This is a genomic window from Vibrio sp. 99-70-13A1, from assembly GCF_013114625.1.
GTDB lineage: Bacteria > Pseudomonadota > Gammaproteobacteria > Enterobacterales > Vibrionaceae > Vibrio.
In genome coordinates this window covers 1-115,343 of sequence record NZ_VTXD01000005.1, presented here as the reverse complement: position 1 = coordinate 115,343, position 115,343 = coordinate 1, and the positions used below count along the sequence as shown (strand labels likewise).

112 protein-coding genes and 2 pseudogenes are annotated in these 115,343 nt (G+C 40.5%); 48 read left to right on the top strand and 66 right to left on the bottom strand.

The window, feature by feature from the left end:
- Nucleotides 1-118: 118 nt before the first annotated feature.
- Nucleotides 119-2,023 carry a methyl-accepting chemotaxis protein gene (locus F0226_RS06050; protein WP_171734803.1) on the bottom strand — a complete coding sequence of 635 codons (1,905 nt, stop codon included), beginning with the start codon at nt 2,021-2,023 and terminating at the stop codon, nt 119-121.
- A gap of 243 nt (nt 2,024-2,266) precedes the next feature.
- Nucleotides 2,267-3,097 (bottom strand): formate dehydrogenase accessory sulfurtransferase FdhD, encoded by an 831-nt coding sequence (fdhD, locus tag F0226_RS06045; protein ID WP_171734802.1) that lies wholly within the window; start codon nt 3,095-3,097, stop codon nt 2,267-2,269.
- Nucleotides 3,098-3,457: 360 nt separating this feature from the next.
- On the opposite strand from fdhD, the gene F0226_RS06040 reads away from it, so the two are divergent.
- The 10 genes from F0226_RS06040 to cobB all read left to right on the top strand — a co-directional run bounded on the left by F0226_RS06040 (nt 3,458) and on the right by cobB (nt 14,656).
- Entirely contained in the window at nt 3,458-3,931 is a 474-nt protein-coding gene (locus F0226_RS06040) for a DUF3305 domain-containing protein (RefSeq protein WP_171734801.1), read from the top strand.
- A complete protein-coding gene (locus F0226_RS06035; protein ID WP_171734800.1) occupies nt 3,921-4,553 on the top strand; it encodes a DUF3306 domain-containing protein in 633 nt (210 codons plus the stop codon). The genes F0226_RS06040 and F0226_RS06035 overlap by 11 nt, the downstream gene beginning before the upstream one ends.
- Before the next feature lie 265 nt (nt 4,554-4,818).
- Nucleotides 4,819-6,516, top strand: coding sequence for a 4Fe-4S binding protein (locus tag F0226_RS06030; RefSeq protein WP_171734799.1), 1,698 nt, complete (start codon nt 4,819-4,821; stop codon nt 6,514-6,516).
- A gap of 11 nt (nt 6,517-6,527) precedes the next feature.
- On the top strand, nt 6,528-7,205 hold the full coding sequence (locus F0226_RS06025; RefSeq protein WP_171734798.1) for a molecular chaperone TorD family protein: 678 nt from the start codon (nt 6,528-6,530) through the stop codon (nt 7,203-7,205).
- A gap of 102 nt (nt 7,206-7,307) precedes the next feature.
- Nucleotides 7,308-7,511 carry a twin-arginine translocation signal domain-containing protein gene (locus F0226_RS06020; RefSeq protein WP_171734849.1) on the top strand — a complete coding sequence of 68 codons (204 nt, stop codon included), beginning with the start codon at nt 7,308-7,310 and terminating at the stop codon, nt 7,509-7,511.
- A 10-nt stretch (nt 7,512-7,521) separates the two neighbouring features.
- The gene (locus F0226_RS06015; RefSeq protein ID WP_171734797.1) at nt 7,522-10,377 is read left to right on the top strand and encodes a formate dehydrogenase subunit alpha; all 2,856 of its coding nucleotides are present in this window, start codon (nt 7,522-7,524) and stop codon (nt 10,375-10,377) included.
- Between the two features lie 11 nt (nt 10,378-10,388).
- The gene (fdh3B, locus tag F0226_RS06010) at nt 10,389-10,997 is read left to right on the top strand and encodes a formate dehydrogenase FDH3 subunit beta (RefSeq protein WP_171734796.1); all 609 of its coding nucleotides are present in this window, start codon (nt 10,389-10,391) and stop codon (nt 10,995-10,997) included.
- Between the two features lie 12 nt (nt 10,998-11,009).
- The gene (locus tag F0226_RS06005; RefSeq protein WP_345776508.1) at nt 11,010-11,981 is read left to right on the top strand and encodes a formate dehydrogenase subunit gamma; all 972 of its coding nucleotides are present in this window, start codon (nt 11,010-11,012) and stop codon (nt 11,979-11,981) included.
- A 445-nt stretch (nt 11,982-12,426) separates the two neighbouring features.
- Nucleotides 12,427-13,647 carry an ammonium transporter gene (locus F0226_RS06000; protein ID WP_171734795.1) on the top strand — a complete coding sequence of 407 codons (1,221 nt, stop codon included), beginning with the start codon at nt 12,427-12,429 and terminating at the stop codon, nt 13,645-13,647.
- Nucleotides 13,648-13,924: 277 nt separating this feature from the next.
- Nucleotides 13,925-14,656, top strand: coding sequence for a Sir2 family NAD+-dependent deacetylase (gene cobB, locus F0226_RS05995; protein ID WP_171734794.1), 732 nt, complete (start codon nt 13,925-13,927; stop codon nt 14,654-14,656).
- A 187-nt stretch (nt 14,657-14,843) separates the two neighbouring features.
- Here cobB and F0226_RS05990 read toward each other — a convergent pair whose 3' ends face one another.
- The 6 genes from F0226_RS05990 to potA all read right to left on the bottom strand — a co-directional run bounded on the left by F0226_RS05990 (nt 14,844) and on the right by potA (nt 20,776).
- The gene (locus tag F0226_RS05990) at nt 14,844-15,644 is read right to left on the bottom strand and encodes a GGDEF domain-containing protein (RefSeq protein ID WP_171734793.1); all 801 of its coding nucleotides are present in this window, start codon (nt 15,642-15,644) and stop codon (nt 14,844-14,846) included.
- 96 nt (nt 15,645-15,740) lie between these two features.
- Nucleotides 15,741-16,778 (bottom strand): extracellular solute-binding protein, encoded by a 1,038-nt coding sequence (locus tag F0226_RS05985; RefSeq protein WP_171734792.1) that lies wholly within the window; start codon nt 16,776-16,778, stop codon nt 15,741-15,743.
- A gap of 143 nt (nt 16,779-16,921) precedes the next feature.
- Complete coding sequence (locus tag F0226_RS05980; RefSeq protein WP_171734791.1) at nt 16,922-17,956, bottom strand: extracellular solute-binding protein; 1,035 nt, start codon at nt 17,954-17,956, stop codon at nt 16,922-16,924.
- 93 nt (nt 17,957-18,049) lie between these two features.
- The gene (gene potC, locus F0226_RS05975; RefSeq protein WP_171734790.1) at nt 18,050-18,820 is read right to left on the bottom strand and encodes a spermidine/putrescine ABC transporter permease PotC; all 771 of its coding nucleotides are present in this window, start codon (nt 18,818-18,820) and stop codon (nt 18,050-18,052) included.
- Nucleotides 18,820-19,677, bottom strand: a complete 858-nt coding sequence (potB, locus tag F0226_RS05970) for a spermidine/putrescine ABC transporter permease PotB (RefSeq protein ID WP_171734789.1) — start codon at nt 19,675-19,677, stop codon at nt 18,820-18,822. The genes potC and potB overlap by 1 nt, the downstream gene beginning before the upstream one ends.
- The gene (gene potA / locus F0226_RS05965) at nt 19,661-20,776 is read right to left on the bottom strand and encodes a spermidine/putrescine ABC transporter ATP-binding protein PotA (RefSeq protein ID WP_171734847.1); all 1,116 of its coding nucleotides are present in this window, start codon (nt 20,774-20,776) and stop codon (nt 19,661-19,663) included. Before potA ends, potB begins: the two co-directional genes overlap by 17 nt.
- Nucleotides 20,777-21,108: 332 nt before the next feature.
- On the opposite strand from potA, the gene F0226_RS05960 reads away from it, so the two are divergent.
- From F0226_RS05960 to ttcA, 4 genes are all read left to right on the top strand, one after another.
- Nucleotides 21,109-21,933, top strand: a complete 825-nt coding sequence (locus F0226_RS05960) for a hypothetical protein (RefSeq protein ID WP_171734788.1) — start codon at nt 21,109-21,111, stop codon at nt 21,931-21,933.
- Between the two features lie 57 nt (nt 21,934-21,990).
- On the top strand, nt 21,991-22,833 hold the full coding sequence (locus tag F0226_RS05955; RefSeq protein WP_171734787.1) for a glucosaminidase domain-containing protein: 843 nt from the start codon (nt 21,991-21,993) through the stop codon (nt 22,831-22,833).
- A gap of 53 nt (nt 22,834-22,886) precedes the next feature.
- A complete protein-coding gene (locus F0226_RS05950; RefSeq protein ID WP_171734786.1) occupies nt 22,887-23,537 on the top strand; it encodes a DUF2987 domain-containing protein in 651 nt (216 codons plus the stop codon).
- 288 nt (nt 23,538-23,825) lie between these two features.
- Complete coding sequence (gene ttcA, locus F0226_RS05945) at nt 23,826-24,734, top strand: tRNA 2-thiocytidine(32) synthetase TtcA (protein WP_171734785.1); 909 nt, start codon at nt 23,826-23,828, stop codon at nt 24,732-24,734.
- 154 nt (nt 24,735-24,888) lie between these two features.
- On the opposite strand, the gene uspE is transcribed toward ttcA, so the two are convergent.
- The 10 genes and pseudogenes from uspE to ccoN form a co-directional block, all read right to left on the bottom strand.
- A complete protein-coding gene (gene uspE, locus F0226_RS05940) occupies nt 24,889-25,836 on the bottom strand; it encodes a universal stress protein UspE (RefSeq protein ID WP_171734784.1) in 948 nt (315 codons plus the stop codon).
- 133 nt (nt 25,837-25,969) lie between these two features.
- The gene (locus tag F0226_RS05935) at nt 25,970-26,716 is read right to left on the bottom strand and encodes an FNR family transcription factor (protein WP_137373222.1); all 747 of its coding nucleotides are present in this window, start codon (nt 26,714-26,716) and stop codon (nt 25,970-25,972) included.
- A gap of 86 nt (nt 26,717-26,802) precedes the next feature.
- On the bottom strand, nt 26,803-27,477 hold the full coding sequence (locus tag F0226_RS05930) for a sulfite exporter TauE/SafE family protein (RefSeq protein WP_171734783.1): 675 nt from the start codon (nt 27,475-27,477) through the stop codon (nt 26,803-26,805).
- 31 nt (nt 27,478-27,508) lie between these two features.
- A pseudogene (ccoS, locus tag F0226_RS05925) lies at nt 27,509-27,649 on the bottom strand (cbb3-type cytochrome oxidase assembly protein CcoS); the annotation flags it as partial.
- Nucleotides 27,649-30,021, bottom strand: coding sequence for a heavy metal translocating P-type ATPase (locus tag F0226_RS05920; RefSeq protein ID WP_171734781.1), 2,373 nt, complete (start codon nt 30,019-30,021; stop codon nt 27,649-27,651). The gene F0226_RS05920 and the pseudogene ccoS, both read right to left, overlap by 1 nt.
- Nucleotides 30,022-30,025: 4 nt before the next feature.
- Complete coding sequence (locus F0226_RS05915) at nt 30,026-30,505, bottom strand: FixH family protein (protein ID WP_171734780.1); 480 nt, start codon at nt 30,503-30,505, stop codon at nt 30,026-30,028.
- An 88-nt stretch (nt 30,506-30,593) separates the two neighbouring features.
- The gene (gene ccoP / locus F0226_RS05910; protein WP_171734779.1) at nt 30,594-31,568 is read right to left on the bottom strand and encodes a cytochrome-c oxidase, cbb3-type subunit III; all 975 of its coding nucleotides are present in this window, start codon (nt 31,566-31,568) and stop codon (nt 30,594-30,596) included.
- A complete protein-coding gene (locus F0226_RS05905) occupies nt 31,568-31,744 on the bottom strand; it encodes a CcoQ/FixQ family Cbb3-type cytochrome c oxidase assembly chaperone (RefSeq protein ID WP_171734778.1) in 177 nt (58 codons plus the stop codon). The genes ccoP and F0226_RS05905 overlap by 1 nt, the downstream gene beginning before the upstream one ends.
- Nucleotides 31,745-31,753: 9 nt before the next feature.
- Nucleotides 31,754-32,374 (bottom strand): cytochrome-c oxidase, cbb3-type subunit II, encoded by a 621-nt coding sequence (gene ccoO, locus F0226_RS05900; protein ID WP_137373229.1) that lies wholly within the window; start codon nt 32,372-32,374, stop codon nt 31,754-31,756.
- A gap of 12 nt (nt 32,375-32,386) precedes the next feature.
- Nucleotides 32,387-33,814 (bottom strand): cytochrome-c oxidase, cbb3-type subunit I, encoded by a 1,428-nt coding sequence (gene ccoN, locus F0226_RS05895; RefSeq protein ID WP_167494026.1) that lies wholly within the window; start codon nt 33,812-33,814, stop codon nt 32,387-32,389.
- 256 nt (nt 33,815-34,070) lie between these two features.
- On the opposite strand from ccoN, the gene F0226_RS05890 reads away from it, so the two are divergent.
- From F0226_RS05890 to F0226_RS05880, 3 genes are all read left to right on the top strand, one after another.
- Nucleotides 34,071-34,451 carry a hypothetical protein gene (locus tag F0226_RS05890; protein WP_171734777.1) on the top strand — a complete coding sequence of 127 codons (381 nt, stop codon included), beginning with the start codon at nt 34,071-34,073 and terminating at the stop codon, nt 34,449-34,451.
- A 72-nt stretch (nt 34,452-34,523) separates the two neighbouring features.
- Nucleotides 34,524-35,708, top strand: coding sequence for an FIST N-terminal domain-containing protein (locus F0226_RS05885; RefSeq protein WP_171734776.1), 1,185 nt, complete (start codon nt 34,524-34,526; stop codon nt 35,706-35,708).
- Complete coding sequence (locus F0226_RS05880; protein ID WP_171734775.1) at nt 35,708-37,429, top strand: response regulator; 1,722 nt, start codon at nt 35,708-35,710, stop codon at nt 37,427-37,429. Before F0226_RS05885 ends, F0226_RS05880 begins: the two co-directional genes overlap by 1 nt.
- 149 nt (nt 37,430-37,578) lie before the next feature.
- Here F0226_RS05880 and F0226_RS05875 read toward each other — a convergent pair whose 3' ends face one another.
- Nucleotides 37,579-37,947 (bottom strand): DUF3693 domain-containing protein, encoded by a 369-nt coding sequence (locus tag F0226_RS05875; RefSeq protein ID WP_171734774.1) that lies wholly within the window; start codon nt 37,945-37,947, stop codon nt 37,579-37,581.
- A gap of 212 nt (nt 37,948-38,159) precedes the next feature.
- On the opposite strand from F0226_RS05875, the gene F0226_RS05870 reads away from it, so the two are divergent.
- The 12 genes from F0226_RS05870 (at nt 38,160) to dcm (ending at nt 46,515) form a co-directional block, all read left to right on the top strand.
- Nucleotides 38,160-38,747, top strand: coding sequence for a 3'-5' exonuclease (locus F0226_RS05870; protein ID WP_171734773.1), 588 nt, complete (start codon nt 38,160-38,162; stop codon nt 38,745-38,747).
- A 3-nt stretch (nt 38,748-38,750) separates the two neighbouring features.
- Nucleotides 38,751-38,951 (top strand): hypothetical protein, encoded by a 201-nt coding sequence (locus tag F0226_RS05865; RefSeq protein ID WP_137373236.1) that lies wholly within the window; start codon nt 38,751-38,753, stop codon nt 38,949-38,951.
- Nucleotides 38,941-40,053 carry a replication initiation factor domain-containing protein gene (locus tag F0226_RS05860; RefSeq protein ID WP_137373237.1) on the top strand — a complete coding sequence of 371 codons (1,113 nt, stop codon included), beginning with the start codon at nt 38,941-38,943 and terminating at the stop codon, nt 40,051-40,053. The genes F0226_RS05865 and F0226_RS05860 overlap by 11 nt, the downstream gene beginning before the upstream one ends.
- Complete coding sequence (locus tag F0226_RS05855) at nt 40,041-40,379, top strand: DUF1293 family protein (protein ID WP_171734772.1); 339 nt, start codon at nt 40,041-40,043, stop codon at nt 40,377-40,379. The genes F0226_RS05860 and F0226_RS05855 overlap by 13 nt, the downstream gene beginning before the upstream one ends.
- Before the next feature lie 9 nt (nt 40,380-40,388).
- Complete coding sequence (locus F0226_RS05850) at nt 40,389-40,634, top strand: single-stranded DNA-binding protein (RefSeq protein WP_171734771.1); 246 nt, start codon at nt 40,389-40,391, stop codon at nt 40,632-40,634.
- Nucleotides 40,635-40,645: 11 nt separating this feature from the next.
- The gene (locus tag F0226_RS05845; protein WP_171734710.1) at nt 40,646-40,885 is read left to right on the top strand and encodes a phage coat protein; all 240 of its coding nucleotides are present in this window, start codon (nt 40,646-40,648) and stop codon (nt 40,883-40,885) included.
- A 135-nt stretch (nt 40,886-41,020) separates the two neighbouring features.
- Nucleotides 41,021-42,649, top strand: a complete 1,629-nt coding sequence (locus F0226_RS05840; protein WP_171734770.1) for a hypothetical protein — start codon at nt 41,021-41,023, stop codon at nt 42,647-42,649.
- 1 nt (nt 42,650) lies between these two features.
- Nucleotides 42,651-42,965, top strand: a complete 315-nt coding sequence (locus F0226_RS05835; protein ID WP_171734769.1) for a DUF2523 family protein — start codon at nt 42,651-42,653, stop codon at nt 42,963-42,965.
- Entirely contained in the window at nt 42,962-44,107 is a 1,146-nt protein-coding gene (locus tag F0226_RS05830) for a zonular occludens toxin domain-containing protein (RefSeq protein WP_171734768.1), read from the top strand. The genes F0226_RS05835 and F0226_RS05830 overlap by 4 nt, the downstream gene beginning before the upstream one ends.
- Nucleotides 44,108-44,556: 449 nt before the next feature.
- Nucleotides 44,557-44,790 carry a helix-turn-helix transcriptional regulator gene (locus F0226_RS05825; protein WP_145568455.1) on the top strand — a complete coding sequence of 78 codons (234 nt, stop codon included), beginning with the start codon at nt 44,557-44,559 and terminating at the stop codon, nt 44,788-44,790.
- The gene (locus tag F0226_RS05820; protein ID WP_171734767.1) at nt 44,783-45,337 is read left to right on the top strand and encodes a hypothetical protein; all 555 of its coding nucleotides are present in this window, start codon (nt 44,783-44,785) and stop codon (nt 45,335-45,337) included. Before F0226_RS05825 ends, F0226_RS05820 begins: the two co-directional genes overlap by 8 nt.
- A 2-nt stretch (nt 45,338-45,339) precedes the next feature.
- Nucleotides 45,340-46,515: a DNA (cytosine-5-)-methyltransferase gene (gene dcm / locus F0226_RS05815; RefSeq protein WP_171734766.1), complete on the top strand. Its 1,176-nt coding sequence runs from the start codon at nt 45,340-45,342 to the stop codon at nt 46,513-46,515.
- Between the two features lie 46 nt (nt 46,516-46,561).
- Here dcm and F0226_RS05810 read toward each other — a convergent pair whose 3' ends face one another.
- Entirely contained in the window at nt 46,562-46,930 is a 369-nt protein-coding gene (locus F0226_RS05810) for a phage protein (protein ID WP_171734765.1), read from the bottom strand.
- A 361-nt stretch (nt 46,931-47,291) separates the two neighbouring features.
- Between F0226_RS05810 and F0226_RS05805 the strand changes: the two genes are divergently transcribed.
- Nucleotides 47,292-47,720 carry a phage protein gene (locus F0226_RS05805; RefSeq protein ID WP_171734764.1) on the top strand — a complete coding sequence of 143 codons (429 nt, stop codon included), beginning with the start codon at nt 47,292-47,294 and terminating at the stop codon, nt 47,718-47,720.
- A gap of 35 nt (nt 47,721-47,755) precedes the next feature.
- Here F0226_RS05805 and F0226_RS22415 read toward each other — a convergent pair whose 3' ends face one another.
- The 22 genes from F0226_RS22415 to F0226_RS05695 all read right to left on the bottom strand — a co-directional run bounded on the left by F0226_RS22415 (nt 47,756) and on the right by F0226_RS05695 (nt 59,260).
- The gene (locus F0226_RS22415) at nt 47,756-49,267 is read right to left on the bottom strand and encodes a hypothetical protein (protein ID WP_216606558.1); all 1,512 of its coding nucleotides are present in this window, start codon (nt 49,265-49,267) and stop codon (nt 47,756-47,758) included.
- Nucleotides 49,268-49,565: 298 nt separating this feature from the next.
- Nucleotides 49,566-49,751 (bottom strand): hypothetical protein, encoded by a 186-nt coding sequence (locus F0226_RS05795; protein ID WP_171734763.1) that lies wholly within the window; start codon nt 49,749-49,751, stop codon nt 49,566-49,568.
- Nucleotides 49,732-49,959: a hypothetical protein gene (locus F0226_RS05790; RefSeq protein WP_171734846.1), complete on the bottom strand. Its 228-nt coding sequence runs from the start codon at nt 49,957-49,959 to the stop codon at nt 49,732-49,734. Before F0226_RS05790 ends, F0226_RS05795 begins: the two co-directional genes overlap by 20 nt.
- A 13-nt stretch (nt 49,960-49,972) precedes the next feature.
- Nucleotides 49,973-50,428, bottom strand: coding sequence for a structural protein (locus F0226_RS05785; protein WP_171734762.1), 456 nt, complete (start codon nt 50,426-50,428; stop codon nt 49,973-49,975).
- Nucleotides 50,429-50,430: 2 nt separating this feature from the next.
- Nucleotides 50,431-51,234: a hypothetical protein gene (locus tag F0226_RS05780; protein WP_171734761.1), complete on the bottom strand. Its 804-nt coding sequence runs from the start codon at nt 51,232-51,234 to the stop codon at nt 50,431-50,433.
- Nucleotides 51,235-51,242: 8 nt separating this feature from the next.
- Nucleotides 51,243-51,926, bottom strand: a complete 684-nt coding sequence (locus tag F0226_RS05775; protein ID WP_171734760.1) for a hypothetical protein — start codon at nt 51,924-51,926, stop codon at nt 51,243-51,245.
- A complete protein-coding gene (locus F0226_RS05770) occupies nt 51,926-52,375 on the bottom strand; it encodes a chemotaxis protein (protein ID WP_171734759.1) in 450 nt (149 codons plus the stop codon). The genes F0226_RS05775 and F0226_RS05770 overlap by 1 nt, the downstream gene beginning before the upstream one ends.
- A gap of 2 nt (nt 52,376-52,377) precedes the next feature.
- Entirely contained in the window at nt 52,378-52,749 is a 372-nt protein-coding gene (locus tag F0226_RS05765) for a DNAase (protein WP_171734758.1), read from the bottom strand.
- The gene (locus F0226_RS05760) at nt 52,746-52,961 is read right to left on the bottom strand and encodes a hypothetical protein (RefSeq protein ID WP_171734757.1); all 216 of its coding nucleotides are present in this window, start codon (nt 52,959-52,961) and stop codon (nt 52,746-52,748) included. Before F0226_RS05760 ends, F0226_RS05765 begins: the two co-directional genes overlap by 4 nt.
- Entirely contained in the window at nt 52,962-53,108 is a 147-nt protein-coding gene (locus F0226_RS05755; RefSeq protein WP_171734756.1) for a hypothetical protein, read from the bottom strand. It abuts the gene before it with no gap.
- A 1-nt stretch (nt 53,109) separates the two neighbouring features.
- Nucleotides 53,110-53,439 carry a hypothetical protein gene (locus F0226_RS05750; RefSeq protein WP_171734755.1) on the bottom strand — a complete coding sequence of 110 codons (330 nt, stop codon included), beginning with the start codon at nt 53,437-53,439 and terminating at the stop codon, nt 53,110-53,112.
- Nucleotides 53,440-53,447: 8 nt separating this feature from the next.
- On the bottom strand, nt 53,448-54,284 hold the full coding sequence (locus F0226_RS05745) for a major capsid protein P2 (protein WP_171734754.1): 837 nt from the start codon (nt 54,282-54,284) through the stop codon (nt 53,448-53,450).
- Between the two features lie 2 nt (nt 54,285-54,286).
- The gene (locus F0226_RS05740) at nt 54,287-54,424 is read right to left on the bottom strand and encodes a hypothetical protein (protein ID WP_171734753.1); all 138 of its coding nucleotides are present in this window, start codon (nt 54,422-54,424) and stop codon (nt 54,287-54,289) included.
- A gap of 116 nt (nt 54,425-54,540) precedes the next feature.
- Entirely contained in the window at nt 54,541-55,263 is a 723-nt protein-coding gene (locus F0226_RS05735) for a hypothetical protein (protein WP_171734752.1), read from the bottom strand.
- Nucleotides 55,235-55,711: a hypothetical protein gene (locus tag F0226_RS05730; protein WP_171734751.1), complete on the bottom strand. Its 477-nt coding sequence runs from the start codon at nt 55,709-55,711 to the stop codon at nt 55,235-55,237. The genes F0226_RS05735 and F0226_RS05730 overlap by 29 nt, the downstream gene beginning before the upstream one ends.
- Nucleotides 55,704-56,183 (bottom strand): hypothetical protein, encoded by a 480-nt coding sequence (locus F0226_RS05725; RefSeq protein WP_253820776.1) that lies wholly within the window; start codon nt 56,181-56,183, stop codon nt 55,704-55,706. Before F0226_RS05725 ends, F0226_RS05730 begins: the two co-directional genes overlap by 8 nt.
- Complete coding sequence (locus tag F0226_RS05720) at nt 56,158-56,340, bottom strand: hypothetical protein (RefSeq protein WP_171734750.1); 183 nt, start codon at nt 56,338-56,340, stop codon at nt 56,158-56,160. Before F0226_RS05720 ends, F0226_RS05725 begins: the two co-directional genes overlap by 26 nt.
- A 68-nt stretch (nt 56,341-56,408) precedes the next feature.
- Nucleotides 56,409-58,196 (bottom strand): hypothetical protein, encoded by a 1,788-nt coding sequence (locus F0226_RS05715; protein ID WP_171734749.1) that lies wholly within the window; start codon nt 58,194-58,196, stop codon nt 56,409-56,411.
- On the bottom strand, nt 58,193-58,381 hold the full coding sequence (locus tag F0226_RS05710) for a hypothetical protein (protein ID WP_171734748.1): 189 nt from the start codon (nt 58,379-58,381) through the stop codon (nt 58,193-58,195). Before F0226_RS05710 ends, F0226_RS05715 begins: the two co-directional genes overlap by 4 nt.
- Nucleotides 58,378-58,668, bottom strand: a complete 291-nt coding sequence (locus F0226_RS05705; RefSeq protein WP_171734747.1) for a DUF3850 domain-containing protein — start codon at nt 58,666-58,668, stop codon at nt 58,378-58,380. The genes F0226_RS05710 and F0226_RS05705 overlap by 4 nt, the downstream gene beginning before the upstream one ends.
- A complete protein-coding gene (locus F0226_RS05700) occupies nt 58,665-59,078 on the bottom strand; it encodes a hypothetical protein (RefSeq protein WP_171734746.1) in 414 nt (137 codons plus the stop codon). The genes F0226_RS05705 and F0226_RS05700 overlap by 4 nt, the downstream gene beginning before the upstream one ends.
- On the bottom strand, nt 59,075-59,260 hold the full coding sequence (locus F0226_RS05695; RefSeq protein WP_171734745.1) for a hypothetical protein: 186 nt from the start codon (nt 59,258-59,260) through the stop codon (nt 59,075-59,077). The genes F0226_RS05700 and F0226_RS05695 overlap by 4 nt, the downstream gene beginning before the upstream one ends.
- Nucleotides 59,261-59,403: 143 nt before the next feature.
- On the opposite strand from F0226_RS05695, the gene F0226_RS05690 reads away from it, so the two are divergent.
- Nucleotides 59,404-59,667, top strand: coding sequence for a transcriptional regulator (locus F0226_RS05690; protein ID WP_171734744.1), 264 nt, complete (start codon nt 59,404-59,406; stop codon nt 59,665-59,667).
- Nucleotides 59,668-59,928: 261 nt separating this feature from the next.
- Here the strand turns inward: F0226_RS05690 and F0226_RS05685 are convergent, their stop codons facing one another.
- From F0226_RS05685 to matP, 4 genes are all read right to left on the bottom strand, one after another.
- Entirely contained in the window at nt 59,929-61,149 is a 1,221-nt protein-coding gene (locus F0226_RS05685) for an HDOD domain-containing protein (protein ID WP_171734844.1), read from the bottom strand.
- Between the two features lie 132 nt (nt 61,150-61,281).
- Nucleotides 61,282-61,593 carry a hypothetical protein gene (locus F0226_RS22515; protein ID WP_253820775.1) on the bottom strand — a complete coding sequence of 104 codons (312 nt, stop codon included), beginning with the start codon at nt 61,591-61,593 and terminating at the stop codon, nt 61,282-61,284.
- A 122-nt stretch (nt 61,594-61,715) separates the two neighbouring features.
- On the bottom strand, nt 61,716-62,024 hold the full coding sequence (locus F0226_RS05680) for a DUF3634 family protein (RefSeq protein WP_171734743.1): 309 nt from the start codon (nt 62,022-62,024) through the stop codon (nt 61,716-61,718).
- A 15-nt stretch (nt 62,025-62,039) separates the two neighbouring features.
- A complete protein-coding gene (gene matP, locus F0226_RS05675; protein ID WP_171734742.1) occupies nt 62,040-62,489 on the bottom strand; it encodes a macrodomain Ter protein MatP in 450 nt (149 codons plus the stop codon).
- Between the two features lie 188 nt (nt 62,490-62,677).
- Between matP and F0226_RS05670 the strand changes: the two genes are divergently transcribed.
- Together F0226_RS05670 and fabA are read left to right on the top strand one after the other, a co-directional pair.
- On the top strand, nt 62,678-64,327 hold the full coding sequence (locus F0226_RS05670) for a Lon protease family protein (RefSeq protein WP_171734741.1): 1,650 nt from the start codon (nt 62,678-62,680) through the stop codon (nt 64,325-64,327).
- 85 nt (nt 64,328-64,412) lie between these two features.
- Entirely contained in the window at nt 64,413-64,928 is a 516-nt protein-coding gene (gene fabA / locus F0226_RS05665) for a bifunctional 3-hydroxydecanoyl-ACP dehydratase/trans-2-decenoyl-ACP isomerase (RefSeq protein WP_137373250.1), read from the top strand.
- A gap of 123 nt (nt 64,929-65,051) precedes the next feature.
- Here fabA and rmf read toward each other — a convergent pair whose 3' ends face one another.
- The 14 genes from rmf to F0226_RS05595 all read right to left on the bottom strand — a co-directional run bounded on the left by rmf (nt 65,052) and on the right by F0226_RS05595 (nt 86,431).
- On the bottom strand, nt 65,052-65,225 hold the full coding sequence (gene rmf / locus F0226_RS05660; RefSeq protein ID WP_137373251.1) for a ribosome modulation factor: 174 nt from the start codon (nt 65,223-65,225) through the stop codon (nt 65,052-65,054).
- A 145-nt stretch (nt 65,226-65,370) separates the two neighbouring features.
- Nucleotides 65,371-67,062 carry a DUF3466 family protein gene (locus F0226_RS05655; RefSeq protein WP_171734740.1) on the bottom strand — a complete coding sequence of 564 codons (1,692 nt, stop codon included), beginning with the start codon at nt 67,060-67,062 and terminating at the stop codon, nt 65,371-65,373.
- A 6-nt stretch (nt 67,063-67,068) separates the two neighbouring features.
- Nucleotides 67,069-68,985 carry an ABC transporter ATP-binding protein gene (locus F0226_RS05650; RefSeq protein WP_171734739.1) on the bottom strand — a complete coding sequence of 639 codons (1,917 nt, stop codon included), beginning with the start codon at nt 68,983-68,985 and terminating at the stop codon, nt 67,069-67,071.
- Nucleotides 68,963-69,205, bottom strand: a complete 243-nt coding sequence (locus tag F0226_RS05645) for a glutaredoxin family protein (RefSeq protein ID WP_171734738.1) — start codon at nt 69,203-69,205, stop codon at nt 68,963-68,965. The genes F0226_RS05650 and F0226_RS05645 overlap by 23 nt, the downstream gene beginning before the upstream one ends.
- A gap of 35 nt (nt 69,206-69,240) precedes the next feature.
- Nucleotides 69,241-71,361 (bottom strand): bifunctional 23S rRNA (guanine(2069)-N(7))-methyltransferase RlmK/23S rRNA (guanine(2445)-N(2))-methyltransferase RlmL, encoded by a 2,121-nt coding sequence (gene rlmKL, locus F0226_RS05640; protein ID WP_171734737.1) that lies wholly within the window; start codon nt 71,359-71,361, stop codon nt 69,241-69,243.
- 507 nt (nt 71,362-71,868) lie between these two features.
- Nucleotides 71,869-72,414: a cell division protein ZapC gene (locus F0226_RS05635; RefSeq protein ID WP_171734736.1), complete on the bottom strand. Its 546-nt coding sequence runs from the start codon at nt 72,412-72,414 to the stop codon at nt 71,869-71,871.
- A gap of 205 nt (nt 72,415-72,619) precedes the next feature.
- The gene (pyrD, locus tag F0226_RS05630) at nt 72,620-73,630 is read right to left on the bottom strand and encodes a quinone-dependent dihydroorotate dehydrogenase (RefSeq protein WP_171734735.1); all 1,011 of its coding nucleotides are present in this window, start codon (nt 73,628-73,630) and stop codon (nt 72,620-72,622) included.
- Between the two features lie 403 nt (nt 73,631-74,033).
- Nucleotides 74,034-78,887: an NAD-glutamate dehydrogenase gene (locus F0226_RS05625; protein WP_171734734.1), complete on the bottom strand. Its 4,854-nt coding sequence runs from the start codon at nt 78,885-78,887 to the stop codon at nt 74,034-74,036.
- A 216-nt stretch (nt 78,888-79,103) separates the two neighbouring features.
- Nucleotides 79,104-79,322: a DUF2835 domain-containing protein gene (locus tag F0226_RS05620; RefSeq protein WP_171734733.1), complete on the bottom strand. Its 219-nt coding sequence runs from the start codon at nt 79,320-79,322 to the stop codon at nt 79,104-79,106.
- Between the two features lie 177 nt (nt 79,323-79,499).
- A complete protein-coding gene (gene pepN / locus F0226_RS05615) occupies nt 79,500-82,106 on the bottom strand; it encodes an aminopeptidase N (RefSeq protein ID WP_171734732.1) in 2,607 nt (868 codons plus the stop codon).
- Between the two features lie 196 nt (nt 82,107-82,302).
- Nucleotides 82,303-82,965, bottom strand: coding sequence for a hypothetical protein (locus F0226_RS05610; RefSeq protein ID WP_171734731.1), 663 nt, complete (start codon nt 82,963-82,965; stop codon nt 82,303-82,305).
- Nucleotides 82,966-83,221: 256 nt separating this feature from the next.
- On the bottom strand, nt 83,222-85,219 hold the full coding sequence (prc, locus tag F0226_RS05605) for a carboxy terminal-processing peptidase (protein ID WP_171734730.1): 1,998 nt from the start codon (nt 85,217-85,219) through the stop codon (nt 83,222-83,224).
- A gap of 17 nt (nt 85,220-85,236) precedes the next feature.
- Nucleotides 85,237-85,860, bottom strand: a complete 624-nt coding sequence (gene proQ, locus F0226_RS05600; protein ID WP_171734729.1) for an RNA chaperone ProQ — start codon at nt 85,858-85,860, stop codon at nt 85,237-85,239.
- Between the two features lie 97 nt (nt 85,861-85,957).
- On the bottom strand, nt 85,958-86,431 hold the full coding sequence (locus F0226_RS05595; RefSeq protein ID WP_171734728.1) for a GAF domain-containing protein: 474 nt from the start codon (nt 86,429-86,431) through the stop codon (nt 85,958-85,960).
- A gap of 91 nt (nt 86,432-86,522) precedes the next feature.
- On the opposite strand from F0226_RS05595, the gene F0226_RS05590 reads away from it, so the two are divergent.
- From F0226_RS05590 to rsmF, 4 genes are all read left to right on the top strand, one after another.
- A complete protein-coding gene (locus F0226_RS05590) occupies nt 86,523-88,319 on the top strand; it encodes an ABC transporter ATP-binding protein (RefSeq protein WP_171734843.1) in 1,797 nt (598 codons plus the stop codon).
- A 111-nt stretch (nt 88,320-88,430) separates the two neighbouring features.
- On the top strand, nt 88,431-89,675 hold the full coding sequence (locus F0226_RS05585; RefSeq protein WP_171734727.1) for a paraquat-inducible protein A: 1,245 nt from the start codon (nt 88,431-88,433) through the stop codon (nt 89,673-89,675).
- Nucleotides 89,665-92,322 (top strand): MlaD family protein, encoded by a 2,658-nt coding sequence (locus F0226_RS05580; protein ID WP_171734726.1) that lies wholly within the window; start codon nt 89,665-89,667, stop codon nt 92,320-92,322. Before F0226_RS05585 ends, F0226_RS05580 begins: the two co-directional genes overlap by 11 nt.
- A 207-nt stretch (nt 92,323-92,529) precedes the next feature.
- On the top strand, nt 92,530-93,951 hold the full coding sequence (gene rsmF / locus F0226_RS05575; RefSeq protein ID WP_171734725.1) for a 16S rRNA (cytosine(1407)-C(5))-methyltransferase RsmF: 1,422 nt from the start codon (nt 92,530-92,532) through the stop codon (nt 93,949-93,951).
- A gap of 187 nt (nt 93,952-94,138) precedes the next feature.
- Here the strand turns inward: rsmF and F0226_RS05570 are convergent, their stop codons facing one another.
- Nucleotides 94,139-94,981 (bottom strand): S1-like domain-containing RNA-binding protein, encoded by an 843-nt coding sequence (locus F0226_RS05570; protein ID WP_171734724.1) that lies wholly within the window; start codon nt 94,979-94,981, stop codon nt 94,139-94,141.
- A 97-nt stretch (nt 94,982-95,078) separates the two neighbouring features.
- On the opposite strand from F0226_RS05570, the gene F0226_RS05565 reads away from it, so the two are divergent.
- Complete coding sequence (locus tag F0226_RS05565) at nt 95,079-96,434, top strand: hypothetical protein (protein ID WP_171734723.1); 1,356 nt, start codon at nt 95,079-95,081, stop codon at nt 96,432-96,434.
- A gap of 152 nt (nt 96,435-96,586) precedes the next feature.
- On the opposite strand, the gene F0226_RS05560 is transcribed toward F0226_RS05565, so the two are convergent.
- Together F0226_RS05560 and F0226_RS05555 are read right to left on the bottom strand one after the other, a co-directional pair.
- On the bottom strand, nt 96,587-97,072 hold the full coding sequence (locus F0226_RS05560; protein WP_171734722.1) for a DUF4442 domain-containing protein: 486 nt from the start codon (nt 97,070-97,072) through the stop codon (nt 96,587-96,589).
- Between the two features lie 260 nt (nt 97,073-97,332).
- Nucleotides 97,333-98,220 (bottom strand): putative PEP-binding protein, encoded by an 888-nt coding sequence (locus F0226_RS05555; protein ID WP_171734721.1) that lies wholly within the window; start codon nt 98,218-98,220, stop codon nt 97,333-97,335.
- Nucleotides 98,221-98,428: 208 nt separating this feature from the next.
- Here F0226_RS05555 and F0226_RS05550 point away from each other — a divergent pair, with 208 nt between their 5' ends.
- On the top strand, nt 98,429-99,481 hold the full coding sequence (locus F0226_RS05550; protein ID WP_171734720.1) for a 3-deoxy-7-phosphoheptulonate synthase: 1,053 nt from the start codon (nt 98,429-98,431) through the stop codon (nt 99,479-99,481).
- A 14-nt stretch (nt 99,482-99,495) separates the two neighbouring features.
- Nucleotides 99,496-99,978, top strand: coding sequence for a YajQ family cyclic di-GMP-binding protein (locus F0226_RS05545; RefSeq protein WP_171734719.1), 483 nt, complete (start codon nt 99,496-99,498; stop codon nt 99,976-99,978).
- Between the two features lie 108 nt (nt 99,979-100,086).
- On the opposite strand, the gene F0226_RS05540 is transcribed toward F0226_RS05545, so the two are convergent.
- Entirely contained in the window at nt 100,087-101,025 is a 939-nt protein-coding gene (locus F0226_RS05540; protein ID WP_171734718.1) for a bifunctional precorrin-2 dehydrogenase/sirohydrochlorin ferrochelatase, read from the bottom strand.
- A gap of 495 nt (nt 101,026-101,520) precedes the next feature.
- On the opposite strand from F0226_RS05540, the gene F0226_RS05535 reads away from it, so the two are divergent.
- The 6 genes from F0226_RS05535 to F0226_RS05510 all read left to right on the top strand — a co-directional run bounded on the left by F0226_RS05535 (nt 101,521) and on the right by F0226_RS05510 (nt 107,117).
- Entirely contained in the window at nt 101,521-102,549 is a 1,029-nt protein-coding gene (locus F0226_RS05535) for an amino acid ABC transporter substrate-binding protein (RefSeq protein WP_171734717.1), read from the top strand.
- Nucleotides 102,550-102,620: 71 nt separating this feature from the next.
- Nucleotides 102,621-103,826 carry an amino acid ABC transporter permease gene (locus tag F0226_RS05530; RefSeq protein WP_171734716.1) on the top strand — a complete coding sequence of 402 codons (1,206 nt, stop codon included), beginning with the start codon at nt 102,621-102,623 and terminating at the stop codon, nt 103,824-103,826.
- 1 nt (nt 103,827) lies between these two features.
- Nucleotides 103,828-104,925 (top strand): amino acid ABC transporter permease, encoded by a 1,098-nt coding sequence (locus F0226_RS05525; RefSeq protein WP_171734715.1) that lies wholly within the window; start codon nt 103,828-103,830, stop codon nt 104,923-104,925.
- A 22-nt stretch (nt 104,926-104,947) separates the two neighbouring features.
- Entirely contained in the window at nt 104,948-105,712 is a 765-nt protein-coding gene (locus F0226_RS05520; protein WP_137373277.1) for an amino acid ABC transporter ATP-binding protein, read from the top strand.
- 248 nt (nt 105,713-105,960) lie between these two features.
- Nucleotides 105,961-106,626, top strand: coding sequence for a Bax inhibitor-1/YccA family protein (locus F0226_RS05515; RefSeq protein ID WP_137373278.1), 666 nt, complete (start codon nt 105,961-105,963; stop codon nt 106,624-106,626).
- A 161-nt stretch (nt 106,627-106,787) separates the two neighbouring features.
- Nucleotides 106,788-107,117: a TusE/DsrC/DsvC family sulfur relay protein gene (locus tag F0226_RS05510; RefSeq protein ID WP_171734714.1), complete on the top strand. Its 330-nt coding sequence runs from the start codon at nt 106,788-106,790 to the stop codon at nt 107,115-107,117.
- 42 nt (nt 107,118-107,159) lie between these two features.
- Here F0226_RS05510 and F0226_RS05505 read toward each other — a convergent pair whose 3' ends face one another.
- Nucleotides 107,160-107,453 (bottom strand): acylphosphatase, encoded by a 294-nt coding sequence (locus tag F0226_RS05505; protein WP_171734713.1) that lies wholly within the window; start codon nt 107,451-107,453, stop codon nt 107,160-107,162.
- A gap of 91 nt (nt 107,454-107,544) precedes the next feature.
- On the opposite strand from F0226_RS05505, the gene F0226_RS05500 reads away from it, so the two are divergent.
- Both F0226_RS05500 and F0226_RS05495 read left to right on the top strand, forming a co-directional pair.
- Entirely contained in the window at nt 107,545-108,948 is a 1,404-nt protein-coding gene (locus F0226_RS05500; protein ID WP_171734712.1) for a methyl-accepting chemotaxis protein, read from the top strand.
- Between the two features lie 120 nt (nt 108,949-109,068).
- On the top strand, nt 109,069-110,262 hold the full coding sequence (locus F0226_RS05495; RefSeq protein WP_171734711.1) for a class I SAM-dependent methyltransferase: 1,194 nt from the start codon (nt 109,069-109,071) through the stop codon (nt 110,260-110,262).
- Between the two features lie 98 nt (nt 110,263-110,360).
- Here the strand turns inward: F0226_RS05495 and F0226_RS05490 are convergent.
- Nucleotides 110,361-115,343, bottom strand: a pseudogene (locus tag F0226_RS05490) (Ig-like domain-containing protein); the annotation flags it as partial.

Below are 115,343 nucleotides of genomic sequence, written 5' to 3'. Positions count from 1 at the left end.
TGGAGCCTTTTTTGTTTTTTGTCCTGTATTTTCTTATCTCTTATTTCTAGATACCAGGAATGAACAGAAGCTGTACTTGAACTGAACTAGTACTTACTCGAAAGTGATTTGCTCTGAATCAGTACTTGAACTGGGCGACGACTTTTTCTAGTTTGCTGCTCACATTCAGTATTTCACGGCTACTATTCCCAGCTAGTTGAACAGTATCTGCGGTGTTACCGGCTAAATCAGCTATTTGGGTGATATTACGGTCAATATCTGCAGACACCATGGATTGCTCTTCTGATGCCGTCGCAATTTGTGCATTCATATCGAACACTTCAGAAATTTGGTCGACAATTTGTTGAATGGAATGAACCGCCAGTTCCGTTTTCTGATTTGTCGTATTCACTTGATCCAAGCTGTTCTGCATTGTTATTACGGTTTTTTCTACACCGTTAGCAAGCCCATTAATTGTGTCTTCGATTTGATGGGTGGATTGATTGGTTTTTTGCGATAGCTGTCTTACTTCATCTGCCACCACTGCAAACCCGCGACCGTTTTCTCCTGCTCTTGCAGCTTCAATGGCTGCGTTTAAGGCGAGTAGGTTAGTTTGCTCTGCAATACCGGTAATGGTCGACATCACTGTGCGAATCTCTTGGCTATGCGTTGCAAGCTCATTAACCAAGTGTCGTGATTCGGAAATATTGTCGGTTAAGGAGTGAATGCTAGTACTGGCTTCATTGGTGATGAGCATACTTTTTTCGGCTTCTTGTTTAACGCGTAATGCAGTGTCCGCTGCACTTTCAATATTAGCGGTGATTTCATTACTGGTCATGACCAGTTCATTTACTGCGGTTGCTACAGACTCGGACTCTATTTTTTGTTGTTCTGAGTTCTTTATACTTTTATTAACGGCTTGCTCAGCGGTATTTGCACAAGTGGAAAGTGTTGTCATTACCTCTGCGACTTCAGTAATATTTTGATGAAGCTTACTAATGAATAAGTCGAAAGAGTTAGCTAGTTGAGCCAGTTCATCGCTGCCTTTTGCATTCATTCGAACGGTCAAGTCACCATTACCTTCAGAGATATCCTTCATCAAATCCGTAATTTGGCTTATACGACGCGTGATACTTTTCCCAATGATTAATAACATCCCTGAAACGATGGCAGCGATAACAAAACCAAATAGTTGAAGTTGCAGTGTCACTTTGTTGCTGGCTTCTATATATACGTTGTGAATGTATTTCTGAAGGTCGTGAATTGAATCTTCCATTTTATGCACAGTATTACGTAGATCACCCTGTAAACCTTTATCTGGATTAAAGCCATACACTGAATAAGACTGGATTAAATCATTAAGAGACCTTTTGTATGCTTCAAACTCTCCTTGAAAGGCTGAATTATTTCGAAGAGTAGAGCTATTACGAGTCAGGTTATCCATTGCCGATATTTTGCTGATTAATTGAGTATTGGTTAACTCATTTGGCGTTTGAGTAAAAGAATACACGGTGTCAGCTAGTTGCGAAGATGCAATGGAAAGAGGCAAATTATTAAGTTCATCAATTCTATTCTGGAAGGCAGTACGCCTTTGGGTGACTTTCTGCTTAATACCTTGGTTTAAAGGATCACCTAGTTGGATGACATGTTGGGAAAGAGCATGAAATTGATCTTGGTACTTGCTCAATTTTTCAAGCACCAGATCTAACTGAGGTTTGATCTGGTTGCTGTCGTCTGTCACGAGAGTGCCAAGAGTGTGGATACGCTGCTTTAAACTTAAATATGTATCATCAAATCTTTGAACATATTTGAGATCTTTACGGGCTAGGAAATCTTTCTCATGGCGTCTTAACGTCAATAAATCAATTTCACTGCTTAGGTTTTGATGTTCAGCTTGCTGTAAGCGGTCTAGCTGTAAAAAACTATAGTGCTCAAAGGTGGCGTAGCTAATAATTCCTAAAAGAAGAAACGCAGTAATCAGTGTTAACTGCATTCGGATAGAAAGAGTATGTAAGAAACTAATAAAGCCTGGTGACCTATCCATAGGCACCTCCATGGTAAACGTGACGTTGGTTTACCGCTGAATTATTATGTTTTTGTTTCAGAATTATGACAGCGGATATTAAACTAATAGCACTTAATATCCGCAATTCAAGTTAGGGTAGAGAGCATTTAGAGGTGATAACTGACAGTCATACCTGGGTCAAACCTATAGGCGTGGCGTATGCTTAACCTCGATAATTATGTGTTTTATTGATTGTCAGAGTTCTCTATTGATAGGAACTTATTAATTATTTTCAGAGCCTTTAACATCAAATGTCATTTTGTCAGCACCGGTAAAGACTTGAAAACGTAGACCTTTAGCTCGAGCTATCGTAGTAATACCAAACTTTTGAGCTAAGTCTAATCCCATTTGCGTTACACCTGATCGAGACAGTAAAACCGGGATCCCCATCTGAGCGACTTTAATCACCATCTCAGAGGTTAAGCGACCCGTTGTATAAAATATTTTATCTGCACCAGTTTCTCCATTAAGCCACATTTCTCCCGCTAAAGTATCAACGGCATTGTGGCGGCCTACATCTTCCACAAATGATAGAACTTGGTCACCTTTACACACTGCACAGCCATGTACCGCGCCAGCTTTTTTATAGGTATCGTTGTAGTGAGTGAGAGCTTCAAGGGCAGTATAGATCTCAGATTGTTTAATCGGAGATTGTGGTACTTGGTAATTGTCTAATTGTTGCATCACGTTGCCATACATGGTGCCTTGCCCACAACCAGAGGTAACGGTTTTCTTCTTGAGTGCTTTCTCTAATTGGCTTGTGTCTTCCTTGGTTATCACTGCTGCAGAGTTGGTTTCCCAATCTATGATGATGGATTCCACAGCTTCTGGGTCAGATAAGAAGCTTTGATTTTTCAGGTAACCAAGAACAAGAGCTTCAGGGCGAGAGCCTAATGTCATTAAAGTCACAATTTCTTTCCAGTTCAGCATTACAGTGAGGGGTCTCTCACAAGCAATTTGTTTTGTTAGCCTTTCACCGTACTCATCAAACACTTCCACTTCGATTGTTTGAAAAGGGTTTTCACTGGTTTTTATTATATTAGGTTTTGACACGTCGAGTGTTCCTTGTATTTCACGCCAACTGAATGAAAGTATCAGTTCCCATTAAGGTATTCATCATTTTGAATCAAACTAAAGCAAAACTTATTCCACTTATTAGCTAGCGATATCGGTAGAGGTGCTTACACCTTGATTGAATCCTTCATACGTATAAGCGTTAATAGATAAACATGTGAATAGGTCTACAAGTTGAGCCTTAAGAACTAATGGCTCAGAAATTGCTTTATAGCATTAATTATAGATTTTATAGCCTCTATGAATATCGCTCAAATCAACTTTGTTTTAACCAACTCAGTTTGAATGAACATTAGCTTTATGAACTAGATTAGCTTTACGGACTGGAAAGGAAAGCAGATGAATGGTGCGGAAACAGAATTGATCACAGAACAGCATTTAGAAAAGAATGAATCAAGCTGGCCTTTAGCCTGTGAACTAACAGAGCATGAAGTAAAAACGGGTGTTTGGGCAACGACTCAATTGAAGTTGGATGGTTTCAATTTAACGCCTAATGCCGAATCTCCAAATCAGATGATTCTAGATCTTCATCGAGACGAGCGAACAGATTATCGATTTAACCTTAGCTCTCAAAATCCTAAGCTGTTTTTAGTGATTGATAGCTTGGATGATGACATTGACCTTAACTTAGTCACCATCACGGCTTCACAGAGCGTTGCAGGGCAGTATATGGATGGAGACTACCTAGTATTGTCTGCCGAAATGCCATTACCGATTCAAGCGTGGATGGAAGCTTATATTGGTAGGCATGGTGAACTGTTAGAAGTAAGACGTAAGAAGCGTAAAGGTGCGGGGCGTTCAAGTGGTCAATAATTTCTTTTCGCGTTGGTCTCAACGTAAGCTAGACGGTGATAACCCAGATTCAGCGGTAAGCCAAGATACATCTAACTTTCAAGGTGAATCTTCTAAGGTTAATGCTGAGTCTGAAAATCTAGCTGCCGATGGTGTTGGTACAGATAAATTAGATATAGAAAGCGTAGAAACGACAACGTCTGATGAGAGCTTATCAGAAACGGAACTCTTGAATGACGCGCCTTTAGAAGAAGTGGCACAAGAAACGTCACTAGCACAATTACTTGTTTCCGGTGCTGAAGCAGGGGCTAAAAAGGCTGCTATGCGTAAATTATTTCTCAGTGGCGAATTCAGTGAAGTCGATAGGTTGAATGATTACGACCACGATTATTCGTCAGTAAAAAGCTTATCGACTGAAGCCGCAAGCAAGCTTCGTAACTGGGTGAATGAAAAACTGGAAGAAGATGAAGCAGAAGAAGAAATAGTAGAAGCTGATTCGAATGAAAGCTGTGCTTCTAGCTCTGAAGTGAACAATTCTGATGGTGAAGAGCAAAAAGAAAATACTCAAGAAACCATATCTTCTGAAAGTGATGAGCTAACGAACCTACAAAGAAATCAAAAGAAAACTTTCACTGAAAAGTAAGCACTAAGTGATTCAGAGACATGAAAGAATAGTGGGACAAAATATACCACACAAAAAATAGGTACATTTTGACTTAACCGTCAATGGAAGGGGTGGGACAAATAGTCTCACCTTGTAACCTCCGGTCTATACAATCGAATTGGCTAACTTTAAAAATATCGAATAACTTCATAAAGCATTGTTTTAAAGCACAAAATCAAGTTGGAACACTAATTGCTATGTTCAACTTAATTCATGTGAATTCGTTCTACGATGGAACTGAGCAATGTTAAAACAATTCTTAAAACAATATGACTCTACCAATGGCAAGGCTCGTGCTTATGCTATTGATAATACAGTAGAGCTTGCAAACCTTATCCCACCAACGGTTAGTTACGAAAGTGGCGGTAATACGCTAATTATTGGACCTACCGCAATAATTCTAAGCGCAGCGGAACAACTTAAAGAGATGCATTCTCTTACTTTGCTATCGACTGATGGAATATCAGCAGATTCAGCAAATGGTTCTGATTCACTACCTAATCTATATTTCACGAGTTCGATTCAGCTGGATGGCTTTCTTGGCACTTTTACAGCATTAATTGAAAATAATGGTTTGACGACCAACCTAGCAAAAGTCGCTATTAATAGTGATTGCTTTGATGTCGTACTCGATTTATCTCTAACAGGGTGCATGACGGAAGAAGTCCCTGTTCCTGGTTATTATCCTGTAGGGCGAGGTTATCCAAAACTGGCTGATGCATTGGAAGAGATCCCAACATTAATGGGTACTTTTGATAAGCCGAAATACTTTAGGCTTGATACCGATTTGTGCGCACATAGCTCTCGCGGTATTAAAGGGTGTGAACGTTGTGTTGATGCCTGCCCAGCTGGAGCATTATCCAGTGAAGGGAATGATCAAATCGGTCATAAGATTGAGATTAACCCTTACCTTTGCCAAGGTGTGGGAACATGTGCGACGGCATGTCCAACAGAGGCAATCCACTATGCGCTTCCTAAGCCTCAAGATACTCAAAAATTCATCGAGCGTACTTTAACAAATTACGAGCAAGCGGGTGGAATAGACCCAATCGTTCTTATTTGTAGTTCTCGTCATGAAACCTATAACTTGATGGCGCTTCAAGCACTACCTGATAACGTGATTCCAATTGTTGTAGAAGAACTTCCATCTGTAGGAATAGACACTTGGTTTGCCGCTCTTACTAATGGCGCGACTCAAGTTTTATTTGCAGCAAGTAAGCATATGCCAGCAACAATTCTAAGGGTGCTTAATAACGAAGTCGGTATTGCTCAAGATCTATTGGATCAATTAGGTCTAAACAAAGAGTGCATTGATATTCTTTATTTAGAGACGTTAAGAGAACTGGCTCAAAACGGTCAAGCACTAGAATTACAAACGCTTCCTTTTGAACTTTGGTTGGGCGACCTAGAGGGAACAAAGCGAGAAAGACTATTTACGGCTTTAGATGCGTTAGTGAGTAATCGAATTCCTGTTGAAACCCTTCAATCTTTGTCGTCTTCTGCTCCTTATGGCACTGTCGATTGCGAATCAAAAGATTGTACTTTGTGCATGGCTTGCGTGTCTGTTTGTCCAACTCGAGCCCTTCATAATGATGGTCAATCTCCTCATCTTCAATTTGTAGAACAAGATTGTGTTCAATGTGGCATGTGTGAAAAAGCTTGCCCTGAGAATGCACTGTCTCTTACTCCAAGAATGAATTGGGACAAAGCAAGCCGAACTCAAGCCATTACCCTTCATGAAGAAAAAGCAGCGGAATGCCTACGTTGTAAAAAGCCTTTCGCTCCTCAGTCAATGATCACCATGCTTCAAGATAAGTTACGCGGTCATTCTCAATTTTCAGATGAGCTATCAATTAGTCGTATTGCTATGTGTGAAGACTGCCGTGTGGTCGATATTTTTGAATCGATGGCAGAGAAGCCTGAACAACAATTGAAATTCTAAGTAGGTAAGAAATGAAACCAGACAATCAATTATCAGCAAATGAATCATCAGAGAATGCATCAAATAATGATGAGTCGCTGCGTGCCGATATTTACTTACTTATTGCCCAGCTTTTTAGAAGTGCACCGAGTGAAGAATTTTTACTTTGGTTGACTCAACTTGAAGTCACTGAAGATCAGCATCCTATGGCGATTGCTTGGAATGCACTTCGTGAAGCCGCGCGTTCACATTCATTAAACCAAGTGGCTGAAGAATACCAAGATTTGTTTATTGGTGTAGGGCGTGGAGAAGTCGTTCAATTTGGGTCTTGGCATATCACTGGTTCTCTTATGGAAAAGCCTTTGTCTGATCTTCGACAAGATCTAGATGCTCTAGGGTTTGAGAGACACAACGATGTTAAAGAGCCTGAAGATCATATCTCAGCTTTGCTTGAAGTGATGTCGATGCTTGTTGAACTTCCTAAACCTGTTCAGCAAGCGTTTTTCAATAAACATATTGGTAACTGGGTAGGTTCATTTGTTGAACAACTCCAAAAAGCGAAAAGTGTGAGTTTTTATTCGGCAGTTGCCAACTTATTGAATGCGTATTTGACCATAGAACAAGTGAGCTTTGCTGTGAATCCAAAACACAACAAAGCCGTTCATAAAGTCGATGTGAAAAATCAGATTTTTGTAGAAGAAAAACGCTAAATCTAGCTAAAAGCTTTAGTGACAAATTAAGCGAAAAGAGCTGAATTTGTATTAGAGATGCTCAAGCATCCAACACTACCTAACCGGTAAAGGGAAGCAATGATGAAAGATCAAGACAAGGTAAACACAAGCCGTAGAGACCTTCTTAAAGGACTAAGTACCGCGGCAGTGGCGGGGGCTGTAGTTGCTGGTACTGCCAAAGTGGCGAATGCCTCGGTAGCGAGCAATCAAGAAAGCACAATTGAAAAACATGAAGAAGGCTATCACGAAACTCAACATATTCGTGATTACTACGACAGTCTATAGGAGTTAACTAATGAAATTAACAAAACGCTCCGATAGCGTCAGCAAACAAGAAAATCAATTAGGCATCAGCCGCCGTGCTTTCATGAAAAACAGCTCACTTGCCGCTGGTGGCGTTGCTGCAGGTGCTTCAATGTTTGCACCGTCAATGATTAAGAAAGCTGAAGCAAAGTCAGTTGACCCGACCGCTAAAACTGAAATCAAACGTACGATTTGTTCACACTGTTCTGTTGGTTGTGGCATTTATGCCGAAGTTCAAAATGGTGTTTGGACAGGTCAAGAGCCAGCTTATGATCACCCATTCAATGCTGGTGGACACTGTGCAAAAGGCGCAGCACTGCGTGAGCATGGTCATGGAGAACGTCGTTTAAAATATCCAATGAAGCTTGAAGGCGGTAAATGGAAAAAGCTTTCTTGGGAACAAGCAATTGAAGAGATTGGCAACAAAGCGCTCGATATTCGTAAAGAATCCGGTCCTGATTCAGTTTACTGGTTAGGCAGTGCTAAACACAGTAATGAGCAGGCTTATACTTTCCGTAAAATGGCGTCTATTTGGGGAACGAATAATGTCGATCACCAAGCGCGAATTTGTCACTCCACAACGGTTTCAGGTGTAGCAAACACTTGGGGTTACGGAGCAATGACCAATTCATTTAATGACATGCATAATTGTAAATCTATGCTGTTCATTGGTTCAAACCCAGCAGAAGCTCACCCAGTAGCCATGCAGCACATCTTAATCGCTAAAGAAAAGAATGATTGCAAGATTGTTGTGGCTGACCCTCGTCGTACTCGCACTGCAGCAAAAGCTGATCATTATGTGTCACTTCGCCCAGGTACGGATGTTGCGTTTATTTGGGGTGTGTTATGGCACGTATTTGAAAATAAGTGGGAAGACAAAGAGTTTATTCGCCAACGTGTCTACGGTATGGATGAAATTCGTGCTGAAGTTGCAAAGTGGACGCCAGAAGAAGTTGAGCGCGTAACCAGCGTAAGCAAAGAAGAAGTTTACCAAACGGCTAAGCTACTTTCAGAGAATCGTCCAGGCTGTATTGTTTGGTGTATGGGCGGTACTCAACATACAACAGGTAACAACAATACACGTGCTTATTGTGTACTTGAACTTGCGCTTGGAAACATGGGTAAATCTGGCGGTGGTGCGAATATTTTCCGAGGTCACGATAACGTTCAAGGCGCAACTGACCTGGGCGTGCTTTCGCATACTCTACCGGGCTACTATGGTTTATCTGATGGCGCGTGGAAGCATTGGTCAAAAGTGTGGGGGGTTGATTACGCTTGGCTGACGGATCGCTTCGATCAGAAAAAGTATCACGGTAAGAAACCAATGAATAACATGGGTATTCCCGTGTCTCGTTGGATTGATGGTGTACTTGAAAATAAAGACAACATTGAGCAGAACGACAATATTCGCGCAATGTTCTATTGGGGTCACGCGGTTAACTCACAAACCCGTGGCGTCGAAATGAAAAAAGCGATGCAGAAGCTGGATATGATGGTGATTGTCGATCCATACCCAACAGTTGCTGCAGTAATGAATGATCGTACTGATGGTGTATATCTACTGCCAGCAACCACTCAATTCGAGACTACAGGTTCTGTGACCGCTTCAAACCGTTCACTTCAGTGGCGAGATCAAGTCATCGACCCATTATTTGAATCTAAACCTGACCATGAAATTATGTACCTGCTATCTAAAAAGTTAGGTATTGCAGAGCAGTTATTTAAAAACGTCCGTGTGGAAAATAACCAGCCTGTAATTGAAGATATCACTCGTGAATTCAATAAAGGTATGTGGACAATTGGTTACACTGGCCAAAGCCCTGAACGTATTAAAGAACACCAACAAAACTGGCATACCTTCCACAAGACAACTCTTGAAGCAGAAGGTGGGGCAGCTCATGGTGAAACCTATGGTCTTCCTTGGCCATGTTGGGGCACACCTGAAATGAAACACCCAGGCACCCATATTTTATACGATACATCTAAAGCGGTTGCAGACGGAGGCGGTAACTTCCGCGCTCGCTTTGGTGTGGAATTTGAAGGGGATAATCTACTTGCAGAAGATAGTTATTCGAAAGATTGTGAGCTTGAAGATGGTTACCCAGAATTCAGTGACAAATTATTAAAGCACCTAGGTTGGTGGGATGATTTAACTGAAGCCGAAAAAGCAGCTGCGGAAGGTAAAAACTGGAAGACAGATACTTCTGGTGGTATCCAACGCGTAGCCATTAAACACGGTTGTATGCCTTTTGGTAACGCAAAAGCGCGTGCCATTGTGTGGACCTTCCCAGACAGAGTACCACTTCACCGTGAGCCACTTTACACACCTCGCCGTGATTTAGTCGCTGATTATCCAACATGGGATGACAGCGAATCTATCTATCGTTTACCGACTTTGTATAAGTCTATTCAAGACCAAGATAAGTCAGGTGAATACCCAATCATTCTTACTTCTGGCCGTTTAGTTGAATACGAAGGCGGTGGTGAAGAAACACGTTCTAACCCTTGGCTGGCAGAACTACAACAAGAAATGTTTGTGGAAGTTAACCCGAAAGATGCGAATGACATCGGCTTTAAAGATGGTGAGATGGTTTGGGTTGAAGGCGCAGAAAAAGGGCGTATTCATGTGAAAGCTATGGTCACTCGCAGAGTGAAGCCTGGTCTTGCATTCATACCTTTCCACTTTGGTGGCAAATTCCAAGGTGAAGAGTTAAGAGACAAGTACCCAGAAGGGACAGACCCATATGTAATTGGTGAATCGGCCAATATCGCAACTACTTATGGCTATGACCCTGTGACGCAAATGCAGGAAACCAAAGTTACCCTCTGTAAAATTACTAAAGCGTAAGGAGTCACAAGATGGCTAAGATGAAATTCCTGTGTGACACCAAACGTTGTATTGAATGTAATGGTTGTGTCACAGCATGTAAGAACGAAAATGACGACGCATTAGAGTGGGGCATTCAACGCCGACGCGTTGTGACATTGAATGACGGTGAACCGGGTGAAAACTCGATTTCGGTCGCGTGTATGCACTGTACTGACGCACCTTGCATGGCAGTTTGCCCAACAGATTGCTTCAAGCAAACCGAAGACGGCATTGTGTTACACAATAAAGACTTATGTATTGGTTGTGGTTACTGCTTGTTTGCATGTCCATTTGGAGCACCACAATTCCCTCAAGAGTCGACATTTGGTGAAAGAGGGAAAATGGATAAATGTACGTTCTGTGCTGGTGGTCCTGAAACTGAGGCAGGCTCAGAAGAAGAACGCAAAAAATACGGTGCGAACCGTATAGCAGAAGGCAAACTGCCGATGTGTGCTTCGTTATGTTCAACGAAAGCACTTATTGCTGGTGATGCTGAGAAAGTCTCAGAGATTTTCCGTCAACGTGTTGTTGAACGTGGTGCGAAAGGTGCTGGTTGGACAAACGGTGAAGATCTTTCATTTGATGCAACAAAAAGCTAGGAGCAGATAAGAGTGAAACGTATATACGTATTATTAGTTAGCGTTTTTGCTCTTCTGTTTTCAACAGTTGCTTTTTCGGAAGCAACTGTCACGACAGAAAAAGCGAATGCAGAACAAGAAGTTGTTCAGTTGGCGGGCGCAGATTACTGGCGACAAGTTAAAGATGGTCAAGAAGGTTATACAACCGCTCAGCACCGTGAAGCTGGTGTGTTGATCAATGCTTCTGGTCAGTTGTGGCGTGAAATTCGAAATAAGTGGATCACCCCAATCGGTGCGTTAATGATTGGAGCATCATTTGTGTCGCTTTTTGCTTTCTACTTATGGGCAGGGCAAATTAAAGTCGATAAACCAAAGACGGGTAAGAAGATATTACGCTGGACTCCTTTTGAAAGGGCACTCCATTGGTATACCGCAATTCTGTTTATTATTCTTGGTTTTTCAGGGCTGACTCTGCTGTATGGCAAACACGTCATGAAACCTATGCTATCTGATGGCATTTGGGCGAACTTAATTATGGCGGCTAAGGTTTCCCATAACTATTTAGGTCCTTTGTTTGTGATTGGCATTGCGGTGATGCTTGTTAAGTGGCTTAAAAATAACTTCTTTACCAAAGTGGACTTAGAATGGTTTAAAGCCGGTGGCGGTATTCTTCCTAATGGAAAACACCCATCTGCTGATTTCTGTAATGGCGGTGAAAAAGTTTGGTTTTGGCTGCTAGCAACGGCTGGAGTTGCGGTGTGTATTTCTGGTCTTGTGATGGACTTCCCAATGTTTGGTCAGCTTCGAGAGCATATGCAAATAGCTAATATCATTCATGCCGTCGCTTCATTGGGTTTAATTGCAGCTTCTTTTGGTCACATTTACATTGGTACAGTTGGTACTGAAGGTGCTTTGGATGGAATGAAAACAGGCTATGTCGATGAGTCATGGGCTAAGCAACACCACAACCTTTGGTATGATCGCGTGAAAGATAAAGCTGAATAGATGACCCTTCAGTGACGATATAAATTTAATTTCAAACGCCCCAATTAGGGGCGTTTTTGTGTCAGAAATAAAAGTATTAAACGTTTAATACAGTCAGTTCATATGCTGATGACTCCTTTGATCTACTTATACTTGAAAGGTACATCTGAAATTATTGTGCGAATAATCATAAGTGGATCAAATTGAGGCAATAGCACTAATCTGGTGCGCTTGGATATCTAATAAGAAAGTGAGAAGAAGAACAGAGAAACCATTATTCTCATATTAAGCTTATTAAAACAATAACTTAAAATCTTCAGGGTTCTATGATAATTGTATTCTTAAAGATGGAACACTCTTTGCTTTATTGACGATTAAATTAATAAATCACCAAATTAGTTCAATTAACCCTTAGTAGCACGAAAAAAGTGCAGAGATGAATTAAAAGCAATGGAGAATGCAAGACATGAGTGAAACGGTTACCCAGGTTCATAGCGCAGTACAGAGCCTAACTCAAAGTTCAGACACCTTATTTTTACTACTTGGTGCCATCATGGTGTTCTTAATGCATGCTGGCTTCGCCTTCTTGGAAGTCGGTACGGTACGAAAAAAGAACCAAGTGAATGCTTTGGTAAAAATACTGGCAGATTTTGGTGTTTCAGCCATTGCATATTTCTTCATCGGTTACTGGGTTGCGTATGGCGCTAACTTCTTTGCTGATGCGGAAACGCTCTCTCAAGCAAATGGCTACGAAATGGTTAAGTTCTTTTTCTTACTGACTTTTGCTGCCGCTATTCCCGCTATTGTGTCTGGCGGTATCGCCGAGCGTGCACGTTTCTATCCAATATTGATTGCAACGTTCTTTACTGTTGGCTTTGTATACCCACTGTTCGAAGGCATGATTTGGAATGGTAATTTTGGTTTGCAAGCTTGGTTCGAAGCTCAATTTGGTTATGGCTTTCATGATTTCGCAGGCTCTGTTGTTGTGCATGGTGTTGGTGGTTGGATAGCGTTAGTTGCTGTGTACTTTTTAGGTATGCGTAAAGGGCGTATTCGCGCAGGCAAACACACCAACTTTGCACCATCAAATATCCCGTTCCTTGCTCTTGGTGCATGGATTTTATGTGTCGGTTGGTTTGGCTTCAACGTGATGTCAGCACAAGCGATTAACGGCATTAGTGGCTTGGTTGCTATGAACTCACTGATGGCGATGGTCGGCGGTATTCTTGCTGCACTTGTGGCAGGTAAAAATGACCCAGGCTTTATTCACAATGGTCCACTCGCGGGTTTAGTCGCGGTATGTGCAGGTTCAGATTTGATGCATCCGTTAGGTGCTTTAGTCACCGGTAGCATTGCTGGTGCACTTTTTGTGTACTTGTTTACCTATATGCAAAACAAAACCAAAATTGATGATGTTTTAGGTGTGTGGCCATTACACGGTGTTTGTGGTGCTTGGGGTGGTATTGCTGCTGGCATTTTTGGGCAACAAGCATTATGGGGGCTAGGAGGCGTGAGTTTTACAGTTCAGATCTTAGGTACACTCGCTGGTATTCTTGTTGCCTTGAGCGGTTCATTTATTGTCTACGGGCTACTGAACAAGTTCACAGGGCTACGCTTAAGTGAAGAAGATGAATTTAACGGTGCTGATTTATCCATTCATAAGATTTCCTCTATCAGTGAAGACTAATCACTAATATCAACATAGAGACTTTTAACAAAAAACGGCTTCGGTCGTTTTTTTGGTTTTAGAATCGTAATCTCTCTGTTTTCTCTTAGCTTTTATTGAGCAGTTACTAGGTGAAAGCTTTAATAAATGGAGCATTTCACCCAAATCGTACTTTGTTCTACTTCACAAATATCTAACGATTCTTTTAAGTTAAGACCATAGTCTAATCCCTAAAACTATTGTTGGAATTTGAAGAGTGCTAAGCTGAGTTTAGATAGTTTATTGGTAAGGATACGATATGAATTTCCCATATAAAAACATTGTGATTCTCACTGGTGCCGGCATTTCAGCCGAATCAGGGATACAGACATTTCGAGCTCAAGATGGATTATGGGAAAACCATAAAATTGAAGATGTGGCAACGCCGGAAGGCTTTGTTAAAGATCCAGATCTTGTACAAGCTTTTTACAACAAAAGAAGAGCAGGGCTTCAAGGCAAAGATATTAACCCTAATGCTGCACACTTGGCACTAGGCGACCTTGAAGAACAGCTTGAAGGTAAAGTCACTATTATTACTCAGAATATCGATAATTTACATGAACGAGGTGGTAGTTCAAATATTATCCATATGCATGGTGAATTACTTAAGGCTAGGTGCAGCGAATCAAACCAAGTCGTTGAGTATAAAGATAATATTGAAACAGGTGATTTATGTCATTGTTGTCAAATTCCAGCCCAAATGCGACCTCATATTGTTTGGTTTGGCGAAATGCCTTTACGCATGGGAGATATTTATTCTGCATTAGAAGAAGCCGACCTTTTTGTTTCTATCGGGACTTCTGGAGTGGTATACCCAGCTGCAGGGTTTGTACATGATGCGAGAATGCATGGCGCCCATACCATTGAAGTGAATTTAGAGCCGAGTGCAGTTGAAAGTGAGTTTGAAGAAAAGCGTTATGGCAAAGCAAGTATTGAGATTCCAAGACTGGTTAAAGAGTTACTCAGCCTAGATGGTGCGCTCAGCGCGTAACTAGCTTTTTGCCGTTAAACTAGTGTTTTACCGTTAATTATATATTTACCTGTCGCTAATTACGTAGTTATTTATGGTTAATCACGCAGTGTTCAATTTGTATAATAGGCTTTAATTAGAGATTAGAGATTAGAGATTAGAGATTAGAGATTAGAGCCGCAGCAGGAGGAGACGTGGCGTCTCCTTTTTAATGGTCATAACTGGCTCTGATATTTTCTTTGTGTGATTTTTTCATTTCATACATGGCTTTATCTGATTGTATTAGTGCTTGCTTAAAGTTAGCTCTATTGGCTTTTTCGATACCATAAGAGAACGATAGTTTTTCACCTTCAAGTTGCATTTTTACTTGCGAGATAAACTCAGCACTTCGCCCAATTCGAGTGGTAACAACGAACTCATCACCTCCAACACGAAAAACCATTTCATCTTCGTCAAGAGTCGATTTTGCTAAAACTTGAGAAAATCGCACTATCATTAAGTCACCTACGTTATGACCTTTTCGATCATTAACCGTTTTTAATCCATCCAAATCTAAAAAGACAAGTTCAAACTCTTCTAGCTTAATTTCATTGAATTTCTTTCTATTGTACAGACCGGTTAATTCGTCTTTCTTGCTAGCCTCCTTGAGATGAGACGTCACTTGTGTGACTCCAATAGCAATTAATAGAAAAGCGGTTTGAAGTAATCCATCTTCAAGAAAAGTATCTAAAAGTTCATGCTGGTCAGCCCAAATATCCAAGAATTCTAATTCAGTGGCGACATCATAAGTTAGGTTAAAAATGAGTAGCAAAGCGCCAGATTGAAGAATTCTATTTTGGGAAATGACTCGACGAGCAACAAAATAAATATACGTGACAATTACTAGAGTATTGGTTTCGAAGAAAAGATCATAATTCGAATCGATTTTTAAAACCGAACTAACAGCAAGCATCACTAAAGATGCAAGTAGCATGAAGCTAACGATTATCAATATGGGGTTTGCAGGCATTTATATAGAACTCCGTTTCGTTTGAATTTGATTCTATATAAAGTTTAGATAAAAATAAAGCGGCTTGCGCCGCTTTATTATAAATCAAATTGAGTATTAGTTATTCACTTTTAACTTTTGGAAGTACTCGTCATAAATTGCGCTTGCTTCACCAACTTCATCTTGCCAAACGCCATTATCCATCACAGATTGTGGTGGGAAGACATTTTTATCATTCGCGAATTCTTTTGGCAGTAGTGGGTAAGCCGTTTTAACTGGAGTAGGGTAGCCAATTTCAAGTGCGATTTTAGCTGCGTTTTCTGGTCTCAAAAGGAAATCAATCATTTTGTGTGCGGCATCAGTATTCTTAGCTCCTGAAGGGATCGCTAAGCTGTCCATCCAAAATATAGTGCCTTTTTCTGGCCAAATGATGTCAATGGTTGCACCTTCTTGACGAGCCATATAAGCAGAGCCATTCCAAAGCATACCTAATGACACTTCGCCCGCTAAATATGGGTTAGCAGGAAAGTCAGAATTGAACACTAAAACGTTTGGCATAAGCTTGCGTAATTCTTCGTAAGCTTCTTTAATTTCTTCAGGGTTAGTTGTGTTAGGAGAGTAACCTAACTTAGACAATGCAATGTGGAAGACTTCACGAGAGTCGTCCATCATCATCAATTGACCTTCCCATTGAGTGTCCCATAAGTCTCCCCAGTTTTTTACTGATGACTTATCAAGCATATCTGAGTTAATACCAATACCCGTTGCACCCCAAATGTATGGGATCGAGTAGTTATTGCTAGGATCGAAAGGTTTGTCTAAATAGTTTGGATCCAAATCTGCAAAGTGGCTCAACTTACTTTTATCTAACTCTTGCAGCATGCCTTCTTTACGCATTTTTGATACAAAGTAAGTTGAAGGTACGACTAAGTCATATCCTGTACCTTGAGTTTTCAACTTAGCGTACATGCTTTCGTTTGACTCATAAGTTGAGTAGAAAACTTTGATTCCAGTTTCTTTTGTGAAGTCTTCAAGAATTTCATTTGGAATGTATTCAGACCAATTATAGAAATACAGCTCTTCGTCAGCCGCGAAAGAAGGAGTAGAAAGTAAAGTAGCAGCACACAATGCGCCGGTATACAGTGTTTTTTTCATTACTGTTCCGTTCATTTGTTTTATTTAGAGCTGGGTAGCGAACCCAAAGGAAAGATTTATAAAAATCGAAGAGGTTGATTATACCAGTCTGGAAACAAAATAGGCAGCCTAAGCCGCCTATTGATCAAAAAACTTATGGGTGTTTACTGCCCAGCTTTTAGCTTCATGAAGTACTCTTCATACTGAACTGTCTTGTCGCCTACTGCAGATTGCCATTCGACTCGATCTAAGTCTTCTTGAGAGGGGAATAGAGCAGGGCTATCTTTAAACTTCTCATTGGATGCTTTTACTGCGGTTAAGTAGCCGGTATCTCGAGATATTTGCTCTGCGATTTCAGGGCGAAGCAAAAAGTCGATCATTTTATGAGCCGCATCAACATTCATAGCTCCAGAGCTAATAGCAAAATTATCCACCCAACCAATACCGCCTTCTTTAGGGAATACCAATTTAATTGGTAAGCCTTCATTTTGCGCAGCAGCGGCAGAACCATTCCAAAGCATCCCCAAACCAACTTCACCTGACATATAAGGCGCGCCTGGGTTATCTGAGTTAAACACTAGAACATTTGGCATGAGCTTTCGCAATTCGGCATAAGCTTCATCAATTTGCTTTTCGTCAGTCGTGTTGCCTGAATAGCCAAGTTTACGTAGAGCAATGTGGAACACTTCGCGAGTGTCATCCATCATCATTAATTGCCCTTCGAGTTCAGGCTTCCATAAATCAGCCCAACTTTGGAATTCCTCAGGGTCATACATATCGGTATTCACAGCTAAACCAGTGATAGCGACGACATGAGGAATTGAATACTCATTTTTTGGGTCATAAGCTTTATCTAAATAGTTAGTATCTAGATTATTGAAGTTAATAAGCTTAGATTTATCGATCTTTTGCAGCATGCCTTCATCGCGCATCTTAGAAACAAAATACGTTGATGGCACAACTAAATCATACCCTTTGTTATGCGTTTTTAGTTTCGCGTATAAAGTTTCGTTCGACTCATAAGTTGAGTAGATCACTTTAATACCCGTTTCATTTGTGAACTGCTCCAGAATCTCACTATTGATGTAAGGCCCCCAGTTCATAAATACTAATTCTTTATTTTCATCCGCAGACACTGTTCCAGATAACATTGAAAGCGCACATGCACTACCAGCTATTAAAGTAGCCCATTTTTTCATTGACGTTAGCTCCAAACCAAACGTTGCCATTATGGCAGTAGATAGAAAAACAGAATGATAAATACCATTCTGTTTATTAGATTTTTGCGAAGTTTACTTCACTTTCTCTCTCGCTAGCAACTGCGAAGTGATTACCAATATTAAGGAAACCACTAACATCACGGTTGCAAGCGCGTTTACCTCTGGGGAAATTCCAACTTTTACCATCGAATATATTTTCAACGGTAATATTTCATAAGTTGGTCCAGTAACAAACGAACTGATAATCACATCATCTAGCGACAAGGTGAAACTTAATAACCACCCAGCAGCAACAGCAGGTTTAGCCAAAGGTAGGATAATCTGTTTTAAGATAGTCCATTCACTTGCGCCTAGATCTTTTGCTGCTTCAAGCATTTTTACATCGAAACCATTTAAACGGCTATAAACCGTGACAACGACAAATGGTAAACAAAAAGTGATGTGTGCAACCAGCAAGGTAAAGAAACCTAGCTGAACACCCATAACTAAAAATAGAGCAAGCAATGAGATTGCCATTACGATATCCGGCGACATCATTACAATAAATAGCATGCCATTTACTGCACCTTTACCCTTGAATTGGTAACGGAATAGGGCAACGGCAGTCAAGCTGCCAATTAACGTGGCAGCTGTTGCTGAAAACACCGCGACATTCAATGAATGCCAAGCCGCTTGCATTAAGCTGTCATTATTAATTAGCGCGTCATACCACTTTGTCGTGAATCTGCCCCATTTCATACCAAACTTGTTTGCATTAAACGAGTTAGCAATTAATACGATTATTGGCAGGTATAAGAATGCATATACCAACGCCATAAAGCTAAACTTAACTGTGCGGCCCATTAATCTAGTTCCACTTTCTTGTTCAATAGTCTGCCTGCTCGGTAATACGCATAAAGCATAATTGCCATAGCCATGGTTAAAGCAATACTGGTTGCAGCGCCAAATGGCCAGTCTCTAGCATTAAGGACTTGGCTCTTAATGACGTTACCAATCAGTAAGTTTTTCGCTCCGCCTAATAAATCTGAAATGTAGAACATTCCTAAAGCGGGTAGTAGTACCAATAAACAGCCGCCGATAATACCAGGCATGGTTAAAGGCAACACTACTTTCACCAAAGTTTGAAACTTATTGGCGCCTAGATCTTTTGCTGCTTCTAGGTACGTTCCATCTAATTTTTCTATAGCCGAATACAGCGGCAGAATCATGAAAGGTAGCAAGATGTAAACTAAGCCGATCATCACTGCTGTTTCGCTGTACATGATGCGAATTGGTTTATCGATAATATCCAGTGCAATTAACGATTTATTTAAAATTCCTTGGGTACCAAGCACTATCTTCAGACCGTATGTTCTGATCAGAGAGTTGGTCCAAAAAGGTACAATCACTAGAAACAACATGATTGGTCGCCACTTCTCAGGCATTTTCGCAATAATGTATGCGAACGGATAACCAATCACTAAACATAGCAAAGTCGCTATTATCGCCATGTAGAAAGAGTGAAGTAGCACCTTTAAATACAAGGGGTCAGCTAAGCGGATATAGTTATCTAATGTAAAAGTCATCTCGATTAAGTTGGCTTCATCACGCGTTAGAAAACTGGTTCCAATAATCATGATATTTGGAATCATGACGAATAGGACTAGCCATCCACCAATTAAAGCGATGATGGCATTTTGTAGATTAAACTTCTTGCTCATCTTTAAGTACCACTTCCCAGCTTTCAACCCAAGTAACCGCGACTTTTTGCCCTAATGAGTGATCAACATCGGGATCATCTTCATTGAAGAATTCGCTTACCATTACGCGCATACCAGATTCAAGCTCAATCACTGAATCTAATGTCATGCCTTTGTAGGTACGCTCAACAACGTGACCAACAATACCGCGTTGTTCAGACTCTTTTATTTCTTCAATACGAAGATCTTCAGGTCTTAACAATACTTGTAGGCTATCGCCTTGCGTGATGGCTTTATCATGATGAATAGAACACTCAATGCCTTCTATTGTCGCCAGTATGCGATTTTCATCTTGACGAGAAATCGCTTTAGCTTCGAAGACGTTTATCTCACCAATAAAACGAGCAACAAAGAGGTTCTTAGGTTCTTCGTAAATCTCTCTTGGTGTGCCATCTTGCTCAATCACACCGTCACGCATAACAATGATGCGATCAGACATTGATAACGCTTCTTCTTGGTCATGCGTGACAAAAATGAACGTAATACCAAGTTGGCGTTGCAATTGTTTAAGCTCAATCTGCATCTGTTTACGTAATTTGTAATCCAGCGCTGAAAGCGATTCATCAAGTAATAATACTTTAGGTTTGTTTACTACCGCTCTTGCAATAGCAATGCGTTGTTGCTGACCACCTGAAAGTTGATGCGGTTTTCGTTGCGCCATTTGCTCTAAACGTACCATCTTCAGAGCTTCCATAACTCGGATTTCGATATCGTCGTTTGAAACTTTTTGCATCCGTAAACCAAATGCCACATTGTCGAAGACAGTCATGTGGGGGAAAAGGGCATAGCTTTGGAAAACAGTGTTTACGTGCCTTTGTTCAGCAGGGACTTGGGTTACATTCTGTTCAGCTAATAGAATTTCACCGCTATCTGCCGTTTCAAAACCCGCAATCATTCTTAGCACCGTGGTCTTACCGCAACCAGAGGGACCTAATATGGTAAGAAACTCACCATGATTCACATTTAAATCGAGATTGCCGATGACTTCCTTACCATCGAAACTTTTACTAATACCAGTTAACTGTACGACTGGTTTCCCTACTGATTTTTTAGCGTTCAACGTCTGTTTATCTCCACCTTGGTCCGTATTAGGATGACCTGCTGCTATACACTTTAAGGCGCGCATGATAATCACCAAAAGTGTGAATTCAAAGCATTTTTTAACGTCAGACAATAAAAAAATTCACAGGTAAAACTCGGTATTTCTATCCATACTATAATCTATAGCGTAAACGATAGTTTAAGTGATTAATTATTAATCAAAAAAGCAAGAAAGCAAGGCTTGTTACAGAATCATATTTTAGTTTACATACGACATATGCGTATAATGAAGCCAATTTTTTATCAACAAGTTAGGTGGCTCGTATATGCATTGTCTACCTAGGAAGAACTATGAATAACGACATTGAAAAAGATTTTAATTTAGGTGGGAGCATTGAGCGCGCTCTTTCTGGAAATTACGAGTTAAAAGCCACGGCTGTTTTTCAGGAAGCATGGAAATATACGATTAATCATTTTCTCTCTTTTTCTCCTGCTATTGTTGCTTTGATGTTTATTCAACTCGCAATTTTCTATATTGCGTTACAGCTTCAACTTGGCGACCCAAGCGTTATTTTGGATGCAGTCATTGACCCTGAAGCATTTACTCCCCAAATTGTTGAATCAATCTTCATTGCAAACTTTAGTTATGAAGTCGTCAGTGCGCCGATTTACGCCGGTATCAGTTTAATGGCGATGAGCCATGCCGCAGGGTTGAATACAAAGCTTAAACATATTGGGAAAGGGCTACAGTTTACGGTACCAGTCATTTTAGTGACTTTGTTCAGCCTAATGCTTCAAGGGATTGCGGGTATGATCCTTCCTTTCTTATCAATTTACTTTTCATTAGCTTTCAGTCATTCAATTCTGCTCATTTGTGAAAAGAAAGTGCCTCCGATGCAAGCGTTGTTACTTTCACTTCGAGCGATTAATAAGAAGATCTTCGTTGTTGCCTCAATCTACTTATTAGTTATGTTGATGTTTGTTATTGCTGCGATGATGTACGGAATTGGGTTGATTTTTGTATTACCATTTTTCTTCCATGTGAAAGGCATCTTATACCGTGAGATGTTTGGTATTAAGCTTAAAGTCATCGCATCTGATCGCCCACATGATTCAAATAATAATAACGATAGTGACAATGGCAATAACCCAAACTCTGATGTTTTCAATGCTTAAAGCTTATTGATATTAAAATTTATGAATAGTTAAATTTACTAATAAAAGAACCGATATATGACTACGTTTGAAAATATCATCAGCTCTAAATCAGCAAAGCTACTTGCATTCGCAGTTGTCGGATCTGTCTCATTTATCGGTCCGTATATATACGAACAAGAAGAGCGTCGTAAATCCTTACAAGCGAAGGAAGCGGAGCAGCCTAAAATCAGCGTTGAGATATTGCCTACGTCGACTCCTGACTTTGGTGCAATAGAAGATGTAAATGAGAAGAAGGATTCCTTTTTCTCTTATCTTCGCCCCAGCATTCAGATTGAAAATAACCGAATAATCAAAGAGCGCAAACATCTTCGTCAATGGGCTGATAGCGACCTTGAGATTTTATCAGCAGAAGACCATTCGTATGCTAAACGATTAGGGAAGTTATATAGCCTCCCCGTGCCTGTTGAAGGTTTAGATAGAACTTGGTTATCCGAGATGTTGAATCGCGTTAATGTTTTACCTGAGGCATTGGTTTTATCGCAAGCGGCTAATGAATCGGCGTGGGGAACTTCTCGTTTTGCTAAACAAGCGAATAATTACTTTGGGCAATGGTGTTACTCGAAAGGCTGCGGCTTAGTTCCGCTACAACGAAATGAAGGCAGCACTCATGAAGTCGCCAAATTTTCATCTAGCCAAGAATCAGTGCATCGTTACTTTATGAATATAAACCGAAATCTTGCTTATAAAGAGTTAAGAGGTATTCGAAGTGATTTATCCGATGCTGAAGAAACATTGTTAACACATAATACTGCGACACAATTGGCAAACGGTCTGCTGAAATACTCTGAAAGGGGCTCTGCTTATGTGGAAGATTTGCAGGCTATGATTCGCCATAATCAAAAATATTGGGCTCAGTAATGAGTTTGAAACATCACCTTGATGTCCACTCTACATATAACAAGATAATTAGAATGAAAAAAACGACTATCGCAATACTCGCGTCTTTAGGTCTTGCCTTTGCAATGCCTGCTTCTGCTCAAGAATATATGTTTACCTATTCAAAACTGTATACACAGTTAAAAAACAACAATAAAGAAGGGCATGATGATGTAAAGGTTGCCGTTTTCTTTATTGATCAAGAAACACAGCAAATATGTAATATCAAAAAAGCTTGGATGGAAAAAGAAGAGCATTATGAAGAGTTTGATATCCCTAGTTCAAACGAATTCCCTCTACCAATAGACAGCAATTTAAGATCAGCGAACCCTCTTATTTTTGTCCAGACTAAAGAAGAAGTATGCGATTACTCGCTTGTCGTGATGACAAAAGAGCCACTTGAGGGCTCGGTTTCTTATGAAAATATAGAAGCTCTACTGCCGCAAATGCAGATAATGTTAGAAGACTTAAGTGGTATGTTCTCTAGTTGGTTTACTCCAAAAATTACCGGAGTAACGCTAGAGTTTGCAAACAACTTAAACGGTGATATCAAAGCTTCAAGTGGAAAAAATATTCCAATTATTGATGGTAAGGCTCGTTTCACTTTAGACGATCTAGTGAAAGGTGATACTTTATTGCTACCAGAAGCGACTCAACGCGTACTCCCTTACATTCCGGCTCAATAAGATTTGTGCTCCTAAGATAAATTTAGTTATGAAGCGTATAGCATTTATAAACGCTAGCCATATCAGATAAGCTTCATAACTATTTTTTCTTTTATTACACATTTCGCTACAGATGCTATAGAAAACGATCTTCGCTTATATTCCTCAAACATTGTTACTTCTGAAACAACTCAGATGTTTTATCCATAGTTAGTATTTCAACCTTAAATAAAAATCCGTATAATCCACGCCCTTAAAGAATCCACCAAGCAAAGCTACTGTCGGTCATTCGACAGTGTGAGAGTCGTAATGAATCAAGTCGATAATAGAAAAGAAACACACGAATTCAACAAACTTCAGAAGCGTTTAAGAAAAAATGTTGGTAACGCCATTGTTGATTACAACATGATCGAAGAAAATGATGTTGTGATGGCATGTATCAGTGGTGGTAAAGACTCATTTGCGATGTTGGATATCTTACTTAAGCTTCGTGAAGTTGCTCCAATCAAATTTGATGTTGTTGCTGTCAACTTAGACCAGAAACAGCCAGGTTTCCCTGAACATATTCTTCCTGACTATTTTGAAACATTGAACATCCCTTATTACATTGTAGATAAGGATACGTATTCAGTCGTTAAAGAAAAAGTGCCAGAAGGTAAAACGACATGTGGTCTTTGCTCTCGATTACGTCGAGGCACGTTATATTCTTTTGCTGAGAAGATCGGTGCAACTAAAATTGCACTTGGTCATCACCTAGATGATATTGTTGAGACTATGTTCCTCAATATGTTTCACGGTGCTCGTTTAAAAGCAATGCCACCAAAACTCCGTTCAGATGATGGTCGTAATGTTGTTATTCGGCCTCTGACTTATTGTCGCGAAACTGATCTTATTGAATATGCGGAGCATAAAGAGTTCCCAATCATTCCTTGCAACTTATGTGGTTCCCAAGAAAACCTTCAGCGTCAAAATATCAAAGCAATGCTTATCGATTGGGATGCTAAAACACCTGGCCGAGTCGAAAAGGTGTTTAAGTCAATTCAAAACGTAAGTCCAAGTCAGCTTGCTGATAGAGAGCTATTTGATTTCGTAAACTTACCTATTGATCGAAGCAGTGAACGTGAACAATATGAATTTGCCGAAGCTGAAGTGTCATCATCAAACATAGGTTCAGCGCATATTGATGAATCTATGTTTATTGATGTGACAAACGTATAAGCAGACTTTAGACAAACAATAAAGCCCCGAAAAGTCGGGGCTTTATTGTATTCACGCTAAACAGTATTCATACCGAAGAAAACCTAGCTAAAAACTCATAAGCAATATATCACTATGTATTTTCTATAATATGTATCTTCAAACCAATACTTAGCTACTTAGCTATGTTCGGATCTAATGGACTGATATAACCATTTGGCTTGAGAGCTAATACATCACAATTAATCTTGTCAATAACATGTTCAGCAGTATTTCCGATGAAAACGGCAGATAAGCCAGTTCGCCCGGTTGTTCCCAAAATTACCATTGCTGCACCATTGTCTTCTGCGACTTGTGGGATGACATCTTCAGGAAGACCTTGCTGAACAATAGTCTGTTCTTCACATAAATGGTGTTTTTGGCGAAGTGACTTCATTGCCGTTAAATGATGACCACGAACGGCATCCGTATATGAAGTTGGGTCAAACTCAGGAAGTTCAATGGTGATGTTAGCTGGAGTCAGAGGGTATGCATTAACTATGAATGGCTCAGCATTCAAGCGCCCTGTTATTTCCAATAACCTTTCAACCATAGAATCATTTAGTTCAATATGGGTGTCATTTTCGGAGCCGACATGTACAGACGCATAAATCTTTGCGTGTTCAGGCCAGAATTCATTCTTAACTAATAAAACAGGGCAGGGACACTTACGTAATAAATGCCAGTCTGTTGGGGTGAAAATGACGGATTCTAACGTGTCGTGCTTACGAGTCCCTTTAATAAGGATATCGTGTTCACCCGAAAAAACCTCCGCTATGATTGCTTCATACGGTCTATTATGCCAAACCACTTTGACATTAAACTCTATTGAATCATCAATATAAGGTTCAGCAACTTTATTCATCCAAATTTCACGTTGATGAATAACACCTTTTCGCATTGCATCACGTTCATCGGGTGAAAGCATAGAAGTCATGTCATATGAGAAATCATATATCGATAGGAAAAAGGTAATGCGACTTGTTGAAGCACTTTTTTTAGCGAGTTGAATTGCACGAACTAGAGCGGGTTGCTCATCGTGATTAATATCGGCGACGACTAGAATTTTGCTATAGATACTCATAACTAAGCCTACTATTTGGACTAAACCATATAATTAATGTAGCGCAGTTATAGAGAGATTAAGAGAAATATAGATGGATTTTAGAGAGAAATATGATGTAGCTCATTATTGAACTACATCATTGATAAATCAGTTATTCTTTTGAAACACCAGCTAATTCCATTAAGGCATCATGGTCTTCAATGGTAATGTATTTACCTTTCACGCTTAGGATATCTGCTTTTTGAAAGCGACCTAGCAAGCGGCTAATCGTTTCAACGGTTAGACCAAGGTAATTACCAATGTCGCCGCGAGTCATCGTCAAACGGAACTCTCTCGGGCTGAAACCACGTTGAGAGAATCTAGTAGAAAGGTTGAATAAGAAAGCGGCTAAACGCTCTTCAGCATTCTTTTTCGACAAGAGAAGAATCATCTCTTGGTCGCCTTTGATTTCATTACTCATCAAACGCATGATCTGCTGGCGAAGTTTTGGCATTTTTCCAGATAGATCATCTAAGATCTCGTAAGGAATTTCACATACCATCGAGGTTTCTAAAGCTTGAGCGAAGCTCGGATGCATATCTTCAGTGATTGCATCAAAACCAACTAAATCACCCGCAAGGTGAAATGCAGTAATTTGTTCATCACCTTGTTCAGTGATGGTGTAACTCTTAATAGTACCAGAGCGAATCGCATATAGAGACTTAAGCTCGTCTCCAGCTTTGAATAACTCTTGACCTTTTTGAATAGGTTTTTTTCTTTCAATGATCTGATCAAGTTGATCAAGTTCAGATTCATTCAAAGTAAATGGGATACAGAGCTGGCTAATACTACAATCCTGGCAGTGGATTGCACAGCCACCAGACTGAACACGTTTCGTCACAGGCTTTTCAGAAATCATAACAATCTTTCACTATTTGATATACGTCAATATTTTAGCATTCCTTCATACCAAAAGGTAGTAAAAAAACCGCATTTAAAGAATCACTATGCGGTATAATCAATAAGCTGTAGCGCCATATATCCGGTATACAAACCATACATAAGGATTAAAAAGGCACCTAACTGACGAAAAAAATTAGCTTGTTGGATTTTTTTCATCAGATTTGCTCCCACCCCAACCGCTAGCATGGCAGGTAAAGTACCGAGACCAAAAGCTAACATGATTCCGGCTCCGTTAAGTGAACTTCCAGAAACTGCCGCCCAAGTTAGCATGGAATAAACTAAACCACATGGCAGCCAACCCCAAATAAAACCAAAAGGTAATGCGTGCAAGGGGTGCTTTAGAGGAAGGAATGACTTGCCAATAGGTGAAATATAACGCCATAACCGTTGACCTAGCTTTTCAAAAACAAGTAAACCAAACCACCATTTACCAATATACAAAGCTAGAATTATCATGAATACTGCGGTGAATAGCCTCAGCCAACCGAGTAAAGCATTAAATTGGCTGAGTTCACCGATAGTTGAAATAGCCCCGCCAATAATTGCTCCAATCAATGCGTAACTTGATAGACGGCCTAGGTTATAAAGTAGGGGGATCATTGGTGATGGTTTTTGATTGCCAATAGATAGTAAAGAAGCTATGCCCCCACACATCCCCATACAATGACCAGCACCAATTAGACCGATAAAAAAAGCACCAATCCAATCAGGAGTCATGGCGTTTCTTTGATGTATTCATTTCTTTGTCGCTGTCTTCATCAAATAAAATATTATGACCCTGACGCTCTAAATCTTCAAACTGTTCACTTTTCACAGCCCATAGAAAAACGCCTACAGCAACACAAACTAAAATGATCGCAATAGGGATCAAAATGTACAAACTTTCCATTACTTACGCTCCTCTTTTAAGAGCCTTAAAGAGTTAGAGACTACAATAATTGAACTTGCAGACATTCCAACAACGGCAATGTAAGGTGCAACTAACCCTGCAACGGCAAGAGGCAATATAAGTAAGTTATATCCAAGAGACCATGCAAGGTTCTCTCTGATTATTCTACGAGTTTTCAACGCTAATATACGTGACTTAAGTAGTCTATCTAATTTATCACCAAGTAAAATCATGTCTGCCGACGCTTTTGCAACGTCAGTGCCGCCACCCATGGCAACGGATAAATGAGCACCAGCTAAGGTTGGGGCGTCATTAATGCCATCACCAACCATCATGGTTATATCATTAGAGTCAGTTGAATTAAGGTAGGCTAACTTGTCTTCTGGTTTCGCATCTGCAACCACATCTTGTATGCCAATCGCTTTAGCTACAGGGAGGGCATTTGCCAAAGAATCGCCAGTTAGCAGGGTTGTTTTAATTCCGGCATCTGTGAATTGTTTGATGAGCTCTGTACTTTCTTTTCTTATAGGATCTTCATAAGTAAAAGTCGCTATATGTTGCCCATTTAAAGCTAAGTAAATTCCGTTACTTTCTTCTGTTTCAGAGTTATCTAATATAAACCTTGCACTACCTATAGAGATCGCCTGCCCGTTATAAGTCCCTTCAATTCCAAAGCCAATAATGTTGCTGACGTTATCGACAATAATATTATCAGATTCATACTCTCTAAAAGCTTTAGCAATAGGGTGATTAGCGTACTTCTCTAAGCTAGCCGCTAGAGCCAAACATGTTGTTTCATCAATATCAGATTTAGTATCTACACGAGCGATACGAATATCACCTTCAGTTAAAGTTCCGGTTTTATCAATGATTAAATGATTCACTTTACAAAGAGTTTCGAATACATGTCCTTTACGCAGTAAAATACCTAAATTGCCCATGCGAGATGTGGAACAAGTGATTGCGGTAGGTGTGGCAAGAGATAAAGCACAAGGGCAGGTCGCAACTAAGACAGATAGCATGATCCAAAAAGCATCTTCAGGTTTGGTTTGATGCCAATACAGCCAAGTACCGAAAGATATAATCAAAATTATCGCGACAAAATAGCGCGCAACAATATCGGCTATTTCAGCGATTTTTGGCTTAGATAGCTGAGCTTCATCTTGCAGTCGAACAATATTAGATATCATTGAGTCTGCTTTCGATGTAGTTACCTCTAATTCAAATGATTCATCACCATTCAACGTGCCAGCAAAAACAGAATCATTCTCAGATTTCACAACGTGCACAGATTCACCCGTCAACATTGATTCATCAACATGCACTCTTCCGGAGATAACTAAGCCATCTGCTGGGATATGCTCTCCAGGTAAGACGCGAATTTTATCTCCAACCTTTAAGGTCTTAACGGGGATTTGTTTACCATCTAAAGTAGTTGCCATCGCAGGGATTAATTTGAGTAAATTCCCACTAGCCGCTGCTGCCTTTCGTCTGGCTCTCATTTCTAAGAAGCGACCTAAAAGTAAGAAGAAGGTAAACATTGAAATGGATTCAAAAAACACTTCTCCTTGTTCAGTAACGGTAGCCACTAAGCTAGCGATATAAGCAAAGAGCAATGCAATAGAAACAGGGACATCCATTCCTAGTGTTCTGCCTTTTAAACTTCTCCAAGCGTTAAGGTAAAAAGGTAGGGCCGAATATAATAATACGGGGGTGGCAAATATTAAGCTTACCCAACGGAAGTAGCTTTTAAATTCAGGTTCTAGGTTTCCAAAAACCTCTAAATATAAAGCAACGGCAAGCATCATAACTTGCATGGTTGCAAGACCTGCTACTCCAAGTCGATAGAGATAGTTTTTCATCGAGCGGTGGTAAGCTGCTTCTTGTTGATCGGCTTCAAAAGGTGCGGCCTTATAACCGAGCGAGTGAATTGCAGACAATAATTCACTTAATCTAACTTTTGATTTATCCCAACTAAGGAGAGCTCGATTTGTTGTGGTGTTTACACGAATACTGTAGACACCTGATTTTTTAGAGACTTGTTTTTCTATTAACCAAGCACAGGCGGCGCATGATACCCCTTCAATAGAAAGGGTAACTTCTGAGGCCTCTTGGCTGTTTCGGACAAACTCTTGCTGCACATCTTCATTATCATAATGTGCGAGTGCTCTTAACTGCTCAGGAACAAGGTCAGCCTTTTCAGCAGGAGCTGTTCTATATTGATAATAAGAAACTAAGCCACTGTCTACTATAGTTTGAGCAACCGTCTCGCAGCCAGGGCAGCACATTTCTCGTTCTGAACCTAAGATTTCAACTTTAAAATCGGTGTTTGCTGGTACATCTTCACCGCAGTGGTAACACGATTCGTTCATAGTTTTAGTTCATTAGTCGAGTTGGTGTTTCAAGAGGGAATGTAATACGACCTTGTATAAGCCATTCTGAATTATGAGGGCTCAGTTCTATAAACCAAGGACCTTGAATATCATTTTCTAGAATCAGACGATAGTTGCCTTTTGCATCTGCTGTAAGCAGTTTCGAAAAGTCACGGTCGGGCAATGTACGGTGGACAAACATGGCATTTAAAGCTGGGTAATGCTCTAAACTTCCTTTGTTTAAAGTAAGCACTACGGAGTCACTTTCTTCGCTAACTGATGCAAAAAGACCTAGATCTTTTGCCACATTAACTTTCGATATATCGATATTAATGCCTTTACCTTTTTTATAGTAATCCTCAGTGACTAAATCGACGGAGTTTTGAGTAAATAGAATAACTGTAAGAATTGTCCAAATGACTACTGTTGAAGGCAAGGCAATCAAGAACCACGGCCAAAACTGTTTATACCAAGGCTTTACCATAAAAAAGATCTCAATGAAAAAAAGAATAGAAGAGGTGTTACAAAATACAGAAAAGACAGCCCCTTAGAAAGGGGCTGTTATTGAAATGTTACTTATTGTCAGAGTTGCTTAGGCTCCAAACATACGCAGAAACAAGTTGAACTTTATCTTCGCCTAGAATGTCTTTCCAAGCTGGCATTACGCCTGAGCGTCCGTTCATTACTGTTTCAGTTACTTCAGCACGTGAGTCACCGAATAACCAATCACGATCTGTTAGGTCAGGTGCACCTACTGCAGGGTTACCTTTACCATCCGTGCCGTGACACGCAGCACATACAACAAAGCGAGCTTTACCAGCCTCTGCTTCACGTGCATTTACTGAACGACCAGATAAGCTAAGAGTGTAGCTAACTACTTCTTTAACGCCTTGCTCACCTAGTGCATCTTTCCATGCTGGCATTTGACCGATACGACCATTCATAATAGTTGTCTTGATTGCTTGTGGCTCACCACCATACAACCATGCGTTATCAGTTAGGTTAGGGAAACCTTTCTGACCACGAGCATCGGAACCATGACATTGAGAACAGTTTTGTAAGAACAAACGTTGTCCAACTTTAATAGCTTCTGAATCTGAAGCTATTTCAGGTATAGAACGTAGTCCATCATCGTTATGCGCAAGTTTTTTGAATGCTTCACCAAAATAGGTATTTGCATCATCTAACTCTTTCGCATATTCATCTAACTGCTTGTTAGCTTGAGATGCCGCAATTGAAGAGCGGGACTCTTCTACGCTACGAATAGTTTGGTCTGAACTTGTCCAGCCAAGTAAACCTTTAAAGTTACCCAAACCAGGGTAAAGCGCTAGATATACTGCTGCAAACACGATTGTGCTGATAAACAGGTATGTCCACCATTTTGGTAAAGGATTATTTAGTTCACGAATACCATCGTATTCGTGTCCCATATCCTTACCAGATTCAACACCTGTTTTATCGTGGAAACACCAACGAAGTAGGACAGCACAACCAATAAGGGTACCAATCGTAATTGCACTAACCCAGATACTCCAGAATGTACTCATTACTTTGTCACTCCTTGATTTTTAGAACTTACTGCTGGTTCGTCGTCTGCAAATACAAGATTCGCGTCTTCGTCAAAACGTGTTTTACGATTCTTGCCATATGCCCACCAAACGATGCCAATGAAGCAAGAAAAAACAGTAACAGTCCAAATGCTTTGAAATGTAATAATATCCATAGCTATTCCTTATTTCATTGCGTGTCCAAGAGACTGAAGATAAGCGATGATTGCATCCATCTCTGTTTTACCTTCAACATCTTGTTTCGCGTTAGCAATCTGCTCATCAGTATATGGAACACCAAATTGATTGCGGAATAGTTCAAGCTTGCTTTGTGTTAATTTGCCATCAAGCTTGTTCTCAGCTAACCAAGGGAAACCTGGCATATTTGATTCAGGTACTAGTTCACGTGGATCAATTAAATGAACACGATGCCATTCATCAGAATAACGGTCACCAACACGTGCTAGATCTGGACCTGTACGCTTAGAACCCCATAAGAATGGGTGTTCCCAAACGCTTTCGCCAGCTACAGAGTAGTGACCGTAACGTTCAGTTTCAGAGCGGAAAGGACGAATCATTTGACTGTGACATACATTACAACCTTCACGGATGTAGATGTCTCGACCTTCCATTTCTAGAGCAGAATAAACACGTAGGTTTTCTACAGGTTCAGTTGTCTGCTTTTGGAAAATAAGCGGGGTAATCTCTACCAAAGCACCGAAACTAATTGCAATAACAATCAGTATAGCCAGCAAGCCAACGTTCTTTTCGACTAATTCATGGCGATTGTTTGAATTTGAACTCATTCTTTAATCTCCTTATGCCGGCTGTTGGATAGCTTTAAGGCTATCTTTAGGTGCAGATACAGTTTTGTACGTATTGTATGCCATTAAGAACATACCGCTTAGGAAGATAAAGCCACCTAAGAAACGTACAAAGTAGAACGGGTAAGATGCTTCAACAGACTCTACAAAGCTGTAAGTTAAAGTACCGTCAGAGTTAACTGCACGCCACATTAGACCTTGCATTACACCTGAAATCCACATAGCTACAATGTAGAAAACTGTACCAATCGTTGCTAACCAGAAGTGAACATTAATTAGTGATACAGAGTACATACGCTCTTGACCGAACAGCTTAGGAACTAAGTGGTATACAGAACCAATAGAAACCATTGCAACCCAACCTAACGCACCAGAGTGAACGTGACCGATAGTCCAGTCCGTATAGTGAGATAATGCGTTAACCGTTTTGATTGCCATCATAGGACCTTCGAAAGTCGACATGCCATAGAATGATAAAGAAACGATTAGGAAACGTAGGATTGGGTCGTAGCGAAGCTTATGCCACGCACCAGATAGAGTCATAATACCGTTGATCATGCCACCCCAAGATGGAGCAAACAGAACCAAAGACATAACCATACCTAGAGATTGAGTCCAGTCTGGAAGTGCAGTGTAGTGAAGGTGGTGAGGACCAGCCCAAATGTACAAAGACACAAGTGCCCAGAAGTGAACAATCGACAAACGGTAAGAATAAACAGGGCGTTCAGCTTGTTTCGGTACGAAGTAATACATCATACCCAAGAAACCAGCTGTCAATAAGAAGCCTACCGCATTATGACCGTACCACCATTGAACCATGGCATCGATAGCACCTGAATAAATCGAGTATGATTTAAAAGCAGATACAGGAACAGCTAGGCTGTTCACGATGTGTAACACGGCAACCGTGATGATGAAGGCTCCGAAGAACCAGTTCGCAACATAAATGTGAGATGTTTTACGCTTAATCATGGTTCCGAAGAACACGACAGCATAAGCCACCCATACAAGTGTGATTGCAATATCGATTGGCCATTCTAGTTCTGCGTATTCTTTACCTGAGGTAAGACCCAAAGGTAAAGTAATTGCAGCGGACAGAATTATCGCTTGCCAACCCCAAAAGGTGAAGGCGACAAGAGGACCACCAAATAAACGCGTCTGACAAGTACGCTGCACAACATAATATGATGTTGCAAACAGTGCGCTTGTACCGAACGCAAAAATAACCGCATTAGTATGCAGGGGACGTAAACGACTGTACGTCAACCACGGCGTATCAAAGTTTAGCTGTGGCCAAACTAATTGAGCGGCAATCAAAACACCTACGCCCATACCGACAATACCCCATAAAATGGTTACTAGGGTAAACTGACGGACGACCGTATAGTTGTAGTTTTGTTCAAGCTGCTTTTCTTGGCTCATTTGCATGCTTCCAATTTCTTATTTACTACACTTTACTTCCAACACGACTCACGTCGTAATGCCACCAAATCAGAAAAGAAATTCATTCTATTCAGAACTTTATTTCCACTTGCTGATTTTAAAAAAAAGTGGCATTTTCAACGCGACACTATACTTGAATTAACAAATCAATGACAGAGTAGTAACCTTACGCTTGGTCTGGATTTGTGTTTTTATGTAAAAACTTTGAACTTTGTAACAAGGAGCAATAATTAAGATGGCAGCCCAGAAGCTAACAAAAGGTAGACTTGTTCAAATTGTAATCATGTTGTCTATTTTATTAGCGGCATTTACTTGGAGAACAATAACATACAAAGAAAACGATACGCTAGATTGTATATTAGGGGAACCCTGCGAATTTAGCATTGATGACCACTATGCTAGGTTGACTAAAGATATATCGGGCTTGATGATTGTTGTTTCTGAAAGTGGGGAATTTAACGTTGACTCTCCAAAGCATGGCAAACTAGTCAAGAAAAATGCACATACTTGGCTATTGACACCGCAGACACAGGAATTCCATATAGAAATTACATTTCCTCAACAAAAATCACCAGTGACAATACACTTCACAAAAGCTAATAAGAAAAACCATTAATTGAGAAAAATCTCTAAAGTGTTTTAAACAACATGTTATATATGACTCCATGAATATGAATACTTTTTAAAGATGAAATTTTTCTCAAAAATATCTAATAAAACAGACGAAATCTGCGCTATTGATGAATTGATTTCCTCGATACCTGAATTAAACCAAGTTGCATGCCTAATTTGTTACTGCACCGAAGAGTATTCAACATCTTTGGTTCAGCAGCACTTAAAGACATACTTTCCAGAAACCCCCTTCCATGGTTGTACTACCTGTCACGGAATAATGACGGAATCTGGTTTTCATTCTGGTCCTGTAATTGGTCTTTTAGTCATATACGATTCTGGGATAAACGCTTACGGTACCGGTATTTTTGACTTCAAATCTTCAGTGTCTGATAGCACCAATGAAGCAATATCAATGGCTCTGAGTAACGCCAATAGACAAGGTGAAGTCCCTGATTTGATATTATTGCATTCCACGCCCGGTAATGAAGAAAAGGTAATGGCTGCTATAGATCAAAGGTTTGGTTCAACGGTCCCTATTATTGGAGGAAGCGCTGCAGATAATAAAGTGTCTGGTAATTGGAGTATATTTACAGACAAAGCCTCATCGATTAATGGTATTTCATTAACGGCTTTCTTCTCATCACAGTCCATATATACATCATTAAGTTCTGGTCATACGCCAACTGAATATTCAGGTGTTGTAACAAAGACCAAAGATCGAGTTATGCTCGAAATTGATGGTCGACCAGCTACCACCGTTTATGATGAGTGGACCAATTTCCATTTAGGACATAATGAAGATGGCTATATTTTTGAAAAGGCGACGGTATACCCATTAGGGCGAAAAGTTGGTTTTTCACATAGTTTTCCTTACTTCAAACTTTCTCATCCAATTCGTGAAACTGAAAATAATGGCATTGAACTTTTCACTGATATCAATGAAAACGATACTATTTATTTGATGTCAGGTTGTAAGCAACAGTTAATTAGTAGAGCGGCTAGCATTATCAATGCTTCTTATTACAATGATATGGAATTAGAAGAAAAATTAGGGGCGATCAATATATTTTGTGCTGGTCCAATGCTTCATTTAAAACAAGATATGAACGATGTTTGTGAACAGATCAATCAAGCATTAGATGGTTTACCTTATATTTGTCCTTTCACATTTGGTGAGCAAGGACGACTCTTAGGTGGTGAGCATGCTCATGGCAACCTAATGGTTTCGTCTGCGACATTTTATAGGTTAAAGAAGTAATGACTGGTCAGAGTACAGAACATCTGCAAGATGTATTAATTGAACTAGAAAAATCTAGGCTTCGAGAAATTAATCTGGCAGAAGAGAATAGGGCGATCTTGTCTACTATTTCAGGAATAAGTAAAGCTAAAAATGTAGACCAAATTTTTGCCACATTAGAATATGTATTAAAAAAGTATATTCACTTTGAAGATTTTATTGTTATTTCTAAACCCGTTGGCTGTGAAACTTTTAAAACAATACTCACTAATAATAAAATTTTTGATAATCTAGAATGGATTGACTATGGGAAGTTTTCTAGAGTTATTAATGGTGAATGCACTATATTATTTGAGCCAAAACGGTTAAAAGAATTTGACAGTTTTAATGCATTTATCTTAGACCAAATTAATTCAGTTTTACTCACAGGTATTGATAGCGGATTAAGCCAATCCGTTATTTTGTTTATCCACTCCAATGGAAAGCATTTTAGTGTTGAAACAAAAATGACCCTTAATCGTTTTAGACCTCTTATTGAGAGGGCTGTATTAGATATAGAGCGTAAAGAGCACTTAGAAGCAACGATTAAGACAAGAACGAAAGAACTAGTAGCAGCTCAAAAGGAAGCGGAAAGGGCAAATAAAGCCAAATCAACTTTTCTAGCAATGATGAGTCATGAGATTCGAACACCATTAAATGCTGTGATTGGATTAATCGATACACTAAAAGCAACCCAACTCGGAGTCGATCAACTTTCTTTGCTTACCAATATGGGGACATCATCCGAGTTATTACTTTCTATAATTAATGATGTTCTAGACTTTTCTAAAATTGAATCTGGAAACTTCTCATTATCGCCATCATGGCAATCAATTAGAGACACTGTAACATTTGTTGCAATGGAGCAAGAACGCATCGCCCATCAAAAAGGTTTAACTCTTAGCGTTGAATTTGAATCGCCTGATGAGAGCGCTTACTTTTATGATAAAAACCGTTTAGCACAAATTCTTTTTAATTTGATTGGAAATGCAATTAAGTTTACTGAGAAAGGATCCGTTGAAGTAACTATTACATGCAAGCCTGAACTAATTTCGATTCAGGTTACAGATACCGGCATCGGGATAAGTGATGCTCACCAGTCGACATTATTCCATCCATTTATCCAAGCTGATGACAGCATTACCCGCAGATTTGGTGGAACAGGTTTAGGTCTAGCTATAACAAAGCATTTAGTTGACTTAATGAATGGAAATATAAATGTACTTAGTTCTTTAAATGTAGGTTCGAAGTTTTTAATTAATATTCCACTTAAAAGCAGAGTTTTACAGCCAGCGGCTAGAGATGATCAAACAAATGTGAGTTCTGATGGAAGTAATACCTGTTATACCGTTTTAGTAGTTGAGGACAATTTAACTAATCAAATGGTTATTAAGTTAATATTAAGTAGGTTGGGTCATAAAGTCTATGTTGCTAATAATGGGCAAGAAGCGATTGAACTTGTTGAGAGGAACAATATTTCATATGACATAATATTTATGGATGTTTCTATGCCTGTACTTGATGGACTATCAACAACAAAAGTAATCAGAAAAAAGAACATTCAAACTCCCATTATTGCTTTGACAGCACATACGGCCGCAGAAGATCGATCATCTTGTTTAAATGCAGGCATGGATGAATTCATTACAAAACCTGTAAGAACGCAAGAAATCAGAGATGTGATTTATAAAGTTAAACACTAATAAACAGTCAGTATCTGAAAGATAACTTACTGTTTATTAGGTATTTTATGGTAAATAGCAAATACTGTTAAATAGATATGATTTTCAACTCAAGGAAAAGAGTAGACCACTCGGTTAGTAATGATGAGTTCGATCGTGGTTAACCTTATTTACCATAATATACATAATACGCAGTTGGCTAGTGCTTTATTAGGGGTCGCCACAACCAGCGCCAATCCTGTACAAGCCATTGATATTGCTCTAAATCCTAGCCCGTTGTACTTTTTTGCTATGTGTTCCCATAACTGCTTAATCTGTGGATTTTCATTGCGGTCAGCGTGGCAACCAAGCAATGCTAGCTCTGGGTCAACTCCTGCACCTGAAGCTAAAAAAACTGCTTCTTCATCAGTAAGTTGGCGAACACCTTTTCTTATTTTACTAATCTTATTCGCTTCTAGTGCCAAGTCATGGGCAACTTGCTTATCTTGTACGTAGTTTTGAGCCTTTTTGTAGGCATCTAACAGTTCATTCGTGTACATAACTTCCTCCGTAATTCCTCAATGATAGCCTGAAAAGTCCGATTTTTCGCACTTTACAGTTGCGATTGATCGCATGTACTGTTGCGACATATCGGATTTATGCTCGTTCAGTTTACGGGCTTTATTTTGACTGGCTAAGTCTGGGCTGTTTGCCCTTGACGTTAATGGCTCACTTGGTCGGTCAATTCCAATAATCAGTCATGGTGGTTGTTATGAAAAAGCTGAATACTCAAAACGTTATTATTCTAGATACGGAAACTACTGGTCTCGATAGATTTTCTGAAGTTGTTGAGATTTCTCTTATCTGTGCAAGTTCAGGTAAAGTTCTTTTTAATTCATTGATAGACCCAGAAAAACCAATCCCTTCAGATGCATCGGCAATTCATGGCATTACTTATCAAGATGTTATTGGTAAACCTACTTTTCCAGAAGTTAAATCAACCATCGAATCACTTTTATCATCTTGCAACTCTCTACTTATTTATAACGAATCTTTTGATATTCGCGTCTTGTTTCAATCATTCAAATATTCCGGTGCATCATCTGATGCTGTTGAAAGCTTTCGCTTATTTCTTCAATCAATTGGATCTAAAACGCATTGTGTTATGCATTGGTACGCTGAGTTCTATGGCGAACGAAATGATGACGACTCTTTTAAGTGGCAGTCCTTATCTAATGCCTGTTCACAACAAAGTGTTGAAGTTTCTGATTTAGCAGCGCATCGAGCAACTGCCGATTGTGAAATGACTAGACGTTTGATTGAAGTTGTAAACACCAAGATTAAAGTGTCTGAGGCTTAACTCATGGATTCAATCTACTTCGACAATGAACCGAACCATGGAATCAATGCTTACTTTCCTTGGGGTCATAACTTTTTTAAAACTCAGCGTGACTTCTTTCAGTTCATCGAAGTTCATTACGGCATGGTGTCATTTCAGATTATTGAAATCACGGACGACAACTATCAAGAGCTTTTAGTTAAAGGTGTTTTCCATGCCATCTAAAAAACCTCACAAGTACCATGATGAAATTCGTCCTGTGCAAGTTGATCATCTAGCGTTCTCATTTTCTTATGGCTCGTTAAAACACTTAGACAGTTCTAATGACCAAGAATTTATCAACTTGCAGTTTCCTGTTTTTAAAAAACTAAGTGTTGATGGTCGCGTCAATTCACCTGAAGCAATCGACAAATCTATCGAGTTACATCGTAACAAATGCCGTAAGGTTTTGGCTCATCGCTTTGATGACTTCATGTCTAGGGTCTTCAATTTCCGTTTATCACCAATGCGTGGCCGCGGCTTACATGGTTATGAAGATTCAATGGTCATTTATGACTCAACGGGAACGGTTGAATGTGGCTTGGTTGGTGTTGGTGGCAACAATGACACGGTATACGTGCAAATTAATGGCACTGGTTGCTCTAAGTTGTTCGAGTTCACCACTCACAAAAAGCTGTATTGGTGGCTGTCACTTTTAGGTATCACTCGCCTAGCCCGTTTGGATCTTTGTGTTGATGACTACACAGGAATTTTTGACTGTAAGTATGCTGAGAAATGTTTTTATGAGGGAGCATTTCGAACTGCTTCTCGTGGACGCGGGCCAACAATGGTTCCTCATAAGCGCATCTCCCAATCAGGTGAATTATCAGAAGAAGCCGTGTTAGTTGGCTCTAGAACTTCTGCCGTTTACTGGCGCGTTTATAACAAGAAATTCGAGCAAAACATTTCTGACCCTGAAGTGATTTGGTACCGCAATGAAGTGGAATTAAAGAAGTGCGATTTAACACTACTCGCCTCGCCCGCTTCTGCGTTCGCTGGTCTTTGTGACTTTTCAGCCAGTATCGACCCAGCCGAGCCTATGAAAATTGAACTCAACAAAAAGAAAGCTGGATTGGAGTTTATGGCTCGAATCGCTTGGGTTCGTCGTCAATGTGGTAAAGCCATTTCTGAAGTGGTTGCCATGACTGAAGGTGATTTGGGTGAAGCGTTTGGATTGTTAATTCCTACGCATCATCGCAGAGCAAACTTTGAAACCTCGTTGGGAGTTCCTGACGAATACACTAAACATAAAATCGAAATTTTGGAGTCAAGAATATGCCTACAATAACTGGTATTGCCATTAAACGTTTCCCTAAATCTGGTATGGAATTTGCGGAACTTTGCGTCCTTCGTGCAGTAGAAGAAGTCGAACATGAAAAATTCCAACAAACTGGAATTGGTTTTTCGACTGACATTCCTTTCAACAAACAAGCACTGAAAATTGACGTGGATTACGCGCGTCAACTAATCCAAACCCGCGCGTTCGTGGCTAACCGAGAGTATGAATTGAGCTTTGGTGCAAACCCAAATGACCCACTTGATATTTTGGTAAACAAGCTGGCACCGGTTGATGAAGAAGTTAAAAAACACTTCGACAATAGTTTGAAGAAATAAGGATTAGTTATGCCTGTATGCGCCATTCCAAATTCTGATGGTTTCTTGGCTGTCGTTCCTGAGTTTGAAGTATCTTCTTGTTCTGGTTACGTCATGATGAGCACCCAAGAATATGATTACTTTATGGCATATACACAAATAACTTCATCGGAGATAGCTACATATTTTGCAGGTGGTTTTGCTCTTGTATTTGTATTTGGCTTTCTCCAAACATATGGCATTAAAGCCGCGTTAAAAGTCATTAGGCTTATTTAAGGAAATACATTATGAAAAAAATGAATAGCGTTAAGAAATTTGCAAGCAAGGTTAATTCTAAAGTTGCTGTTGGCGCACTGATGCTTGTTGCTTCAGCTGGTGCACGTGCTGAAGGTACTGATGATATTTGGGCTGCGATTGATTTAACGGGTACTACTGCCAAGGTGATTGGTGCTGGCGTTTTAATTATTGGCATCGCTATGGCGCTTAAATCAGTGTCTCTTGGTAAGCGCACTGTAAATAAAGTCTAGTGTTATGCTGCTTGTTCTGCATGACCTCCAACTTATAGTTTTTACGCTTTTGGGCGGTTTAGCGGGATTCATAGCAGCTCAAAACATGAAATAACATAAGGGGGCTTCGGCTCCCTTTTTTTGTAGGTAAATTTTATGATTATTAAGAAGAACATTTTTTTGTTTTTATTAATGATGAGTGTTTCTTTTAGTGCCCTTTCTGGTATTAAGCTGACCAGCGGGCCTGATAGTGGTTCAATTTATTCTTCCGTTGGTGCTTATACTCCTAAGCTAATAGGCAGTTGTTTAACTGGTATGGGTGGTTATGGTGCTCAATGGTTTAAGTTTTCTTATGCGCGAGTAAAGGGTTCTAGGATTCGGTTTAGTGGTTCTTCTTATACGGGTTCAGATTGTTCAAAGACTTATAATTCACGTGACGATGCTTATGTGAGTTTTGTTGCTGCTGAATGTGAAGCTCCTGCATCTTATAATGAACAGGGTCTTTGTGAGGAACCTCCACTTGATGAATGTGCAGAGCTTAAAGGTGATGATGCTCCATTCCCTAGTGGTCCCGTTCCTGATGATGGTCTAGCAATTACAGCAAGTCGTTTGTATTGTGTTTTAGGCTCAAGATGTGAGGCTCTTAAAGGTTATAGAGCCGTTAATGGTTCTTTAGTTAGGGATGCCTTTTATACAGGTGAGCATTGCCCACCCGATGGTGATTATGAACAATGTCAGTATTTTGGTGGTTGTGGTGGTGAAACGCCTCCTGATGAAGAGGAGATCGATGAACCTTTTGCTGGATGTAAAAAACCTTATGTAGAATCACCTTTTGTATGTCCAAAAGATACTGATGGTGATGGTATCCCCAATGAAGATGCGGAGTTTGATGATGCTGCAAACTGTGAGCATGATTCTTCAGGCAAGTTCTCTTGTTCTGGCGGTTCTTTTGATAACATCCCTACTGACCCGACTACTCCAACAGAGCCAACAGACCCTGATGGTAATGTAACTCCTCCTAGCAATATTCCTGATGCTGGCGGTGACCCTGCGACTTATACGCCTCCTGAAGAAGTTGATCCAGTTCCCGACGTTGTTGAACCTGATTTAACTCCAGATTCTAATGGTGACGTTGTTAGCTCAATTACTTCTATGAATCGCGATTTCAATAAGGCATTGACCGACTTAAATATTGATATCAATAAAACGCAATCAAACATCAATAATCAACTAGAGCGTTTGAACCAAAATGTAGTTAATAATTCGAATGCTACTGTAGGTTTAGAGCAAACAAATATAGATATTTATGAAAACACCAAGCAATTAATTCAGGGTGTTGAGTCTGCTGTGCACACTTCTAATAATGATAACGTTGCTCAACTTCAAAAAGGTTTTCGTGATTTAAGTGGTGAGGTTTCATCTATAGGTGATTCGCTTGATGGTTTAACTAACGTTGATACTAGCTCTGCGGGTATTTCTGGAACTTGTATCCAGTCTGATACTTGTACTGGTTTTTATACGTCAAACTATCCTGACGGCTTATCGGGCATGGCTAATAAACATTTCCAAGAAATCAAAGAAAACACTCTTGATGGCTTCGTGAATACATTTGGCAATCTTGATTTATCTAATGCTCAACGCCCTAACTTTTCCATTCCAATTCTTGATTTTGGAGAGTTCAATATCACCAACTATATAAACTTGGATTGGATATTGGGCTTTGTTCGATTTTGTTTAATCTTCACAGCAATTGCTACGGCACGTAAAAACATATTAGGTGGCTAACATGGGTTGGATTGTTGATTTATTTAATAAGCTAATTGAGTTTCTATATCGTTTAATCATCAGCCTTGTAGATATGATTAAGGATGTTTTCATTTGGGCTTTGGATGAGGTTTTAGGCTTATGTCAGACCTTGGTTGATTGGGTTTTCTCTTTCTTTGCACCTATTGATATATCTCAGTATCTAACATCCATTCCCAGTGAGGTTTCTTGGATGTTATCCGCCATTGGGTTGCCTCAATGTTTGACGATAATTTTGGCTTCACTGGTTGCTAGATTGTTGCTTCAACTGATTCCGTTTACGAGGTTAGGCTCATGATTTATGGAATTGTCGGGCGCCCAGGTGGTGGAAAAAGTTATGAAGCCGTAGCTTTTCAAGTGATTCCAGCTTTAAAGTCAGGTCGTAAGGTAATCACTAATCTACCTCTACAGATAGAGCATTTTGTTGCGGTTCTTGGTGAGGAAGTTCGAGATTTAATTGTTGTTATTGATGGTCAGCTGAATGATTTTGGTTCGGTTGAAAGACCATTTAGTAAAGTGTCTGATTACAGTGATGAATGGAGGAATGAAAAGGGCCAAGGTCCTTTGTATGTAGTTGATGAGGCTCATATGACTTTACCTAATCGGAGTTTGAATACTGAAATTTTAGAATGGTATTCGCTTCATCGTCATTACGGCGTGGACATTATCCTAGTTACTCAGAATTTAAGAAAAATTCATCGAGACATTAAGGATATGATTGAAGTCACTTATAAGTGTGCCAAGAATACGGCTTTAGGTTCAAACAATACGTATACCAGAAAGGTTTTAAGTGGTGCTAACGGTGACACTGTAAACACTAGCATTCGAAAATATGAACAGGCTTACTTTCCTTTTTATAAAAGTCATACAGCTTCAAATAGCAGCGTAACAGAGGCAATGGCTGCTGACATTGTTCCACTTTGGAAGCGTTGGCCGGTGATTGGTTCGATCTTGTTTTTCATCGTTGGTATATCTATAACAGTTTATGCTTGGACTCCAAAAAAACCGACACAGCCAAGTGTTCCAGATACTAAGCATGAGATTACGCAACAGTCAGGAACGCCAGCTCCTGAGGCTATTCCAGATGGAACTCCAGTTAAAGATTCAACAGGTTCGGAGTGGTTTGGACCTTTAGGTTCTTTCAATTTTTTCGCAGCTGGCTATGCAAAGCAAATCGCATACATTAGGCACAGGTCAAGCAACAGAACTATTGATGATTTGACGTTTTACCGGATTTATATCGATGTCTATGACAAGAATTCAAAGCTGTTTACGCTTGACCAAACAGAGTTACAGCAAATTGGATATGGGTTTAAAGTCTTAACGGACTGTGTATACCAATTGAGTTGGGAAGGTGTAGATAAGATTGTCACATGTGGTGAAGTAGACAAAAATCAGAAGCCTGATTTGTTTGGTGATGCTTTGCCGTTTAGTACATAACCAGCCCCGCAGGGATAAGCGAACATGAAAATCCTAAGGGGTCAATTCAGCTTGTTGAGCGATAAGTAGCGAAGCGTAGCTTATTAGATGAAACCACATCACCGCCCTGCCTCATTGCCAAGATCACCCTTGCAGAGCCTCACAGTATTAGTGGGGCTTTTTGCTACAGCAACCCATAGAACTTTCAACGTAGATTCTTTCGGTGCTTTGTCTCGCCGCGAGTTGGGAGGGACCCGTTTCGTCGGGAGGGTCCCAACTCGCGGCGAAACAAAAACCCCCGTGTTGTATCACGGGGGTAAATTCGACATTTCTATCAGCACTAGCAAACCCAGCTCTAGTTGCAGGCTAGCGCACTAGTTTCACTTTTTCTTCCATATCATTGTGACTCATAGTCCGTAGACTTATAATCATCACGAATTCATGATTCTTCCTCAAATTGGGGAGGTCTCGTGGAAGAAGATTCTGTATTAAAAGCTTTTGGAAAAATAGTTCTAAAAAGCCGAACTGAACTAGGTCTAAGTCAAGAGAAGCTGGCTGAAATCGCTGGTCTTGATAGAACCTATATTAGCTCTGTTGAGCGTGGGCAACGCAATATTAGTCTGATGAATATTGTAAAGCTTGCACATGCCCTATCGGTAGAGCCTTGTGACCTCCTTAAAAACATAGGAGGTTACATTGAATAGTATAGATACAGCTTATAATTTTTATTCCCGTCATATCTATGACGAAGAAAAAATTGCTCTACTAGTCAAACATAATTTTAAAGTGGCTGGCTCAGTACAATCAGTTTTATGGGAATTATTTGGTGCATTGTTAGTGGAGCGGTCTGGAGCAGGCACAACAGGTGCTGATTTAGATGGTTGGGAAGTCAAGTCAGCTAAACAAGGCGGGTCTTACGAATACCAATACCACTTGAATACAGGAGTAGAAAAACTTAAAGAGGATTGTATCGTCAATCATCTTTTTTGCTCTTATTCTGATACATACGAAAATGTGACTGTGAGAGTTATACCTGGACATATTTTGGCACCTAGATATTTCAATGTTTGGGAGCCATTATATTTCCAAAACTATGATGCATCAGTTCCTGCGGAACAAAGAAGACAACGGTTCAGGAAGAATATTCCATATGGTTTTGTGAATGCTACCGGCACTCTAATTTTAGAAATACAAAACGGTAAACTAGTTTTCAGAGATGATGCAATTATTTCTAACTTAATAAAGAACTAAATATGAAGAGCTTTGCTGAATTTTTTGCAGGAGTTGGGCTTGTTCGAGAAGGGTTAGCTATCGACGCATGGGAATGTGTCTGGGCCAATGATATCTCACAAGATAAAAAAGATACTTACGTTGAAAATTATGGCGATAGTCATTTTTGTTTAGGTGACATATGGGATGTTGTTGATGATGATGTGATCGTACCGGGTGGCACTTTTTTATACACAGCTTCATTTCCATGTACTGATTTATCAGTAGCCGGTGCCAGAGCTGGCTTGGCCGGCAAAGAATCGGGAACACTTGAAGCATTTTTAGCTATCGTAGAAAACAAAAAGAAAAGTAATGCTCACCCACAAATCATTCAATTAGAGAATGTGAAAGGCTTTCTTACATCACATAAGGGTCAAGACGTTGTAAATACTGTAAAGCGACTGTCTGAACTTGATTATTATGTTGATATTGTCGAAGTAGATGCATCTTATTTCACACCTCAAAGTAGACCTAGAGTGTTCGTTATTGCAGTAGAGAAAAGCTTAGCTCCTTCTGTGATGAAAATAAAAGATAATGAAAATATCCTAGATAACTGGTGGGCAATTTTTGATGAGCAACCAAAATTAAGATCTTCAAAAATCAAAAACGCAATCTTAAAAGATGAATCTTTAAATTGGGCACTTTTTGATATAACTCTAACCAATCAACGAGATACCGTACTAGCTGATATTATAGAAACAGAGATTGAACTAGATTCTAAACTTTGGTGGTCCTCTGAACGCAAAGAACATATTTTCAATCAAATGAGTCCAGCGCATCAAGAGAAGTTAATAGAAATGACTTCAAACAATCATTTCTCGTACGGCACTGTTTTTCGAAGAATGAGAAAAGGTCAATCTATGGCTGAATTAAGGACTGACGGCCTTGCTGGTTGCTTAAGAACACCAAGAGGCGGTTCTAGTAAACAGATTTTGATTCAAGCAGGATTTAATGATTGGAATGTGAGGCTAGTTTCTCCTAGAGAGTATGCTCGATTACAAGGGGTTCGCGATAGCTTCATACTGCCAGAAAATCAAAACAAAGGCTTTTTTGCTATGGGTGATGCAGTTTGTGTTCCGGTAATAGAGTTCTTAGCAACAGAGATTATTACACCGGCTTATAATGCATGGTGTAAAATATCAGATAACAAGAGCTGTTAGTCGTTTGGCTACATGCTTAAAAAAAGCTCCTTTCGGAGCTTTCTTTTTACCTCATAATTTTAGCCAGTGCCCTAGCAACCCTTATTAAGTATGTTGAAGTCCTTATCTCTAACTCAGATTGTATTTCTAATAATGCGATTCCAGCCAAAATCTGTTGCGGTGTTACTCGCTGCCCTGTAGATGTTTCTAATTTATCATAGTGCATTTTAAACTGTTCCCAATCTTCACTGGCACTCAGTTCCCGACCTTTCGCCATCCTCATAAGCCTTTTACATTCAGGTGGCATCGGTTTTCCTTCGTCCCATCCTGTGACTGTTCTCACAGATTTAAAACACAATTTTGCGACCTCTTCCTTAGTCATTTGGCATTCCATTGCGCGAAAAATATAGTTTCTACTCATTTCGCTGTACTTCATCAATTAAACCTCTAAATACAAGAGGTTGCATGATTTTATAAATGAGTGAGGAATTAAACATAAACAGACATAATACGCACTGGGGCATTGCGGATTTAACATATTGAAATCGTTAGAAAAACTTTAAATGTCACATTGTTAAGTTATTGATAAGTAAGCCGAAATTATGTTTATCTCATTTTTTATTTTAAAATCAACCCGTTATCGTCTGAGTCGCTCGTTTTTGTCACTGGCGATTTTTAGGCTTTTAACCCTCCATCCACATAATGTGGGCGTTGTTTTACCCCCTAAATCACCTTAAAACAGCCGAAAAACACTAAAAATAAATTTTACTCAGTTGTCAATAATGTGAGGTACTTCAATGTTTCATGAGTCATTCAAAACACTTTACTGGCGGCAGTTCGACACAGTTCAATCTGGTGCGGACTACTTTCACGTTTCTGATGAGACAGTTCGCCGATGGCTTAAAGGTATAATTCCGGTCAATCCAATGGCTGAAAAGCTCCTATTGATAAAATCATTAGGCTATTTACCTAACGATATTAGGTGGCGTGGTTTTCGAATTAATGAGGAGCGCGGAATCCTTATCACGCCTAGTGGTCGCGAGTTCAGCCCTAAAGAATTGGAGAGTTTTGTGTATTGGCGCGATGAACATCGCCAATTTGTTGAGTTATACGGTCACATTGATAACCCAATCATGCAGCCCGCTAAGAAAAATCTGCTCCCATTTCGTGGTGGTCGAAGAATGAAATCCGCCCCTTGGGTTCCAAGTAAGCACAAGTTTAAATAGATATAAAAAGCCCGCTAATTGCGGGCTATTTAGGTTTAGCTATCAAGTTTACTTTGTGTGTCCTGATTTTTATTTCGCTCACTCAGTTGAGTGCTTAACAGGATTTCAGCCTCTCTTGTTTTTTCATCTATTTTTTCTTGCTCTTTAGCGCTCATGTGCTTTAACAGCTGACCGACAACTGGAACATTATCTAGCTTCTTGATTGCGTCAGCTAGTTTCGAGCTTTTATCTATTGCGTCAATTATCGGGTGGTCTGAATTATTATAGTCAGAAATTAGCTTGCCTGGGTTCTCACTGTTAACTTGAAGTAAATTGAATAAAAGCCTCGTTCTAAGCTCTCCACTGGTATCATCTTCACCGATTCGAGATATTTGCGTCGAGAGCCCTTCAAAAGTTCTACTTGAAACCTCTTTGTGGGTGTATTCCTCAATTAACCTTTTACTGAGTTTGTAATTTTTATTTGATGAATATGCTACCCATAGAATTGGTGTGTACAAAGGGAGCATCATTGAAAATAAACTTGGAGCCTCTTTGAATACTTGAGCGAAGTCTTCTCTAAATGCCACCACGCGTACCAGCGTGAATATAACGGGAACGGATGAGCATATTATGAGCCCTATTATTGAAAACATAAATGAACGGTCATGTTTCTTTAGCTGCTCTTGTTCTACTTTAATTTTATCTGCATATGCAGCTGATAACCCTGCGGTCATAGCGGAAGGGAGTAGCGATGAGATTTTTTCTAATATCCCTTCTTTTTGCGCTTCAGCAGTTTCAATAAATTCAGCAGTTTTTAATTTGAAATCTTCCTCATAAGACTTAAGAGTCTGTTCCTGAGTTTGTTTTGCCTTAGCTACAGAGGAACTCAATCCACCTAGGTCTTCTTTAATTTTTAGGTAGCTTGAATCAAGAGCTTTTTGGAGTCCTACTACGACTTTTTCTTCACCTTCCTCATTCTCAAACGTATAACCAAATATTTCTTTGTATACCTCTAAAATTTCGTTTCGCTCATTCGTAGCGTTGCTTAAAAGGCTCTTTAATCGCTTGGATAGTGATTCTGATGCCTCTACTTGTTCAGAAATCGTAGAAAGCTTCTCAGATAGCGCTAGTCTTTCATCAACCAAGCCAGATAATTCGTGTAATGTTACTTCAATAGCTTCTTTTTTTTCTTCGAACTCTATATGGCTCTTTACAATAGCTTCTGCAGCCAAACTTGAATCACCATGGAAAACATCTATTTCATGGTGCCACTCACCAATCTCAGCCTTCATTTGGCTAATGAAGCTTTTTCCTTCTTCGGATGCAATTACAATCTCTTGAATTTCTTCTAATTGTTTTTCTGATTTATTTCTTATATTTGAAACCGAGTTTCTAGCGCCGATTACCTTTTTGAAATGTTCTGGAGCGGATTTTTCTAGAAGTGCCAAAGACTCTTGAACGTGTTTTAACGTCTCTTTAAGAGAAATAACATCTTTCCAAAGGTGCTCTTTCTCTTCTTTGATTTTTCTTTCTAGTCTTTCTTCAGCACTTCCTTTGAGGTAGTTCATATGTACACACCAAATTTATTTAGACCATTGATATATTGTGTCTATTTGTCACTTTACAATCCCTATATTCAACTTTGTTTATAAGTTGAGGATGCCCTCAAATAAAAAGCCGAACCCCTAGGGGTTCGGCTTTTGGTTTCCAGTGCAGCAAGCAAAGTCGCACTGATACATTAATGCTAACAAGGATAATACGAATCAAAACCAACCTATCAGCATGGTGAATGATGTGTAAATCATTAATAGGTAGGGTTTGAATCCACTCGCATGCCCTCGCCCTTTATCAGCACGGCTTTACAGGCTAGGCGCTTTCATTCTGTTTGGTTTCCAGAATTAATACGCGGTCTGATACGTTTCTCATGCCTTTGGTGATTTCAGTGATAATACGGTTTTGATTACGTAGGTTCACCACCATCAAGCCCGCCAGCGCGAGAAACTGAGGCGAAAAACCCCAATCACTCAAGGCGCTAAATATCGCGCTTTCCATACAAATCCCCTGCTCTTTTTTCTGGTTTCCATGCGTCTGGCAGTGCTTCCCATGCGCCAAGGACTGCGGGAATTGCTAGACCAATTGCACCACCAAAGTTAACACCCGTTTCGGTCACTTCCACACTAATTAAATGCCCGTAACCTGTGGCAGCGGCAACCACTGAACCCAATAGCGCCAAGCCTTTAAAGGTTGATTTCTCAAATATCATGTTGCTTTCCTTATGCTAACTTTACGCCCTGCATGGCGTCAGCGCGTGAGTAATGGCGACCCACTTCCATAATCGACATGGCGTGAAGCACGTCAGCCAGAAGTTCATCATCTTGCAAGTTAATGGATTCGTTGACGCCTACGCCGACCTGTTTTGCCACGAACTGCGCATAGTTCTTGGTGTCGTTTTCCACTGGCGGCGCAAAGCGGTTAATCATTTCGGCTAGGTTGTCGAGCCCGTGCAGCCGTTGATAATTTCGCATCACTTTCGCGCCAGCTCGAAAGCCAAACTTGTGATGGCTGAATGTTTCAAAAGCCGCATCTTTAGAGAATGAGCTTTCACCTTGCCAATCATTGCCTTTGCGAATGTTCAGCGGGTTATTGTTGCGGATACCGCGAATCGTTTTCTTAGTCATGACGAATAAGAACCCTCCAAATAGAACGAAAATGAGTAAGTACAAGCGCATGGTTAGCTCCAGTTCTCTGCCACAAATAGCTGAATCGCACTGTCTTGCGTGCCGTCAGGGTGAGCGGCGTTTTTAATGGCGCTTCCTGATTCTTCATCCATTGGGAAATGGTGCTGCATGTCTCGGGTGTTGTAACGTAAGTCCCACGCCTTAATGTTCACGCGCATCAATGAATATTGCGTATCCCAATAATCCAAATGGTCGTCAGCCAGTGGGCGGTCTGGGTTTTTAATGTAGCGATATAAAAACGTGTGTTCTTTCCCATCGGTCGGCAGCACGCTACCTGATGGGAATTCCACGCCATCAAGGTAAATAATCTCGCGCCCCGTTTGATACCAAATAGTATTGGGCGTGGTTTCGGCAAGATTCCCCACTTGCGAACCATATAAAGCACCATCACGTAAAATCGTGATATTTGGCGACATGATTAGCAGTTCATCGGCGGCGCAATAAAATTCATTGGCGCTCGGCGCTTGGAAGGAAAACGAGATTTCATCATTTCGATAAATTCGCCCTTTGGTTTTCAGTTGAAAGTAACTGGTTGCCCATAAGTAACGCGCCGCCATGGGTAAAGGTTCGTTATCCAGCTGTCGCCAATCTGCGCCGTTAAACCCATAGAAGTGTTTATCGGTGGTATTAAAATATACGATAGCGTCATCGTCAGTTGACACGATGGGATGCTCGGGCAGCTTGGGAATTATCTGCACCGTAGCCACGGTTTCTTTCAAACTCTCAATAAGGTTTGCCAGATATTCGATTTTGTTGCGCTCATTGCCTTGCGGCATGTTGTCAATAATTGGGTTCATTGGTTGTCTCACACTTCAATAATGCTGATATGGTCGGTGGCATCACCGGTAAACGTCACCGCTTCTCGCGTTGCCAGTTCTAGCTTTTCGCCCGCTTCCAACTCATAACCGCCATTGACCACAATCACCCCGACATTACTTTTCGGCGCGGATAGCACCAAGTTGCGGCGGTCATTGTTTCTAGGCAGTGAAAACGGCATCACCTGTTTTTGGCTTGCCAACATGTTGGAGGCTTGAAAGCCAATCACTTGATTCGATGCCATGCGCATTACGGGCATGGAATCAATCGCCACGCGCTGACCTGCCGCGAGTATCAATTCCGGTACGCTGTCTACATGGATGCGCTGGTCAGGCTGTAAACCAATTAACGGCAAAGCCTCAATCAAGGCTTTGATTTGTTGATTGGCAGCAAGTTGAACCGCTGGCATGGTGCTGACTGTGACGGCTTGCCCTTCAATTGGCGGCGTGAAGGTGCCCACGCCATGCTCAAACACCAAGCGACCAATGCCAGATATGAAAATTCGTCCAAATCGCGCACCTGTATATTTATACAGTGATTTTACAGGTAGGGTAAAAACCTCACCTGTAGCTTCAATTTCAACGCTGATTTTCCCTTCAGCTTGCTCGATGAAAATCCATTCAGAGTCAAGCGTGACGGGGATTCGTTGCCCTTCGATGAGTGTTAATTCCATTAGCGCACCGCCTTATAAGTGACAAAGCCCAAGACCATGGCAACAAACATCAATAAGTAGAGATTCAACTCACTTTGCTTGGTTTGTCCGCCGTCTTGGTTGAATTTGGCAAGCTCCATCACCGCATTGAGGCTTTGGGTATTTTGCGCGGCTTGGTTACCGGCCAATCCCGCCATCATTTGTAAGTTTTCGCTATTGGAGGTGCTGAACTCTTCAAGGACACCGCTGGCAAATTGGGTATTGGTTTGATGCATGGCGTTAGCAACGTGAACAATTTCACCGCCGAGCATTAATGCCCCTTCTACTGCGCCGTGGTCAGTCGCTTGCACATTGATGGTTGAGCCATTCACCCCACTGATGGCTGTCCCTAAGTTGTCACCACTAATGGCATTCTGACCGCTGACATTGGTGGTGTGTGTTGTGTTACTCGATTTAGACTTACCGCCCATGATTACACTCTCATTTCCATGCGCGTCACTTCCCCGCGCTCCGTTTCCTCAGTACTCAAGCGGCGACATAGTTTTGCCACCAAAGGAAAATAGGTTTCTGCGCTGATGGACGTTAAGCCGCATTCTTTGACGTAGACTTTGAGTTCTCGCATAGCAGGAATAACCCCACGACCTGATACGCCCCATAAGAAGTAAGAATCGCCGTCAATTTCACCCGCCACGGTGACGCGGTAACTATCGCCAGTGAGTTCGTAAACGCTGACACGCCCCGCTTTCACTTCACTTTTCAGAAGGTCAAAGTCTTTAGGGCAAGCGCGAAACGCCACTCTTAAACGCTTTAACGCGTTGGGATTATCAGAAACCAATTCAATCATTTTTTGAGTACCACCACTGCGCCAATCAGCACCACAACCACCCCAACAATCAGCATGGGGCTCACCGGGCTGCCGCCGCGATTGCTTGCCCCCATGTTAATCCCGCCCACGTTTTGCCCTGCGTGAGTAGTATTGGTGGCGGTCGCGGTAGCCGCGCCACCCGTGATTGGCATTGAGCCGCTATTCGATAAAGCCCCTAGACCTGGTAGCATCTAAATCACTCCCATTTTGAATAGACCAAAGGCAAACAGCGCCAGCGCCATTAACCATGAAAGGCGTTTCGTCCCTTCACTGATGGCAAAGCCGCCCCAAACACCTAAGCCGCCCGCCAGTGCAATCGGAATCAATACTAATGGCACGTTAACCCCCTTTTTTCATGGCTAGGTAAACCGCACCCGCCAAGATTAGGAAGCCACCACCGATGGAGGCATACAGCACATAGTTAGGCTGAGATTGTGATGGATACACCACATCGCCATTAGGTTGCTGATATTGATTTATCAGTGCTCGATGCGCGCTAGGGTCTGACGACACCGCGCGGTTGGCTTCTTGTTGAAGCTTGTTATCGAGTACCGAACTCACCAAATCACCCGCATCGCCAATGGCATCGCTGGCAATTTCGCCCACTGCATCGACCGCGCCGCCAATCAGCTCGCCGCCCGTTTCCAGTAAATTGTTAAACCAATCCATAGATTCACCTATGCCGCTTGCGGGTTAATCTCGCCCACTTGTTCAATGGCTTCGATAATCACAGACACGCTGCCTGAGCTGGATTTATCTAACTCAAATTGAAGTTGGTTGGCGGCGTTCGTTGGCAAACGACCTTCCACACCAAAACCTGTGCGAATGAAATCGAGCGTGAACCAATCTTTGTTTTGCTCAAGACCAGCAATCGCCAAGTCAAAGGCGTTATCGACTTTTGATACGTTGATTTCTTCGCGCTCATCACGCATCACACGGACACGTTCAATCGTTGGGTCTTTAAAGTGAATACGCTTGAGTGATAAGAACGGCGAACGCTCGGCAAAATCAAACGGCGTTCGACCAGCTGCGGCAGCAAACCAAGTCAGCGAGTAAAGACGCGGTAAGTAAATACGGCGAGATTGCGCGGCAGTCGTATGAGCGCGAGCTTTGATGCTTGGCGCGTTAATGCCAGCGGCTTTGGCTTTCAGCTGAATGTAAACCATCCAGATTTCACCTTGCAGCGTGACCAGTTCGCCAGTACGAACGCCCGCTTTGGTGCGCAGTGATAAATCAGAAAACGGAATGATGTAACGTCCAGCTTGAGTGAATTGTTTGCGGTGCTCTTGGAAGTCCACCAAGTCCTGACCAGTCACGCCGATGATTTCTTTACCGTTTAACTTCAGCGTCACGCGCTCAATGTCGGCAGGGTCAAGAATGTCGGTCACTAACTCAATGTTTTGGTAAGTAGGACCCGTCACAATGCGTAATGTGGCTTGGTTGCCCCAATTCACACCTTCAACAGGGTCAAGTTCGCGAGGACGCGGGTTAAAAGGAGTCGTCATCATTTCCATAATTAGAACCACCCCTTATTACCATTAACCGTGTCTTTCACCACGCCGAGCGCCGACACGTTGTTGATGGTCGCCAAAATTGCCAGTGTTAACGTTGCCGTCACTAGCATGGGTACAACAGTGCTTTTTGATAGTTTCATGTAGCCTTTCCATTTGGTTGATGTGTTAGGAACGGCTTTCAGTGTTGGAGGAAATAAGAAAATTAAACAGAGGGGTTAACCTAATAGGCTTGGGGTTTAACCTATTAGGCTTTGAGCTAAGGATTACAATTGATTTCACCGCGTTCGATGTTGCCAATCCCATCCCGAAACAGCACGTATTGAGCCACGCCGTTATTGGTTTTAGCGGTTTTAAGTGCCACTAATTCGCTTATATCATGCTCCTTTTGTTTGGCGATATAGGTGGCGTCTGCCATGGAAGACAAGCCGCCCACCCACCAAGTCGGTGATTGGCTGCTCACGGTTTTGGGTACTTCTTGCGTTCGCTGGAACATCGAATGAACGATTAGCCCAAACTGGCGACCACCGCGCCACAGCTCGCCCGATTTGCCTTTCAGTTTGCCCGTGGTTTCCACGGTGCTGGCAAGCTCTTCAATGGCGACATACAGCGGCGGTTTGTTTCCATCGCCGCAGCTCCACACGATAGAGGCAAAGACTTCGAGGTTTTCGGCGTTGGCTTCCTTAACCAGCGCCAGCTTAAAGCCCGTTCTTTTTTTACGCGCCGCCACTAAGGCGCGAGCGAACGCGCCAAACTCGGTGAACGCTTTTACTTTCTGACCTTGAAAGGTTGTGCCTGCGTAGTTCTGATACGGGTCAAAGAACGCCACTTGGCTTTTCTTGGGAATCAATCCTAGCTTCTTAACCGCGGTGGTTTTCCCGCTGCCCGTTGTGCCAATGTAGACAACATGCTCGGCGTTTAATGCCGTGTTGCTGTTAACTGGCATGGGTAATCTAAGCGGCGGCTTTTTCTGTTTCGGCATCGTTCGCCGCCTCCTTTTCCTGTAGGGCTTGAAGTCGTTTAATGCTGTTAATACCGGAATAGCCAAGACCAACCGCCGCGACACCAAACATGATTTCTTCTTTGTAGTTCTCAAACCACGTAAGCCACGTTAAGCCGTACTTTTCAATCAGTGGTCCACTGGATTCTAAGAACTTCTCTTTGGCTTTCTCATCAAAGGTAAATTCCACGCCCGCCGAGCCGGAAATGAATTGCTCCGACATGAATAAGCCCATGCCGACCATTCCGACTACGGCGGCGCTATCGACTGGCGGCTCGGCTTCATCATCATTGGCGGCTTCAGTGCCTTGGGTTTGTTTATCCATAGCGTCTAAATCATCAAACGCGGCGTTATAATTGTCATCGTTCGCGGCGACGGTGTGAACGGCTTGGTTTTCAGCTTCAAGCTCGGTGTTGTCTGGTTTATCCATGTGCGGAGGTGTCCTTTTTATTGAGTATCAAGAAAAGCCCAATCAGTGCGAGCAATCCATAAAAGTAAGGTTTAGCCGCTTCAAGCCTTGTTTTTAAAGGCTCGGGCGGATTGTCATTAGCCACAACTGGCGGCTTATCTAACGGTTTCGATTCTGGTTTAACTGGCGTTACAGGGTCGCTTTGTGTTTCCTTGTTCGGCAAGGCTTCAAGCGGTTTAAGCTCGGCTTTGGTCGGTTTCATGTTGCTTTCAATATGCGCTTGGAAAGTCGCGCCTTTACCTTGCTGAAAGCCGCAGCAAGGACAGTTGTAATAGAGTCGCCCCGTATTACGTTTGTTTTTGGGCGGGCTACCTTCGGTGACGATTCGATGTTCACCCACGGCGTGAACCGTGGCGATTGCGCCACAGTCCGGCATGTGACAACGAATAAACCCTTTAACAGGGTTTTTACTCGCCATGCTGCAAACGCTCATTGAATTGGCGTTCTAATTCCGCCATTCGCTGATTGTTGAGTTTCATCCACACCAAGAACAAACGCAGTGGAGACATGATTTTGCTTGCGAACGGGTTCTTTGACGCGGTTTCGACTTCTTTCTCAAGCTGTTCGGTAATCTGTGTTGCTTTTTCCATGTTGGTTTTCCTTTTCCTAGCCTAAATTGAGTGTTTTTAAAATCCGTGCAAGCAAGCCCCAAGTGGGGTTAATCGTGTTTTTTGGTGATGTAATAGTGTTCGACCAGCTCTAAATGGTGGCTTTTCAATGCGTCTAAATCATCATGTTGTGGTGGCAATTCTTGGTGAATTTGGGATTGCCAATTGGCGCGGCTATAGAGAAAACGCTGGTATTCCGCGTCATATTTCATGATGGCGGCGGCGCGTAGGTCGCCCAGCTCAACATCGTCGGTGTTCATTGACCAATCGCGCGCGCCATGCGCCCACAATAAAAACTCATCCATTTTTTCTTTGGCAGTGTCGCCCTCAAAACAGATTGAAAACGTGTTATCCGTCCGGGCAAATACCCCACGGCTTTGGATTTGTTTTTTGTAGTCGCGGATTTCACTATCAAGTGTTTTGATAAGTCGCTGTAATTTGAATTTCTGTGAGGTTTTGTCTTTCGCTATGGCACTGGCTCGAATGGCTTCGTCACGCTTAAATTGCTTGCGGCGCACCTGTTTTTCTAGCGGTTTGCGCCAGCGTTCCAAACGGTAGCCACATTCTTTAATAATGGCTGCCATGTTGTCGGCATCAAAGGCGGCGAGTACTTCCCACTGTGGAGCGCGCGAGCATTGCGCAATGTTGTAACGATTGCCACGAATCAGCCCTTGATTGGCATTTTCACCTTTCGCCGCGTAGCCGACCGCTTTGATTAAGTACGAACCCGCCGCTTTGGGTAATTTGATGCGCTGCAGATTGGCAAAGCCATGCCCCCAGATATTTTCAAGGCGCTGCGCCCACGTATCAAATACGCTTCTATCAACCGCCCAATCCAATAAAATATGGACATGGGGATTGGGTTCACCGTCCTCATTCATTGGGCATTCTGCTACCCAAATGTAATGAAATGGCGCGGCGCTGCCTTCGATGATTTCCATGTGTTCGCATTCATCAATATTTTGCTGAGAATGGTTGTCTTGTTTGCTGCGAACGGTGGCAGTAAACCCGCGTTGAAAGAGCTTTTTCGCCCCATCCAGAAAGCGCGAGACTTCAGCGCCGAGGGTAATCTCACCGGAAAAGATTCGGTCACGCTGCACGTCATCAAAAGTCAGGGTCAAAAAGGTTTTAAACCCGCCATGACATGCCGCGACATACGCACCCGATTCGAAAATCTTGCGAACGGCTCTTGAGGTCAGTTTTTCGGTATAACGCTCACCATCATTGGCGCTTGGTGCTTCACTTGGGCGCGGCTGGTAAATCATTTGCATCTTGATTTGTTCAGACCATGGTCGGTGCATCAAGAAAGCGCGAGATTTTCCTTTCTCTTTGGCGCTTGGCGCGTTGTTGTACATCACGTCATGGTTTTCCGCACAAGTGCTTTGCGACTTATGGCGAGGCTGACACTTGCGAGAACGCGTGATTAAACGGTCAATCTGTTTGCGACTTTTCCCTTGTCGGACTTTTGCGCCCTTTGACAAGCCTATGTCTTTCACGCCAATGGCGTGCGCTTCGCGCCTAGGTATATCACCCATTTTCCCCGAGTTTTCAAAATACTCCGGTGTGATTAACGTTAACTTTTTAGCCTGAACCAACTCCCAAATGTCGGCATTTTCTTTCGACTGATGAAAGTGAATTTGCTCCTGTGCTTTAAGCTTTGAACGCTCACTTTCTAGCCAAGAATTATCAACACTCCCAAAAAAGCCGCTTTCGAGAGCGGCGATGTTTTCTTGTGTTTTCTGGTTATTTTGGACGACTGCCGCACAATAACCGACATCTTGAGGACTCAACGAGTCCCCAACTGGCTGAGGGTCATGCGCTTTGTAAAGGTGGTTCATTGGTGACCACCTCCAATCTCAATCCAATTAAAGATAAAACCAAAGCAACCAACTAACGACCAAACGGCAAGAATCAATGCGCCTGAATCGTTCAGTGAAAAATCAAAGGTTTTAGGGTTATGGTCTTTACCCATAAGAAATGCAAATGCACCAAATAGAAATAAACCCAAGGCATCTAGACTCATACGTCAGCCTTAGATTCAGCGCCCTTTGCGGGCGCATCCTCTTGTTGCTTGCGGATATCTTCGAGTCCACCTTGAATCCAATCAAAGGCGAAAACGATGAAATTCTCTTTCTGTTCGAAATCGGAAATGTATTTAATATGAACGATTAAATAACGCTTACCATCGGACATTCGAACTCTGTCACCCAATCTATAACCACGGTCATTTTTTCTAATTTCGAAAGTCTTTTTACCGTCAATGATAGAATCAAGGTACTCAGATTGTATTTTCACTTGATGAAGTATCATAACGCACCTCCTACAAGCTGAGATTCAACGCCCTGTGCGGGCGCATCCTCTTGTTGCTTGCGGGATTCTAGATTATGAGCATCGCGTAATTGCTTTCTTAATGACGGCTTTTTAGATTTTTGGATTCGGTTGTTGCGATTAATTGCATTAAATAACGGTAACTGCCTTTTAGATACTGACGCAACACAAAACGCGCTATATGAATCGGGCAAGATTTGGATAAATTCTGCTTCATTCTTTCTAAATTTGTTTTCTTCAATCATCATGGCGCATTGAAGTGCATGGTTGTGACCTGCTAAAAACCTTAGAGCGCCGTAGTGGTGGGAAATACCAGCAATTGAACCAGTGCGATAAGCCTTTGATAACGCCTTAAAGTGCGTTTCTTGAGTTTCATGTTCGGCTAATTTCATGCGGCACCCCCACCAAGTCTGGCAGGGATGAAAGGTTTCGCTTTCTTCTTGAAACGTCCTTTGAATTCGGCGCGTAACTTCGCAACCATATCGAGAGAGTTTTGAGTCAGTTTAGGGTCTGGGTTTGAACACCCTGCCATATCAGGACAAGGTAAGTGAATTGGGTTAGTAACGTGTTCCATGTAATAGCCTCCGCAAGCTGTTTCTTTTTTGAACACGGAAACCATAGCGGAAGATTTTTAAGCACTCAAATCACCTGAGCTAATGAAATTAAGGGGTTAAACCTCTATAATTTAACAACTGTCGATTTTTCGAGCATTCACGGATGAATTACACAAATGCACTTTTGAACCGAGTTAAAGCCAAGTACGAACTGAGTTCGGACTACAAATTGGCTAAAAAACTGGGGATTGGCACTGGTCGCCTTGCGAACTGGCGCGCTGAAGTGTGTTCTATGGATTGGGAAGTTGCGTTTCAAGTCGCTGATTTACTTGAGATGGATGATCAAAAAGTAGTGTTCGGTTTACTTGATGATAAATACAAAAACACCCGCCTAATCAATGCCTTACAAGCTGGTGCTCCTGCCTAAAACTCTCTTTTATTTATTTACCCTGTTATACATAATGCGCACTGAGGTATAGGTAATTAACATCTGGTAAGTTTTAGCAAAACATTGATAAATCGTTTCATAAGTCTTTGATAGCCCTAACACATATTGTCTATAGTTAGCGCGCTTAGCTTTCTATAACTATCGATTTAGCTAAATAAACTACCACCAGTTAGATACAAAAATCGCTTATGTGACAAGGTCACACAAGCGATTTTGTAAGCTTGAAATGAGGGTTTTTAATCACATTTGTAATGTAAGCTTCCCAGGCGTAAGGCTTTTTACTTTAGCTATCGAGGAATTGGACATCTGAACGTTTGCGAACCAGTATGGTTTGTGTTTTACGTTAAAGATTTGACTATTTTCAAGTGAATCATGAATTGAAAAAGCTCTTGCTTGAGCTAAAGCTGCCCCGTAAACGCTCCGCTCAGAAATTGGAATATCATCAATATCTTCTAGTAATGCTTGTTGGATGTAAGAGCTATTCGCATCCCAATCTATATGTTCAACTAGTTTTTTGGCTATCTTTAATTCTGTTCTGTGAATGACAGCTGTCAAGAACTCTAGATTTGGCATAACTTCTGAGCAAGCGTAGTACTTTTCTCGCTGATCAATAGCCTCTCTATACTTCATCATCGTGCTAACTAATGCGTCTTCAAATACTTGAGTGAAGTGATTACAAATTAAAAATAGAGGTATAATTCTTAACACACCTAAAAGAATGCCTACATCAGCCTCTTTAGCGACTGTCTCTTGAAGCCTTAATCTGGTTGCGGCAGAAGTAACTACAAGATGTTGCCAGGCTTTTGGAGCTATGTGTTTCGTATTTTCATCAGACCATTTAAGCATTGATTGCGACATTATCACTGGAAATAACATACGGCAATTTTCTATGCCAAGTAATCCAATAGCTACTTTTGGGTCAGATATTAATCTAGGTTTTTTTCCGAACTTTTCACTAAACTGAGGGTTTGAAACGAATTCGATTAAGCTAGAACTTAGTTGTCGGCTAGATTCAGCTAAAGTGTTTAATTTAGTAAAGCTTAGTGATGGAGAATATGCGCAAGATGCAAAGAAACTAAAATCAGGTAAATGTGTATACAATGAACTCACTAATGTGGAATCAAATTTAGCACATAACATGTCTTCAGCCGTTGAGCTGACGTCTTCAATGACACTTTTCAATGTTTTCTGCTTTGCCGCAATTTTTTCATTTTTTGCAGTCACCCGCTCTTGCTCGCATAGAAGTAAAATTCTTTGATTTCGAGTAATTCGGTCGGCTTCGTCAAAAATCACATCTTCGCAATAACGCCCTTCTAAGCTTAATAGTAAGTCTACATCATCATGTTTAACTGAATACTTAGGGCTAATTAGCCATTGATCGAACCTGTGCTGGACTTGTTCTGTTATTTTCCTAGTAATTTCAATTGCTTCAGGTGTGTAATGTCTATTTGTTAAAAGCAACCTATTTCCCTTTATCATGATGTAGTGTGTATCCATCGATACACATTTATATTACTGATATATTAATGTAATTTAGTTTTTGTTTCACGGTTTACCGTATGTTTCTTTTGAAAATAATTTAGTTATAGTGCATCAAGTGGGAGTGATGTGTAATCGAATAAACTTTTCAGGGAATTTATACTTATATGTTTTCCCAACTTTGACTGTCTTTTTGGCAAAATTGCACAACTTTCTATCTCCAGAAGTTCTTACTCTATGCACTTTAGCTCGCGTATCTGAGTGCCTCATTTCTATAGTTACATCACAAAAACCTTTATAATCTATAGAGGAATTGTCCAATTTTTTAACTATTTGGGATTTAATTTTTTTTGCGATCGGGTTGACCTGAGAATCGTCAGCAAGTGCTGGTGATATCATAAATAAGAATATATAGAATGCTTTCATTAGTCTTTAATTTCCATAAAAATAAAGTGAAAGTATGTGACTATGTTTATGATAAATCAGGCTAACGAGCTAACTATTAGATACATATAGATCAAAACTGAAATGAAGTTGTTGATAAAGGCTTAAGCCTTCTTAGTGCCTTTCGATTTAAAACCATTATGAGGAAAAACATTTCGGATCCGTTGTTGAACGGCTTTAGGCACTGTTTTAGTAAACTTCAATTGATATCCAGAACGTTTTGAATACACCTTCAACTCTCCAGTGAATGGTGTGATTCGCCCAATCTCAACAACATTATGTTTAAAAGAAGGTGGTAAGTGCCCTTTTGATTTTTCAATTATCCCCTCTCTAAACCATATCTTAAGTGCAGGTCTGTCAATTAGAACAAGCCATAATATTAAAATAGCGCCTACTAGAATTACATACATCATAAATCACCTAATCTTCTAATCTTCTAATAATTTACTTAAGTCTTCTTTTAAACTAGTAACGGTTTTACTTGCTTTTTCACTGCGTGAAGCTTCGCTTACTAAGTACTCAATGGCGTCAGATAAAGTACAACCTAGTTCATTAGCACGCTGAGATAGTTTTTCCCAAACCCTGTAATCTAAGTCTATTGATTTCTTCTTAGTGTGTACTTGCTCGGCGTTAAAGTGTCTTTTACGTTTTGCTCTTATAGCTTGTTTAAGTTTGTTATCCAGATCAGCAGACATATTGTCTTTAATCCATTCAAGAACGCCTGTAGGTTGGTGCTCTAGTTTTAGTAATTCATCAACTGCATTTTTAGCCTCACTGCTATCGATGTGTTGTGTAATTTCTACCCCATCCTTCCATTTCTTGACTAAATACTGCCATTTCCAGCCACATTCTAAATTTTCTAACTGCTGATATTTCATACTATTTTCCAACTTGAATCATGGTGACAGCGTAACCCATATTGCCTATTTTCACAATCAATGTGGATAAAAAGCAGACTAACATCATGTTTATTTTTACTATATTGAATGCAGCTTCAATATTCATCTATTAGCCCCAATACTTTTTCTATATACTCCTTACCTCTTTATCTTTTTTTGAATTATCGATGACTCAAGTAGACTGGCGAAATGTAACACCTCAATACGATCAATTTAGTTCTCAGCTGGAACAGTTCTCTAAGATTACCCCATACTCTTTTTTAGATATTCAAAAGCGCTTTCAGCAAGCACTTAGAAGGTTTGAATGCCTTTCTAATCTATCTAAAGTTCTCTTAGTTAATGCTCCTGATAATTCAATTTATCGCCAGTTAGTTTCAGAGTCTCTATCTGTATGTTCGTTTGATAAGACTAACCCCGTAATTAGAACTGAATCACTTAAAGTTGAAAGCCTATTTGATCAAGTTGAAGTCAAAGATAATGAAGTAATCGCCCACCGAACAGGGTTGCTTACAAGGGCTGAAAATGGTTATTTAATCATTTCAGCTAACTTGATCCTCGCAAACCCAGGTTGCTGGTTACTTCTGAAATCTGCTCTACTCGGCGAAGCTATTGAAGACCTAAATAGTAATAGTGATCACATAACATCTGTCAGTACATCTCGAACTTATAACGTAAAACTGATTGTCGTTGGAGAGCGAGTGCAATTAGGTGACTTAGACTTTCTTGATAGTGATGTACAAACAGGTTTCTGTTTATTCAGTGAAATTGAGCAAGATTTAAAGTTAACTGAGCAAAGCTTTGTAGAATATTTAGGTTACTTAAACTGGCTAAAAGTGCGTTTTAATCTCCCTAACTTTTCCAGTGAGACTGTTATTTCTATCATGTCGGCAGGAGCCAGAGAAACGGAAGATCAGAACTATGTTCCTCTTTGCCCAATTTGGCATAACTCATTATTGAGTGAAGCTGCAATTGAATCAGAAAATCAAGAGATCACTCCGGAGCACATTACTCAAGCTTTAGAGCATAAATACTTCAGAGAGTCATACCTTCCAGAAAGAGCTGTTGATGATATTCTCGATGGGCAAGTCATTATCGAAACCGATGGCGAGCAAGTAGGTCAAGTTAATGCTCTGACTGTTATCGATGTTCCTGGTCACCCAGTCTCTTACGGTGAACCTGCTCGTATTTCATGCGTGATTCACTTCGGAGATGGAGATATTACTGATGTGGAACGCAAGGCCGAGCTTGGCGGTAATTTGCATGCTAAAGGCATGATGATTATGCAAGCATTTGTAAGTAGCTCGCTCAATTTAGAAGACCCGCTCCCTTATTCCGCTTCCATCGTATTTGAGCAATCTTATAGTGAAGTTGATGGTGACAGTGCGTCTCTAGCAGAACTCTGCTCACTGGTGAGCGCCCTATCTGAATACCCGATTAATCAGCAAATTGCTGTTACTGGTGCAGTGGATCAATTCGGTCGCGTACAAGCTGTTGGGGGTTTAAATGAAAAAATTGAAGGCTTCTATAATGTCTGTAAGCACCAAGGTTTTACTGGAAACCAAGGTGTGATTTTACCGACTTCAAACTTAAAACATCTCGCTTTAAAAGATGAAGTAGTTGAAAACATCAAAAATGGGCTATTTAATATTTGGTCTGTATCTAACGTTGATGAAGCGATACCTCTAATAATGAATAAACCATTTAGAGATGAGAATGAAGAAAACGTTCTGAGTAAAATCGCAGAGCGTATTGAAAACTTTGAAAGACATGAGCACCCGCCTGGATTCGTGGAACGTATTAAGCTTCTATTTTCGTAGTACTGGTTTGTCTAGTACTCATCGGACTTGTTTGGCGTACACCTGTTCACTAAGATGCACCTATCAAAAATTGGAGTAATTGATAATGCAAAATAAACCTGATTCTTACACTCGTGAAGACCTATTAGCATCTAGCCAAGGTGAGCTTTGGCCGGAAGGTCCACAACTACCAGCACCAAATATGCTGATGATGGATCGTATTACTAAAATGTCTGAAACTGAGGGAGATTTCGGTAAAGGTCTAATTCTAGCGGAATTGGATATTACTCCTGACCTTTGGTTCTTTGATTGTCACTTCCCTGGTGACCCTGTAATGCCTGGCTGTTTAGGGCTTGATGCAATGTGGCAATTAGTGGGCTTCTACTTAGGTTGGGTTGGCGGTAAAGGCAAAGGACGTGCACTTGGTGTAGGTGAAGTTAAGTTTACTGGTCAAATCTTGCCAACAGCCAAAAAAGTAACGTATGAGATTCACATGAAGCGTGTTGTTAATCGTCGATTAGTAATGGGACTAGCAGATGGTCGTGTTCTTGTTGATGGCAAAGAAATTTATGTAGCTAAAGATTTGAAAGTAGGATTATTCCAAGATACCTCTGCTTTCTAAGATATATTATGTAATTAAAGGTAGTTTATAAGGCTGCCTTTAATTTTGTTTAGAAATATTTAGTTATAGTGCGTTAGGTGTTTTTAAATAAGGCTTCGTGATAGAAGCCTTATTTAAATCATGTTATTTGTAGAGACCTGCCTGCTTATCATCTCTAGCATCTCGCCAACCACCTAGCCAATTAGACCTCGATTCCATTTGATTATAAGGGCAATCTTCTTGAGATCTTCCATTTAAGCCAGCTTTATAGCCTTGAGATTGTGCTCGTTCTAAGCGATCACGTTTTTGTCTCTTCATAGTGCAGTCCTCATACGGTATTAATTTTTTCGTACAACGATGGAGTTTTTTGCTCCAACTTTAAAGATTGACCATTAACTTAATTTTCTCAAGATAAAAAAATGCACAAGTTCAAAACCGTGAACTTGTGCTAAATAGTATTAAATTATTTGAACTTTCTACGGAATGCTAAAAAGCCCAAAAGTGATATAGAAAGTAAGCCAAAGCCAGCACCAGACCTTTCTACTTTTGCAGCGTCTGTACTACGTGCAATAATATCATCCGCTACAGCACCACTTCGTGGGATAAGTTTAACCGCAACGATTTCTTCAACACCGCCACTACCAAACTGACATTCTGCATTATGTGACGTTGTGTCGTATGCTTGTTCTGCACCATTAACAGTACACTTAAAGGCAGTAGCTGAAATCACACCAGCATCATTAATGTCTGTAGCATCAAAAATACGGTACTTATTGTTGTTCCCTGCCACATCACCGTCATTAGTTAGGTCATCTAACCACCAAGCTTGATCTTTAAAGATTGTGCTGCGTGTAGATTCGGTACCGGTCGTCGCATAAGGATATATAAACCCTCTATGACGACGTTCTTTACCATCAACTTCACGGCTCGACTCAGCATCTATTTGCCCAACAATTTCATTGAAGTTGTTAACCGAGCGAGCGTTGCCACCAGCGCCTGAGAAGAAAATACCGCCTGTTAGGAACGTACCTGTAGGTAGAGATGCTGAGTTATTACTAGAAGTTACTTGAGAGACAAATATTTTATTATCAAGAGTTCCTTCTTCTGCTATGCGGCGTTTTGCGTGACCAACAACCAATAAGTTACTATTAATGTCAGTTGCTACGCTATTTGTGTATTTATAGTCACCATTGGAATCAACCTGAGGACCTGAAATAGTTAAAGGTTCTATGCTTGTTAATGCAGTATCAATTACAAATACACTAGCATTCATATCTTGAAGATCATTACTGTCATAGTTAGCGTTGTATCCGGCACCATATAGTTTCCCACTAGCACTATCATAAGTGATAGCTCGCATGCTGCCTTGAGCTATATAATCACCTCTGATCTCTACAACGCTGGTTCCCCATTCAGATAATACTGGCGTTGTGCTATCAGAATTCCAGATAGCAGCTTTTGACGAAAAGTAATTTCCATAGTCATTAGTGACATCAGTAGAGATACTACCAACGTTAAACAATTTGCCATCTACCGTTACAGAGTCCCACGCTCGAGATTCAGTAGTAGTTGTTACTGGAGCTGTTGTAATCGCATTATTTCTGATATTTGAACCATCAGATTGCACACCAACTGGCTGAGATAACTCATCAATCGAGTTAATAACAGTATTATAAGTGCCAACTTTACCCTTTCCTTCAATAAATGCTTCTGCATTTACATAGGACATGTCTTGTTCTAATTGCCAAGTATTCCAACGCTGAGTACTCCAACCCTCACAAGTTGAATACTCAAGTAGACCTACACAGTAATCTTCAAAATTATCGTAATCTTCTAGATAGTAGAAGCGGTTGTCCATTGCGAAAGGAACTTCTTCACGATAACTAACGCCTTCAATAGATACTCGAGATTCGACTGCAATTGGATAAGTACTTTCAGAACAAGCTGTCGAGCCGAAGCAACCTAATAACTCATCTGGTGTAGCTGTAGATTTATCGATATCTTGCGGTATGACAGCAACACCAAAATATTCAGTCGCTTCAGTAGTTAACCCTGTAGGCGTTACTTCAACAACATCATAAAGTGCTGCACTGGCTTGAGTTGCTGCTAAAACTAAAGCAGCAACTGTGGTTAATTTAAATTTTGTACAACTCATTAATTCTTAACTTTCCTGTTGTAGTGCTTCGAGCTCTTCCCAACGCTCAAAAGCGACTTCCAGCTCATGCTCAGTTGCAGAGAGCTTGTCTAAGATAGGTTTAGTTTGCTCTACAGATTTTACGAAAAAGTCTGGGTCATTAACCTCTACCTGTAAAGCTTCTATTTCTGTTTCCAATTCCTCTAAACGCGCAGGTAATGCTTCAAGCTCTCTTTGCAGCTTATAGGATAGCTTCTTCGTTTTAACTTGTGGTGATACGGTTTTGGGAGTTTCCTCAACAACTTTTTCTACCTTTGCTGGCTTTTCAACCTCTCGGTACTGAAGAGCTTGCGCTCTTTGTTGTTGAGCATCATGGTAGCCGCCTACAAACTCTTCCACGACACCATTTCCTTCAAATATCCAACTTGTCATCACCGTGTTATCAACAAACTGACGATCGTGACTTACAAGAAGTAACGTACCCTCATAGTTGGCAAGTAAATCTTCTAAAAGTTCCAATGTTTCGATATCTAAATCATTGGTTGGCTCATCAAGAATCAATAAGTTGTTTGATTTAAGGAAAATTCGTGCAAGTAGTAAACGGTTCTTTTCACCACCAGACAAAGCTTTTACTGGAGTTCTAGCTCGCTTAGGTGAAAATAGGAAATCTTGAAGATAACTAAGAGCATGACGTTCACGACCACCAACAGTGACTTCTTGTTTACCATCAGCTAGGTTATCAATTACCGATTTTTCAGGGTCAAGGATCTCACGATATTGGTCAAAATACGCAACCTCTAACTTAGTACCACAGTGCAGTCGCCCTGAATCAGGTTTAAGCTGATCAAGAAGCAGCTTAAGAACGGTACTCTTACCACAACCGTTTGGACCAATCAGCGCTATACGGTCACCACGCATGATATTGAAACTGAAATCAGTAACAATAGTTTTACCTTCGAACGCAAAGTTGAGGTTTTCTGCTTCAAATACGATTTTGCCAGAACGTGATGACGTATCAATTTGAATATTCGCTTTGCCCTGAACTTCACGGCGGCTTTGGCGTTCATCTCGTAATTTCTTAAGAGCACGTACGCGACCTTCATTACGAGTACGACGAGCTTTGATGCCTTGACGAATCCACACTTCTTCTTGAGCTAATTTTTTATCAAACTCAGCATTTTGCATTTCTTCGACACGCAAAGCTTCTTCTTTATCCAGAAGGTAATTTTCATAATCACCAGGGAAAGAGCTTAACTTTCCACGGTCAAGGTCAACGATTCGCGTTGCCATAGATTTAATGAAAGCACGGTCGTGGGAAATAAAGATAATGGAACCACGAAAATCTTTAAGGAATGTCTCAAGCCATTCGATGGTTGCTACATCAAGGTGGTTTGTCGGCTCATCAAGAAGCAAAACATCCGGGTCACAAACAAGTGCACGAGCTAAAGCCGCTTTACGTTGCCAACCACCAGAAAGCTCTGTCAATTTTGTATTCGCCGTCAACTTTAATGCCGCAAGTACATTACTAACTCGATCTTCAAAACGCCAAGCATTAGCGTTATCAAGTTTTTCTTGAACTCGAGTCAAACGGTTTAAGTTCTTCTCACTTGGATCTTCACCAATAATATCCAGTAAATTATGGTATTCCTTTAAAAGCTCACCTACTTCAGCCAATCCACCTGATACATATTCATAAACCGTACCTTGTTCATTTCGAGGTGGATCTTGCTCTAAACGAGAAACAACAACATCTTGAGTGATCTGCATCTTGCCGTCATCCATGATGATATTGCCAGATAAGATCTTCATTAACGTTGATTTACCTGCACCATTACGTCCAACCAGACAAACTCGCTCGTTTTCTTGTAGAGCGAAGTCAGCACGATCAAGTAGTGGGTGATCACCAAAGGCAAGTTGCCCGTTATGTATTGTCAGTAATGCCATTATTGTTTAACCAATCGTTAAGTTCTTGAAGGCCAAATGGCCAATTCAGTTCTGATTCTTGAAATTTCAGTACCGGTATCGTTACCCCGTAACGAGAAAACAAAGCATCATCAAATGCAATGTCTATTACTTCTACCTGGTGACTAATGCTAAGTTGTTCCGTCAATTCAAATGCCATCTCACAAAGATGGCACCCTTCAGTACTGTATAGTGTCAGCACTTTAACTGTCCTTACTGTCTAACTAATTGAGCTAATTACTTATGTGTAATTAACCAGCAATTATGAATATGTTTATTTCGAGAGAAATCTAAAGGTAAAGTCTTAGAGGAGATATTCTCCGCCTTTAAACCTAATGATTCTAAACCTTCAAGATCCATTTTAAATTGGCGCTTGTTGTTTGAGAAAACAATAGTCCCTCCTTCTCTTAGGAGTCTTTTTAGGTTTTCCATCAATTGGATATGATCACGCTGAACATCAAAGGTTTGATCCATACGCTTTGAATTAGAGAATGTTGGCGGATCAATAAAGATCAAATCATATTCACCTTTAGCGTTGGTAAGCCACTGCAGGCAATCTGCTTGTTCAAATTGGTGCTGACGACCTACTCGACCATTCAAAGACATGTTCTCTTTAGCCCACTCTAAATAAGTGTTCGACATATCAACCGTTGTTGTAGAGCGAGCGCCACCAACTGCAGCATGAACTGTCGCACTACCTGTGTAAGCAAATAGATTTAAAAAATCCTTTCCTGCTGACATTTCACCAAGGCGGCGACGAGTCAGTTTATGATCTAGGAACAAACCAGTATCTAGATAATCGTGAAGGTTAACGATCAATTTAACGCCGTACTCATTCACTTCCATTTTTGAAGAGTCTTGAGACAGTTTTTGGTATTGAGAGCGACCTTTCTGTTTCTGGCGCACTTTAAGCACAACATTGTTCGCTTCAACACCTGTTACTTGAATTGCTGCACGAATAATATCGGTTAAACGACGTTTTGCTTTTTCTTCCGGAATATCTTTTGGCGCGGCATATTCTTGGATCACAAGATGTCCAGGGTATACATCAATAGCTACGTTGTATTCAGGAAGGTCGGCATCATAAATGCGGTAGCACTCTAGCTTCTCTTTTTTAGCCCACTTACCGATTTTTCCAATATTCTTCTTTAAACGATTAGCAAAATCAGGAGCAATCAATTGTTCTTGTTGCTCTGTTGGACGATCAGACATTGGGCGGTCTGAAATTGAGTAGTTTTTCTGGTGACAAGGTAACGCACCGTTATTTAGCTTGAACTGCTTATCTGCGCGCATGCGTAAACAACTCAGCAGTTCGTCAGAGCTAGAGAATATAGAAGCGTTACAGCCACCAAATTCTGATTTAAGTTGTGCACCAAATGCAGTGTATAGAGCAATTAAGCCAGGCTCTGTTCCAAGACGCTCACCATAAGGAGGATTAGAGACGATAACACCATTATCAAAAGTTGTAGGACGCTTCAAAAGAGCAGCATCTCCTACTTCAAAATCAATAAGTTCTTCAACCCCAGCTCTACGTGCATTATCGCGAGCGGTTTGGATCATACGAGCATCGTTGTCATAACCATAGAATTTGCATTCTACCTTTTTAACACCACGTCTACCTTGAACATTCGCTTCAGCTTTCACTTCAGCCCAAAGTTCGGGATCAAAATCTTCTAAAGACTCAAAGCACCATTTCTGGCGTTTAACACCAGGTGCCATATTTGCAGCCATCATCGCAGCTTCAATAACCAAAGTACCTGAACCACACATTGGGTCTAGGAAAGGTTTCGTTGCATCCCAGCCACTGCGTAACAAAATTGCTGCTGCAAGCGTTTCACGCAGAGGAGCACGACCAGACTCTGGACGATAGCCACGTTGGTGCAAACCGCTACCAACCATATCTACGCCTAGAATCGCTTTATCTTTATGAAGACGAACGTGAATACGGATATCAGGGCTTTCTTTGCTGATTGAAGGACGCGGTAAAGATTTCTTCTCAAAACAGTCAACAACGGCATCTTTAACTTTCATTGCACCGTATTGGCTATTACGGATTTCATGGTTTGTACCATTGAAATCAACAACAAATCGCTTAGAGCTATGGAATTGATTCACCCAATTGACAGCTGACGTTGAAAGGTAGAGGTCCATGTCATCTTGACAAGTGAATTCAGACAAAACACGTACAAATCGAGAAGCCAAACGACTCCACAAACAACAACGATAGATTTGCTCATTAGTTGCTTTGAATTTAACACCTGCCTGAACAGGTTTTGCATTGGTAATGCCTAGTTGGGTTAGTTCTTCAACTAATAAATTCTCAAGACCGTTTGAGGTAACCGCTAGATATTGATTCATAGTGTTCTTTTATTGATAAAAATGAACCCGATTATACCTGAGTTTCTGAGTTAAGCGTCACACTAAACACTTCTTTTAGCGCAATATTCCAAATGAATGCTCACCGATTAACCAGCCTAGACTCCATGCCATAGCGCTTCTACCAGAAACCGTCCACTCATACTTCCTTTCATCGTCATCACTAGCTCATTTTTAAGCCAACCTAACAAGTGAATATATATTCACACCAAAATTGGACTATACCAATTGAAAATAAACATGTAATTCAGTGACATAATGGCTAGTAATGGGGAATAATTTTTAATTATTCACGAATGTAAGGCTCATAAATAGGAAAAATCAATTCAGATAAATTTTGTGTCGTACAACATACATCCCAAAATTTGGGTATAACTCTGCTGTATTGATTAAAATTTGAATAAAAAAATCGGCATATAAGCCGATAGAGGTAGGATAAATCTATTTGGGGTAAGACTGAGAAGAAAGCTAAATGTTGTTTAAGGGATATTAACCAACAAGAGCGATTGGAGCTGAGTGAAGAATCATGTTTGCACAAACCATTCTGTCATGCATGACCTTAATAGAGTCACCAAATTTCAATACCTTAGAAGGTGACAAGTTAAACTCGTCTAAGTCCACAGAAGCACAGAGGCTTGATGAATCCCCCACTTCTAAAATAATAAAGTAGCCCAAGCTATATTCATTATTCAATCTAACGATATCGCCTTCTACAGGGTCGCAATAAGCGCTGCTCTGCTGGTCGAAGAACCAACTTTTAGGCTGTACTGGCTTGTGGAACCGTTTAGCGGCAACACAATAAAGAGCAAGCTCTGCTTGGCGAGGTTCTGAAAGTTCTAAACCACTAATTTGCTCTTTGAAGGTTTGGTATGAAGAGGCATCATCAACGGTGAATTCGTTGTGTTTGAAGGCGCAATCCACCAGCGTTTTCTTAACTAGATTAGTTTTGAAAACCATATCTTGTCCTAGATCTAGCATCAATGAACGTAGCTGTTCATCATAGTACCAATTCCATGTATCGCTGGGTTTAAGCATTGCTCGTCTCACACTAGTTAATAATCCATTAGGTAAAACGCTTAATTACCTTCCATTGCAGTAATTTTACTGTTGAACAGGCAAAAAAAAAGAGGAAATGAATTCCTCTTCTTTATGTAAATCGGCTAAAAGTCAGATAGTTACACTGTATCTTATAACTTACTTACCGTTTGTAGCTTTTTGCTATAGATTTTCAACAAAGTCACTATAGGTTCTTAACGATGTCACGTACTAAGCCCGGACCTTTATAAATAAAGCCAGAGTAAACCTGTACTAGCTTAGCACCAGCCATCATTTTTTCTTTAGCCGCGACATAAGAATCTACACCGCCTACACCAATAATCGGTAAGGCATCGCCTAACTCTTCATGTAAACGACGAACGACTTCAGTGCTTCGTGTTTGAACAGGACGTCCACTTAACCCACCCGCTTCATTGCAATGTTTCATGCCTTCTACAATGCTACGATCTAAAGTTGTGTTCGTTGCGATCACACCGTCGATCTTATTTTTGATCAACGACTCACAAATTTGGCAGATCTCATCATCACTAAGATCCGGAGCGATCTTCAGAGCTAATGGAACGTACTTACCGTGTTTCTGCTCTAATTCTGATTGCTTAATTTTTAACTCAGCAAGAAGTTCATCCAAAGCTTCACCATACTGAAGTGAACGTAGCCCTGGAGTGTTTGGAGAAGAAATATTTACCGCGATGTAACCAGCGTACTGATACACTTTATCCATACAGATAATATAATCTTCTGCACCCTTCTCTATTGGCGTATCTTTATTTTTACCAATGTTAATGCCAAGAACGCCATCATAATTCGACTTCTTAACATTTTCGATTAAGTTATCGACACCTAGATTATTAAAGCCCATTCGGTTAATAATGCCTTCAGCTTCAACCAAACGGAATAAACGTGGCTTATCATTACCGGCTTGTGGACGAGGTGTAACCGTACCTACTTCAACAAAACCGAAACCCATTGCGCCAAATGCGTCAATACACTCGCCGTTTTTATCTAAGCCGGCAGCTAAACCAACAGGGTTTTTAAAAGTGAGACCCATGCACTCTACAGGTCGATTAGGTAGTTGTTGACGGTACAAAAGATCAATAGGTGTGCCAGTAAAGCGTTTGAAATTTTGAATCGCAAGATCATGTGCCTTTTCGGCATCAAGTTGGAAAAAGCCAGTTCTGGCTAGACGGTAAAGCATTGTGCCTCCGATAGAAAAACCCGTGTGAACGGGGCGGTATTATTTACTTAATTCATGAACAATACAAACTTAATAGCCATTTATACCCTATTTATTTCAAAAATCACCCGAGTATTTGATTTCTAACAATCAAGTCTGCTTTCTTCCACTTAGAAGCCTGCATACAAGGGTGTAGATACGAACCTTAGAGCTCAATTGTAAATAACGCTCATCGAGCAAACGTTTACATTTATTCGAAAAATGTTTTCTCGAAAGTTTAGATACAAAAAAGACAAGGTAAAGTAGCGTTTAGCTACCCTATCCTTGTCTCAATTATTATATGTTTAAACCTAAGCTCTAAGTCTTTAGTCTTTAGTCTTTAGTCTTTAGTCTTTAGTAACTGTAAATGTAAATGTAAATGCGTTTAACTTATTTTCTCTGAACTTGCTGAACAGTTTAAGTTAAGTAACATCAATTCACGCAAGGCAACTGAGAACTTAGCGAATTCATGAACAGAACCCACTTTGAACTCATTTAAAATACTTTCCCAGCGATGTAATGAAATAGAGTTACTTTCCATCCATTCGTCTAATGCTTTAATCACATCAAAGTCACTCGCACAGCCACAGTTGAGAACCTGACCCGTTAATTGACGTTGTTGCCAATCTAAGTCTTCTCTAAAGGCAGCTCTTGCCAGTGCTTGCCAGTTGTTATCCACCGCTTGACCATTAATTTGTTTTAAGAACCAATGCAGAGATAGTCTGTCGCCTAAATTGAAGTACAGTTTAGAGGCTTGTTGGATGTTTTTACCTGTTTCACGGGATACTGTGGATATATCCAGTGCTGAGTAAAGACTAGACAAACGAGCTACAAAGTTAGCCAATTTCTCACCAACACCCTGCTCAATCCAAACTTGAGCAATGGCGTTATGTTCTTGAACTTCTGATTCCACCAGCATTTCATCCAGTGTTTCAGTTATTGCATGAACATCACCTTGATACAGCTCTACTAACGCTTTTACTGATTGTTTCCCTGTACGGTTTCTTAATAACCAACGAGTTAGCCTTCTCATTGTACGTCGTACATGGAATATCAATTCGTATTGAGCACCATATGTCGCAACATTATCTAACTCTCGAATATCTTTAAGAACTTGACCAAATCCATAGATTTCACGAGAAGCGGCATAGGCATTAGCGATATCAACAATATCAGCGCCTGTTTCTTCTTGTAATCGAGTCACAAAGTTACAGCCCATTTCATTAACCATTTGGTTAGCTAATGCTGTCGCGATAATTTCAGAGCGTAACGGGTGGTTATCCATATGTTCTGAATAGTTACGTCGTAACGCTGTTGGGAAGTACTGAGTAAGTTGCTGAGCATGGAACTCATCGTTAGCGATTTCATCACAAACTAGATCTTCTTTCAGAACCATTTTCCCGTAAGCCACTAATACAGACAACTCAGGTCGAGTTAATGCCTGCCCTAGTTTTTCTCGTTCTAGAAGGGTTTCATCATCAGGAATGTATTCTAGACCACGATCTAAATACCCTGCTTTTTCCATAGTGTGAATGAATCGTACTTGTTCTTTAACTAAACCAACGCCTTGGTGTTCAGTCACAGAAATTGATTCCGCTTGGCAGTAGGCATCATCTAAAACAATCACACCGACTTCATCTTCCATCGATTCTAGGATTTGATTACGTTGCTTAACGGTAAGATCGCCGTTTGAAACCAGTCCATTAAGGAAGATTTTGATGTTCACTTCATTATCTGAACAATCTACACCACCAACGTTATCAACAAAGTCGGTATTAACGCGTCCGCCTGTCAGTGCATATTCGATACGACCCAGCTGAGTCATACCCAAGTTACCGCCTTCACCAACAACTTTTGCCTTTAGATCTCGCCCGTCAATTCGCAGAACATCATTCGCGCGGTCACCAACATCAGTATGCGTTTCTTTCGATGATTTAACGTAAGTACCAATGCCGCCATTCCAAAGAAGATCGACCTGCATTGATAAGATCATTTTGATCAAATCATTCGGTGCCATAGACGCTTTCTTTGTACCAAGCATCTTCTGAATTTCAGGAGTTAGAGCAATTGACTTAGCTCGACGAGAGAAAATACCACCACCCTGCGAGATTAGATCTTTATTGTAATCTTCCCAACTAGAGCGAGGTAGCTTGAACAAGCGATCACGCTCTTCCCAGCTTGGGGCTGACTCTGGATTAGGGTCAATGAAAATGTGCATGTGGTTAAATGCAGCTTGGAGTCGGATATGCTTAGAAAGCAACATACCATTACCAAACACATCGCCAGCCATATCACCAACACCAATAGCAGTAAAGTCTGTGGTTTGGCAGTTAATGTTCATTTCTCGGAAGTGACGCTTAACGGATTCCCAACCACCTTTAGCAGTAATACCCATTGCTTTATGGTCATAACCATTTGAGCCACCTGAAGCAAAAGCATCACCTAGCCAGAAATTGTATTCATCTGAAACAGAGTTAGCTAAATCTGAGAACGTAGCCGTACCTTTATCTGCTGCAACTACTAGGTATGGGTCGTCTTCATCATGACGAACAACACTCTTAGGTGGAATCACTTCCCCTTCGATAATGTTATCCGAAACATCCAGTAATGCTCGAATGAAACGTTTGTAACAACGTTGACCTTCAGCGAAGATTTCATCTCGCCCTGTCATGGTGTGCTGACGTTTACAAACGAAACCGCCTTTCGCACCCACAGGAACAATAACAGTGTTCTTAACTTGTTGCGCTTTCACCAGGCCTAGGATTTCTGTACGGAAATCTTCTTGGCGATCTGACCAACGTAAACCACCACGAGCAACTTTCCCGCCTCGTAAATGCACACCTTCAATGTCAGGTGCATAAACAAAAATTTCAAATGCAGGAACTGGAGCTGGGATATCAGGAATCTCGCTTGGTTTCATTTTCAGCGCTAGCCAAGGCTTGAACTGCTTATTAGCGTCTAACTGATAGTAGTTTGTACGTAAAGTTGCGCTGATCATTTCCATATAACGGCGAATGATACGATCATCATCTAAGCTTTCAACATGATCTAATTGCTCAGTGATCTTCTTGATCAGATCAGCTTGACCTTTTTTACTGCCTTTCAGTTTTGGATCAAATCGTTTCTCAAATAATGCCACCAGCCCTTTAGCTAATTCAGGATAATGAGACAGTGTATCTTCAATGTATTGCTGACTAAATGGGAAACCAACTTGACGCATGTAACGAGCGTAAGCACGAAGAATTGAAATTTCACGTCCAGATAGTGCTGCGCCTAGCACTAAACGGTTGAAGCCATCACTTTCTAATTCACCAGCCCAAATTGCCGCAAATGCTTGTTGGAATAAATCACGAGCTTCACGTAAATCAACCGTCTTCTCACTCTTATGAAGCATTGAGAAATCTAATATCCAGTAAGTAACACCATTGGTTTTACGTACTTCATAAGGAGATTCACCAATTACACGCAAGCCAAGGTTCTCTAACATCGGCATGACGTCTGATAAGTGAATTGGCTCATCACTATGGTAAAACAGTTTTAATTTAACAGCTTTAGAGTCCGCTGCCTCTTCTTGAGGGCGGTAGAAAAGCATCCCAAGTTTATCGTCTTCTGTAAGAGCTTCTAGACGTTCAATGTCTGCAACCGCTGAACCTGGCATCATGTCTTCTTTATATGAACGTGGGAATGCACGCATATATTCTTTAGACAATGGTAAACCTTTACTTTCACCGAAGTTCGCAACAATAGATTCTGATAAACGATCATCCCAAGATGAAGATACTTCCATTAAATTCTGCTCAATTGTCTTAACGTCGACATCCATGTTGTTGTTATCAACACGGACGATGTAATGCGTTCTTGCTAGAGGGCTTTCTGAAAAGTAAGTGGTAAATTCGACTTCTTGCTCACAACCAAAGTATTGCTTAAGGATTCGCTGAGTTTGGCGGCGAAGCTCTGTGTTGTAACGATCTTTTGTGACATAAACCATACAGCTGAAAAAGCGACCAAAAGGATCTCTTCTTACGAACAAACGAAGTAAATCACGATCTTGCATTTGAACTACGCCAGTGCCGACTTCTAGAAGTTCTTCTTCACGAGCTTGAAGTAGCTCATCACGCGGGTAGTTTTCAAGAATATTGTGGAGTGCTTTATATGAGTATGAGCCATTTCGGTAGCCACTTGCTTCCAAAATTCGCTCAACCTTTTCACGAACTAATGGGATGCTTTCTACCGTTTGGTTATATACCGCAGAAGTGTAAAGACCAGTAAAGCGATGCTCACCAATTACTTTGCCTTTTTTATCAAACTTCTTAATTCCAATGTAATCGGTATAAGCTGGTCTATGAATTCGTGATGCTGTATTGCCTTTCGTCACAATTAATACGTAAGGCTTCTTAGCTTCAAGGCGAGCTGAATCTGAAAACTCAGACAGTTTCGTACTACGTACGCGTTCATCATTGGCAAATAGACCTAAGCCTTTATCTTTAGTCGGTTGAAGCTCAGTATCACCATCAATAGATACAAGGTTATATTCTTTGTAACCCATGAATGTAAAGTTGTGTTCGCCTAACCAACGTAAAAATTCTAATGTTTCCTCAAAACGTTGACCATCAACTGGAATCGTCTCTTTTTGAGCTTCAACTTGGTTGGTGACTTCTTCAAGCTTTTCAACCATCAGTAACCAATCATTCACAACTAAACTGGCATCTGTAAATATATCCAGTAGTTCTGTTTTAAGTGCTGTCATTTCAGCTTTGCTGCTTAGACGGTCAACTTCGATATGGAACAATGATTGGAAGACACCTTCATCGCGGCTGACACCAATTACTTCTCCTTTATCAGAGCGCAGTATTTGTGTTGGGTTATGAAGCATAAGGTGAGAAGAAAGGTCAAGGCGGGTCAATGCCATTTTGACAGAGTCTACAAGGAACGGGCTGTCTGGAACAACAATCTCAACAATGGTATGAGTTGATTGCCAACCCTGTCTGCTGACTGCCGGATTAAAGACTCGAACAGAAATGTCGTCGGCTTTTTTTTCATTGATGTGGTGCCATAAACTGACTACAGCACCATATAAATCTGATTCGTTTCTCTGGATTAAATCATCATGAGAAACATTGCTGAACAAATGTTGAGCAAGTTGCGTTACTAGAGGTCGATGAGCAAGGTCAAGTTTGTCTTGAATCAGTTTGTACACTTTTTCAAGTAAAACTGGAACCACAGTTTCACGTGCGGTCATAGTCACACTCCACAATTTTTATTGTATTTTATTATAGGGGGATCACCCACTCGCTGATAAAAACTTTTGTTAAGTAAAAGCGTAGTAAGTAATGATAATGCATTTATTTATTGTAAAAGCATTATTGAGAAATGGTTAATAATTTTAGTAATAGCGGGAGGTGAATGTTTGATTATGTGATTAAGGTTCCCTTTAACTCTCTGAATAACGAGAGCTTTACAGAGCTTCTAACTTTATAAACTTATTATTATGGTCAGTTGTTAGTCTAAATAGCCCTTTAACCCCTATTTGTGTAAGAAATGGTCTGAAACGAGTTGCTGGCAATTGCAGCCTTAAACCAGTAGTCGTTACGACTTGCACAGTACTTGCTGCTCCTGAGTAATGTGCTAAAAAATTTTGATAAGTAATGTTCAATGAAAAGTGATAATGATTCATAACTCTCCAACCTATATGTGTATGTAACTATGCTAAGAATGCGAGTAAATAAAGCTAAGAATACGAGTAAATAAAGCTAAGAATACGAGTAAATAAAAAGTGGCGCACCTAGGTACACCACTTGTTTTCTTAGTAAGAGTTTTGTCGTTCTTACTTAAAAATGTAGATTATTTGAAGTTAAGCCTCTAAAGCTTTTGTAACCTTCTCAAATAGATCTTTTGCCAAATTATCCATCGCTTTTAACGACTCAAGCTCTTTCTTGATTAAAGCTTGGCGTGATTCATCATATAAACGATATTTTAGTAGCGGGTCGATAAGACGTGAAGCTACCTGAGGGTTACTGCTATTGAGTTCTCTCAGTATTTCACCCGCAAACTCATAACCTTTACCTGATTTATCATGGAAATGCACAGGGTTCTGATTTAAAAATGCACCAACTAAGTTACGAGTTCTGTTTGGGTTTTTCAAGCTAAATGCTTGATGGTTCATACTTTCCTTGATTTTATCTAGTACATTTTTATCAGGGTTTGTTCCTTGCAAAGTAAACCACTTATCCATAACCAGACCATCATGTTTCCACTTGTCGCTGTAATCAGACATAAGTGATTCACGGCATTCTAACTGAGCAGCATTCGCTGCGCCCATAGATGCCATTGTATCTGTCATGTTATTTGAGCTTTCATACAGAGCAACAACCAAGTTATTACCTTGTTCAGTAAATGCTAAGTAACCTAAACAAACTTTTCTTAAGGTACGTTTGCCAATGGATGCATGCTCTACGTTGTATTCTGCTTGAGCATGGCTATGATAAACGGCTGCAAGCTCATCTTCTAATTCGGTAGCTAGAGCAAGTTTCATCGATTTTAGGACTGAAGCAATAGCATCAATATCAACACGAGTATACCAACCAAACACTTCATTATGGTTTGGCAGTGCTATCATTTCAGCGATGAAAGCAGGTTCTAGTGAATCGCTCAGTAAAACTCCACGGAAAGCATCAACAACATCCGAAGAAAGTTCAAATGGCTTACCTTGTTGTACATTTAAGATATTCGCACGAATGTATTTTGCTAGTAGCATTTGACCAGCATCCCAACGAGAAAACTCATTGCGCGCGTTAACCATTAAGAAAATAAGTTCTGCGTCAGAATAATCGTATTCAAGTTTAACCGGTGCCGAGAATTCACGTAGTAAAGAAGGAATTGGTTTTTCCGCTACATTTTCAAACACAAATGTATTTTCAGCGTCTTTAACGTCAAGCACATTATGAACAGATTTACCGTTACATTGTAACTCAATCACTTCACCAGACTGAGTATACAGCTCGATATCTAACGGAATATGTAACGGTTGCTTTTCTTCCTGCTCATGCGTTGGAGGAGTTGATTGAACAACTTTCAAAGTATAAGTCTTAGCACTTTCATCATAGCTACTTGTCACTACAAGTGTTGGCGTACCAGATTGGCTATACCACAGGCGGAATTGTGATAAATCCACACCTGATGCGTCTTCCATTGAAACAACGAAATCTTCACAAGTTGCAGCAGTACCATCATGACGCTCAAAATATAACTTCATACCTTTCTGGAAGTTAGTCTCTCCAAGAAGCGTATGCATCATACGGATAACTTCGCTGCCCTTCTCATACACAGTTAGTGTGTAGAAGTTATTCATTTCAATCACTTTTTCAGGGCGAATTGGATGAGACATTGGGCTTGCGTCTTCAGCGAATTGCGGACCACGGATAGTACGAACATTATTAATTCGGTTAACTGAGCGAGAGCCCAAGTCTGAAGAAAATTCTTGATCACGGAATACCGTTAAACCTTCTTTCAAGCTTAGCTGGAACCAATCTCGGCAAGTCACACGGTTACCTGTCCAGTTATGGAAGTACTCATGACCAATAACCGCTTCAATACCTAAGTAGTCGGTATCGGTTGCTGTTTGATCATTAGCTAGAACAAATTTAGAGTTAAAGATATTCAGACCTTTATTCTCCATTGCACCCATGTTGAAGAAATCAACCGCAACGATCATGTAGATATCTAAGTCGTACTCTAAGTCGAAACGGTCTTCATCCCACTTCATCGAATTAATAAGTGAAACCATAGCGTGGCTAGCACGATCCAGGTTTCCTTTATCAACAAAGATTTCTAGGTCAACTTTGCGTCCAGATTTTGTTGTGTAGTCATCTCTAAGGACATCAAAATCTCCTGCAACTAAAGCAAACAGGTACGCAGGCTTTGGATGCGGGTCTTGCCATTTAACCCAATGACGACCATTTTCAGCTTCACCTTCATCGACTCGGTTACCGTTACTAAGTAGGAATGGATAAACCGCTTTATCTGCAATCACTGTAGTTGTGAATTTAGCAAGAACGTCTGGGCGATCCATGTAGTAAGTAATACGACGGAAGCCTTCAGCTTCACATTGAGTACAGAAAGCACCACCAGATTTGTACAGACCTTCTAAAGCACTATTTCCTTCCGGATCAACATCAGTCACGATCGTTAGAACAAATTCTTTTGGTAAATCAGTAAGTGTTAGGTTTGTTTCTGATTGCTCAAAAGATTCCCATGGCTGGTCATTTACAGAAATGGATACAAGCTTAAGACCTTCACCATCTAATACTAACGTTGAGCTTTCTTTCTGTTGAGTAACGCTTGAAACTGCTGTGATAATTGAAGCAGTATCATGTAGATCGAAAGTTAAATCGATATCTGATATCAGGTGTGAAGGTGATTGGTAATCTTTACGAAATTTGGCTTGCGGGTTATGCGCCATGTCTTAGTCCTTTTGAGCATTTTTAATAATATTATTTACCAGTCTATATCTAAGGGCTTTGAACACATAACTCAAGGACAAATGTAAAAAAACGAGGTGTTTTTAGAAAACACCTCGCATTTTAGCTAGTAAAAAACAAATGATAGATATGAAACACCAACCACAGGATAGAATTCAGTATATTTATCGACAACAATCAGCGAATTCGATTCAATACCGCGTACATATCACCTTCTTGCCCTTCTAAAGTTAGAACATCACTATTAAGGGTATAAGTTGTGTCATGTTCCCCATTTTCATAGAGGAGTACTAGGTGATTACCTTCTGTGTAATACACGCCTCGATGGACGACTTCCCCACCCAGATCGTCTGAAACTCTAAACATAAATATAAAGTCAGGCTGTAAGACCAAATCCATTTTTTTAATATTACTAGCTCTTAGATCATCACCGGATAACTCCGCACTTGACCAGATACCAGCTAAAGCATTAGGAAGAGCTTTAGTAAACATCACACCATTTAAATTTAGCATATTATGATTACTGCTATAGGCGTAAACTTGTGGTTCAGAAGTATTCAAGCCGAGAATGATCGTGTCATCATTAGCGGTATACATACCTTCCCAATGATCAATGCTGTAATCTTTTTTCTGTATGTCGATTTTAAACGTATAGTTTGAATCTAACGTTAACTTTATCGCTAAGAAGTTTTCAGCAGCGCTATCAGGCTCTGGATTTAATAAATACCAATCACCAAGTAATAAGGGTAAGTCAAAGTGTGAAAGATCGGTATTATCTTTCACTTCACTGCTCCAAGCATTCAAGCTAAAGCAAGTCAAAAGTATTAGTATCCATTTCATAGTCACCCCCTATGTTTTCTTTAAGCTTAGGCACTTAAGTCATAGAACGCGAAAAAATTTGATCTAAATCACTAAATTTAACTCGTGAATAAAGAGTTTACTCAATAGTGGCGTTAATTTTAGCTGTATACATTCCTGCTAAAACTGAAAAAGGTGAGCTCTTAGGCTCACCTTTTTAAATAATAAACTGATTATATTATTCGGTAACTGGCGACAGTTCCTTACTAAATGAAATCAGTTCAACTTACATGAAATGTTACTTTTTAATCATGTCGACCATAATTGAAACTGATTCATCAAGATATGCGTCAGGAACTTCATAGTCTTTTGGTACATCATCAAGTGAAGCGAAAGCATCTAACTTGTTTGCTTTCTGGCGCAAATTGATACGTTCCAAACGTAATGCTTCAGCTTCATCACTTTCTTGCTGACGAGCCTTTTCATTTAATGATAGCTGGTTGTCATCTTTATCAGATTTGAATTTCGCAATATCAGCTTCAATGAAACCAAATTCCATATCATCAGCGATGCGCAGTTCATGAGCTTTCGTCAATTGTGCAATTTCAGCTTCATTACGTTGTAACACTTGATATTTTGCTTTATCAATACTGTCCCAAGGCAGTGCGTTATCTTCAACACTTTCACCTGTTTCAGCAGGGTCTATAGGAGTTGGATAAGCAATATCTGGAACCACACCTTTATTCTGCGTACTACCACCATTAATGCGATAGAACTTCTGAATAGTATATTGAACATATCCTAACTCTTTATCAAACAAGTCATAGATATGATTCAAAGAACGGTGTTGTTGAACGGTACCTTTACCAAATGAGTTTTCACCCAAAATGATCGCACGTCCATAGTCTTGCATTGCTGCAGCAAAAATTTCAGATGCAGAAGCACTATAACGGTTCACTAAAACCGTGAGTGGACCTTGATAACTAATTTCACCATCAGTATCACTGTTTACTTTTACTCTACCGTAGCTGTCACGAACTTGGACGACTGGTCCTTCTTCGATAAATAAGCCAGATAAAGCCGTTGCTTCCGTTAATGCACCACCGCCGTTATTACGGAGATCAACAATAATGCCATCAACACCCGTTTTCTTAAGCTCAGTAATCAACTTATCTGTGTCTTTTGATAGACCAACATAAAAGCTTGGTACTTCTAAAACACCAATCTTACGTCCATCTTTTTCAATAACTTCAGACTTAACAGCACGGTCTTCTAAACGAATCTTATCTCGGACAATAGTGACAACGTGACTTTTAGCATCTTTACCATCAGGTAAGATCTGTAGCTTCACTTTTGTCCCTTTAGGCCCTTTGATTAACTGAACAACATCGTCTAAACGCCATCCAATTACATCAACGACTTCTTCGCCATCTTGTCCAACACCAACAATTCGATCACCTTCGCCTAGTTGTTTACTGCTCGACGCAGGTCCACCAGCAACTAAAGAGCGGATAACGGTGTAATCGTCTGTCATCTGTAAGACAGCGCCGATCCCTTCTAGAGATAAGTTCATCTCTGATTGGAATTGCTCTGCATTACGAGGAGAAAGGTAACTAGTATGAGGATCGACTTCTCTAGAAAAAGCATTCATGTAAAGCTGAAAAGCATCTTCGTTACGCGATTGAGTAATACGCTTCATCGCATTGTTGTAGCGCTTTTCTAACACTTCTTGAATTTCAGGCCATTCTTTACCTGTTAACTTAAGGTTCAATGCGTCATATTTAACGCGTTTTCGCCATAATTCATTAACTTCTTTGGTACTAGCAGGCCATGTAGCTTCACTTCTGTCTAACTCAATACTTTCATCTACATCAAACTTAATTTCAGTATCAAGAAGTGATAATGCAAATTGAAAACGTTCAAAACGTTTTTGCATGGATAGATTATAAACATCAAAAGCCACCTGATTATTACCCGACTTAAGCTGCTCATCTAATTGAATAGATAAAGGCTCAAAAGAATCCATGTCGGCTTGCGTAAAAACATTACGGTTATAATCAAGCATCTCTACGTAACGATTAAAAATAGCTTTTGAAAAATCGTCGTTGAGATTGAAATGTTTATAGTGAGATCGCGTAAATCGAGAAGTAACGCGTTTGCTCGCAGTTTCGTGTTGAACTTCTGGAGCAAGAAGAGGTAAGTCATCTTGGTTAAGTTTGGCTTCTAAAGCCTGAGCTGATGATGCCGCTAGCCATAAGCTAGCAGCAATCAGTGTCAATTTTGAACGGCATTTCATGCGTAGGAGTATCTCCTTTAAGCGCGCAAGTGCTCCGCTTTAACAACCATTTGTAGGCCGTTTGCTAACTGAACACGCACATCTTCCTTATTGATTTCAACAATGGTCGCAGCCATGTTTCCTTTACCCATGTTCACATTCACTTCTTTGCCAGCGATGAATTCATCAGCATTTAAAGCTCTTGTTTCTACAGGTTTTTCTACTTTCGGTGTTTTAGGCGCTTGGCGACGAGGCTGTTGAGCTTTCTTCGCTTTAGGTTTTGCTTTGCCTTCTTCACGTGCTTTTTGTGCTTGTTCTTTACGACGAGCTTGAACTTTAGCTTTGCTTTCAGCAAGCGTAGTTTTTGCATGCTCAACGTGTTCTTCTTCTAATACACCACAAGGGTTACCGTCTAGATCTACACGTTCTGCACCAACTTTTACGCCGTGCAGGTAACGCCATGATGAAGTGTACTGTCTTAACGCTGCGCGAAGCTGTGTCTTACTTACTTTTTCATCTTCACTAAGACGTTCAGCAAGATCTTGAAAAATACCAATTTTAAGTGGTTTTGCTTCACCTTCTAAAGTAAAGCATTTAGGGAAACATTCAGCAACATATGCGATAACTTCTTTGCTGTTTTTTAACTTTTCAGTGTTTTCCATGTGGGTTCCTGGTTTTTGCGGTCTTCCGCGAGCATTAAGAAAATATTTTTACGTATTATAGAGACATGCCGAGGAAAAACCACAGTAAGAGAATAATTTATGCTTTGTTCGCGTGCGAATTGAGCAGCTTTTCCACTTCAACCATGAAAAACGTTAAACCTTCTTCATCAATTTCACTAAATCGACCAATTTTTGGGCTATCGATATCTAATACGCCCACCACTTTTCCATTAATAGAGAATGGAATAACGATTTCTGAGTTACTTGCAGCGTCACATGCGATATGACCTTCGAATTCATGCACGTCATAAATACGCTGAATACTGTTTGTTGAAACCGCAGTTCCACAAACGCCGCGTCCTACAGGAATTCGCACACAAGCAGGTTGACCTTGGAAAGGGCCTAAAACCAATTCATCTTCTTTTAGTAAGTAAAAACCAGCCCAGTTCAGATCATCTAACTCCATAAACAGTAATGCACTGATATTGGCTAGATTTGCAATAAAATCTGGTTCAGATTCAATTAACGCTACTGCCTGTTTGGTTAAGCGCTGGTAATGTTCTATTTTCATATTAACTTCCGGTTAAATTGACACTTCCATTATTAAGAGAACTACGTAGAATGCGACCAAAACACCTAAATAGGACTTATTCTCATTGAAAATGAAAAATTCAAATGACACTATTAGCCGTTCTTGGTTAATAAAACAAGTAAAAAAGCACAAGTCCAAATTACTGTTTGCTAACGTAATCGCTATTCTTGCGACTTTAGTAAGTGTTCCTATTCCTTTACTAATGCCTTTAATGGTTGATGAAGTGCTTTTAAACAAGCCTGCTTCTGGGTTAGACATGATGAACATGCTATTACCCTCTTCCATGCAAACACCTACTGGCTATATTGCACTTACCCTACTCCTTGTAATTCTAATGCGCTCAATAAGCCAAGCGTTAAATATTCTACAAGGTCGCCAATTTACCCTCGTGTCTAAAACAGTGACCTATCATATGCGAAGCAAAATGATAGAAAAGCTGGGGCGAATCAGTATTAGGCAATATGAAACCAAAGGCAGCGGCGGGATCAATGCTCATTTAATTACAGATATAGAGACCATTGATAAATTCATTGGTTCAACGCTCTCTAAGTTCATAGTCAGTTTTCTTACTGTAATAGGTACTGCCGGAGTACTACTTTGGCTGGAATGGCGACTAGGGCTGTTCATTTTACTTGTTAATCCTATTGTTATTTATTTTTCAAGAAAGCTTGGCAGTAAAGTTAAACACCTAAAGAAACGTGAAAACCAATCATTTGAACATTTCCAAAACCGTTTAGTTGAAACGCTAGACGGCATTTACCAGCTAAGAGCCGCGAACAAAGAAAGAATTTTTTTAGATGAATTAAAAGCTCAAGCTGATCAAGTTCGTATAGATGCAGATAAATACGCTTGGCAATCTGAAGCCGCAGGTAGAGTCTCATTCCTTCTATTTTTATTAGGCTTCGAGCTTTTTAGAGCCGTTGCTATGCTGATGGTGTTATTCAGCGACTTAACTATTGGTCAAATATTCGCCGTATTTGGCTATCTATGGTTTATGTTAGGTCCTGTACAAGAATTATTAGGTATTCAATTCTCTTGGTATAGCGCTAAGGCTGCCTTGAAAAGAATCAATGACCTTTTACTGCTTGAGGAAGAATACCGGCCAATAAGTAAGGTCAATCCGTTTACTTCCAATAAAGAAGTTGACGTTTCCATAGAAAATATTACATTCTCTTACAATTTAGAAAACACTGTTTTAAATAATTTATCGCTGGAAATTCCCGCTGGGAAGAAAGTTGCGCTTGTTGGTGCAAGTGGTGGTGGTAAATCGACTTTGATACAGCTTTTGATTGGAGTCTACCAAGCAGATTCCGGTAATATACGTTTCAATGGTGAGACGACAGAAGACATCAGCTTTGACATAATAAGAAATCAAATAGCAGTTGTATTACAACAACCTATACTCTTTAATGACACCTTGAGGCATAATCTGACTCTTGGTGAAGACTACGACGAAATGGCTTTATGGCGAGCGCTTGAAGTTTCACAAATGCAAGATGTGATTACTCAGCTAAGTGATGGGTTAGATACTCAAATTGGTCGTAGTGGTGTTCGATTATCTGGTGGGCAAAGACAAAGGTTAGCCATTGCTAGAATGGTGCTCAGTAACCCGAAGTTTGTTATTCTTGATGAAGCAACGTCTGCTTTAGATACCGCGACTGAAGCCGCTCTTCATAAAGCATTAAGTGAGTTTCTCAAAGATAGAACAACTCTCATTGTTGCTCATAGACTTTCAGCAGTGAAACAAGCTGATTTAATATATGTATTGGAAGATGGGCAAGTTACCCAAACAGGAACACATGGCGAACTGGTTGAACAACAAGGTCTCTATCAAACACTTTATGGGAGTGTACAGTCGCACGCCTAGCGTTTTAAAACGAATCAATGGTCGCGCCTTGAAGCAGCCATTGATTCATCTTATCGGACACGCTTCACTTGCGCGTGCTCGCTTTGCCTTCACCTTTGTCTGGAAGGCAGTATGACCCTCTCAACCCAGCATCAATGTGATACAAGCAATGTTCGCCTTTGCCAAGGTTGTGAATTACCTGTCGACCGCGTCTCTGTTCCTTCTGGTAAAACAGCCTACTGCCCGAGATGTGGCACACAACTCTATAGAGGCGGCAGCCCTAGCTTATCGGGCAACCTCGCCTTAGCAGTAACATGCTTATTGCTCTTTATACCCTCTCATTTTTTTGATTTTATTAGTATTCGCTTGATAGGCGTGATGATCCCTGCGACTTTACCTTCAGGTATGGTGACATTAATGGGTGAAGGTTTCCCTCTTCTTGCCCTTTTAATCTTATTTTGCAGCTCCATCGCTCCATTTCTTGTGTGTTTTTCAGTATTAGTCGCCCACGCCTCTCTCTATTTTCGATGGTTTACGCCACTCAGGTTATCTTTAAAAACGGTACAAACCTTAAAACACTGGATGATGCTCGATGTATTCTTAGTCAGCATCGCTATTTCATGTTTTAAATTGCAGGATTATTCCGATATTTTTATTGGGGTTGGCTTAGTTGGATTACTACTTCTGCAATTATTTAGCGTGTTGTTGATCACTCGAATCAGTGTAAGACGTTACTGGGAGTCATGGAGCCAAGAATCTCAATATGATTTTGAAAACAAAACAGTGCATTGCCATAACTGTCATCTTTCTCAACCGAATAGCAAAGCGTGTGTCCGTTGTCATCAAAAGCTTCACCACAGAAAACCCAATTCGATTCAAAAAACGTGGGCACTACTTATAGCGGCATCGGTCGCGATAATTCCGGCGAACGTCATTCCTATATCGATATTAATAACTAATGGTCAACGCTTAGAAGACACCATATTTTCTGGCGTCGCAGCATTAATCAAAAGTGAGATGTATGGCATCGCCATTATTATTTTCGTCGCCAGTATTGTTGTACCAGTCGCGAAGATTTTGGGGCTCGCCTACATCTTACTGTGCATCCAATTTAAACGTTCCGTCTTCCATAGGCAGAGGATGATCGTTTACTTCGTTGTTAAATGGGTTGGGAAATGGTCTGTAATGGATTTATTCGTTATTTCGATAATGATGACATTAGTCGACCGTGGACAAATTTTAAACTTTACGCCGGGCTTTGGTGCCGTAGCATTTGGTATGGTCGTTATCCTTACTATGCTTGCCGTTGAAAGCCTTGATCCTAGATTAATCTGGGATAACTACACCTCTAAAGATGAGTCAGTGAATGAACAATAACAACCAATCACAAGCTTCTTATTCACCAGAAGTTAAAAAGAACAAAGGCATTTCTCCACTTTGGATATTGCCTATTCTTACTATGCTACTTGCTGGTTGGCTCGTCATGAAGTCAATACACGATGCTGGGCAACGCGTTCAAATTTACTTTTCTGACGCTGCAGGGTTGGTCGCAGGTCGCACAACGATCCGCTATCAAGGCTTAGAAGTTGGTATGGTTCGCGACATTACTTTATCTGAGGATCTCTCGAATATTTATGTTGATGCAGACATCTACCCTGAAGCAAAAAAACTCCTCTCAAAGGAAACTCGCTTCTGGTTAGTAAAACCAACAGCAAGTTTATCTGGCATTTCTGGGCTAGATGCTTTGGTCTCTGGTAACTACATCGCGATCCACCCTAGCGAAGCTTCTAGTGAGCCTGAAACGGTATTTAACGCTTTAGACAGTGCTCCCTCTGATTTGCTCGCTTCTGACGGCTTAAATATCATGCTCACCGCAAAAGACTTAGGCGGTATTTCTGTTGGTTCTCAAATTGTTTATAAGAAAATCCCTATCGGTGAGGTGTACAGCTACAAACTCAATGACAATTCAAAATCTGTCACAATAAAAGCAGCCATTCATGACGAATATAGCCATATCATTACTGATGAAAGCCGATTTTGGAATGTCAGCGGCTTAGGCGCAAGTATTGGGTTTTCTGGTGTTGACGTACGAATGGAAAGCTTAAGCGCCCTTCTTGGCGGTTCTATTGCCGTAGATTCTCCAGGAGGTGGAGAGGCAGTTGAAATGAACGCTAAATTCAAGCTCTACCAAGACTTGAAAACGGCGGGGCGTGGTATAGCAGTGAAAATCTCAGTTCCTGATGATAATAAAATAAGCTCAACAGGTGCGCCTATCATGTATAGAGGCATTGAAATTGGACAAGTTACAGACTTATCTTTAAGTGAAGGTCGTGAAGAAGTCATCGCCTCAGCCGCTATTCAACCAGCTTTCAGTGATTTTCTTAATACAGGCAGTAAGTTCCTACTTGAAGAAGCAAAAGTATCGCTAACAGGCGTAGAAAATATTGCTAACCTAGTCACAGGCAACTTCTTGACTTTGGTTCCCGGTGAAGGAAGCAAAGCCCGCAGTTTTCATGCGATACGTAAACATGAATACAATCAGCAACAAGAGAAATCCATTGCGATCCGTTTAAAATCTAATAACTCTTTTGGATTGGATGTAGGCACAAATCTCCTTTATAAAGGGATTGCTGTTGGCTCGATTATCGAAGTTGGCTTAATCGAAAATGTTGGCAAAGGTAACGCTAAACATGAAGTCTATATGGATGCGCTTATTGACAACGAATATGCTCACCTCATAAAAAGTAACAACCGTTTTTATGTGACTGGCAGCGCGACTGCTGAACTCACAGAATCAGGGCTTAGTGTTACTGTCCCGCCCGCAAAACAGTTATTAACCGGCTCTATTAGTTTTGTGAGTGAAGGAAATGAACATAAGCGGTCAGACTACCAATTATTTAAAAGCCAATCTTTAGCGGAACTAGCTAAGTACAACCAATCGGGCTCTCAAACTTTATCGCTATTTGCGAGTGAGTTACCTCCTATCTCGAAGGGAAGTCCCCTTCTCTATCGCAACCTACAAGTAGGCAGCATTTCTGATTTTTACCTAACTGACGGTGGTGTGAAAATTAAAGCGACGATTGAAAACCGCTACAAGCACCTAGTGACCAATCAAACTGTTTTTTGGAATCGATCTGGTGTGGAAGTTGATGCGTCTTTATCCGGTATTAGTATCAAGGCGGATCCTCTTAAAACATTAGTTCAAGGTGGAATCGCGTTTGATTCTCTACCAGGCATTGATAATAAGATTGGTAAACAGTGGAAGCTTTATTCTGATTCGAAAACAGCCCGTAAATTTGGGCGAGCTATTCAACTGACCTCTTCAGGCGATCAAGAAGTCAGTAAAGGTACCCCAATTAAATACCAAGGCGTTACGGTTGGTGAAGTGACATTAGTTGTTCCAAACTTCAAAAAACGTGGTATTGAAGTAACGGCAAGAGTCTTACCAGAATACGTGGATAGAATTGCGATTAACGGCAGTCACTTTTGGGTCGCTGAAGCTGAGATTGGTTTAGATGGAATAAAAAATGTATCGGCTTTATTGTCTAAATATATCAATGTACAGCCAGGTAAAGGTCAATCACAACTCTCTTTTGCTCTTTCGGACTCTCCTAATAAGGTCGAAGGCAAAACCTTCACGCTTCAAAGCGAAACTAGAGGCTCAGTAAAAGTTGGCACTCCCGTCCTATTCCGTGAAATGGAAATTGGTTCGGTAACCGATGTGAAGCTTGGTCAATTTGCTGACCGCATCATTTCAACGATTGAAGTTCTACCTGAATACACATATCTAATAAGGAGCAACAGCGTATTTTGGAACACTTCTGGTGTTGATGTATCTATTGGTTTGTCCGGCGCAAATATTAAGTCAGGTACAGTAGATAGCTTAATTCGTGGTGGGATTACTTTCTCAACACCTGAAGGCAAGCAATTACAACCTACAGCAGATGAAGGACAGTCATTCTATTTATATCCAACCGCAGAAGATGGATGGAAAGAATGGCGCACTGCAATACCTAAGCCATAAGCGTAAGATTTAGGTTTTTAGGTTTTTAGGTTTTTAGGTTTAGCAAAATTTCTAGCCTAGCTCGACCGAATAGAATGTGAGAACAGACTTAATAGACCGAAATCAACAGTAATTATAAATGCAGCCTTAGCGCTGCATTTTTATTGTTTAGCCTACCTCCATTTTCGATTACACTTCCCACATTATCGCTTTTATCGAGATTTCCCTTTGCACGCTAATATTTATATCCCCGAAGAATTCTTAACAAATATTGAAGAGATCATGCCTAGCCACTTAGATATGGCTTCTTTTATTTCCGCATGTCAAAAACCTCTTCGTAAAAGTATACGCGTCAATACTCTAAAAATTAGCGTTACCGACTTTTTGAAACGTGCAGAGATCAAGGGTTGGGAGTTAGAACCTGTACCTTGGTGTAATACTGGGTTTTGGATAACTTCTGATGAAAGTGAAGTGCCATTAGGCAATACAGCAGAGCACATGTCTGGTTTATTCTACATTCAAGAAGCCAGCTCTATGATGCCTGTTTCTGCTCTATTCCAAAATGATGAAACGTATCGAGCCGTTCTGGATACTGCCGCAGCTCCAGGTTCTAAAACCACGCAAATAGCTGCTTTGATGAATAACGAAGGTGTACTTGTTGCCAATGAGTATGCTGCAAGCCGTGTAAAAGTACTCCACGCGAACATAGAACGATGTGGTGTAAGAAATGCGGCGTTGAGTAATTTCGATGGTCGTGTATTTGGCGGTTGGTTACCAGAGCAGTTTGATGCGGTGTTACTTGATGCTCCTTGTTCTGGAGAAGGTACAATTCGTAAAGATGCCGATGCTATGAAGAACTGGAGTCATCAATCTGTTTTAGACATTGCTGAAACACAGAAAGACCTTATTGAAAGTGCTTTTCATGCATTAAAACCCAATGGTGTTTTAGTTTACTCCACCTGCACATTAAGCACTGAAGAAAACCAACAAGTATGCCATCACTTAAAAAATACATTTGGTGATGCTGTCGAATTTGAAACCTTAGATACTTTGTTTGAAAATGCTCAAGCAGCAACAACAGAAGAAGGTTTCTTGCACATTTTTCCACAAGTTTATGACTGTGAAGGTTTCTTTGTCGCTAGAATCCGAAAGCTAGCATCTGTAACACCACCAAAAGTTAAGAAAAGAATGGGTAAATTCCCATTTGAGAAAGCGCCATCAAAAATTCAAGATGAAGTGACTAGCCTCTTGCTAGAAACACTCGATGTCACCTTACCTTCAGATACACAGGTATGGCTACGTGATAAAGATGTTTGGTTGTTCCCGACAGCATTAGAACCAATGATTGGCGAATTACGTTTCTCTCGCATGGGAATCAAAATTGCTGAGACTCATAAAAAAGGCTATCGCTGGCAACATCAGGTTGCAACTACTCTGGCTACAGGCAACGAGTCAAATATTGTCAAACTGTGCATTGAAGATGCGAGAGAATGGTATATGGGAAGAGATATTCGCCCTGAATCATTATCAGGTAAAGGTGAAGTACTCGTAGAGTTTAATGGTGCAATCATTGGATTAGGTAAGTGGGTAGGAAACCGAATTAAGAATGGTCTTCCTCGTGAACTAGTAAAAGATAAGAACTTATTCTAAACCCTTAGTTCGGAAAGCTTATTCAGAGAGTTTTATTACTCACAGAGCTTTTGAAAACATAAAAAAAACCCAATCAATACGCTATTGATTGGGGCTTTTTACTTGAGCTTATTGGCTCATTAAAGGCAACCAGCTTTCAGTGTTTAGCTGTGGTTTGAGGCTCAAATCTTTGAACTTTATTTAAACATTAGCCTTCTTTAGCTAAACGGATACCTTCAGAATCGATGGTGATTTTACCGGCTTTATATAACCCACCGATTGTTTTCTTAAACGTACCTTTACTCGTTCTAAATGCAGAAAAGATTGCGTCTGGTGACGATTTATCGTTAAGAGGTAAAAAGCCCTCTTTCTTTTCAAGTAAATCCATTACTTTCATGCTTAGGTCGTCCATTTTACCTACGCCGATTTTTTGAAGTGATAAATCAACCTTGCCATCTTCACGTACATTCTTGATGTAGCCTTTTAACGCTTTACCAATAAATAGCTTTCCAATGACTTCAGAAGGGAAAATCATGCCCCAATGCTCACCGTTCACAATGGCTTTGTAGCCTAGCTGGCTGCGTTCAGCGATGATTAAATCCACTTGTTCATTCGTCTTATATTCGGCAGGTGTGTTATCTAGCCATTTATTGAATTTTGTTGTGCCAACAATACGGCTTGATGCTTTATCAATGTACACGTATACAAGAATAGATTGACCTTCATTCAATCGCCCGCGCTGTTCGCTAAACGGAACTAGCAGATCTTTACTTTTTACGCCCCAACTCATGAAAGCGCCAATGCTATTTACACCTTCAACAGTCATTAAGCCAAACTCACCTACCTGTGCAATAGGCTTTTCTGTTGTCGCTGCAATTTGATTATCTGAGTCGATGTATAAGAAGACATCTAACTTATGACCAATTTCAACACCTTCAGGAGTAAATTTTTTCGGTAATAACACGGTTCCGTAGTCACCAGCGTCAAGGAATACACCGAAATCAGCTTGTTTTACTACTTCTAAGTTGTTTACTTGACCAACATTAATCATCAAAATTGTCTCTACTTTAAATTTGCCAGAGATTATACGTGATCTCTGTTATGCTTTCGCTAGTTTCATTAATATTTTTCAACTCTAGGAGCCCTCGTTGATCACCGTAGATAAACAAGATGCAATTACACTCAAAATAAACCATGCAATGGCGAAAACAAAAACGTTGGACATGGATGTATATCTTTTTATTCCCGGCGAACTCGGTCTTACTCCTGAAGTCCTCTCTGAAAGTGCTTTTTACTACAGTTCGATTACTCAAAAACGCGCGTATTATAGTGATAAGACACTATTACCTTTGGTTCACAGTCGCTTGGCCAAACGTGGCAGGTTATCAATTACCCAATATCGAGTAAGTCTAAGTTTATTCGCATACCAATACGTTATCGCTCTTGATACCGCGGTTAACAGTTTAAATAAAGCCCCTGGTGACAGCGTAACAGCTGATGAAGTTGATGAAGTCATTGAGCTTGCTTTAGATATTCTCAAGAAGCTGAGACGAAGTATCCCTTATGAAGAAAACCTCAAACGCTACTATGCCAACATTGATAACTATCTATCTTGGTATACAGAACAAAAGTTTTTATCTCTTATTGCTCACATGCCAAGAGACAATGAGTACTCCACTATCAAAGAGCGCTTGGTTGCACTTTGTGAGAAAGAAACCGCTCACCGCCGATTAAATCGATATAACTCGACTCAAGTTCGTGAAGATGTCACGCGCTTAAGTAATAAGATGCGTCTATTGAGACGTTTAATTGAGCACCCTATTGTCTTAAAAGAGAAGACAACTTCTATGGGTAACAACGTTAAGCGAGCGGTAAAAGGTATCGCTACCGGCTTGGTGATGGTCTTTGTTACAACAACTGTTATTTTAGCTCGTGACTTTCTTGGTGAGATTACCGCCTCTTTCATCGTTTCTATGTCATTCATTTATGCGCTACGAGAAATTTTTAAAGACGACTTAAGAGATATTCTATGGCGCTGGATTCGTAAAGGAAAACCTAAGTGGAAGCGCCGCTACTATGACCCAACAACTAACAAATCAGTTGGGCAAAAACTAGAATGGCTGGACTACAGTACCTTCTCAAAGTTAGCGGACAAAATTCAATCTATTCGTAAAAAGCGAGTGGTTCAGCGTGAAGAGCAGATTTTACATTATCGCTCTCAAACCCATATGTCTACGTCACTGTTTATGAGTGGCTATGAAGAAACTCGTGAATCTGTATCTATTAGCCTGCGAGCCTTAACCCGATTAATGGATAAAGGATCAAATAAGGTTTATAGACTTAATGAAGGTCAAGTTAGTAGAGAGTCTGTTGAAAAGCGTCATCTATTAAATTTGATTATTAAAGAGAATAACCACGATTCAGAACCAACGTATTATCGCTGGAAGATTGTCATGAATCGTTCAAAGATTGTAGACATCGAAGAGATTAAGCAAGAAGCATAACGGCAAATTTCAACTTTACTGACAATAGTTCATTTTAGGGGCAATAATTCACTTTAGTGACAAATTCCACCTTAGTGACAGACTCCATTTTACTGACCAAAGTTCCTTTCACTGACGAAAAACGCCAGTGCATGGAACAACCATTTACTCTATCACTTTTTCTTAGGTATTTTCTTAATTGACAGTGTTAGAGTGAATTTTGCCATCACTTCATCATTACTCAGTGTCGGACACGTCGCTAATATCGTAACCGTTTGGTTAACCCTCTCACCTGTTTGCATTGTTTGCTCTAGCATTGCATCAATCAACTCTCCATCGGTGCAAATAAAGTGAACATCCGCTTCAGGCCGTTTTAAGAACTCCCCTGTCACCCCTTTAAAGGCGAGTGATATTTTCGCTCCTTGATCTTGAGCTTTACTCATCGCTAAAAATCCACCCGCGACATCTGCCCCTACAGCAAGTACACCAAAATACATACTATTTAAATGATTCTTTGTTCTACGCTTTAATGGAATTTTAACTTCAACTTGCTTCTGATCGAGCTTAATTAACTTAGGTCTCGCAAGCCAAATAAACGGGACTTGGAAGAAACCAAACATGTTGAGATACAGGTTTGCTTTTTGTAATGGAGAGAACATATTAGTCAGCCTACTTTATAGTTGTCCGACCAGTTAATATTCATTCCATTCAAATGTCAAAAAATTGTTACAAAAAAGAGAACTGTTAAAAATAGTCCGAGAGAGAAGTAAGCAGAATAAAGAATAAAAGTATTTAAGCTTTTGAAATATAGCCGGTGAGAGCTAATACGCGATGAACCATAAAAAAGGCATTGCCAGTAGGTGACAATGCCTCACATCAGTTTTATACGGTGACTAGTATTAAGTACCTAGCAAATAGATTATGCCGTAATAACAGCATCAACCCCTTCTAAGTCAGCAATGTAACCTTGCAGTTTAGGGTAATCAACAAGCCCTTGAGTAACCAATAATACTGGCTTTTTCGCTTGCAAAGACGATTTCACAATCATATCAATTAATGTAATAACAGATTCATTCTGAGGGTCGAATGCATGTTGCTGAGCTTCATTTTGCTTATCTACGCCCAATGTAAATTGCGTTAAGTTATCAACATTAACGACTACACCATCAAAGTAATGCAGCAAACGTTCACTAAGAAGAACAGCAGATGGCACATCACATGAGAATAAGACTTTGAGCCCGTTCAAACCTCTAGGCAAGCCTTGCTCAGCAAGTAAATCGATAATTTTAGCCGCGTCACTTAACGAGCGAACAAAAGGCACAACAATCTCAATGTTGAAGCCTTGCTCTCTTAACGTTTTGATTACCATACATTCTAGAGAAAATGCATGACTATAAGCATCAGTCGCGTATCGAGCAACGCCTCTCACACCAAGTGCCGGGTTAACTTCTTCTATCTCATTCTTGCCGCCGAGAAGTGAGTTAAAAGCATAACTGTCCGCTCCGCTCAATGCGACGCGAATTGATTTATGAGAAGGTTTAACAGCAGCAGAGATAGCTGACACTAGAGTGTGGACGAAATGTTCAGAAACGGCTTGCTCACCAATAATGCTACTTAGTGATGTTTTTTCTAAGTCAGTTAAGACACTTAGATGGTTCTCGATACTCGGATGATAAAAAACGCGCTCCATGAGCAATTCAGATAATGAAACGTATAAATGTTCCGAACCATTACTCTCATTATAAGAAGGCAATACATCACCTAAAGTTAATTCAGGGTGTAAGGCTCTTGGGTTTCCTTGAGTCATGACTGCTCCAGCATTGTTATATTTGTATTTGATAGAAAATACCGATAGCTGCTTGTTAATACAAGCAAAAAACAGCCATTTAAGAGTCTGCCAATGATAAAACACGTAATATTGGAAATATGAGAGATAAGTTTGACGCAAGGGAGTTTATTCCTAGGGTCAATTCCGTTATCTTAACCGCTTCGCAATAGAATAATAAAGTTATCACATGCCATTAAAAACTGATGAGTTGAGAACCCAAGCACTGGGGCCAATGCCAACTCCTGCCGAATTAGGCAATGCACACCCTATTACAGATGATGTGGCTGAGCGTATTGCACAGTCACGTCGTCAAATTGAAGACATCCTAACTGGTCGCGATAATCGTTTACTTGTTATTGTTGGTCCATGTTCAGTTCATGATACAGATGCCGCTCTGGACTACGCACAGCGTCTTAGCCAAATCCAAGAACAACATAAAGACGAGCTTTTCGTAGTAATGAGAACGTACTTTGAAAAGCCTCGTACTGTCGTTGGCTGGAAAGGTTTAATTACTGATCCAAACCTTGATGGTTCATACGCCTTAGAAACAGGTCTAAATAAAGCCCGTAAATTACTGCTTGATATTAACAAGCTTGGCTTAGCGACAGCGACTGAGTTCTTAGACATGATCACAGGTCAGTACATCGCTGACTTGATCACTTGGGGCGCCATTGGTGCGCGCACTACAGAGTCGCAAATTCACAGAGAAATGGCTTCTGCTCTTTCATGCCCTGTTGGTTTCAAAAACGCGACTAACGGCAATGTAAAAATTGCAATTGATGCTATTCGTGCAGCTCAAGCTTCTCACTATTTTTACTCTCCAGATAAAAATGGTCGCATGACGGTATACCGCACTGCAGGTAACCCTCATGGTCATATCATTTTACGTGGTGGTGACAAAGGTACAAACTTCGATAGCGAATCAGTTGCCGAAGCCTGCGCACAACTAGAGCAATTCAACTTGCCTCAACGTCTAATCGTCGATTTCAGCCATGCAAACTGTCAAAAGCAGCATCGTAAGCAGTTAGAAGTGGCTGAAGATATCTGCAACCAAATCAAATATGGTAAAAACCAAGTCGCAGGTATTATGGCGGAAAGCTTTATTGAAGAAGGCAACCAGCCGATGACTGACATCACCAATCTAGAATATGGTAAGTCAATTACTGATCCTTGCCTAAGCTGGGGTGACACTGTCACCATGCTAGATATGCTTGCTAACGCGATTAAAGAACGAAACTAATTAGGAAAGTCGACATGCCATCATTTGATATTATTTCTGAAGTAGAAGCAGTAGAACTTCGTAATGCTGTAGATAACGCTAACCGTGAACTATCAACCCGTTTTGATTTTCGTGGCGTAGAAGCAAGCTTCGACTACAAAGATGAGTCAGTAAAACTAAGCGCTCAAGATGATTTTCAACTTAAGCAAATGCGTGACATTCTGCGAAGCAACTTAACGAAGCGCAACGTAGATCCTAACGCAATGGAAGCAAAAAAAGCTGACCAAACGGGTCGTACTTGGTTGCAAACAGTTGTCTTCAAGCAAGGTATTGAGACTGACGTCGCTAAGAAAATCGTTAAACTTATTAAAGATAACAAAATCAAAGTTCAAGCTTCGATTCAGGGCGAAAAAGTTCGCGTTACTGGTAAAAAGCGTGATGACCTACAAGCAGTGATGAACCTAGTTCGCAACGGTGAGCTTGGTCAACCATTCCAGTTTGATAATTTCCGTGACTAATTAGCCCTATTTGCCTTTATCTAGTGTTAAAGGAAATTAGTGCAAGCGATTAAAAAGCCTCTGTTTTATGCAGAGGCTTTTTTGTCGTTATCTAAATCCTAGTAAGGATTACATCACTTTCGCAGTAGACAGCTTTAAATCCTGCGCAACAAGTAAATTATATTCAACGCTTGCTGGTGGAATAAATACACACACCCTCAATTTCTCAGCTCGAGCTTTTTCAAGCTTTGTTGATAGGTCACCACTTCCATCGTAGTTTTCTCTTTCAGCATCACGTCTGCATAAGTCAACAAACTCAAAAGGACAGGCTTTCGGGTACAGCACAAGTTCCGATTCTTGCATTAACCGCAGCGCTTTCATAGAAAGTAACTCAACGTCATCTTCAAACTCAATCCAAGTAACTCGCCCTTCACTCTCTAGGTTTTCGACCAAAGATTTTTGATAATATGCTTCTAGCTGTTCTCTGTTTGAAACTTGCTCAACAAAACTCGAAGATAGAAAACGCTCCCAGAACTTTCTTCTCTCATCAACTGTTGGGAATGACTCTTTAATTGAATTGCGTTTTGATGCACCAAAGTCAGCTACTAAACCGATATTTTGAGGTAATACTGTTTCGAGCTTTTCTCTAATATTTCGCACTAAAACAGGAGAAGCCCCACCACTAGAGATAGCAATTTGGATTCTTCCGCGATTTATCATTGACGGCGTTATGAAATCACAATATGGAAGGTCATCAACAACATTGACTAAAATGCCCAGTTTTTTTGCATCATTATATACTTGATGATTTAGGTTAGGATTATCAGTTGTCGCCCAGACTTGCAGGTATTGTTTTGAAATAATATTCGAAGAGTAAAAATTTTGGATCCAATGAACTTTGTCTTCGTCTATTAATTTCTTTAAATAAGGCTCTACCTTAGGTGAAACTAGCGTAACTTCCCCTCCAGCACGCAATAAACTATCTACTTTGCGGCAAGCAACTTCTCCACCGCCTACTACTAAGATTGGCTTATTTTCTACATCTAAAAACATTGGGAAATAACGCATATTCTTCCTTGAGTCCTCTTAAATAACTATTCAACCATGCTACCAAAATTGGAGCATATTCATAGTTAACTGATAAGTTTAAAAATAATTTACTACCAAATTTTGTTGTTTGTTGAGTTCATTATTTCAGCAAACCGTTATTAATTCGGAATATAAAACTAGTCGTTCGAAAATATCAAACTCTAAATCTTGTTGCACCAACTGTGTGTGAGGTTGCACTATTTACATTCACGTAACATTTGGTCATTCTAAATGTGTTCGGATTTGTGATTTCACTCAAAATTCTTTTTAAATTATACATTTGTGAAACTACGAATCCTTTCCTAATCTTATAAACAGTTGTTTAAAAACCGAACTTATGGATTTGCAAAATGCAAACGGTGATTTAAAAACAACGACAAGAAGTAAACACGACAGTAACACGTACACGAAATTTTATTCGCACACTTGCTCAGGCATATTTGATTTTACATGGAATATACAGGAAGGATACAAATGACAAATAAACTCACACTTCTTGCTTCAGTAGTAGCTGCTTCAACAGCAATGATGGCAACATCAGCGTCAGCGGCAGAAAGCACTCTGGACAAAGTAACTTCACAAGGCGTACTAACTTGTGGTGTAAGTACGGGGCTTCCAGGGTTTTCTAACCCTAACTCAAAAGGTGAGTGGGAAGGAATCGATGTTGAATATTGTCAAGCTCTTGCTGCTGCAGTACTTGGTGATAAAACGAAAGTTAAGTATGTACCATTAACAGCAAAAGAACGATTCACTGCACTTCAATCTGGTGAAATTGATGTTCTTTCTCGTAACACAACTTGGACTCTGCACCGTGACACTGCTCTTGGTCTAAACTTCGTAGGCGTGAACTACTACGATGGTCAAGGCTTCATGGTTAAGAAAGAGCTAGGTCTTACAAGTGCTAAAGAACTCGATGGCGCTTCTGTTTGTGTTCAATCTGGTACGACTACAGAGCTAAACCTAGCTGACTACTTCCGTAATAATGGCATGTCATATAAACCAGTTGTATTTGATACAGCAGCACAAACATCTAAGGGTTTTGATGCAGGACGTTGTGATGTGCTAACAACAGACCAATCTGGTCTATACGCACTTCGCTTGAATCTAAAAGATCCGTCTTCTGCACAAGTTCTACCTGAAATCATTTCTAAAGAGCCACTAGGCCCTGTTGTTCGTCAAGATGACGACAAGTGGTTCAATGTTGCTAAATGGACACTTTCGGCAATGATCAATGCTGAAGAATACGGCATTAGCTCTAAGAATGTAGACCAAATGCTTAAATCTAAAGATCCAAACATCAAACGTATTCTTGGTGTAGATGGTCCTAAAGGTAAAGCTCTAGGTATTAGTGATGATTGGGGCTACCAAGTAATTAAACAAGTGGGTAACTACGGCGAAAGCTTTGAGCGCACTGTAGGTACAGGCTCACCACTAGCAATTTCTCGTGGTGTAAACGCACTTTGGAATGCGGGCGGCTTTATGTACGCTCCACCTATCCGTTAATAAATTTAAAAGTATCAATTAGGGCGGGAATTTCCGCCCTCTTTATTAAATGGATTTGAGGTTATAGCAGTATGAAACCTAACGAAACTCTCACCCCATCTCAGGCAAAGCCTAAACCTAAAAGCGCCAATCTTCTTTACAACCCTACTTTCCGCTCAGTTGTCTTCCAAGTGATTGCGGTAGGCGCTCTCGTGGCGTTCATTTATACAATTGTAAATAACGCTTTAACAAACTTAGATGCCCGTGGTATTGCCACTGGTTTTGACTTTTTATCCCAAGAAGCTGGTTTCGGTATCGGCTTAACCCTAGTTGAATATGATGAAACTTTCTCTTACGGAAGAACTTTCGTAGTCGGCTTACTTAATACCGCATTGGTTTCAGTTCTAGGTATCATACTAGCAACTGTGATCGGTTTTAGTATGGGTATCGCAAGACTTTCATCCAACTGGCTTGTTAGCCGTTTTGCTGCTGTCTATATAGAGATTTTTCGAAATATCCCCCTACTTCTACAAATTTTCTTTTGGTATTTTGCTGTTTTACAAGCTCTACCATCTACTCGAAATAGTATGAGTTTAGGCGAGGCTATCTTTTTAAATGTCCGTGGTTTATATTTCCCTGGTCCAGTACTGGAACAAGGTAGTAGCATTGTAATTACGGCATTTATTGCTGGTGTTATTGCTACGCTTTTCATCAATATATGGGCAAATAACAAACAAAAGCTTACGGGACAGCAAACACCTATGGGTCGTATTGCAGCTGCTCTTATCATCGGCCTCCCTTTAGTCATGTACTTCATCATGGGTATGCCAATTTCAGCTGATTACCCTGAGCTAAAAGGATTCAACTTTAAAGGCGGGATCAGCATCATCCCCGAACTTGCAGCCCTTATGCTTGCATTGAGTATATACACGGCTTCCTTTATTGCAGAGATTGTTCGTTCAGGCATAAACGCAGTAAGCCATGGTCAAACAGAAGCAGCTATGTCTCTTGGAATTCCACGTTCTCGTACACTTAAGCTCGTGATTATCCCACAGGCATTAAGAATTATTATTCCTCCTCTGACTAGCCAATATTTAAATCTAACAAAGAACTCATCTCTTGCTATGGCTATCGGTTATCCAGATCTTGTTTCTGTTTTTGCAGGTACAACACTAAACCAAACCGGACAAGCAATAGAAGTAATCGCAATGACTATGGGTGTATATCTAACATTAAGCCTATTAACGTCAGCCCTAATGAATATATACAACCGCAAAGTTGCGTTGGTGGAGAGATAAGATGAGTACACATCAATTTCAACCAGACCTTCCGCCACCAGGAAATACTGTCGGTCCAGTCGGTTGGTTAAGAAAAAATTTGTTTAACGGCCCAGTAAACAGTGTTGTTACTGTCATTCTGGCTTACTTTGCATTTTCACTTTTGTGGTCCGTTGCTGATTGGGCAATTATTAGTGCAGATTGGATAGGCACGACTCGTGATGCTTGTACAAGTGAAGGCGCTTGTTGGGTTTTCATTAGTGTTCGTTGGGATCAGTTCATGTATGGGTTCTACCCAGAAGCTGAACTTTGGCGCCCTCGCTTATTTTATATCACTCTTGCTGTATTCGTGGCTTTGCTTGCTTATGAAAAAACCCCAAAGCGTGTTTGGATCTGGTTATTTTTTGTAAACATTTACCCGTTCATTATTGCTGCTTTACTTTATGGTGGCGTCTTTGGACTTGAAGTTGTCGATACCCATAAATGGGGTGGATTACTCGTCACATTAATTATTGCATTAGTCGGGATTGTGGTCTCATTACCTATTGGTGTTGCTTTAGCACTAGGTAGACGCTCTGAAATGCCGATAATTCGCAGTATGTGTACCGTGTATATCGAAATATGGCGTGGTGTACCTCTTATTACGGTTCTATTCATGGCTTCGGTTATGTTGCCACTGTTTTTATCAGAAGGCACAGAAACAGATAAGCTAATCAGAGCTTTGATTGGTGTGGTGCTATTTAGTGCTGCGTATATGGCTGAAGTAATTCGTGGTGGCTTACAAGCCATTCCAAAAGGTCAATATGAAGCCGCTGATGCTTTGGGTTTGAGTTACTGGAAAAAAACAGGATTAATCATCCTTCCTCAAGCTCTAAAAATCACAATCCCTTCAATTGTGAATACCTTCATCGGACTGTTCAAAGATACAAGTCTAGTTTTGATTATCGGTATGTTTGACGTACTGGGTATTGGTCAAGCAGCGAATACCGACCCAGAGTGGCTTGGGTATTCAACAGAAAGTTATGTATTTGTCGCGTTAGTTTTCTGGGTATTCTGTTTCGGCATGTCGAGATATTCGATATGGCTAGAAAATAGACTTCACACCGGTCACAAACGATAGTTAACAAGATCAAGGACGTATTATGACGCAGCAATCAGACAACAACTCACAAGGTCTTATGATCGAGTTAAAAGACATGAACAAGTGGTACGGAGAGTTCCACGTTCTTAAAAATATCAATTTAGAAGTGAAGAAAGGCGAGAAAATTGTAATCTGTGGTCCTTCTGGTTCTGGTAAGTCGACGATGATTCGTTGTATCAACCGCCTAGAAGAACATCAAAAAGGTCATATTTTTGTTTCAGGAAATGAGCTAACAGAAGATCTAAAAAACATTGAGGCTGTTAGACGCGATGTTGGTATGTGTTTCCAGCACTTCAATTTATTCCCTCATCTAACGGTATTAGAGAATTGTACGCTCGCTCCAATTTGGGTAAAGAAGATGCCAAAGGGTGAAGCAGAAGCCATCGCAATGAAATACCTTGAGCGTGTAAAAATCCCTGAGCAAGCGGATAAATTTCCGGGGCAGCTTTCAGGCGGTCAACAACAGCGAGTGGCAATTGCACGATCTTTGTGTATGAACCCGCAGGTAATGTTGTTTGATGAACCAACGTCAGCACTCGACCCAGAGATGGTTCGCGAAGTACTTGATGTTATGGTTGAGTTAGCAGAAGAAGGCATGACTATGCTTTGTGTTACTCACGAAATGGGCTTTGCTAAAGAGGTCGCGGATCGGGTCATATTCATGGATGCCGGTGAAATCATTGAAGAAAACAACCCTGTAGACTTCTTTGAAAATCCACAATCAGATCGAACTCAAAACTTCTTGAGCCAAATCCTGCATCACTAATGTGATACAATCATAATAATACAGAGGCGGCTTCGGTCGCCTCTTTGTTGTTAATATATTAATTATTGTTAACCGTTTCATTTGTAGCACATCAACCCTAGCAACACTTTGTTACATCTTGAGAAACACTTAACCGACTATTTTGATTATTATTTTAAATATACAAAAGGGATGAAAGACTTGATTTTTCGAACTTTCAGCCCCATAAATGTACTAATAACTATTGAAGTCACCTTACGAGGAAGATTATGAACAGCCCTATGTTTTCACGCACAGCATCTCAAGAGAGTGCTCTGCAAACCAATAAAGTACTGCGTAATACTTATGCTCTACTTTCTATGACGTTACTTTGGTCTGCTCTTGTGGCAGGCGTATCTATGGCGATGAACCTTCCTCGTCCTGGTCTAATTATCATGCTTGTAGGATTCTACGGTCTACTTTTCTTAACAGAGAAGAACCGCGACAACAGCATGGGTCTTGTATTCACGTTCCTATTTACAGGCTTCCTTGGCTACACAATAGGTCCGATCCTGAATATGTATGTTGGCGCTGGTATGGGTGATGTCATCCTAACGGCTCTTGGCGGTACTGCACTAGCCTTCATGGCAGCGTCTGCTTATGCACTAACGACTAAACGCGATCTTTCATTCCTTAACGGTATGTTAATGGCTGGTTTCGTTGTTCTACTAGTTGGCATGGTTGCTAACATCTTCCTACAGATGCCACTACTTTCACTAGCGATGAGCGGTATGTTTATCCTGTTCTCTACTGGTGTTATTTTGCTAACTACCCAAAGCATCATTCGTGGCGGTGAAACTAACTACATCTCAGCAACGATTAGCTTGTACGTTTCAATCTACAACATCTTCATCAGCCTATTAAGCATTCTAGGCATCATGAATAGCGACGACTAATTTCTCTCGTTACTGAAGAAAACTAAGCCCAAGAGCCTGCCTCTTGGGCTTTTTTGTCTCTATAGAAGCAATATTCCTAGAGATAGCGACAATAATTCTTGAGAAAAGTGATCTTGGCCATGTACCCTACTTTAAATAGCTAATTTGATTCTGGATTAAACATGTTTGAATATAACGGCAAACAAATCGAAACTGATGCTCAAGGCTACCTGTTAGACTCGACACAATGGGAAGCGGGCATGATTGAGATACTGGCCAAAGATGAAGGTATCGAGCTTACTGAAGCTCATTTGGAAGTTGTCCATTTTGTCCGAAGTTTTTATGAGGAATTCAATACTTCCCCGGCGGTTCGTATGCTTGTTAAAGCTATGGCAAAGGGTCATGGTCCAGAAAAAGGAAACAGCAAATATTTATTTAAATTGTTTAAAACCGGTCCTGCAAAGCAAGCAACCAAATTAGCTGGGTTACCTAAGCCTGCAAAATGCTTGTAAGAGTCAACCTCTCATTTTAAACAAGCCCTTACGATACTGTTTCTACAGTATCGTAAATAGTTCCAAGCCCTCTACAGAACTCTCTTCAATTAGTTCTTTTTCTTCTAGTAAAACCACCGATTCAACAACCGCCCTTTCAGGTCCAATATTAAGCCAATCACGTATTTGAGATGTATTCTCTTTGCTCGCAATAGTTAAAACCTCAACACTCCCATCAATAAGGTTCTTAGCATAACCCCGAATCCTAAGCTTTACTGCGAAGCTACGAGTGTGATACCGAAAGCCTACGCCTTGAACTTTGCCAAAGACGACAAATTTTGACCTGATAGAATTCATATTATTGCTCCGTAATTTACATGAGTGATATAATTCTCACTATCTATTCAACCACTTCTCATAAGTGGAACTAAAAACGAGAATAATAACTATGAAAGAAATACCATTCCGCTGGATCGATAAATACCTTATCCACTTAAAGATCCAAGAAAAGTTTTATCTGCTCTTCATTCTTCCCTTAATTGCTCTCATCATATTAACTTTAGTCCTTGATAATTCAGCCGACTCATTGCTTTCTAGTATGTACCATGACGAGCTTCTGCTAATGAAAGGCTTAATTGAAGCTGGGCAATTATCTAAAGATCAAGTCGCCACACTGATTCATAACTCTGAAACAATCAGTTTTGGGTATGGTGCCGGTGCAGTGTCAGTAATGAATGGTGCATTTAGTTTAGTCGCGAATTACGAACAAAACTTATGGACTTCTTTATCAACAACACAAATTACATTAATTGCCGTTACCCTTTCTCTTATTGCGCTAGGTGTCTATTACATAATGACATTCATTGGTGGGGCAATGTTCTCAATGAACAAGGCGTTAAACACGCTAGCCAATGGTGATTTAACAAGCAGAATGAATTACTTTTCGGTTCGTGATGAATTTAGTGAAATTGCAATTACCATAGATAAGGTTGCAGACCGCGAGCAAAAAATGGTGTTATCAATCCAAGAATCTGTCGCGCTTATGCAGCAAATCAGTTCTGATTTAAACCTATCTACTCAGCAAAGCTCTGCTATATCAAATACACAGCAAGAACATTTAAATGGACTTGCGAGTGCAACTGAGCAAATGGCTTCTACAATACGTGAAGTGGCAAATTTAGCTCACGAGTCGAGTAACCAGACAATGGATGCTCAAAGTGTTGCTCAAAGTGGTCAGCATAAGGTTTCAAATACTTTAAATTCTATTTCAAACCTATCAACTGAAATTCAATCGGCTTCTCAAGCGGTGGAAGAACTTGATGCAAATGCAGCTCAAATCGATGAAGTGGTTACCACTATCAACGCTATTTCTGAGCAAACTAACTTATTGGCATTGAATGCTGCAATTGAAGCTGCGCGAGCTGGTGAACAAGGCCGTGGTTTTGCTGTAGTTGCTGATGAAGTCCGTGCATTAGCAGGAAGAACTCAACAAGCAACGGTTGAAATTCAAACCATGATTGAGGCGCTACAACGTAACAGCCAATCTCTTACTAAGTTAATGGAAGTGACCGTTTCAAATGCGAATGAAGGTCAAACATTAATGTCTGAGGTAAATGTTGAAATTGGTTCTTTAGCAGAGAAAAACCAATCGATTTCTGATAGTAGTACACAAATTGCTACAGCAGCTGAAGAACAAGGCGTTGTTGCAGATAACATTGCACATAGTGTTGAAGAGATTCGTAATCAATCTAATAACGTATGCGAAATGATTAGCACAACAAATTCCAACGTTGATCGTCTTCGCTCACAAAGTGACTCAATGGAAGGCTTATTAACGGGATTAAAGGCCTAGCCTTCTTCCTTAGTCTAGTTTTACTCTATAAGGGCTGTTCATACAGCCCTTTCTTATTTGCTTTTCCTACCTTCTTACCCGACAATACAGCCCCTCCAAATTCAACTAAAAGATCAGACTATGATTCCTGCAATTTATCTAGCTAAAGGCCGTGACAAATCACTTCGTCGTAAACACCCATGGGTTTTTTCACGTGGTATCGACAAAGTAGAAGGAGAACCTCAATCAGGAGAGACTGTTGATGTTTTCGCACAAAATGGTAAATGGCTAGCTAAAGCAGCGTACTCTCCATCGTCACAGATCAGAGCTCGTATTTGGAGTTTTGAAAAAGAAGAAATTGATAAATCATTCTTCATTAAACGAATCCAAAATGCGCAACTCATTCGTGAAGACATTATTGAACGTGACGGGCTAACTGGTTATCGCCTAATAGCTGCTGAGTCAGATGGCTTACCAGGTATCACTATTGATAAGTATCAAAATTACCTTGTATGCCAATTATTAAGCGCTGGTGCTGAGTTTAACAAACCAGTATTAGTTGAAGCTCTTGTTCATTGCTTCCCTGATTGCAATATTTATGAACGCTCTGATGTGGCGGTTCGTAAAAAAGAAGGCCTAGAACAAACGGTTGGGGTATTGCATGGTGATGAGCCACCTAAATCGGTAGTTATCGAAGAAAATGGTGTAAAAATCAGCGTCGATATCGTTGACGGACATAAAACTGGCTTCTACCTCGATCAACGAGATAGCCGAAAAGAAGCAATGAAATATGTAAAAGACAAAGATGTTCTAAACTGTTTTTCTTACACTGGCGGCTTTGGTCTATACGCTTTAAAGGGCGAAGCTAAACGTGTAATCAACGCTGATGTTTCACAGCCAGCTTTAGATACCGCTAAGCTTAACGCAGAATTGAATGAGTTCGACATTTCTAAAAAACGTGCCGTATTTTTGAACGCTGACGTTTTTAAATTATTGCGTGAGTACCGAGACCAAGGTACTAAGTTCGACGTAGTTATCATGGACCCACCAAAATTTGTTTCAAGTAAGAACAATCTGACATCTGGTGCGAATGGCTATAAAGACATTAACATGCTTGCCATGCAAATTCTGAAACCAGGTGGTACTCTGCTTACTTACTCTTGCTCAGGTTTAATGGGAGCAGATTTGTTTCAAAAAATTATTGCAGACGCAGCATTAGATGCAGAGCGCAGTGTGAAATTTGTTGAACGTTTTGAACAAGCCGCAGACCACTTAACAGATACAGCCTACCCTGAAGGTTTCTACTTAAAAGGTTTCGCCTGTAAAGTACTGTAGTAAATGCAAGGTAGTAAGCAACTTCACTTTTTATAGCGCAGACTCATTTTCAATAGACACAAAAAAGGGCCTCTCGGCCCTTTTTATTTATCATCAATTTATGATGTCGGTAAGTTTGTCATCAAAGAGTTAATAAGTTCATTAAGTTCGTTTCCTGTATAAGTACCTGAACCATCAGCATCTATACCACTCAAGTTACTTGCTTGCCCTTGAAGAACAATGGTCTGCGAACCTTGGTCATTCGTAACTGTAATCTCTAGATCCTGGCTATCATCACTGATTCTTGCAGTTAAGCGCCCTAGAACTTCATCCATCGTATTATCGTCATGTAGTAATTCAGATAAATCAATTCGATCACTACCTACTTCGAAATCAGTAATCACATCTTGATGGTTGTTCAAAGGTTCATCAACCCACTTGAAGATATCATCACCGTCACCACCAGTCAGGATGTCATCACCTAAGCCGCCAATTAAGATATCGCTACCGTCGCCACCTAGCAGGATATCGTCGCCACCGGCTCCGAGTAATACATCATTACCAGCATGACCTAAGATAATGTCGTCTTGTTCAGAGCCCTGGAACTGATCATCACCTGTCGATGCGTTAAACGAAGAAGTAGGTGCAACATTCACTTCACCGCTAGGGCTTAGATTTAATGTAATAAGTTGCTGTGATTGAACACCTTGGCTGTCTTCTACAGTTACAAGAATTTCAAATGCAACCGCATTACCAGTTTCAATTGCTGTACTGTCACTTGACGGTTGGAAATAATACGAACCATCTTGTGCAATTCGGAATTCACCGTAGCCAATATCAACAACCAGTTCATTACCAACAGTATCTTTAGCAAATGCTAAACCTGCTGGCTGGTTAACGGTATTACCATCAGTATCGACTTTCTGAATTACTGACGCTTTAGTTTCATCAATCACTACAGCTGCAGCATCTAAGCCAGATAGCGATAGTAACAACGAACCAGCAATACCGATTGTTGGACGAAGTTTAGGTAACTCCGTTGTGATTAGCGAGTCTGGTATATAAACAACTTTACCATTGCTACCAGCGACCTCGTTTAGTCCGCTCGCAGGAACATTATCCGAACTACCAACACCAACTGCTGTTACCTCTTTGCCCGTAATGAAGGCATCCCAATCACTATTGGTATCACTGTCCCAGCTACCATTATTTTGACCATCACTCAAGAAGTACACAACATCATTAGTTTCACCAGCTGGCAAATCTGACACAGGAGAAACCTTATATCCATCAATTGCAGCTTCGACTCCATCTTCATAATAAGTCCAACCTTGTGCATCAAAGATACCGTTATAATTATCCTCATCTACTTTTTCTTGAGCTGTTTCCAAAAGAGCTATTGCTTCAGTCACAGTTTTCCAACCTGTATTCGTAGCATTAGAATCAAAATCAATTAGCTGTACCAGCACATCTTCACTGCCTTCTTGAACTGCCACATTTTGTAAAAGGTTAATTGAAGCCTGAAGTACGTACTCAATTCTCATGTCACTAAGACCACTAGGAGTACTTGCCATACTGCCAGATGAGTCAATAATCAGAGAAATAACCGTTGTTGGAACACTGCCACCTTGATCCGCCATTACATCGTTAGTTTCTGCAACGTTGACACTGGTATTGGCTGTTGAACCGTTCACATCAACCGCGACCACTTCAACATCAAGGTCTAATTGTTCTCCTGAAGAATCTCTGACTGCAAGATTGTCATAGTTAATATGCTGCGTAGTGTCTCCAGCAATATCGATAACCCAAACAGATTCATTACCTACTGTTACAAAACCACCAAGAACATTTCCGGTGTCTTTATCAATAATTTCTGCTGAATCAGGTAAACCAGTAATTTTCACTTCATCTAAATATTCGCTTCCGTCTCGGTCAGAAACTGTAGCTGAGATGCTAAGATCTGTTTCTGTAACTTGAATTACATCAAAAGTACCATCTGGATTTAACTCAACAACTGCATCTGCGAAAATTAAGCGTTCAATTTGGTATAAATGATCACCATTTTCATCATCAGGTGTGTTGCTGTCATTTGGAGTATCAATGCCACGGTTATCTGTAATCAACCAATGACCAATATCTCCACCATGAACGACACCTTTATTTGCAATCGTGTAATCAGCCAAGCTTCCACTATAAATTACTGAATCTAATCCATTGTCTTCTGCAGAACCATCACCACCTGTTATGTGATCATTACCGGCACCTCCGACGAACACATCATCTCCAGAAGTAGCTATTTCAGTTGCAACGCCATTCACGTATTGCCACTCTCCTGAAACATCACCAAGTAGTGAATCTTCTGAATCTCCACTAATAATTAGGTCATTATCATTAGTACCGACTACCAAGCCGTCACCGATAAAAGTGACTGTGCCTGTATCATTCAGCGTTCCACCATTTGCAAAGAAAGCCTTAATTGAATCAACATCGCTAGTATCGAAACCATGACCAATTACTGTAGAATCACTGAGCACTGCAGTAACATTAGGCTTATCAGCCACGGCATTTACCGCAAGTGTTGCAGTACCTTCAGTAGATTTGACTCCATCTGAAACAGTAACTGTGAACGGTACACTATCAAAATGTTTATCCGAAGCTGGTGTAAACTCTGCAGAGGTCACTTGCCCTTCTGAATCGATTACAAGCTGAACAGAGCCATAAGATGGATCTACCGTTACATCTGTAATAAATGTCTGGTCTCCATCAGCATCAGTAATATTAAGCTTATCCAGAGACAAACTAACCACCTGATCTTCGTTAGAAGCATCAAACTGAGAGTCATTCAAAACTGGTGCTTTATTTGTTGAATCCTGTGTACTTGAAGTTGAAATGGTTATAACACCAGTATCGGTTCCTTTGTCACTATCTGTAGCTTCATAGGTAATTTTTTCAGAAACAATCGCATCTACAACTTCAACACCTTGCAATGTGATATTAGAGTTCGATCCATTTGATTGATCCCCATTAACTGTATATACACGAATCTCATCAAACCCACCATCAAGCTGGATATTTGCAGTGAATTCACCGCTTCCATCATAAACGGCAGAATTAGTATCATCATCAAAGATGTAAGGGTCGTTGCCCACTTGAACACCATCTTTAAATAAGAGAACTTGTATTTCAGCATCAGCAGAATTGTTGTCGGCATAGTGAGCCCAGACACTACCAAAATCGATGTTAACCTCAGTTACTGTTACCTCAGTGGCGTTAGAGTCACCAACCTGAGTAAAGTCTATCGAGATATAATCTTTAGTTGAAACATCAAGCTCTTTGTCACCTACACCTAATCCTGACTCATTAGCCGCACTATCATAATGCAATGTTTCAGCTGTCAAATTGCTAGATGAGTCTGGTCTATCTCCATCGAAGCGACCACCAGAAATGATTACACCACTATCTAATGTATAAGATGTTTTGGAACCATTTATATTGTTAAAATCTTCTGATGCATCAAAAGAGAGATCGGAATTAACAGTTTCATCCAGCACATATTCGATTTGTGAATCTTCACTTAGAACTGTATTTTCATCTATCAATGTTCGAGTTTGTCCATCAACAACATATAGAGACCCAAGCTCTGGAAGGTCAATAATCGAAAGTTGTACATCTTTATTATCAGTACTGCTTAAATCATCTTCAGCATCACTCACATGTGTGTCAAAAGAGAATTGAGCAGATTGTTCAGTACCAAGTCCAATTGAGAAATTGGTAGCAGTAGGGTCAATATTGGTAGACAACGCATCAGCACCAATAAACTGAGTACCCACTGGCTGATCTTGATATGTTAACTCAGCAGAAACATTCAGCCCACCATCAACAACTGCATGCATATCCACATCAAATGATAAAGACCCAGAATTTATATCAGCCGGAGTAAGAACTTTAGTCTCAGTCAGTTGCCCTTCGACTTGAACTGTCAAGGTAGCACCGACTTCTGCCCCAACTGGTAAAATCACACTGTATGAAACCACAGCTCTGTCACTGTTAATGATATCGTCTTCATCATTTACGATAACCACCGAAGGAGCAAACAGCTCTTCAATAGTTTTTCCACCATCAGTAAAATTAAAGTTTTCAAACTCAATAAAAGTATTCACATCACCATTGTTTTCAGTGATTGACACTGAACCATCAGCATTTAACTTCACTGAAGCCGAGTCCAAAGAGAAATCAAACACAGCAGTATCTGTACCAGATCCGCCATCAACAACTAACCTTCCATCTGAGTCATCAGCATTAGCATTAAATTGATCATCACTCGAACCCAATAACACAAAGTCATCAGTAATTTCTTGCTGTGCTGGGTCAAAGTCACCATGGTAGTAATGTACTGTATTAGATCCGTCGCTAGTATTACCGTAATTATCAACTTGTTTAGCTGTAAAGAATTCATTGTCATTAACAGACGTAGAGACAAGGTTCGATATATCAGTAGTCCAATTACCATCGTTATCTACTGTAATCGGAGCAACGTTCACCTGATTATCATCTTCGTCAAATAATAATATTGTTGAACCTGGTTCACCCGTACCATGCAACGTAACTTCAGAATAATCACTACCTGCAGAGTCATCTGAGATATTTGTAATCACAGGAGATTCCGGAATATCTGTAAACACAAAGTAACGCTCTGTATTAGAAGCAACAAAATCGTTACCAGCATCATCACTTCCAATCACAGTAGCGGTAAGATCTGCAGGATTACCCATAACAAGATTCGAGCCATGTGTGACTAACTTGAACGTATTGTCAGCAAGAACATGCGTCGAGCCAATCAGAACCTTGCTATCTCCAGTTCCCAAGTAAATATGCACCGTATCTCCTTGAGCTGCATCACCCGAGACTTTTCCTGTTATCTCTTGGTCAGATGATGCTTCTTCAGCATTAACGACACCATCACCAGTAACTTGATCGATATCTATACCAGCACCTACAGTCGTATCTAGGATTGTGGTGTCGGTGACATCGCCTGTGTTGCCCGCTTTGTCGGTCACGTTCATGGTCACCGTCAAGGTGCCATCCGCAAGCTCTGACAAGTC

What these genes read in the sequence shown, in the direction of transcription:
- F0226_RS06050 (WP_171734803.1), bottom strand. Translation starts at nt 2,023, where the DNA reads ATGGATAGGTCACCAGGCTTTATTAGTTTCTTACATACTCTTTCTATC.
- F0226_RS06040 (WP_171734801.1), top strand. Translation starts at nt 3,458, where the DNA reads ATGAATGGTGCGGAAACAGAATTGATCACAGAACAGCATTTAGAAAAG.
- F0226_RS06030 (WP_171734799.1), top strand. Translation starts at nt 4,819, where the DNA reads ATGTTAAAACAATTCTTAAAACAATATGACTCTACCAATGGCAAGGCT.
- F0226_RS06025 (WP_171734798.1), top strand. Translation starts at nt 6,528, where the DNA reads ATGAAACCAGACAATCAATTATCAGCAAATGAATCATCAGAGAATGCA.
- F0226_RS06020 (WP_171734849.1), top strand. Translation starts at nt 7,308, where the DNA reads ATGAAAGATCAAGACAAGGTAAACACAAGCCGTAGAGACCTTCTTAAA.
- F0226_RS06015 (WP_171734797.1), top strand. Translation starts at nt 7,522, where the DNA reads ATGAAATTAACAAAACGCTCCGATAGCGTCAGCAAACAAGAAAATCAA.
- fdh3B (WP_171734796.1), top strand. Translation starts at nt 10,389, where the DNA reads ATGGCTAAGATGAAATTCCTGTGTGACACCAAACGTTGTATTGAATGT.
- F0226_RS06000 (WP_171734795.1), top strand. Translation starts at nt 12,427, where the DNA reads ATGAGTGAAACGGTTACCCAGGTTCATAGCGCAGTACAGAGCCTAACT.
- cobB (WP_171734794.1), top strand. Translation starts at nt 13,925, where the DNA reads ATGAATTTCCCATATAAAAACATTGTGATTCTCACTGGTGCCGGCATT.
- F0226_RS05990 (WP_171734793.1), bottom strand. Translation starts at nt 15,644, where the DNA reads ATGCCTGCAAACCCCATATTGATAATCGTTAGCTTCATGCTACTTGCA.
- F0226_RS05985 (WP_171734792.1), bottom strand. Translation starts at nt 16,778, where the DNA reads ATGAAAAAAACACTGTATACCGGCGCATTGTGTGCTGCTACTTTACTT.
- F0226_RS05980 (WP_171734791.1), bottom strand. Translation starts at nt 17,956, where the DNA reads ATGAAAAAATGGGCTACTTTAATAGCTGGTAGTGCATGTGCGCTTTCA.
- potC (WP_171734790.1), bottom strand. Translation starts at nt 18,820, where the DNA reads ATGGGCCGCACAGTTAAGTTTAGCTTTATGGCGTTGGTATATGCATTC.
- potB (WP_171734789.1), bottom strand. Translation starts at nt 19,677, where the DNA reads ATGAGCAAGAAGTTTAATCTACAAAATGCCATCATCGCTTTAATTGGT.
- F0226_RS05960 (WP_171734788.1), top strand. Translation starts at nt 21,109, where the DNA reads ATGAATAACGACATTGAAAAAGATTTTAATTTAGGTGGGAGCATTGAG.
- F0226_RS05955 (WP_171734787.1), top strand. Translation starts at nt 21,991, where the DNA reads ATGACTACGTTTGAAAATATCATCAGCTCTAAATCAGCAAAGCTACTT.
- F0226_RS05950 (WP_171734786.1), top strand. Translation starts at nt 22,887, where the DNA reads ATGAAAAAAACGACTATCGCAATACTCGCGTCTTTAGGTCTTGCCTTT.
- ttcA (WP_171734785.1), top strand. Translation starts at nt 23,826, where the DNA reads ATGAATCAAGTCGATAATAGAAAAGAAACACACGAATTCAACAAACTT.
- uspE (WP_171734784.1), bottom strand. Translation starts at nt 25,836, where the DNA reads ATGAGTATCTATAGCAAAATTCTAGTCGTCGCCGATATTAATCACGAT.
- F0226_RS05935 (WP_137373222.1), bottom strand. Translation starts at nt 26,716, where the DNA reads ATGATTTCTGAAAAGCCTGTGACGAAACGTGTTCAGTCTGGTGGCTGT.
- F0226_RS05930 (WP_171734783.1), bottom strand. Translation starts at nt 27,477, where the DNA reads ATGACTCCTGATTGGATTGGTGCTTTTTTTATCGGTCTAATTGGTGCT.
- F0226_RS05920 (WP_171734781.1), bottom strand. Translation starts at nt 30,021, where the DNA reads ATGAACGAATCGTGTTACCACTGCGGTGAAGATGTACCAGCAAACACC.
- F0226_RS05915 (WP_171734780.1), bottom strand. Translation starts at nt 30,505, where the DNA reads ATGGTAAAGCCTTGGTATAAACAGTTTTGGCCGTGGTTCTTGATTGCC.
- ccoP (WP_171734779.1), bottom strand. Translation starts at nt 31,568, where the DNA reads ATGAGTACATTCTGGAGTATCTGGGTTAGTGCAATTACGATTGGTACC.
- F0226_RS05905 (WP_171734778.1), bottom strand. Translation starts at nt 31,744, where the DNA reads ATGGATATTATTACATTTCAAAGCATTTGGACTGTTACTGTTTTTTCT.
- ccoO (WP_137373229.1), bottom strand. Translation starts at nt 32,374, where the DNA reads ATGAGTTCAAATTCAAACAATCGCCATGAATTAGTCGAAAAGAACGTT.
- ccoN (WP_167494026.1), bottom strand. Translation starts at nt 33,814, where the DNA reads ATGAGCCAAGAAAAGCAGCTTGAACAAAACTACAACTATACGGTCGTC.
- F0226_RS05890 (WP_171734777.1), top strand. Translation starts at nt 34,071, where the DNA reads ATGGCAGCCCAGAAGCTAACAAAAGGTAGACTTGTTCAAATTGTAATC.
- F0226_RS05885 (WP_171734776.1), top strand. Translation starts at nt 34,524, where the DNA reads ATGAAATTTTTCTCAAAAATATCTAATAAAACAGACGAAATCTGCGCT.
- F0226_RS05880 (WP_171734775.1), top strand. Translation starts at nt 35,708, where the DNA reads ATGACTGGTCAGAGTACAGAACATCTGCAAGATGTATTAATTGAACTA.
- F0226_RS05875 (WP_171734774.1), bottom strand. Translation starts at nt 37,947, where the DNA reads ATGTACACGAATGAACTGTTAGATGCCTACAAAAAGGCTCAAAACTAC.
- F0226_RS05870 (WP_171734773.1), top strand. Translation starts at nt 38,160, where the DNA reads ATGAAAAAGCTGAATACTCAAAACGTTATTATTCTAGATACGGAAACT.
- F0226_RS05865 (WP_137373236.1), top strand. Translation starts at nt 38,751, where the DNA reads ATGGATTCAATCTACTTCGACAATGAACCGAACCATGGAATCAATGCT.
- F0226_RS05860 (WP_137373237.1), top strand. Translation starts at nt 38,941, where the DNA reads ATGCCATCTAAAAAACCTCACAAGTACCATGATGAAATTCGTCCTGTG.
- F0226_RS05855 (WP_171734772.1), top strand. Translation starts at nt 40,041, where the DNA reads ATGCCTACAATAACTGGTATTGCCATTAAACGTTTCCCTAAATCTGGT.
- F0226_RS05850 (WP_171734771.1), top strand. Translation starts at nt 40,389, where the DNA reads ATGCCTGTATGCGCCATTCCAAATTCTGATGGTTTCTTGGCTGTCGTT.
- F0226_RS05845 (WP_171734710.1), top strand. Translation starts at nt 40,646, where the DNA reads ATGAAAAAAATGAATAGCGTTAAGAAATTTGCAAGCAAGGTTAATTCT.
- F0226_RS05840 (WP_171734770.1), top strand. Translation starts at nt 41,021, where the DNA reads ATGATTATTAAGAAGAACATTTTTTTGTTTTTATTAATGATGAGTGTT.
- F0226_RS05835 (WP_171734769.1), top strand. Translation starts at nt 42,651, where the DNA reads ATGGGTTGGATTGTTGATTTATTTAATAAGCTAATTGAGTTTCTATAT.
- F0226_RS05830 (WP_171734768.1), top strand. Translation starts at nt 42,962, where the DNA reads ATGATTTATGGAATTGTCGGGCGCCCAGGTGGTGGAAAAAGTTATGAA.
- dcm (WP_171734766.1), top strand. Translation starts at nt 45,340, where the DNA reads ATGAAGAGCTTTGCTGAATTTTTTGCAGGAGTTGGGCTTGTTCGAGAA.
- F0226_RS05810 (WP_171734765.1), bottom strand. Translation starts at nt 46,930, where the DNA reads ATGAAGTACAGCGAAATGAGTAGAAACTATATTTTTCGCGCAATGGAA.
- F0226_RS05805 (WP_171734764.1), top strand. Translation starts at nt 47,292, where the DNA reads ATGTTTCATGAGTCATTCAAAACACTTTACTGGCGGCAGTTCGACACA.
- F0226_RS22415 (WP_216606558.1), bottom strand. Translation starts at nt 49,267, where the DNA reads ATGAACTACCTCAAAGGAAGTGCTGAAGAAAGACTAGAAAGAAAAATC.
- F0226_RS05795 (WP_171734763.1), bottom strand. Translation starts at nt 49,751, where the DNA reads ATGGAAAGCGCGATATTTAGCGCCTTGAGTGATTGGGGTTTTTCGCCT.
- F0226_RS05785 (WP_171734762.1), bottom strand. Translation starts at nt 50,428, where the DNA reads ATGCGCTTGTACTTACTCATTTTCGTTCTATTTGGAGGGTTCTTATTC.
- F0226_RS05780 (WP_171734761.1), bottom strand. Translation starts at nt 51,234, where the DNA reads ATGAACCCAATTATTGACAACATGCCGCAAGGCAATGAGCGCAACAAA.
- F0226_RS05775 (WP_171734760.1), bottom strand. Translation starts at nt 51,926, where the DNA reads ATGGAATTAACACTCATCGAAGGGCAACGAATCCCCGTCACGCTTGAC.
- F0226_RS05770 (WP_171734759.1), bottom strand. Translation starts at nt 52,375, where the DNA reads ATGGGCGGTAAGTCTAAATCGAGTAACACAACACACACCACCAATGTC.
- F0226_RS05765 (WP_171734758.1), bottom strand. Translation starts at nt 52,749, where the DNA reads ATGATTGAATTGGTTTCTGATAATCCCAACGCGTTAAAGCGTTTAAGA.
- F0226_RS05760 (WP_171734757.1), bottom strand. Translation starts at nt 52,961, where the DNA reads ATGCTACCAGGTCTAGGGGCTTTATCGAATAGCGGCTCAATGCCAATC.
- F0226_RS05750 (WP_171734755.1), bottom strand. Translation starts at nt 53,439, where the DNA reads ATGGATTGGTTTAACAATTTACTGGAAACGGGCGGCGAGCTGATTGGC.
- F0226_RS05745 (WP_171734754.1), bottom strand. Translation starts at nt 54,284, where the DNA reads ATGGAAATGATGACGACTCCTTTTAACCCGCGTCCTCGCGAACTTGAC.
- F0226_RS05740 (WP_171734753.1), bottom strand. Translation starts at nt 54,424, where the DNA reads ATGAAACTATCAAAAAGCACTGTTGTACCCATGCTAGTGACGGCAACG.
- F0226_RS05735 (WP_171734752.1), bottom strand. Translation starts at nt 55,263, where the DNA reads ATGCCGAAACAGAAAAAGCCGCCGCTTAGATTACCCATGCCAGTTAAC.
- F0226_RS05730 (WP_171734751.1), bottom strand. Translation starts at nt 55,711, where the DNA reads ATGGATAAACCAGACAACACCGAGCTTGAAGCTGAAAACCAAGCCGTT.
- F0226_RS05725 (WP_253820776.1), bottom strand. Translation starts at nt 56,183, where the DNA reads ATGAGCGTTTGCAGCATGGCGAGTAAAAACCCTGTTAAAGGGTTTATT.
- F0226_RS05720 (WP_171734750.1), bottom strand. Translation starts at nt 56,340, where the DNA reads ATGGAAAAAGCAACACAGATTACCGAACAGCTTGAGAAAGAAGTCGAA.
- F0226_RS05715 (WP_171734749.1), bottom strand. Translation starts at nt 58,196, where the DNA reads ATGAACCACCTTTACAAAGCGCATGACCCTCAGCCAGTTGGGGACTCG.
- F0226_RS05710 (WP_171734748.1), bottom strand. Translation starts at nt 58,381, where the DNA reads ATGAGTCTAGATGCCTTGGGTTTATTTCTATTTGGTGCATTTGCATTT.
- F0226_RS05705 (WP_171734747.1), bottom strand. Translation starts at nt 58,668, where the DNA reads ATGATACTTCATCAAGTGAAAATACAATCTGAGTACCTTGATTCTATC.
- F0226_RS05700 (WP_171734746.1), bottom strand. Translation starts at nt 59,078, where the DNA reads ATGAAATTAGCCGAACATGAAACTCAAGAAACGCACTTTAAGGCGTTA.
- F0226_RS05695 (WP_171734745.1), bottom strand. Translation starts at nt 59,260, where the DNA reads ATGGAACACGTTACTAACCCAATTCACTTACCTTGTCCTGATATGGCA.
- F0226_RS05690 (WP_171734744.1), top strand. Translation starts at nt 59,404, where the DNA reads ATGAATTACACAAATGCACTTTTGAACCGAGTTAAAGCCAAGTACGAA.
- F0226_RS22515 (WP_253820775.1), bottom strand. Translation starts at nt 61,593, where the DNA reads ATGAAAGCATTCTATATATTCTTATTTATGATATCACCAGCACTTGCT.
- F0226_RS05680 (WP_171734743.1), bottom strand. Translation starts at nt 62,024, where the DNA reads ATGATGTATGTAATTCTAGTAGGCGCTATTTTAATATTATGGCTTGTT.
- matP (WP_171734742.1), bottom strand. Translation starts at nt 62,489, where the DNA reads ATGAAATATCAGCAGTTAGAAAATTTAGAATGTGGCTGGAAATGGCAG.
- F0226_RS05670 (WP_171734741.1), top strand. Translation starts at nt 62,678, where the DNA reads ATGACTCAAGTAGACTGGCGAAATGTAACACCTCAATACGATCAATTT.
- fabA (WP_137373250.1), top strand. Translation starts at nt 64,413, where the DNA reads ATGCAAAATAAACCTGATTCTTACACTCGTGAAGACCTATTAGCATCT.
- rmf (WP_137373251.1), bottom strand. Translation starts at nt 65,225, where the DNA reads ATGAAGAGACAAAAACGTGATCGCTTAGAACGAGCACAATCTCAAGGC.
- F0226_RS05655 (WP_171734740.1), bottom strand. Translation starts at nt 67,062, where the DNA reads ATGAGTTGTACAAAATTTAAATTAACCACAGTTGCTGCTTTAGTTTTA.
- F0226_RS05650 (WP_171734739.1), bottom strand. Translation starts at nt 68,985, where the DNA reads ATGGCATTACTGACAATACATAACGGGCAACTTGCCTTTGGTGATCAC.
- rlmKL (WP_171734737.1), bottom strand. Translation starts at nt 71,361, where the DNA reads ATGAATCAATATCTAGCGGTTACCTCAAACGGTCTTGAGAATTTATTA.
- F0226_RS05635 (WP_171734736.1), bottom strand. Translation starts at nt 72,414, where the DNA reads ATGCTTAAACCCAGCGATACATGGAATTGGTACTATGATGAACAGCTA.
- pyrD (WP_171734735.1), bottom strand. Translation starts at nt 73,630, where the DNA reads ATGCTTTACCGTCTAGCCAGAACTGGCTTTTTCCAACTTGATGCCGAA.
- F0226_RS05625 (WP_171734734.1), bottom strand. Translation starts at nt 78,887, where the DNA reads ATGACCGCACGTGAAACTGTGGTTCCAGTTTTACTTGAAAAAGTGTAC.
- F0226_RS05620 (WP_171734733.1), bottom strand. Translation starts at nt 79,322, where the DNA reads ATGAATCATTATCACTTTTCATTGAACATTACTTATCAAAATTTTTTA.
- pepN (WP_171734732.1), bottom strand. Translation starts at nt 82,106, where the DNA reads ATGGCGCATAACCCGCAAGCCAAATTTCGTAAAGATTACCAATCACCT.
- F0226_RS05610 (WP_171734731.1), bottom strand. Translation starts at nt 82,965, where the DNA reads ATGAAATGGATACTAATACTTTTGACTTGCTTTAGCTTGAATGCTTGG.
- prc (WP_171734730.1), bottom strand. Translation starts at nt 85,219, where the DNA reads ATGAAATGCCGTTCAAAATTGACACTGATTGCTGCTAGCTTATGGCTA.
- proQ (WP_171734729.1), bottom strand. Translation starts at nt 85,860, where the DNA reads ATGGAAAACACTGAAAAGTTAAAAAACAGCAAAGAAGTTATCGCATAT.
- F0226_RS05595 (WP_171734728.1), bottom strand. Translation starts at nt 86,431, where the DNA reads ATGAAAATAGAACATTACCAGCGCTTAACCAAACAGGCAGTAGCGTTA.
- F0226_RS05590 (WP_171734843.1), top strand. Translation starts at nt 86,523, where the DNA reads ATGAAAAATTCAAATGACACTATTAGCCGTTCTTGGTTAATAAAACAA.
- F0226_RS05585 (WP_171734727.1), top strand. Translation starts at nt 88,431, where the DNA reads ATGACCCTCTCAACCCAGCATCAATGTGATACAAGCAATGTTCGCCTT.
- F0226_RS05580 (WP_171734726.1), top strand. Translation starts at nt 89,665, where the DNA reads ATGAACAATAACAACCAATCACAAGCTTCTTATTCACCAGAAGTTAAA.
- F0226_RS05570 (WP_171734724.1), bottom strand. Translation starts at nt 94,981, where the DNA reads ATGATTAATGTTGGTCAAGTAAACAACTTAGAAGTAGTAAAACAAGCT.
- F0226_RS05560 (WP_171734722.1), bottom strand. Translation starts at nt 97,072, where the DNA reads ATGTTCTCTCCATTACAAAAAGCAAACCTGTATCTCAACATGTTTGGT.
- F0226_RS05555 (WP_171734721.1), bottom strand. Translation starts at nt 98,220, where the DNA reads ATGACTCAAGGAAACCCAAGAGCCTTACACCCTGAATTAACTTTAGGT.
- F0226_RS05550 (WP_171734720.1), top strand. Translation starts at nt 98,429, where the DNA reads ATGCCATTAAAAACTGATGAGTTGAGAACCCAAGCACTGGGGCCAATG.
- F0226_RS05545 (WP_171734719.1), top strand. Translation starts at nt 99,496, where the DNA reads ATGCCATCATTTGATATTATTTCTGAAGTAGAAGCAGTAGAACTTCGT.
- F0226_RS05540 (WP_171734718.1), bottom strand. Translation starts at nt 101,025, where the DNA reads ATGCGTTATTTCCCAATGTTTTTAGATGTAGAAAATAAGCCAATCTTA.
- F0226_RS05535 (WP_171734717.1), top strand. Translation starts at nt 101,521, where the DNA reads ATGACAAATAAACTCACACTTCTTGCTTCAGTAGTAGCTGCTTCAACA.
- F0226_RS05530 (WP_171734716.1), top strand. Translation starts at nt 102,621, where the DNA reads ATGAAACCTAACGAAACTCTCACCCCATCTCAGGCAAAGCCTAAACCT.
- F0226_RS05525 (WP_171734715.1), top strand. Translation starts at nt 103,828, where the DNA reads ATGAGTACACATCAATTTCAACCAGACCTTCCGCCACCAGGAAATACT.
- F0226_RS05520 (WP_137373277.1), top strand. Translation starts at nt 104,948, where the DNA reads ATGACGCAGCAATCAGACAACAACTCACAAGGTCTTATGATCGAGTTA.
- F0226_RS05515 (WP_137373278.1), top strand. Translation starts at nt 105,961, where the DNA reads ATGAACAGCCCTATGTTTTCACGCACAGCATCTCAAGAGAGTGCTCTG.
- F0226_RS05510 (WP_171734714.1), top strand. Translation starts at nt 106,788, where the DNA reads ATGTTTGAATATAACGGCAAACAAATCGAAACTGATGCTCAAGGCTAC.
- F0226_RS05505 (WP_171734713.1), bottom strand. Translation starts at nt 107,453, where the DNA reads ATGAATTCTATCAGGTCAAAATTTGTCGTCTTTGGCAAAGTTCAAGGC.
- F0226_RS05500 (WP_171734712.1), top strand. Translation starts at nt 107,545, where the DNA reads ATGAAAGAAATACCATTCCGCTGGATCGATAAATACCTTATCCACTTA.
- F0226_RS05495 (WP_171734711.1), top strand. Translation starts at nt 109,069, where the DNA reads ATGATTCCTGCAATTTATCTAGCTAAAGGCCGTGACAAATCACTTCGT.